We start from the raw sequence: 115,343 nt of genomic DNA on the forward strand, positions 1-115,343 counted from the left end.
GTGAAAGTCGAAGTCCCTGCAGGTTCATACGATGATTTAACAGGTAACCCGGGCTTAATCGGCAAGGGCGAAGGCCCGGTTGATACCACACCACCACAAGTAACAGTAAAAGTAGACGAAGACGGTAACATTACGTTGACCTACCCAGATGATGTTGATCCTGATTCAATCACCACCGACAAAATCACGGTAAAAGATGAGAATGGCAAAGACATCCCGGTGATCTTTGAAAAACAACCGGATGGTAGCTACACAGCACAAGTACCACCAGGTACAGATGGCACAGTGAAAGTCGAAGTCCCTGCAGGTTCATACGACGACTTAACAGGTAACCCGGGCTTAATCGGAAAGGGAGAAGGCCCTGTTGATACGGTTGCACCAATTGTAAATCCAACGTCGGTCATCACAAATGAAGATCAGTCGGTGGTATTGAAATGGGCACACTTTGGTATAACAGATGCGAATACGACCAATGCGAACTTAATGGTGACCATTACTCATCTACCAACGGATGGAACGCTTTATTATACAAATGCTTCTGGTAATAAAGTGGCTATTACTAATGGTCAAAAGTTAACTTATGCTGATATTGACAGTGGTAAAGTAACATTTGAACCTGATGCAAATGAAGCTTCAAATAATGCAGGTGATACTTATGCTGATGTTGGTTTTAGTGTGTCTGATGGTAAACATACAACTGATGGTTCAATTGAAATAATCGTTGATGCTGTTGCAGATAAACCTAATCTCGGATTTGGATTGGTTGAGTGGGAACCTGCAACGGTTAACTTAAATATCAAAACTTGGTCTAATCTTAAAGAAGTAACAATTGGTGGTAAGAAACATACTTTGACTGGTGGTGGTTCAGGTGTGTCAGATGTAACTTTAAAAACAGTTTTTGAATATTTAACAAGTAATCAAGCAACCAATCCAGCTATAAGTGAAGGGAAAACGAACAGCTTATCAAATGGAAATGTACCAACTTATAATGGCGTAGCGATTGAGGGTTATGTTTATTTAGAAGCTGGACATACTTATCGATATCAAGGTAAAGCTGATGATAGTGGTTTATTAATCATTGGTAATAATGATCCTGCGTATGTATCTTGGGGTGGTTCATCGACAAGTGTGAATAAAGACTTTACTGTAACAGAATCAGGTTTTTATACATTTGATTTTTATATGCATAACCAATCAGGTGAGGGTAATTATGACTTCCAATTGAAAGATCTTGGTGGTGATAAAATTAGTTATTTCCCTGATTTAAAAACTGCAATTGATATGATGAATAAAGTTTATCAAGGTGAAAATTCATCTGTGGAATGGACTGTTTCGGACTTAATTCAAAAGGATGCAGCAGATAAAGATCAGTATGGCTTCCATCGTCCATATTTCAATTTAAGCGGCGAAGTAGGTAAAGACATTTCACTCGGTCTGTTATCTACTGGTTTAAATGATAAAGATGGTTCAGAAAGTCTTTCACTAGCATTTGAGGGACTCGTTGAGGGAATGCAAATTTATGCAATTGCTCAAGATGGAACACGTACCTTACTCGGTACAGCAGATGCGAATGGTATCTTGAAATTCAGTACGACAGATCTATCCATTAATGGTCAGTCGTTAGTTGCTGTAGCACCGAAAAACTATATTGTTAGTGGTGCTTCAGATACATTAGATGTCAAAGTTACTGCGACAGCAACTGAACAATCAAATGGTTCAGAAGCTTCTACGGAAACGGATTTTGATATTATTTTGTATCCACCAACAGGTGTTGCAGCTAAAGCACTTTTAGCGATGCCTATTGAAGATGATAATATTATCTTTGATTTATTAAGTGATACAAATACAGGTGGAAATACACTACGTATAGAGGATAATTTTAGCGTAGGTTCTTATGCTCAAATTGATCTTTCAGCTTTACTTTCAGATGCAGCAACACTGAATAATTTAGGTGAGTATGTTTCTGTAAATTATGATGCCAATACAGAGCAAGCTGTTATTTCAATTGACCGTGATGGAGCAGCCTCTGCTTATCAGTCACAAGATTTATTGATCTTAACGCATCAAACAACAGATGTAACATTGAATGATTTATTGAAAAATAATCAGATTATTATCTAATTTTGATTTGATATAAATTGATGATAAAAAGCTCCTTAAGGGGCTTTTTATTTTGTGACATCCTTTTTTAGATCGTTTTTTAAGTTTTCAAACAAATGTTGGTTTAAGTATCTTTTCTGACAATAGCAAAAATAGCTAAGCCAATTCAATTTTTAGACTGATCTATTATTTTTAGATAAACACTGGGACAGTGATCACAATTAAAAAAGGATATAAAAATGGCACAAAAAAGTCAGACAGTGAAATATTCATCTCGATATAAAATAATGTTCACGACAACAATTGCACTGTCAACGATAGCGGTCGTATCGCAAGCAGCACCTGTGCCTAAGTTGGATTTAACACTTTCGGCACATTCACAGGCAAAAATTAAGACCTTGATGAATGATCCAAAAATTTGGCAACAAATTCCGAAAGAAGTTACCCTTTGTGTTTATTCACCCGACGGCGCCAATGGTGAAGCCTTTGAACAGGCGACGAGTTATATCAGTGAGTTACCACGTATTGCACAAGTGGCAAAAGATTTCGGTGTCGATATGAAAATTACTCGACCATCGAAGTTACAAATGCACATCGATTTAAGTTATCCAAAACTGAAAAAAACGGCATCAACAGATATTAAGCTTAAAGTATATACCGATGAACGTGTGCTGACCGAAGATTTCCGTAGTAAGCGCTGTGATGGTGCAGGCATTAGTAATATTCGTGCCCGTCAGTTCAATCCATTTGTGGGTAGTATTGATGCGATTGGTGCGGTGCAAAACTATAAACAATTGACCGCAGTGATGCAGGTCTTAGCACGTCCAGAATTCGATGCCAAAATGGTCAATAAAGACTATGAGGTGGTAGGGATTGTACCGTTAGGTGCAGCATATATTATGGTTAATGACCGTAAAATTGATACTTTATCGAAAGCTGCGGGCAAAAAAGTGGCGGTCATGAACTTTGATGGTACACAGAAAAAATTGGTACAGAATGTCGGTGCACAGCCCGTTTCAGTCGATTTACTGACTGTAGGCGGTAAATTTAACAATAAAGAAGTCGATATTATGGCAGGTCCATCTTTATTGTTTAAACCGCTTGAGTTGCATAAAGGCATGACCGATAAAAATGGCAATGTCGTGGGTGGAATTATTAAATTTCCGCTGATTCAAGTGACAGGTACTTTGATTATGCACCGCAATAAATTCCCAGCAGGCATGGGACCGATTGCACGTGAAATGATTTCTAAACAGTTAACTCCTGCATTTCAATTTGTTGATAAAATGGAAAAAGATATTCCTGCAAAATATTGGATGGATATTCGTGAAGCCGATAAACCGGGTTATATTAAAATCATGCGTGAAGCCCGTATTCAAATGACTAAAGAAGGGTTTTATGATCCTGCAATGATGAAAATTTTGAAAAAAATACGTTGTAATCAAAATCCATCGAGTTTTGAATGTGCTTTGAATGATGAATAACACGGCTCTATAAAACACAAATTTCATCGATCAAAGCAAAATAATGATGATTTGAAGGGTTCTGCGATAAAAATATACGTTCGTTTAACCCCATATTTTTAAAGAAGTATGTGGCTTTTTATGAATCATTTTTATGAAAATTCAAGATTTGACGATATGAATAAGTGCATGATTGATTTGCTGTAAGCATTGATTTAATTGTGACGGATCAATTTTTGATTCTTGTAAGGTCGTGAGCCACTGTATTTGACAGTGTTTCAAACATTTTGGCGTATTTGAATCTTTAATTTTTTGAATAAGTTGTTTTGCCATAAGTCCACAATGTTGTTGAAGTAAGTTAATCATTAGGTGCTGAATTTCATCGAATTTGAGCATGGAAAATTGCGAATGAAATTGGACATCTTTTAACGAAGAATTTTCTACATTTGGAAATGCATTTTTTTGAATGGGTTTGATCGGTTCAGGTTGTTCTATATCTAAAATGGGTAATGGTTCTTCCAAAGAAAGATTGAGTAAAGGGGAATTATTTTTTAAATTTAGCTGTGATGAACCTATTTGTTTATTGCTTGATAAATGTGGGTGAGTAATTAGCCCCATTGTTTCAAGTTGTTGTAATAATTCAGGGGTGGCAAGCTTTTGCTTTAAGTGCGAATTTAACAAGGTAAAATCACGCGTACCAATCAGAACCAATAAACGGCGTTGACGGGCACTTAGGTTCAAATTGCGTTCCCGCAATGCTTGTATGCCCATCGTTGTTTTTTGATAATGATCCATAGTCTGATTTATCCCTAGGGTTAAATCAGATGAGCTTAATGGGTAAAAATTACACTAGTATGAACTTTTTATTACAAATCAATATTTTAAAGTGTGACTAGGTTTGCGTTTTCTAAAGCCTTACGTAAATATGGGTCGAGTTCATCTTGGCGCATGAGCCACTGAATATAATCTTTTGGTAATTCTGCAATCGCGGTACCTTTATGTTTACCAAAAGTAATAGTACGTGGAATACGAGCATCTTCTGAAACAGCATAAAGTTCTTCAATGCTTTGAATATTTAAACGATGAATAATATGCATTAAAATATTAGCAGTTAAAATAATATCGGCATCGGCACGGTGAGCACCTTTCAGCATTTGGCGAGCTTTGTCACTGCCTTTACTAATCATATAAATTAGTGCAGAAATATTATGCGCTTCAGCATCAGGCCAAACCAATCGAGCAAGGGCTAAAGTACAAATGGCTTTAATGTGTGAAGTATCGATACCGCATTGTTGAATGGCACGTATATCGTAATCAATATTGTGACCGATGATATATTGGGTTTCAGTCGGTAATTCAAAACTCGAAAAATTTGGTTGATTCTCTAAGTCAGACTCTAAAATATGATGCACCGCCATTGAGCCCCAAGAGATTTTTTCATCTCCAATGCTATAAAGCTGATCGAACATTTTTTCACGATCTAAACTGAGTTTGGTATTTTCAATTTCAATAGGTGCGTAGGCAATCTCGATGGGTAAGCCATTTAGCGTATGGGTTTCGGTATCGAGAATAATGGCTTGCATGTAAATGTCCTAGAACGAAGCGAATGAATCGTTCTAATGTACAACTCAGCACGATGGGATTCAATCTTTTCCAATATTTGAGGTATATATAGGCTTTCAATAAGGAATATAAAAATGCTGATGCCTGAAAATGACGTAATATAAATGGAGGGGAGAGAGCATAGATTGGTTTTTGAAATATTTGTAAAAATGAACAAAATATCTTGCAGTAAAACAATATTTTGGGTAGTTTTTATACAAGAGTGCCGTAGTGCATTAAAAGCGAATCCATGAAAAATAACACCAATCAAGGACGATAAAATGAAAAAGCATTTACTGACGGTTTTACTTTCAAGTTCAGTATTATTACTTACAGCGTGTAATGATAGTAATGATCATGATGATTCATCAACACCACCGACCAATACATCTGATATCAATACCATTAAGAATCCTGTCGTGGGAACAACTGCGTATACCAAAACAGATATGTCAGCCATTGCAGGCGATAGTGTAGTAATGACCTATAAAATGAAAGGCATAAATGGTACAGAAGTGCAAGCCAATGCCATGGTCTTTACACCACGTACCGCAGCGCCTGTAGGTGGTTGGCCGATTGTTGCTTGGGCACATGGAACAACAGGCGTAGCAGATATTTGTGCACCGAGTCGTAATGAAATGAACGCGGCGATTCAAGGCATGATTGCTAAACTTTTGGCAGAAGGTTTTGTTGTCGTTGCACCTGATTATGAAGGTTTAGGTGAACCAAGTGGTAAAGAGATTCATCCATTTTTAAATGTGAAAAGTGAAGGTTATTCTATTACAGATGCGGTCGTTGCAACGCATCAATGGTTAGGTACAAAGGCATCTTCTAAGTGGATGTCAATTGGACATTCGCAAGGCGGGCAAGCTGCATTAGGTGCAGCACAATATGCGGCACGTGCCAATTTGAACTATAAGGGTACTGTTGCCGTTGCTCCTGCATCCAATTTAGGCATGATTTTACAAGGTGGTGAATTGTCTGTCATTGGTTCGACACCAGATATACAAATTCCTGTTTATGCTCAACTCGATACTTATACAGCACTCATTGCAGCAGGTCTTAAAAATCCACATCCATCGACAGATTATAGTCAGGTTTTCCAAAAACCAACTGATAAAATTGCTGCACAAGCTGAGTCTGTTTGTGCTGAAGATTTAGGTAATTTATTTGGTCAAGCGATGGGGCAATATGCTGCAATTAACAAGACGTTGACAGGCTATCCACGGACTGTACCAAATTTCCTCAGCTTACCTGTAGTGAAAACATTTATTGATACGGAATCAAAACCTTTGTCTGTACTTGTGACAACCCCAATTACGATTTATCAGGGTAGTGCAGATACGACTGTTCCGAAAGTGGCGACGGATACTTTAATTGGCGATGCGACAAAATTGGGTACAAAAATTAATTATATTCAAACTGCAGAGTGGAACCACAATACTGCCTATACACTTAATATTGATAATATAGTTTTTGATGCCAAAGAGATGTTGTCGAAGTAAGTTACCACAATTTTTTAAAAGCTTTTAGATTCAAAGAAGTTATATTTATTCAAATTCATATTTGACATTGTTTAATAAATAACGCATGTGATTATTACATGCGTTATTTTTATTTAAAACAGGAGAAACTTCATTCTGTTTAATCAGAAACTTCATGCTACAATACGCGCAATCTTAGCACGGCTTAAAAGCCCTAATTTCATAGGACCTCGCTAATGTTCGCCAATATCTCCGTTTCTGAATTTGATCCAGAAATTGCTCAGGCAATTGCTCAAGAAGATGCTCGCCAAGAAGCGCACATCGAACTTATTGCTTCTGAAAACTATTGCTCACCAGCAGTGATGGAAGCTCAAGGGTCAAAACTGACTAACAAATATGCAGAAGGTTATCCTGGCAAACGCTATTATGGCGGTTGTGAGTATGTTGATATCATTGAACAACTTGCAATTGACCGTGCTAAAGCACTTTTTGGTGCTGATTATGCAAACGTTCAGCCACACGCAGGTTCACAAGCAAACTCAGCAGTTTACTTAGCGCTTCTTAACCCTGGTGATACAGTACTTGGTATGAGCTTAGCTCACGGTGGTCACTTGACTCACGGTGCAAAAGTAAGCTTTTCTGGTAAAACATACAATGCAATTCAGTATGGCTTAAACCCAGAAACTGGCGAAATTGACTATGAAGAAGTTGAACGTTTAGCTATAGAGCATAAACCACGTATGATCGTGGCTGGTTTCTCTGCATACAGCCAAATTGTTGATTGGCAACGTTTCCGTGACATCGCAGATAAAGTTGGCGCTTATTTATTTGTAGATATGGCTCACGTTGCAGGTCTAGTTGCTGCTGGTGTATATCCAAGCCCAGTAAAAATTGCTGACGTAACAACAACGACTACACATAAAACACTTCGTGGTCCACGTTCAGGTTTAATCCTTGCAAAAGCAAACGAAGAAATCGAGAAAAAATTACAATCAGCTGTATTCCCAGGTAACCAAGGTGGTCCTTTGGTTCATGCGGTTGCTGCGAAAGCAATTTGCTTTAAAGAAGCAATGGCACCTGAATATAAAGCCTATCAAAAACAAGTTGTTATTAATGCTAAAGCAATGGCTGAAGTATTAATCGCTCGTGGTTACGATATTGTTTCTGGTGGTACAGAAAACCACTTGTTCCTCTTGTCTTTGATCAAACAAGATGTAACAGGTAAAGAAGCTGATGCTTGGTTAGGCGCTGCTCACATTACTGTGAACAAAAACTCAGTACCGAATGATCCACGTTCTCCATTTGTAACTTCAGGAATCCGTATTGGTACACCTGCAGTAACGACTCGTGGTTTCGGTGAAACTGAAGTGCGTGACTTGGCAGGTTGGATTGCAGATATCCTTGATGCGAAAGGTGATGAAGCAGTAATTAATACAGTTAAAGTGAAAGTTGAAACTGTATGTGCTAAATACCCAGTATACGCAAAATAAGTCAATGATTTGAGAAAGCTCCCTCAAGGGAGCTTTTTTTATAGATGAAGAAAAACAAAGATGATTACTCAATCTAGAATTTTTCTGCTATAACAGAGCAATATCTATAATGAATGGTCGAATTTTGACACTTCATTAATAACATAAAATGCAAGGGAATCAGGTTGATGGCGAGTAAACCAAATATTATTATCTCTGAGCAAGATTTGCATCGTCTTGAAACGATGCTAGAGCATCAGACTGTACTAACACCGACTATGAAACATTTGGAAGATGAGTTGGCGCGTGCAGAAGTTGTTGAACCAAAAAATGTTCCAACTGATGTCGTAACGATGAATGCAAAAGTATTGATTACCATTGCACCTGCAACAGAATCGACAGAAATCACTTTGGTTTATCCACACGATTTTAAAGGTGAGAAGGGGCAGGTGAATATTATTGCTCCGATTGGCGCTGCAATTTTAGGTTTATCAGAAGGGCAAGACATTGAGTGGCCACAGCCCGATGGTCATATGATGAAAGTAAAAATTGAAAAAGTGCTTTATCAACCTGAACGTGAAGGCAACTATTTGTAAAATTTTAATTTTTTATAAAGTTCAAAATTAAATATATAAATATTGAAATTGATCGGATTTAAAAAAGCCATCGGATGGGTTATACGATGGCTTTTTTTATTTACTTTAACGATTAAAAACCACTCGTAGTACCTTTGCTTGGATATTTAAAGTCATATTGAATATTCAGTTCAAATTTCTGTTTGGGTTGTAATTGGATATTCCATTGGTTGATATTGGGTTGACCATTCCAAGATGTGGCAGGGGTTCAATACTATAACGAGTTTGTGCTGTAAGTTTACGATTTCGGCTTTGTGGTTCAGCTTCAAATACAGTTAAATCGACAGGATAATTATGCAAATTTTCAATACTATAACTGTTTTTTTGCTGTGTTTCGGATTGAGAGCGGGCAGGGTTTTGAATGTCATTTAAATCAGTAATGTTGACTTGAATCTGTTCATCTTGACCAAAACTCATTTGAACTGTATCTGCACTAGTATTTGACCAATTACGCTGTCCAATATAGTCGCCATCTCGATATAATTTAACGATGCCTGATGGCCAATTATTATCTAATTTTGGTATTTCAGCATTCAAAAATCGCTTGTTGACTTTGGCGTGGAATGGCCCAAATGGAAAATTTCGCCGTAAATTGATTTGCACTCAGCGGTAGGAAAATTTGTTGACTACTACTATTAATTGAAGCTTTGGTTTCCGAGCGGAATTCAGTACTAAAATTTATATCTGTTCCCTCAAATTGCGGGGTATTATTACTTTCATCTATTTGTTTGCTTATTCGAGCCATAATAGGTGCAGGTGCTGCTTCAACTATAGTTGTATTGCCATAATTAGGTGAAGTTTCAGGCTGATAATAGTCAACCCACCATCCCATTGGTGTCATTTGTTGAGTATAACTTGTCGGCGTAGAAGGCGATAATGTTAATTTAACATTATTCCAATCTTCCCCTGTTTTTTGTGCAATCATTGCCATGCGAGTGAGTTTGACTTGCTTGGTTTGGCTATTGAGTTCGGCTTTATACATTGGTTGCCAACGTGCATATGGCACCATATAGCTTAGTTTTATTTCACCTTTTTGTGGTGCATTGACATAAAACTTTAAACTGCGTTGATTAAATTGATGATCGCCAATATTGTTTAAATCTTACTGTAGCTCAGAAAGGCGTTGTTCTAGTTTTACTTTTTCACTTTTAGCTCGATCAATAGCAACAAAAGCATCACAGGTTTGTTTGCGTACTTTATCCGCAGTGCCTTCTTTGACATTACCTAAAAATTTATTTTGTAATTCAGTAGCTTGTATAATTGAATTTTGCTCTGATATTTTGAGTTCTGTTAATTCGATTTGCTTCTGTAATTGTGATGATTCAAACCTGCGGGCTGTTCACCCGCTTGTACAGGAGTACTCCCTTCAATTTTTGCCATACTTGGGTAAAGCGTTACTTGTTGAATCGAGGAATCAGAAAGATTTAGTGCAAAACTATATTGTGTATTGAATGTACTAAAACTTATTAAAATTAATGGAAGTTTTTCATTCTCATTACTCAGAACTTATATTTAAAATTAATTGAATAAAAGAGATTCTAAGGATAAATAAAGTACCTGTACAGATTGAAACTGAAGCTGTTATAAATCGCCTTAATTATTATATTTAAAATGACTGAGTGAAATAGCCTAAAAATAATGCGCGATAACACATATAATCAATCATTTTTAAGTGATACAAAAAAGCCATCATTCCCGATGGCTCTTGTTTATTGAATTGCAGTACTGACTTGTAAATATTTTTGAAAGTAAACTTCTCTAATCTCTGCTTTTTGTTCAGTAGAGGTTGCTTTCTGAATTTTATTACGCATCTCATTACGTTCAGAAGAGCTCATTTGTTGCCACACTTCGCGCATTTTTTGCTTTTCTGTTTCAGGTAATTGGTTGAACCAATCCATACGTTGTTGTAGTGCAATAATTTGGGCTTCGGGAATTTCTTTTAAGTTCTGATAACGTTTAATCAGAGCACGCTGTTCATCTTCAGATAAAGATTCCCAACTTTCATTGGCAGAGGTATTTGCATCTTTAGAAAAAATCCAAAAACGTTCAAAACCTGCAAAACTAGTTTGTAAAAAGCTGATTGCACAAAAGGCTAAAACTAATTTTTTAGCTGCCATGAGATGCTTTATCCTCACCAAACGCCGTTAACATATCCAAATCCTCCATCATCTGTGGAGAGAGTTTTGGGTTCACAATTACATGTTGATTTTGTGGTTGTTCATTGGTATCAAAAACATTCGGCAAAACTACAAAACCTGTCAATGCTGCAGCCAAAGCAAAACCTGTCATTTTCCAAGCGCTGAAAAATGATGATGGTTTATCATGAATATGATCTAAAACATTTTGCATCACCACAGCTTTATTGCGATGATGTGAAGCAAGTTGGTCTAGTTTGGAAGTTACTTTTTTTGTGAAATCATCGTTATTCATCTGACGACCCTCCCATATTTGGATTTAAATGCGCTAAAGATGAGCGTAAACCTTGTATCGCTCGATGATAATGGGTTTTTACACTACCTTCCGAACAATCCATGATCTGTGCAGTCGTCTGAGTATCGAAACCTTCCCAAGCACGGAGCATAAAGGCTTGTTGTTGACGCACAGGTAAACGAGAAATGGCATCTTGAATTTCTTCGACAGCCAAAGCTTGATCTAAAAATTGTAATGGATTGGGGGTAGATTCATCCACGACATCCATAGCTTCTTCATCGTCACTGTCTAAGCTTACTTTACGAAACAGTGAAAAAGGTGAAGCTCGACGGGCTTCTTTACGACGCCAATCTTGTAATTTATTGGTTAAAATGGTGTAAAACAGGGGATACCATTCATCGGTACTTTTTTCTGCATAAGATTTATGAAGAGAAATAAAGGCTTCCTGTACTAAATCCATAGCAATGCCATTGTGACCCTGTGTTGCACTTTCCATCATCACCAAGGCACGACCTGTCACATCTTGCATGAAATACTTCAGGCGATGTTCCGCGGTACTCACTTGAGTGCTCGCTAGATCAGACTGTTTCTTTGGTGCTAAGTCCATAGAGATGGAAAATCCCGTCATGGGTTGCCCACCATTTTAATTAAGATCGTTGCCTATATAACGTTCTAAATACATGGTGGGTTGACATGGTTCAGTAATTATTTTTATCAGTTTAAATGATTTAACAACATTTGATATGTTTATTAAAATAAATTAACTAAATTATAGACGTTGACGTACCATTTCAAAGAAGCAGATTGAACCTGCAACCGCAACATTGAGTGACTCTTGTCCGCCGGGCTGTGGGATGCTGACAGCTTCTGCATATTTCATCGCAAAATCAGATACACCTTGACCTTCATTACCTAAAATCCATACGCATTGTTTACGTAGACTTTTGCTGTAAAGGCTTTCAGCTTCATGTGAACTAGTTACATATACAGGAATTTTAAATTGCTTAATAATGTCTTCAAGAACAACATTTTCATATGTATTTAACGAGAAATGTGCGCCCATACCTGCACGAAGTACACGAGGCGACCATAAAGATGCAGAGCCTTTAGTGCACACAATTTGATCAATACCCGCAGCCGCAGCGGAACGTAAAAGTGTGCCAACATTGCCAGGATCTTGAATGTTTTCAAGAATAAGTGTGTCTTCTGTGAAGTTGAGTGCTTCTGTTGAATGAGGTAAGTCGACAATGGCTAAACAAGCGAGTGATGTGCCTAAAGTACTCAAATCTTTGTATAAAGATTCACTGAGTACAAAAACAATACCCGTATATTTTGAAAAAATTTCTTCAAAATCTGGATGAGAAAGTGCATGTTCAGTCGTGAAAATGGACTTGATCATACGATCTTTTTCAAGCCAAGCAAGGGTCAAATGTGTACCTTCAAGAACAGTTTGACCTTGTTTTTTACGATAGGTATTTTGTTCAATTAAAGCACGTAAGTGTTTAATTTTTGGGTTATCTCGAGATTCAAGAAAAATAGTAGGCATGGGAGTGTATCCATGAAAAGTAAGTTGGGGTTGTGCTATTGGCAACAACCCCAGAAATGGACTACTCCCTTAAAGCAAGAGAGTAAATAAGCGAAAATTAGTTGTGATAGCTTGTCACAAGCTCAACTTCATTTTTAGAACCGATAACGACAGGAACACGTTGATGAAGTTCTGTTGGTTGGATTTCTAAAACACGTACTCGACCTGTGCTTGATGCGCCACCTGCTTGTTCCATTAGCATACTCATTGGGTTTGCTTCATACATCAAACGGAGACGACCTGCTTTTTGCGGATCTTTGGTATCGTATGGATATAAGAAAATACCGCTACGGCATAGAATACGGTGAATATCACCCACCATACATGCCACCCAACGCATATTAAAATCTTTTTCACGTATAGACGTTTTACCTGCTTGAAGTTCTTCAATATAACGCTTTACAGGGGCTTCCCAATGACGTTGATTTGAAGCATTAATCGCATATTCTTTAGTGTCGGCAGCGACTTGAATGCTTTCAGAAGTCAGTAAAAATTCTTGAGTTTCAGGATCAAAAGTAAAGAATACTGTACCTGCACCAACAGTAAGTGCCATCATGGTTGATGGACCATAAAGAACATAACCAGCAGAAACTTGTTGAGTTCCCGCTTGCATGAAATCTTCGGCTTGTGTTACTGCATTTTTTGCAGGAAGAATTGAGAAAATTGTACCCACACACATGTTAATGTCAATGTTGCTTGAACCATCTAATGGATCAAATAAAACCAAGTATTTACCATTTTCTTGCGCAGGGGTAAATTCATCAAGCTCTTCAGATGCTAAACCACCCACATTTTTATTGATTTGTAATGCATCAATTAAATAATCATTTGAAATTACATCAAGTTTCTTTTGCTCTTCACCTTGCACATTTTCATGCTGTGCACTTCCTAATACACCCGCAAGTGCTCCTTTTTGCAAAAGTTGATCAATCCGTTTGCAAGTATTTGCAATGGTTGCAATAACATCAGCAAGTTCTGGTGTCAGGTTCCCTTGTTGTTGTTCTAAGAATTGGGATAATGTGCGATATGACATATCAGAGGTGCTCCAAAAGCGATAAATTTCTAACAAATTAAAGAATCCGACCATTTTAGATGAGTTCGGCACAAAATAAAAATCATCCTGTGTTATTTGTCGCGATTTTACACTTGAAAGTCTTTTTTAACGTGCTATGTTAAATATTAAAACAACCATTTATGGGAGTACTACAATGACAACAGCAAAGTTTGAAGCGACTCCAACTGCAAGTGAAGGTATTGATTTAAAAGATATCAGTGCGGAAAATGTTAAGGATGCATGGAAAGAATACCAAGCAAAACCTGAGTTTAAAGAGTTCAATAAACATGATTTGATTGATTCGATGGTGCTTCCTAAACAGGAAGTTATAGAAAAATCTACGAATTAGTTGAAAACTAATCAATATGAAAATTGAAAGTTTTTTACTTGGATATTTTTACAGTATTTAGATATTTAACGTTATAAATTTTGAGAAAAATATGTCGATTCAAAATCCAATTATCTTGTCGCATTCCTTTTTAGCCGATATGTATCAAGATTCTTATTTTCCTAAGCACTTAGTAGATCAACTGAAACAAACTTTATTGGATTTATGTCAACAAATTGAAGCACAAAAACCACAAAATTTAGATGCGTTATATATATTTACACATGTGGCAACAGAACACATCAATGTTCTACAAGATGCTTTTGATGAAGCGGAAAGCGAAATTGAAACAGTGGCAAGAGAAAGTATAGGTTCAGATATTTATTTTATTGCACAAAGTTATGGTTTTGTTGACGCAGATCAAGAGGAGTTAATTTCACCTCGTGATTGGTAAATTGAAAAATAGAAGATTAAAAATCATACTGCAATAACTGTAAAAATATTTTAAAGATAAAAAAATGCTCTAAATTTAGAGCATTTTTTTATAATCTTTTATTTCAACAATGGCGGAACAGCTTCATAGTTCAGCTCTACACGGCGGTTTTCTTTCCATGCTGCTTCATTGTGACCAGCATTAATCGGCATTTCTTTGCCATAGCTTACCGCTTCCAATTGACCTGCATTCACACCATTGGTTACAAGGTAACTCTGCACAGCTTTAGCACGGCGTTCGCCCAAAGCCATGTTGTATTCACGAGTACCACGTTCATCTGTGTGACCCGTTAAAGCCAAGCGTGAATTGGCATTTGCCATGAGAAATTGAGCATGCGCTTGTAAGGTTTGATAGTCTTCATTCGACAAGTCACTACTGTCATAATCAAAATGAACGACACGTTTCGCTAAAAATGCTTTATTTGCAGCAGTAACACCTTTTGAAGATGCGCCATTTAAGTTTTGTGCATTCAATGCTGCATCTTCACTGAGACCATCGGTGCTTACGGTTGTTGAGCCATTTGGGGTGTTTCCTGCTTCAATATTTGCCGCAGGTTTACGATTTGCACAACCCGTCATTACAAGGCTTGTTGCTAATAGTGGCAATGCCAAGTATTTCAATTTATTCATACTCATCTCCATGACGATTTTTAAAAAGTTCACTAAAAGTAGGAAATATGATGACTTTCAGTGCGTTGATTTAGAAAAAGGTTGCTTTAGAAAAAAATAATGCGTTGTTAGGTTTAGTCATTATTTAGGTGCCCAAGCTGGTTCACGAACTTCACCTTGTTCACTTGGTAAATTCATACGGAAGCGACCATCTGTTGACATGATTGCTAATAGACCACGATTACCTTCACGTGTGGCATACACCACCATTTGACCGTTGGGTGAGAAACTTGGCGACTCATCTAGACTTGTAGGGGTTAAAATATTGGTTACCCCAGTCAAAATTTCTTGAATCGCAACTTTATAGTTACTACCAGATGGGCGATGCACTAAAGCGACATATTGACCATCAGCACTTAAGCTACCACGTGCATTGAATGCACCATGGAAGGTTAATCGTTTGGTTGAACCATCAGCAAAGTTATAACGATAAATTTGTGCAGAGCCACCACGATCAGATGTGAAAATGAAAGATTTACCATCGGGTGCATAACGTGCTTCAGTATCAATGGCACTATCGACAGTCATACGCTTAACTTGGCGAGTGGCGAGATCCATTTGATATACTTCAGGGTTGTCATGCATGGATGCTGTGAACAGCATAGATTTTCCATCAGGGGAGAAGCTTGGGGCACCATTTAAGCCTTTAAAACCAGCTAATTTTTCACGTGTCCCTGTGGCTAAATCTTGTACATAAATGGCAGGGCGTTTGGTTTCAAATGAAACATAAGCAATTTTTTTAGCGTCTGGTGTCCATGCAGGGGACAAAATCGGATCACGAGAACTCAGCACTGTTTTTGGCTGTTCACCATCTGTGTCTGCTATTTGTAAGGTATAACGCTGTTCAGGTGTTGCAGGATTACGAAGTACATACGCAATACGTCCGCTAAAATCACCTTTAATTCCAGTTAGTGCTTGATAAATTGCATCACTGATCATGTGTGCTGCAGAACGAATACGTGATGCTGGTACAGTAAGTAATTCATTGAGTAAAAAAGCTTGTTTTTCTACATCATACAATTGGTAGCGTACAGAGAATGTACCATCAGCATTTTGTTTTGAATCACCTAAAACCACATAAGGTACACCTGCCACTTTCCATGCTTCAGCATTGACATTGTCTAGGCTTGCTGTTGCAGGTAGATTTTTTGAGGCACTGGTAAAACGTCCTGAGCGGTTTAAGTCTTGTTCAACGACAGGATAAATCGCTTGGTCATTACTAAAAGGAATAATTGCAATTTTAGGTGCACGTTCAGGTGCTTTGGCAATTTCAAAATAAAGCTGAGCATTGGCAGTGCTGATGAGTGCAGGTCCGATAGCTGCAATCATTGCCAATCCTAAAAAATGTTTATGCATCATTTTCATGGGTTGTTGTGTACTCAAATATTGGTTTTTTTAACAGTGTAAGCTTTGTAGCATGAAGACATGATTTTAATCTATATAAAGCATGTAATTATGAAGTGAAAATGAATGAAGAATATTCTTTATATGAATGTTCAGTCATTTATACCCCAAAATATGCAGAAAATTATAAAAACTCCCTACTTGAGCAGAGAGTTTTTATATTCATTTCACACGTAATAATGTTTTAAATGATCGTGCTTGTTTTCGTGCTTCAGGATCATCAGGCATTGGGTAGGGCGCAGCCGCACGAACTGCTTTTTCAGCAGATGCTTTGACCGCAGGATCTGAAGCATTGACTGATACATTCGTAACATTACCATTATTGTCTAAAATAACGGATACACTTGCTGTTTCACCAGGTTTATCTGGTGGATTCCAACTACTTTCTACTTTACGTTTAAATGCTGCAACTGCGTTACCAGCCACTTTTTTCGCATCAGCTTTGTTTTTTGCAGCTTCTTGTGCAGCCCTTTCAGCAGAAGATTCTCGTTCAGCAGCTTCTTTCGCAGCTTTATCTTTGGCATTTTGTGCATCACGTTCAGCTTTTGCTTGAGCGTCTTTAGCTGCTTTGTCTTTAGCAGCTTGTGCATCACGAGTAGCTTTTGCTTGGGCGTCTTTAGCGGCTTTGTCTTTAGCAGCTTGTGCATCACGAGTAGCTTTTGCTTGGGCGTCTTTAGCTGCTTTGTCTTTAGCAGCTTGTGCATCACGAGTTGCTTTCGCTTGAGCATCTTTAGCGGCTTTGTCTTTAGCAGCTTGTGCATCACGAGTTGCTTTCGCTTGTGCATCTTTAGCGGCTTTGTCTTTAGCAGCTTGTGCATCACGAGTAGCTTTTGCTTGGGCGTCTTTAGCGGCTTTGTCTTTAGCAGCTTGTGCATCACGAGTTGCTTTCGCTTGAGCATCTTTAGCGGCTTTGTCTTTAGCAGCTTGTGCATCACGAGTTGCTTTCGCTTGTGCATCTTTAGCGGCTTTGTCTTTAGCCACTTGTGCATCACGAGTTGCTTTCGCTTGAGCATCTTTAGCGGCTTTGTCTTTAGCAGCTTGTGCATCACGAGCAGCTTTTGCTTGAGCATCTTTAGTTACTTGATTCGCTTTTTCTTTCGCAGCTTTTTCAGTTGCCGCTTTCATCTCAGCTTCAGCTTTTGATTTTTCAGCAGCATTTTTTGCTTGCTTTAATTTATCAGCAGCGTCTAAACGAGCCTTTTCAGCCGCAGCGGCTTTTTGACGTGCAGCTTCATTTTTTGCTTTGGTTGCAGCAAGAGCAGCCAATTGTGTTGCTGCCGCAGCTTGAGCATCATTCGTAGCTTTTTGTAGATCGGCTTGAGCCTGATCAGGTTGAGTAGTTGGAATATCAGGTGCATCAGGTGTAGGTTCAGCAGTTTGCTGAATCGTTTCGGCAACATGATTATCTGCAGTCTCTGTTGAATCTGATTTGATGAGGGGTTTAGGCTCAGGTGGTGGTAAGTCTTCAGGCTTAATTAAGATGGTTTTAATTTGTTTAGGTGGTTCAGGTGGTTTACTCAATCCGAGAAAAAGTAAGCCAACAATCGCCACTACATGGACACCAACGGTGAAACCTAGTGCAATCGCTTTTTGTTTGGATTGTGGCTGTTCAATTTTTTTCATAACTTACTTTACGGACTCTGTCAGTAATCCAACTTGATTTAAACCGGCATCTTGGAGAGTTGCCATGAGTTGAATGACTTCACCATATGGACGGGACTGACTACCGTTAATCAGAACGCTGTATTGTTTTTTATCGGCTTCGGCTTGTTGTTGATTTTCAGTTAAAACAGTCTGTAATTCTTCCAAACTGATCACTTCATTTTGATGAGTTTTATCTTCAAGTTTAATTTTACCATCAGCTTCTAAAGTGACAATTGCCGGTCTTTCTTCTGACTGAATTGGGTTATTATTGGCTTGTGGTAAATCAACTTTAACGCCAGTAGTAATCATAGGCGCAGTAACCATAAAAATCACCAAAAGTACCAACATCACGTCAATATATGGTACGACATTCATATCACTTTTTAATGGTTTTTTGACGCGTTTAAAGCGTCCAGAACGCTGAATCGACATTAGTCATTGTCCTGTGTTGAACCCACAGATTGACGTTGTAAAAGCGCCACCATTTCTTCAGAAAATAATGCACGGTCTGTGTAAATTTCTTCACCTTTCGCCGTGTAATGGTTAAATGCCAGTACAGCCGGAATTGCAGCGAATAAACCAATGGCTGTTGCAATGAGTGCTTCGGCAATACCAGGTGCAACGGTCGCAAGCGTTACTTGTTCAACTTGAGCCAAACCAATAAAGGCATTCATGATGCCCCAAACTGTACCAAATAGACCAATATAAGGTGCAACAGAACCTATACTTGCCAATGCACTCACGCCATTTTCAATGCGACTTTGATCACGGCTTAAACCTACGCCTAAAATACGCTCAGTTCCTTCAATCATCGGAAGTCTATCGGTATGGCGTTTTTTGAGTTTGAAAAATTCACTCAAACCTTGATAAAAAATATCTTCTAAACCGTCGCGTTTAGAGTTGAGCTGTGCATTGTTATAGAGTGTATTGAGTTCTGCGCCAGACCAAAATATTTTTTGAAAATGCTCGTCACCTTGACGAGCTTTTTTATAGCGCATATGCAACGTAGCAATCAAATACCAACTAAATAATGATGCTAAGACTAAAACGAGCATCACCAATTGAACCACAGGACTCGCCTGTAAAATTAAATCAGAGATGTGTAGCGAGTTTTCCAATTGTGTTGCCATAGTTGCATGTGCCATTCATATTTTTATTGGTGAGCCAATTCGCGTTGAATCAGATCACGGATTTCATTGGGAATCCGCTGTGGTTTCATGGCAGCACTAATACATGCCAATTCGACCTCACCGGAAGCAAGCATGATTTCACCACGATATATATTTTGTTGCAATACAAAAGACGTGGCTTTACACGAAACTACACTTGCTGTAACAGTAATGAGGTCATCCATTAAAATTGGGCGTGAATATTTGAGACCAATTTTATGAACAACGAAGTTATAGTCTTTTTGATGCCAATAGTGACTGATGCCAGAAGCACGTAGCCATTCAGTGCGCGCGCGTTCCATGAAACGGATATGATTTGCATGGTAAACGATCCCGCCGGCATCCGTATCTTCAATATATACTCGGATTTGAAATTCAAATTTATTCGCCATGACTAACACCATATTTAAAATTAAATATTAATATATTTCAATATATTAGTTGATAATTACCAACTTATGATAAAAGCTGAAATGTAGTTTCTTTTAATTTGTAGACGCATGGTAGACGATAAAATAATAAGGTATATTATTGCGAATTATTGCTTAACTTAATTTTACTATGACCAACACAAGAATAAAACTCACAAAAACGTATATAGATAATCTCAGTGAGACTGGTATCTATCGAGATAGTGAATTAATTGGTTTTGCTATTCGCGTCAACACAACTTGTAAAACGTACATTGTAGAGAAAAAAGTTAATGGCAAAGCTGTCAGGTCTACGATTGGTCTACATGGAAATCTAACATTAGCTCAGGCGCGAATTTTAGCACAGGGTGTACTTTCACAAATGGCGCAAGGTTACAATCCAAATCAAATTAAAAAAGAAAAAAGAGAACAATTAATTATCAATGACAGAGTGTCAAAACAGCAACCTACATTAGCAATTGCCTATGATGAGTATTTAAAGCACAGAAAACTAAAAAGTAGAAGTTTAGAGGACTACAATCGAACTGTGAGCCAATATTTAGTTGAGTGGAGAAATTTAAAACTTATTGAGATAACTAGAACCCACATACAAGAAAAATATGCAGAACTAACTGAAAATAGTCCAGCACAAGCAAATATCGCAATGGCTGTATTCAGGGCAATATTTAATTTTTCTGTAGAGCACTTTCTTGATGAAAATGATAATTCACTGATAAATACAACCAACCCTGTTTCAACTCTTAAAGCAAAACGAACATGGAATAAGATCAAACGCCGTAAAGGGTATGTGAAACAAGAGCAATTAGGTGATTGGGTTAATGCTGTTATGAATTTCACAGCTTTACGCCAAGAGCGAAATACTGTTAGGGATTTTTTATTAACCCTAGTTCTAACAGGTTTTAGGCGTAAAGAGTGTGAGACTTTAACTTGGGATGCATTGGATTTAAAATATGGATGGATTACATCACTAGATCCTAAAAATGATGACCCTCACACCTTACCAATGGGTGATAGGTTGTGGGAAATGATGAAAAGTCGAAAAGAACAGCAATATAATGATTATGTATTTGCTTCACCGCGGTCAAAGCTAAAAGGCTATACAACACACTTATATGAAGCTAAAGCAAAAGTTATTGAATCGAGTGGGGTGGAGTTTACTTTTCACGATCTACGAAGAACATTTAGCTCTATTGCTGAAAATTTAGATTATGGCCAATACACAATAAAGCGACTTTTAAATCACACTGTTTCATCGGATGTGACCGAGGGTTATGTTCAGATTAGTGATAAAAAATTAAGAATGGCTATGCAAGAGATTGAAGATATTGTTTTTGCAGGGTATGAAAAAGGGGATTAAATCCCCTTATGCTGTGTGTTGTAGTTTTTTACCACCAAAAAAATCAAGAACATCTGCTTTTTTGTATAGAACTTTTCGAGTTCCTTTAGGTTTTGTATATGGTATCCCACCACCATCACAGCGTTTTAATTGCAACCACGGTAAAGATACCTCAAAAGTAATAGCAATAGTTTCAGGTGGAAAAGCAGCATCAACAGGTGAAGCCCAAAATTTAATAGCCTCAGCAGTTTTTTGCTCGATAGACATTCTATCTAATTTCGTTAAACGGCTCATGACACCTCCTTCAAACTTTGAGCTATTTCAGAAGGTAGGTCTTGCGATAAACCCTCATACCAACAAATATCGCTATCTTCGCCACGAGCATCCATTTCGCCTTCATGACCGCAATTGCAACATTTAACTTTATCACCATCATGGAATATTCCGACAAGTGAAGATGTTGAATAAATAATTGCTTCACAATGACCGCAATTAAAACAATCAGAACCCCAATGGATTTTAATTTTAATCATGACTTTGCTCCTCATCTAATTCACTTAAAGCATCGTTTGGATCAGTTGCTGTTAATTCAATCTGCGCTAAACAAGCCATATGCCACATGCTTTGTTCCATTGGATGGCTTGATTCGTAAAGATTGCTGTGGCGATCTCTAACATGCTCATAACCAAGGTGCAGATAAAAAGCCTCAGCAAGGGCATGAGTCTGGTCAACAATTTGTTTTGCGGTTCTACTCATGACTTTGCTCCTGTGCTTCGATCACTTGAATTAAACGCTTATGTGCATTACGAATCGGCAATCTATGACTTTCTCGGATTTCAGGTAATTCACTTTCTTCTACAGAAATTGGTAAATTTTCATAATCCTTACAATATTTAGTAACTACTGAATCAATATAAACAGCCATCCATTCATCACTGATTACACGTGGCACTAAAACAAAATCTTCAGGCACTTGGGCTTTAGTTATCCACGCCATCCATGCACCCATAATGAATGCATAACTAAGCCTATGATTGGTATGGTCTGGGTGGTAATACTGATTGAGGCTTTCATTAAAACCAAAATCAGAACCATGAAGAATGCCTTTGATATCGGGTAATTTTTCAAATTCTTGTCTTAATTTTTGAATATCCATCACGCCACCATCCTTTGATTTGCCTTTTTAAGCTCTTCAATAAATTCTTTGCCAATTACTAACCAGTGATTTAAATAATCATTCCATAAAATCTGACACGCCTTATTCATCTTGCCATTTTGCCAAAGTACAATTTGTCTGCGTTCTTTACACATCTTCGGATTGATACAAACCATTGAGCCATCGCTGTTTTGTTTCGCTTTGTACCCCAACACTGTGATAAACACAGTGAAGAGGGTGAGGTGGGATTTAGGTATTTTTTTCATGAAGCCACCTGCGAACCTTGATTTTCCAATTCAAAGCGACGTTTCTTAACAAGGTCCATCAGCTTTGGTTGAATATCAGCGTGACGAGAACGAATTTCAGGTAATAGTTCATTTAACTCATGCTCATTTTGAGTATTCTGTATTCGGACCATTAACGATGGTGGTTGCTCTGTAGCTACTTCTTTTTGATCGTTCAATTCGATCAATCGCTTATTCATAGCCTGAATGACAGGTTTGCGCTGTTCCTCATTCCAAGATTTTGTATAGCGGATTTGTGCATTAACTTCGATTGGTGTTTGAGCATTAGCTACTGCGTCAAGAATTGCGTCTAAATGCTCTTGATGTTCAGGGTCAGGCTCCATATGTCCCAATGTTGCTTTACGCTCAGCAAAGATGGCCAACAATTCTTGATGATCTTCAGGTTTCAGTTTTGCAGCTGAAATAGCAGGTGTAAGTCGCTCTAAAGCATCGATTGAATCCATGTCATATATGTGACTAATCAGAACTTCCTTAGTTTTTTTATACAGAAGATCAATAGGTGTGCCATCGCAATCACCAGCACTTTGTTTCAGTGCCGCCTTTTCAGCCTGCGCATTAATGAGATCAATAGTACTTGGTTTATTGAAATCAGTAATTTCAATGGTGTTTTCCACTTCTAAAATCAAAGAGTCTTCAGGAGTGGTCACATTCTCTTGAGCTATGATTGTGATGGCTTGGGTAGGTTCAGCCAATTCTTCAACCTTATTCTCCCAAGGCGCATCTCCACTTTCTACACCTGAAGGCTCAACGTCAGCAATGGTCAAAGAGGTATCAGTAGTCTTTTTCCGTGATTGACGTTTTTTTGTTTCAACAGGTTGATCACTGTCTTTTTCTACCGCATAACCTTTTTGAAGATAGATCGTATTTTCAAAACCTAAAACCTTTTGGATCGCCTCGAGCTGTTTGCTTGCATTCTCACGATCACGTTGTGCAAATCCTGCTTTAACATTTTCTACGAGTTGAGTATTACTACTACAGAACTGAGTTAAAGTAACTCGGTTGAAGTTCTCTACAATACAAACCTCTTGGCCATCTACCAATTCATCAAGAGAAAAGGGCTTAAGGAATGTAATGCCTGCTAATTCAATAGAATCAATTTTTATAGAAAATTCATAGCCAGGCATTGCAAAAACCGTAGCAGGGAATTGATCCAAATCATCAAATTCAATCAAGCCACCTACAGAACGACACATGATCTTTTTGCCAGCCATTAATGCTGTAAAAGCTTCATTACCATTTAGAATATTCATATTGTTGTCCTATTAATGATGCATTTGGTTGGGTTGATTGTTCTTTTGAGATTTACTTTGAGTTGGCCATCCCATTTGATCTGCTCGAGCACGGCAGGCATTGGTAATACCCACTTCATAAGTTGTACCCTTAAATTTATTTGCAGCTGCTTTCAGAACCTCCTTATCGGAAGTATTTCTAATTGCATTCAAAGCATCATTAAAAAGTTGGGATTCAGTACGCTTTGGCTTTTGTTGGCCATTTGACTGTTGATTGCCTTGATTCTGTGCTTGTTGCTGATTATTTTGATTTTGCTGAGCCTGTTTTTCTTCTTCAGGTAAGTCTTCACCTGCATAGATGTAAAGACCTAAACCGTGAGCAGCAATTCCTTTCACCAAGCAACGCATCATTGCACTATTAACATCAAAAGCATTGGGGTTTTGGATTGCTTTGTTCATGTTGTTCATCACAGGTAAAAACATATAAATGCTTTTACTAAACATGATTACGTCACATTGAACCATCATTGTTCCATCACTAAAGACCATTGGATCTCGGAAATTCCATGATGCTTGTGGATCAGCTTTCATTGCTTCAGCTACGGCAAAGGCCCAAGATAAATATGTAAATTTACCTTTTTTTTCAGTGTGGCCATTCACATTGATCTTTGATAAAGCTACAAAATTATTAGTTTGCTCAACAGGATTTTGATTATTTGTCATTGTTTTTATACTCCACGGCTACGAGGTGCGGTTTTTTTCCAATCTCTATATTCAGGAGAGGAAAAGTGGCCAACTTCTTCAAGAACCTTGTTGTGTTCTGCTTTATTTTTGGCGTTACGTGCTGTTTCTATATATGAGATAACCCAGTCTTTCATTGTGGCTTTATCTACAAAGCGGAGCTCACCGTTGATCTCCATGTACACCTCAAAGCCTTTTAGACCGTAGTTCGCATGTGCATCATCTTTGATCTTGACGAGTGTGTAATAGAAAATACTCTTAGTACCTACACGGTAACGCTCATTACGATTACCATCGTAGCCAAGGAATTCAGAAGAATAGTTTGCAGCCTTTTCTTTTTGCTTACGCTCCCAACTATTTTCAAAACCTGGTGTAAAACGAAACTCAAGAAAACCACTGTAAATATCTGCGATGCTGATTTGAGCAGCATTGTTTATATGTGACCAATTATTGGTGCCAACTTCAGCGAAGTCCATTTTTAAACCTTTCCCAAGCGACTCAAAAACTTGAGCAGGGGAAATGCTTTGTTTGATAGTTTGAGTAGTCATTTAAACGCCCTCCAACATACGGTTTTGAAGCATGTGAGCTACCAACATCGCATTGATAGTCAAATGGTCATTGAAGTCGGTGAAGTCAGAAATTTTATTGCCTGAGTTGTCGTAGGCTTGGTCTACAGCAAGGTCTAGAATTTCAGCATTCATGAAATCACTACCTGGCACACCGTAGTCATCTTCAACAGTGTTGTATTTGAAATTCACATCGAGTGTGAAGCCATCTAAGCGAACAACAGCGGTACCTGTATTTTCCCGAAGATCCATAGCCGCTACAGCATTTTGAGCAGGAGCATGAATAGAAGTTGGTAACTTGTACTCAGTAAATTGAGGGTTATAAGCAAGTGCGAGTGCACCTGTTGTGAATAAACCGCTGAGAGCAACGGCTTTAATAAACCCGAAGCGCTGTACACGATGTGTAACAGTAGGGTTGATTGATGTTGGTTTTAGATTCATAATTGCCTCGTTAGTTTCAATTAGCCCCACGTCCTGCCAGATCGTTTGGGGCTTTTGTTTGTCTGTGAGGTAAATATAACTATAGTTATTTTAATAGTCAAGGGTGAAGTTATAAAAATATTACTTTGATTATAATTTTAATAACTGTAATTGTTGTTTTATGTTTTAATAGGCAAAAGAAAACCCACGCTAGGTGGGTTAAATTCATCGATTGGATTGACCTAACTGCATCGGATCATTGGCTTTTTTTAGACTATTCTGCAGAGTTAAGGGCGTAGACGAGATTGAATATTAGAACGAATGTCTGCCACAGAGACTCCATTTGCGTTTAATTGAGATTTTACCTCATTGAAAATATCATGTGTTTTAGATTCATCAGAAATTGTTAATATGATAGTAAAAGGAATTGGTTCAATTATTTCATAGCCAGCTCGAAAGCCAGGTTCAATAACCAATCTACAAGCGGATGAGTTTCCTTCGTTTTCAAATTTTTGTTCAATTTTTCTAACAGGACACCATTTTGAACCATGTTTAATTCTGACTTTTTCTTCTACGCAAAAACCAGAACCTGCACTTTTTAATATATTACCAAAAGTGTATTTTTGATTTTTAGGGCTAAATTTCTCCTGTCTTAGCCATACATCCAGTGTGTGTAATATGAACTCTGCGCCATTTAGTCTATCAATGCCTGGTGAGTAAATAAGAGTAATATTTAAATCACCATCAATTCCTCCTTTTTCATTCATGAGACTCTGTGGCCAGGAAAAATCAAATATCAGTTTTTGATTTTTTGCTACTTCACTTTCAAAAACCATTGTAATTTCATGATCGGATGTTTCGAGAGAGGTGCTTGCTTTCTGCGGGATGCCGAAACCTAGGAAATCATTACCTACGACCTTCATGTTGTCTTTATTTGACCATTCGGGTTTGATAGCATGATGGATTAAAAGAGCCTTTAAGGTTTCTGATTTGGTATAGTTTGGAATTGCATGATTTAGATTGGCTAAAGTTTTTGCTACTAATGGCGCAGCATAACTGGTGCCACAACCATGTGCTAAATTTCCATTTGGGTCTATAGATGCTAGATTGTGGGGAGTAGCATATGACCCACCAATATGAACCAAGTCTGGTTTTTGACCAAAAGATACGCCAGGCCCACGACGGGTATATTGGCTTGGCCGTAAATTTTTAGAAGATCTTTCAGGATCTATAGCCCCAACAGAAATAGATTGTATGCTTTCAGCTGGCTGGTATACGCGATCTTGTCCTTGATGTCTGTATTCTGCCAGCATTTTTAAAGTATCTGTGGAATTCTCTGGCCATTCATCACGCATAATACTTGGATTTAAATTTCCAGCGGAGAGGACAAAAATCACATCATGTTTTTTGCTGAGGTTATCTATTATATTTGCAAAAATACTATAGCGATTATCTTCTACGCAATTTAATAGATTTAAACTCATGTTGAAAATTCTAACTCCATTTGCTTTAGCTTCTGGAATTAATTCATCTAATAATTGAAGTAAATCAATAAATCCTTTGGGGTAATAATCTTCAAAGTCATTAGTTGTTGGAAGTAAATCAAGATCATATATTTTGCAGTTATTTTCATCTAAAAGGGATTCATTATTAAAATGTTTAGAGCCTACTATTAAACCGCCAATAAATGTACCATGAGATAAATCTTGCTGCGATCTTGTGAGGAAATCTGCTCTACCAGCAACCCAATCCTCAATAATAGGGTTGTCAGTTATCCCTGTGTCTATTACACCAATAACAGGGTAGCTCTTACCCTCTAATGGACTAGGCAACTCGGCATTTAAGGTGGTTTGAGAAATATTTTGGGATGATTGTACAATTGGTGGTAGGAAGATTGTTCGTATTACTGGTGAGTCTTCTAGTGTTTTTAACAATTGTTTGTGTTTTCTTATATTCTCAATATCTGTGATATTACTAAATTTTAGAATAATAAAAATAGAATTTAGCCAAGATTCAGCAATATAAGAAATTTTTACATCAGGGTATATTTGTTGAACTCTTTCAATACAAGTGCTTAAGGATTTACGTTCGGCTGTTGTTTGATTATTAAAGTCGATAAAAGTTTCAATATAATAAGAATGTCCAGTTCCTGTTTTTGCTAACCATTCAATAGATTGATTTATTGTAAAATTTCTTTTATCAGCACTATCGTATAGTCTTATTTCATCAATAACACTAACTTCACTTCTCAATACAGATACCTTTGCTTTTAATTTTCCATCTTTTTTTTCAAAAATCGTTTCTTCTGGTGCTCGGGAGATAATCTCACGTATATTCTCCAGCTCATCCACGGTTAGCTCTACGATAATATCACCGAGTTGATTACCCCCCATCACGTTTTGAACGTTTTTTTCACTAAAAAGCTGGGTTGTTGGTCTATGTGATTTTGCCCACCCTGCATCATGTAGCGTAATATTCGTATAAACGAGTTGCTCATTTTTAAATTTTGATTTCTCAATAATATTTGAAATAGAGTTATCTAATTTTTCTTTATGTTTAACAAAGTCACTATCCCTTCCTTCAAAAAAATCAGTATTACTTCCTCCAGGAAGTCTTTTTATTGTTTGAACAAAATTTTTTGAGTTTAAAATTATTTGAACTGGATTACTCATTATGGACCCTCTATAAATTATTTCTTCAATAAACGGCTGATATTAGGTTGTTTGGTATTTAGTAACTCAGCTATTTCTATTTGAGTTAATTGAAAAACAGTACTGTGTTTTAAAAACTTTACTAGGTGTTCTTCATCTGAATTTAAATTTTTAACAATTTCGATATTTGTTAAATTGGCATTTAAGTTAATAAATTCTTTTATTGCATTAATGAAATCAAAATTATTTTTAGTAATAACTCGCTTTCTATTTATAAATCCTATCAGTTTAGATAAGTCAGATCCACTATAGTTATCTGTCATTGAAGCCAAAAAATTTAATTGTAAATAAGATAAAGCTGTAGTGTTATTTGTCAAATTTACAAGAATTTGTTTTCTAACGTTAAGAGATGGTTTTGGTACTTCAATTCTTAAATCGAATCTTCTCCAAATTGCAGGATCAAGTAGTGATTCGTGATTTGTGATAGCGATTGTATAGCCAATTTTACTTCTCTCATCTAAACATTGAAGTAAGGTATTCACTACTCTTTTTAATTCACCTAATTCATTTGGATCATCTCGAAGTTTTGCAATTGCATCAAATTCATCTAGAAGCAAAATGCATTTATATCGATTTACAAAGTTAAAAAGATTGGCAATATTTCTAGCAGTGGTCCCTAAGAAAGAAGAAAGTAAGCCATCTAGTTTTGCAACAACTAGGGGTAGTTCTTGTTGAGATGCAAGATAAGTTGCTAAATGGGTTTTTCCTGTGCCTGGTAAGCCAAACAACATTACGGAATAGGCTGGACTAATACCATTTTTTTGCAAATCATCAGCATTTCGCCACTCTTCCTGTAAATAGCTAATACTCTTCTCAAGATTTTCTTCAAAGGTTGGCTTATCATATTGATTATTTTGGAAAAAAATAATGTCTGCTAGATAGCTTCCTGACTCTTTATCAACAGGAGGTTTAACATTCGGAGAAAGGATTTCGCCACTAAGTGCTAATTTAGAAAGCGTAACTCTACTAGGTTTTAGCTCCGTTTCAATACTATGATTGTCAATAATTTCTTTAAGAATATTGGCTTGTTCCATGTGGTTATCTTTTTCTAATGCTTTTATTAGCTTTTTTATGTGGTTGATTAAAGCATTAGAAGGGCTTTTCATGCTTGAACGACAGATTGCCGAAACAGTTGAAAAATATTCCATGATAAGTCCTGAATACGATTTAAGTAATTTTGAATATTTTATACATTTTATTTGTTAATGAAAGGCATTATTTGCATATTTTTATTAATTTTGTGCATAAAAAATACTTTTTCTTGATTTTTATATTTAATCTCAGGTTTGACTGCTTTTTTGAATTTGATTTTTTAACATCCTTATATAACCTAATCAACTTATCATCACCTATTCAAGGTAATGGGTTTCCCCAACCATTCAGAGGTTGAAGGCTGTAAGTACATGTTATAATTTTCCATGAGATGTGTTTTAAAGTACTGCGTCGGGTTCGCAGTTTTAATAATTTTTAATCACCCAAAAAGCTGAATCCGTTTAAATTTTTTGTTCGCTTTAATCTGGCTTTTATAAAATTTATCTTTATCTGCTGAATCAGAAAACTCTTTGAATGTACTTGCTTCTAAAAGTCTATAAATAAACTTTTCACCGGTCTTTAGCACCACAGTTAATAAGAGGTGCTGGTAGAACACACGGCTGATTTTACGGGAATTAACTTCAATTATTTGCATATCGTGATTCCCTTCCCGAAATTGCATCGGGTTCGAAGATTATAAAACCATTGAAGCCCAACAAAGGGCTACCACCACACACAGCACCCCTAGTTGTATGTAGTCAAATTTATTCATACAGCCGAATACCTTTCTAAAAACTCATCTATCCATCCCTGTGCCAACTCAAGATTGATTATATCGGCTAGTTTTAGATTGGTTTCTTCTCCTTCATTAAAGCCTTCAATAATGGCCTCAAAGATATTTGCTTCACTAATGGCTTCATTTGCCATTTCCGCAGCGTCATAGCTCTGTTTGGCTTTTTTAAGTGACGTTATTTGCTTATCAATTACTGCACCAATTTTACCTAACGCCAACTTAAATTCTTGACGATTAATAGTTAGTGTTGTTTTAGATTTATTAAGAGTTGCAATCATAATGTTCTCTTTTAAGAAAATTTAATTACCCAGCTCGCCAAATTTGGCGTCCTATTACTTTGAAATTTTTACCATTTTCTTCTGTAACTATCTTATCTCTATATTTTTCATTAAGGCTATGGAGTATTAGAGAACCATCAGCTTCTTTAAATATCTGTTTGATCATGCCTTCACCTGCTAAATACACAGCATAAATCTCGCCATCTATAATATCTGTTTGGGCTAAATTAATTCCCACCATGTCACCATCTTTAATGAATTCAGCCATGCTGTCGCCTTTAGCTTTAATGATTTTCATTGAATTTTCAGTGACATTTTTTGCTTTTAAGAACGAAGGTGGGAAGGGTATTTTCCCATTTATAGCATCGAAGTGAAACTCTATAGATTCGCCCACACCACAAGAAAAATTAGCTTCAACAACATCTATCCAAACAAATTCATTGTCAGATCCATGTTCAACAATTGTTGGTTTGATTAAGTCTTTTTCTTCAAAAGTATCATCATCACCGCCTGTGGTAAGCCAATAAGGATCAACACCAAGGAACTGAGCAATCATTGGGAGAAATGCTGATTTCTGGTTTCTTCCTGATTCAAGTGCTTGATATGCAGGTTGAGATATTTTGACAGCTTCAGCAACTTCTGCTTGCGTCTTACCGGCTTTCTTCCGGGATTCTTTTAAACGGTCTTTAAGAGCCATGACAACCACCAAATTTCTTTAAGTAAATATATAACCTTAGTTATAAGTAATCAAATAACTATAGCTATTGACTATCGATAACTGTAGTTATAATATTGGTTATATTTTGCAGGGATATAACCATGACTGAATCAATAAATAATAAATTCCAAATGCTTGTAGCCCACTTTGGTGGACAAGAAAACACAGCCAAAGCTCTTGCTGTTAAACAACCTGCAGTATCCGGTTGGGTTCGTGGCACTAAAAAAATGTCTGAACTTGTAGCTATTCGTGCGCAAGTTGCCACAAAGGGTGAATTTAAAGCAGTTGAACTCTGTCCATCTTTAAAAGGGAGTTTTGAGCAATTAACTGCTTAACCAATTATCACTCGGTCAATGTTTTAAATAAACGTGAAAGAAAACAAGGATTTCACAAATGGAAATTAATTTAAGCCGTGAAGCTCAGAATGCAATCTGGCAAATGATCAGCAAGACACCTGGTTTTACTCCCAAGGATATAGCTCAAGTGGTCGGGGATTCACATAACACTATTTGCAATTACGCAAATATCAACATGCCTAACCATTTACCAAGTTTAAAAAAACTCGAAGCCATTCTTTATTACACACAAAACCCTGCCTTATTAAAGATTTGGGCGCATGAACTTGGTTTTGCATTGGTGCCTGTGACTTGTGACCGTAGTAAGCATCATGAGTTATCAATTTTTGAAGCGATGATGCAACACAATATTAAGTCAGGAAAGGCGAACAAGGTTGTTTATGAGGCGTATGAGGATGGTGTCATTACACCACAAGAATATGAAGAAATTCACCAACTCACACAGAACTTAGTTGAATTGGCGACAGCTGTAGAGCAAGCAGCTTTAAAGCAAATGAAAAAATATACATCAGGGTCTGAAATAGAAAAAGCCTGATGGATGAGATCAGGCTTTTAGTAATTCAAAACTTCAGAGGGCATTGAATATGAAATCAAATATACCAAAACATCCATGCGCTAACAAGTGCACAGATTTTAAAGAAGAGCAGTGTAATACCTGTTTAATTCCCTCGAATTCGACGGAATTAGAATTAACTAGTAATGACTTTTTAGTTGGTGATGTGGTTGTACTCACGGACTATTGCATAAGTTTTAAATCAAATGATTTATTTGAAGTTCAAAACAAGACATTGAGTCGATTATGGTCAATAAAATCTAACAATCATTTAATTTTGGCTTCATCAAAAGAAATCCGTTCAGCGACTCTCGCAGAACTTCAAGCCAACCGCCGTTTAACCGAAGCTGAACAAGCTTTAGCGGAGGTTTCATGAATAGTCAATTTCAAAGACAGCCTGAGTTTAAACAACAGCAAAGTGTGCAGTCATTCTATGAACCTGCATTGCGTGTGTTGAACGAAGTTTATGAAATCAAAAGGGTAAACCTCGAACGTCGTGGCTACAACAAAGACAACGCTGCAGTAACCAAAGAAGAGCTGGCTCAGAAGATGGCGTACAGATTCAAAATCACTATTTGGTTAGCACATCAAGTTATTACGAGTTTGATTAAGACTCAAACGATAGAAGCATTTGGCGGGTATGTGAAGCCGATAGTGGAGGGTGCTAAGTGAATCATTTTAGTACCGGTCATGACGTTGTCGATCAAATTGGGAATACGCATTTTGAGGGAAATATCATCCCTGCACATTGGTATCAAATTTTCAAAATGAGCAACGGGAAACCTGATTTAAATGCCATTATTTTGCTCTCAGAAGTCATCTATTGGCATCGTCCAACAGTGGTGCGAGATGAGTACACTGGTCAAATCGTGCGCGCAAAAAAGAAGTTCAAAGCAGACCTTTTGCAACGCTCATATCAAAGTTTTTCGGATCAATTTGGCTTCTCAAAACTGCAAGTTAAAGAGGCTTTTGATCGTCTTGAGGAATATGGGGTAATCAAACGCCATTTTCGTACAATTGAGGCTAACAATCAGAAATATAACAATGTTTTATTTCTTGAGCTAATTACCCCTGTGCTTTTTGAAATGACCACCCTCCCCACTTCAAAAGAGGGAGGCTCCCCATTTCAAAAGGTAGACCCTCCCCATTTCAAACAGGGGACAAATACAGAGACTACTACAGAGATTACTACAGATATAAACACACAAGAGAATTCACCTGAAAATTCGGTTGATGAAGTTTTAAATCTTTGGGTCCCTGATTTACATTCTCTGAATTCTTGGTTGCAACGCTCTGGTGAACAACCAATGACTCAAGATCAGGTTGACCAAGTATTACTTGAGGTGAACTCACATTACTCACCACGCTTGAAATCAGGATTGGTGACTGACACCCAAATGTATTCAAATTTTGTGAAGTGGATTAAGCGCAAACCAACAGCGAAAAAATCAACACGAGCTGATAACAAAAAGAATCAACCAACCAACCGCCACGTCAACGACGCATGGGGTGAGATAAAACACCATGCACCTGCAACCGATATTGATTGTGGAGATTTGATATGAACACTCATTTTTATGGATTTGATATCCAATCTTCAAATCAGATTTGCCCGATACACAAAACCGAAATGTTGAAACTAGGTGGTCACATCAACTGCAAACAATGTTCGATTGATTCAGTTGCTCAAAGTCAAAAAGAACATGCTCATGCTGTGAATACCATGGTTCGTAAAAAACACTTTGAAGGCGCTCAGATCCCAAGTCGACATGCTGATAGCGGTTTTGGAAATTACATGGTGCAGAACAACGGACAGCAACACGCTAAAGCACAATGTGCTTCATTCGTGAAAGATTTTAATTCAGGCGTTAAGCGTAATTTGATCATGGTTGGTCGTACAGGCACAGGTAAAACCCATTTGGCTTGCGCTTCGGCTAGAAACATCCTTGACAAGGGGAAATACGCTCGTTACGTCACTTCTGAAGATATGGCGAATGAGATAGCTAATGCCTGGACAAAAGCCGATGACAGCGAAGCAGGTGCGATTTACCGCTTTACGGATGTGGACTTATTAATTCTTGATGAGTACGGATTACATGATCGTTTTGAGAATCGACTACAACTTGTACACAAGGTTTTATATGCACGTTATGACGCATGTAAACCAACCATGTTGATTTCAAATATGACCAGGGATGAATTAGTAATGGATTTGGGGGATCGTTTGTGGTCACGCTTTCAACATGATGGCTTGACTGTAGTTGAGTGCAATTGGGCTGATTCTCGAACAGGTGGTACAGCATGAACGAAATTCTAAATCAACGCATTCAATCAGTTCGAATTGGAAAGGATATCACGCATGCACAACAAGTGGCCAAGCGTCATTTACGTGAAGATCTAGAAACAGAAATGGAAAAGTTCTTAGCGCGTGGCGGTGTGGTTAAGCAGGCTGTAAATCTAGTTGATGAAGTGAAGCACGGCACAAATACCCAGTATACCAAGCGCGGTTGTCGTTGTGAGATATGTCTGGCATGGGCGTTAGAGAAGGGTGTAATTAAAACAACGACTTTAAGGGTGACAGCATGAAAACAATTCCTTGTGAACAGGATTTACTTAGCCTTGATCCCAATACCTATGCAGAAGCAATGGCACGTTGTCAAAACGCTGCACAGGATTGTCCCGAAGCAGGTCATTGCAAGTATGAAGGCGAGTGCTTTAACCATCTCACACACGCTGAAGCAGTAGAGCGATTGGAGATCGTTGAGAAAGAACTTGAAGAATATAAGTGCAAATGGTCAAAGCTAAACAGTAAGCACATTCATTTGCTTTCAAGTCTGAAACTATCAATAAGCGATGCTGTTCAGAAACAAAATCAAGAATATGCATTCGCATATCGTTCTTGCTTAGCAATGTTGGAGAGAGTTCTTTGAGTAGTATTTCTCTTGCTGAATACAAAAAGCTCTACGCACCGAAGAAGCAAGTTAAACGCCGTACCACGGTTAAAGCAGAGCGGACTGTCAGCGAGGGTGAGGCAAAGTTATCTCAGCAATTGAAAGCATACAAGATCGGATTTGAGCAGGAGTTTAGATTCGATCCAAAACGTAAATGGAGAGCTGATTTCCACCTGGTAGGTAAAATGATTTTGATCGAGGTTGAAGGTGGAATTTGGAGTAATGGGAGGCATACAAGGGCAAAGGGATATTTAGGGGATATGGAGAAATATAACTCAGCTCAATTGTTGGGTTATTCAGTGTATCGGTATAGCACTGAGCAGGTTAAAAGTGGTTTGGCGATTGAAGAAATTAGACGGTTAGGGTGATGGGATGAATGCGATGGTTAAAGTGATGGATTGGTCTAAGTTCACAGCTGAAGAATGGTTTAAGCAGTACGGGGCATATATTCAGACCTGTCGCATGAAATCAGGGAATGAGCCTGACAGCTTAGGTGTGAATCAGATCTATTGGTTGATCTGTGAAAACAACAAAGGGATGGCACCACGTAAGAATCAATTGATTTGTGATATTGATGATTTTGAAGCTGATGAAGTGCGAAAACTGATTATTGATTTAAAATACTCAAGTCGTATTTGTGATTCAGCAAAAGCAGCAGTAAATCTTTTCATTGAGAAAAATGTAAGAGGGATGTCTTTGCGTCAAATGGCTGCTCAGTTTTGTTTGGGGCGCACATCACTTGATGCGATGCTATATGCAGGTAAGTTTTATTTAGCAGGACACGATAAAAGATTGCGACTTGAATAACTTGCATGTACGGACAGGATATGGCATATTTCTGCTATAGTGGACGAAGTTATGGTAATCCACACAGTTTAGTTTTCCATGCCTACTTCTAGAAAGTGGGTATTTTTTTGCTCATCGAAAAGGTGTGACTTATTATACTAATTGGCATGTTGCAGATAACTTAAATATCATTAAAATGCCGCAGCCATTTCGAGGGATAGCTAATGTGGAATTTTATTAAAAGCTTTAACAACTTAAATACTTATTTATTTCTTTCGGTAGTATTACTTGGTGCGGTGATAGGACTTTTTTTACTGAATTCGAAGATGTGAAAAGGCGCTTAGGTATCTTTTATTAAAATTTTAGATATTCCTTATTTTTATTAAAAAGTGGTGTTATTGGTATAATTCAAAGCAACATAATCCTTAATCAGCGCAAAAGATAAAGGCTAAAGCCTCACATGAATGTGGGGCTTTTTTATTGCCTGAAATTTATTAAAAGGTGCTTGTGACATGCACAAGTAATATGATTGGGAGATTTATCATGCCAGCATATGCATAAGGGTAGTACGCCACCCAAGGGCGATTTTGATTTGTGACGCTGCTATACGAGTTTGGTATATCAGCTATAAGCGCAAACGGTGGGATGCAGAAACCAGCCGTATAAATCGGTTTGAATCCAATGTGATTTCGTCACACATTGAGTTAGCCTCAGAGCCATAAATTGTGGTGACTCCCGACCAAAGAAGATGAAAGACACAAAGCAGATCAATAGCTAACTTTGAGAAGTTTATTGTGTTGAGTAGCGGTAGATCAGTTGCCGAGCTGATTAATATCGTAATCTAAGGCAAGGATGTGGCAGATCACCATGTCCTTTTTTATTGCGCCATTAGCTCAGTTGGATAGAGCATCCGCCTTCTAAGTGGATGGTCACAGGTTCAAGTCCTGTATGGCGCGCCAGACATTTAACAACTGAATAGTTATCTTTTTTATTGATTAATGTTGGGTTGTTTTGTTATTTTGTAATATTATGCCAATTAAATCACACTTAAAATCGGTTATTTTAGTAATATAAATAGCTTCCTTATGAAGCACATTTAATTTTTATAGTCTGCTACCTTCCCCAAGGCGCAGGCTTTTTTTATGACCGAAATTTAATTATGACGAATCTGTCATTTTTAGACCTTTCGACTTTGATATCTTCAAAGTGGTGTATTTATACCTAATTGGATTAACGTTTAACTCTGATGTAAGGAGAATAATTTGCTTCAATTTTTAAAATGTTTATTTGGTTTACATGGTGTGACTGAAACTCACTATTGTAATGATGGGGATGTGGAAGTTTGTAGAAACTGTCTTAAAGTGAGAAATATTAAATAATTTGCTGAACGTATTACGGCACATAAAACCCCGTCGCATTCTAGATGTTGACGGGGTTTTCTTTTCTTATAGGTGGTGAATATGGGTATAGTCAAAGCAAAATGGAACATTGAAAGATACGAAATCTAAATCACCAAATGGCAGGCATTGTCACGTGGATTGATGTCACGTAATGATATAATGCTTGTTGGCAAGAAGATTAAGCAATTAAAAAAATGGTCGAAGAATCTAAGGAATATGCTAAATACGTGATTTAATTAAGTCCAAAATTATATTTTTAATGTGATCGAGTATTGTAATTATTGGTATATCATGCATTTGGTTTTAATAATTAAGGATTTTGTAATATGAGTATTTGGATTGCCGATAAAGATAAGTATGGTGAATATCAGTTCGATGAAAGAATTTGGCCGAATTGGTATACACCAGAAACCATCAACGTCTCCCATCTCGTGTATTACCGCAATATAATTAAAAATTCAAATATTACTTATTACCTATACGCATCTACAGAATTAAATACTAAAGATTTAGAAGAACTTAAAAGGGATTGGTTGAGTTTTTGTGTACCGGAATAAGAAAATTTATTGCAACCACCTTCGGGTGGTTTTTTAATGGGTGAAATATATGGATGCTGACAGCTATTTTTGGAAAACGAAGAAACGTCCACTTAAAACAAAACCAAGAACTAAGCCACTACCTAAAGCAAAAGAAAAATATTTAGAAGCCGAGGAAGGTTTATTTCAAGAATTAGAAGAAAATTTAATTGGCTATGAGCGTAAGTTTCAATTCGAACCAACGAAGAATTGGAGGTTTGATTTTCATATCGTTAAGTTGCGACTTCTTATTGAAATAGCAGGTAGTCCTTGGGCTGTGGGTCGTGGTGGAAAAAAGATAGCAAATGCATTTAATAAATATGATTTGGCTGAAGATATGGGCTACACATTTCTACGTTTTGAACCTCATCAAATTGAATCAGGTTATGCGATTAATTGGATTCAAAGTCAGTTAAAGAGATTAGAAGATGGAACAGATCAGACCATTTCCACCGACAGAACTGATTGATCAGGCAGAGGAAGAAGAAACAATACGCCTTGCGCCCGCCGTGGATCTAAAAGAATGGGTAGTTAAGAATTGGCTAACTATTGGTGGGGCGCTTCATAACCCTGATCATGATCACATTGCTGAGTTACTTCACGATGATGAAACCTTTTTAGCATTTGCATGGGCATCATCTGCATGTATGGCCAAAAAGCGTATGGTCTTAGGTCAATGTGAAAAGGTCATGTTTAACCAAGGTGGATGGAAGAAAGCTCGACAAGAGCAGCAGATGCGCGATTGGTTTGGATTTGTGCCGGTCTACCTTATTACGATTGATGCAAGTTATTGTGAAAATACGACTGATCGTGAATTTTGCAGACTCATCGAGCATGAGCTTTATCACATCGGCGTAGAACGTGATGAAGATGGTGAACCAATCTATAGCGATCATACAGGTCTGCCTAAGCATTACTTGGCAGGTCACGACGTGGAAGTATTCTTCGGTGAGACTAAACGATGGGGCGCAGATGAATCGGTTAAGCGACTTATTGAAATTGCGAAGAATGCGCCGTTTGTATCAGAAACTAATATTTCAGCGTGTTGTGGAACGTGTGTGATTAATTGAGCCTAAGGGTTCTTTTTTTTGCCTATTTTGTTTTACGTAGTTTTACAAAGAGGTAATTATGGCAACACTAAGGGAGCCTATAAAAGTCTTTATAGTTCAGTCTCTTGCTTGCTTTGAAACACCTCAACAGGTAGCTGATGCTGTAAAACAAGAATTTAACATTGAAATTGAGCGTCAACAGGTATCGGCTTATGACCCAACTAAGTCCACAGGTAGAAATCTCAGCAAAAAATTAAAGGACTTATTTCATAAAACTAGGAGTGATTTCAAAACCAATGTTTTTGGCATCCCTTTGGCTAATAAAGCTGTACGCCTTTCTGAGCTTCAAAAGATTTATGACGATCCTAAAATGAATAGGGTATTGAAATTGAAGTTAATTAGGCAGTTCAAGGATGAAATGCAGGGTTATGAGATTCAGCTTTTAGACATTCAACTAAAACAGCTCGAAATAGACAAGATTAAAAATGGTGATGGTGAAGGGGCTGATGATCCAACTCCAGTCAAAGTGACCATTCAGGTCGTAGATGCGAGTAAAGAAAATGCCGAACATCAATCCGACCCTGAATGTGCCTCAGGCTAATTTTTTACAGCTAGAAAATAAATTTCGTGCATTTGTTGCTGGATTTGGATCAGGAAAAACATGGGTAGGCTGTTCAAGTCTTTGCGATAAATCATGGGGATTTCCTAAGGTGCCACTTGGGTATTTTGCACCCACTTATCCGCAAATTCGGGATATCTTCTTTCCGACTATTGATGAGGTGGCATTTGACTGGGGATTAAAGACCAAGATTTATGAATCAAATAAAGAGGTGGATATTTACTATGGTCGCCAATATCGAAGCACAATCATTTGTCGATCTATGGAAAAGCCTCAAACGATTGTAGGTTTTAAGATTGGTCATGCCTTGATTGATGAGTTGGATGTAATGCCGACTGTAAAGGCTCAACAGGCATGGCGAAAGATCATTGCCCGTATGCGTGTGAAACATCCTGGTCTAATCAATGGTATTGATGTTGCAACGACCCCTGAGGGATTTAAGTTCACGCATCAGCAGTTTGTGAAGGAGGCAAATTTAACACCTGCAAAGCGTGCACTATATGGAATGATTCAAGCTTCGACATATGACAATGAAGCAAACTTACCTGATGATTATATTTCATCCCTTTATGAGTCATACCCACCGCAATTGATTTCAGCGTATTTACGTGGGCAATTCGTCAACTTAACGAGTGGTGCGGTCTATCCTGATTTTGATCGAAAGCTAAACCATACCGATGAAGAAATTAAACCGGGTGAGCACCTAATCATCGGGATGGACTTTAACGTCTTAAAAATGGCTGCTGTGATTTATGTAATCCGTGAAGACAAACCATTAGCATTAGATGAAATGGTCGGTGTGCGCGATACACCCGCAATAGCTACATTACTTATTGAGCGTTTTCCATTTCATGAAATGACAGTAATACCCGATGCTGCAGGGCAATCAACATCATCGAAAAATAGTAGTGAATCAGATCATCAAATTTTACGTGACAAAGGATTTAGAGTGGAGGTTAGTGGAACAAACCCTGCTATTAAAGACCGTATTAACTCTGTAAATGCATTGATTCTAAATGGTGATGGTGAGCGTACATTATTGGTAAATACTAATAAGTGTCCACGCTTTACGGAAACACTTGAGCAGCAAGTGTATGACGATTTTGGTATGCCTGATAAAAAATCTGGTTTAGACCACGTTGGTGATGCTGGTGGTTACCCATTAGCAAAGAGATTCCCAATTATTAAGCCAGTGCTAAGCATTCGCGACATTCCTATTTTTGGACGAAGATAATGACAATCACATCAAAGCACGCTGAATACAGTGCGAATATTGACGCTTGGGTAAAAGTAGATGATGTTTGTAAAGGGCAAAAGGCAATTAAGGATAAAGGGAAAACCTATTTACCAAAGCCTGTAACATTTGGAGATGCTGAGTATGAAGAATACTTAGCTCGTGCAGTATTTTACGGCGTAGTTGGTCGAACTCATAAGAGCAATGTTGGGCAGGCATTCAATAAATTACCTGACTTTAAGCGACCCAATGATCTAGAGTATTTAGAACGAAACTCTGATGGTTCTGGGCGTTCTATTTATCAAAACTCACAACGAGCTTTAGATTTGATTCAGCGTCACTACCGCTGCGGTATCTATGTTGATTATCCGCAAGTTGCACCGAGCCGAAGTCGTGCTGAGGATAAGCAGAAAAATGCCTTTCCAATGATTCATGTCTTGAATAGTAAGTCTATTCACGATTGGGATCATATTATTGTCGGGAACCAAAAGAAGCTTTCATTTGTAAAAATACTAGAATCAGTGGCGACTCGTACAGCAGATGGGTTTGGGCGTGAAACTAAAGACCAGTATCGAATATTGCGACTAGAAGATGCAGGTCAAGGTGATTTCATTTACACGGTACAAATCTATCAGCAGAACGATAAAGGCAATTGGGTAGAGGGACCACAATACATACCTACTGATTATCATGGTAGACATTGGGATTACATTCCATTTACCTTTTGTGGTGCTATAGATAATACAGATGAGATATATAATGCACCTTTACTTGAATTGACGGACTTGAGCCTTGCACATTATCGCAATAGCGCTGACGTGGAAGAATCGGGGTTTATTGTTGGCCAACCAATTATCTGCATGCCTGAAATTACTCATGAACAATACGACATTGTGAAAAAGGAGGGATTGTCAGTGGGTTCACGCAAAGGCTTCCCTGCAAAAGTCGATGTAGTTCAAGCTAAAGAGAATAATCTTGTCAAACAGCTCATGACTGATAAATGGGCGCAGATGAAAGAAATGGGTGCGCGTTTAATTGAGGTCGGTTCTGCTAATAAAACCGCAACACAGGCTGATAATGAGGACTCTGTACAGCATTCGGTATTATCACTCGCCGTGTCTAATATCAGTGAAGCTTTTCAGATGGCTTTACGTTGGTGTGCCAAGTTTGCATTGCCAAATCATGATTTAAGTCCTGATGAGCTGAACTATGTCATTTCGCAAGACTTCAACAAGCCTAAATTCAGTGAGGAGCGAGCTAAACGTCTTTATGAAGCTTGTGTAGGTGGAAACTTGCCCTGGGTGGTTTGGTATCAATACGAACAGACTGGCATCTTCTCAGAAGAAAAATGGGAAGAGATTGAGAAGCTGATTGAACGGCAGGTAGATGGCGGTATGAGCAATCCATCAGATGATGAGGAATAAGTATGGATAAATTAGCGCAGAAAGCTCTCATTGATGCGCTGAGCCAACATCAAGCGTATCTATATCGAGCATCAGCCCAAAGTGTAAATGAGCTTACAGATCAATTTAACAAGCTTTCAAATGCTCAATTACTTCGGCTGAGTGGATTACTAGCAGATTTAACTGAATCTGAACGTAAAGCGTTACAAGGTCTTAACTTTTTGAGTAAAGGGAAAGCCAGTCGAAATATTGAAGAGATTAAAACCATTCTGAATGAGTGGTTTAAATCCATTGATAATGATTTAAGTGTTGGTTTTGATAAGTCGGCATTACAGCTTGCGATTTACGAAGCGACATATTCAGCAAATTTAATCGCAGGTGTTGCGGTGGCTATTAACGCTGAAGATGTTTATAAAACTGCGAAGAAGGTTCCATTTGCAGGTGGTCAGTTGGTTGATTACCTCTTCAAAGATATTGCATCTTCACTTCGCAAGAAAGTGGAGTACGTCATTCGTGATGGTGTATCGCAAGGTCAGACAAACCAACAGATTGTTCAGCGAATAAAAGGTCGAAAGGCAAACGATTATAAAGATGGTTTGCTTGAGGCTGAAAGACACAGTATTGAACGGCAAGTTAGAACAGCTCGAAGCCATATAAGCAATTCAACTTATATTGATACTTATAAGGCGCTTGGTTATGAATATGTAAAAGTTGTGGCAACATTGGATGGTCGCACCTGTAAGTACTGTGCCTCAATAGATGGAAAGGTTTACAGGGTGGATAATCCAGCAAGACCTAGATTTCCTGTACATCCACATAACCGCACAACATACATTGGATGCGATAAAGGTGGTGAAGTCGCAGGAAAAAGACCATTTGTGGCTGATAAGCGAAGTGTGAAAGATATTCCGAAAGATCAGCGTGATGGGAAAATTGGTCAGGTTGATGCAAATACATCATTTAAGACCTGGTTTGATAGTCAGGACGAGGGTTTTCAGCGTCAATGGCTTGGTAAATCTAAGTTTGAGTTGTATCAGAATGGAAATTACAGTTTAGATAAATTCTCCGATCCGTTGAATCATCGTGGTTATACATTGGCTGACATGAAGGCTTTGGATAACAAAACATTCAACAACCTAGATTTGTGATTTGTGCAAGGTATAATCGATTTAAGCTTTATTAATAATTTGGAATGAAAGTGAAATTAATATTATTTTTGCTTGGTCTCTTAATTGCAGGCAATAGCTTAGCAAATAATGATGATTCTTTTGAAGAAACATATAAAAAAATACTTGCTCAAAGCTATGAAAATCAGATGATGCATTACTTACTCCAAGAAAAACTTGATAGTAAACAAGTGAGCCAAGCTGAAATAAAAGAGCTCCAAAAACTAAAATGTGCTTCATATCTTTCGGAATTTGAATTTTATGAATTTACATTAGCCAATATAGCTGAGTTCAAAGCTTATCAGACTAAAGAAGGCTTAAACCCTCATAAGGTATCGAAAGACAAGTTGGGGCAAGACTATCTAGACGCAGAGAATCGGATGAAGAGTGAAAATCTCAGTTGCAGATGAGCCTACTAAAAAAATTAAAGCACCCAATCGGGTGCTTTTTTTACACCTGCTGAAAGTGGATACGGACAGCGTAACGAGCGGATGCTCACTCTAAAAGGGTCGGATGACTTATGAAACTTAAAACAGTAACTGTCGAAGGCAAAACTTATGCAGAAGTGAATGAGCAAGGTCTGCCTCTGTATATTCACGATGACGGCAAGGAGGTTGCTCACGATGCACCGCAAACAGTTGCAACTATTAGTCGCTTGAATGGTGAAGCACGTACCAATCGTGAACGCTATGAAGCAGCTGAAACCTCACTCAAAGCTTTTGAAGGCATTGAAGATCCAACGGCAGCCAAAAAAGCTTTAGAAACCTTAAAAAACTTTGACGATAAAAAACTGGTGGATGCTGGTGAAATTGAAAAAGTAAAAGCTGAAGCAATTAAAGCTGTTGAAGATAAATACGCTCCGATTGTTCAAGAACGTGATGCATTTCAATCGCAATTGCATAACGAACTGATTGGTGGTGGTTTTGCTCGTTCTAAGTTCATTCAAGACAATATCGCCGTGCCGGTTGACATGATTCAAGCCACTTTTGGGAAGAACTTCCAAATTGAAGGTGGAAAAGTTGTGGCGGTTGGTGCAGATGGTCAAAAGATTTATTCACGTGCTCGACCGGGTGAGGTTGCTGACTTTGATGAAGCATTGGAAACCTTAGTTGGTGGATACCAATACAAAGATTCAATTCTAAAAGGCAATCAATCAGGTGGCGGTGGATTCCAAAACAATGGTGGTCAGAACCCTGGGCTTAAACGTGGCGATATGACTGCTAAAGACAAGTCGGATTACCTAAAAGCGCATGGTCAAGAATCATATTTAAAACTTCCAAAATAAGGAGTCGTAATGACTACAGTTAACAGTGACATGGTTATTTATAATCAATTGGCACAAACAGCGTACTTGGAACGCTTGCAAGATAACCTTGATGTATTTAACAAAGCATCAAACGGTGCGATTCGTTATGTGAACGAAGTTATTCAGGGAGATTTTAGTCAAAAATCTTTCTATCGCGTTGGTGGTGGTATTGAGCATCGTGATGTGAACTCAGTAGCAAAAGTTACACCTAAAAAGATTGGTGCAGGTGAAATGGTCGGTGTGAAAACCCCATACAAATATGGTCCATACTCTTCTACTGAAGAAGCATTTAAACGCCGTGCACGTTCACCTGAAGAATTTGCTGAAATCATCGGTTATGACTTAGCTGATGCATTAGTTGCAGGTCGTTTGCAATATGGTCTAACAGCGCTTAAAGCGGCTATCACAAGCAACCCTGATATGATTGCTAAAGGTAGTATCGCTACTGATGGTCGTAAAGCTTTAACCAAAGGCATGCGTAAATTTGGTGACAAGTTTGGGCGCATCTCTCTATGGGTTATGAACTCTGACACGTATTTCGACATTGTGGATGAAGCCTTAACTAATCAGGTCTATGGTGAATCTGAATTAGTCATTTATGGTGGATTACCAGGAACATTGGGTAAACCTGTTCTTGTCACCGACCTAGTAGGCGACAATGATGCATTTGGCTTGCAGGCGGGTGCATTAACGGTGACTGAATCTCAGGCACCGGGTTTCCGTGCGTACGATATCAATGATGAAGAAAACTTGGCTATTGGTATGCGCGCTGAAGGTACATTCAATTTAGATCTGCTTGGTTACTCTTGGGATTCTTCAAAAGGTGCAAATCCAACACTTGCATTGCTTGGTGCGGATGCAAATTGGAAGAAGTACGCTACGAGCAACAAGATGACTGCAGGCACCTTGCTTGATCTGTCAGGTACACCATAAATAGAGGGCATTAGCCCTCTTTCTTTTTGTGAGAAAGAAATGAAAATTATCTATGCGAAGAAAAGTTCAGGAATTGATGAGCAGGGTTCATTTCAGAATCCTGAGTATTATTTAAAGCCTGAATCAAATGCTCAATTGGTCGTAATCTATGGTGAATATCCTCATATCAAAACTGACTATGAAGAGTTAGGCATTAATGTTGAAGTGCGTGAGCTACCTAAAGCTAAACCGCTAACAGTTGACCTTAAAGTCGGTATCACGCCCGAGCTTCAAAAAGTTATTGATCAAGCTAAAGCAGAATGCGAAAAGGTTGTTGCTGAAAATGTGGAACTAAAAGATCAGTTAGTTACATCAAAAGGCGAATTCATGGCTTTCCGAAATGATGTGGACGCAATGAAAAAGAGTATTGCTGAATTAGAGCCTGTAGTAGATAAGAAACCAACTGCTGCGGAGTTAAAAGCGGCTAAAGCTGCAGAAGCTACTGAACCAACGAAGGAATAAGTAAATGAGCTTTATTACACAACAAGAAGCGGAAAGTATTTTAGGTGTTGATTTTGCGCCTGATAGTGATAAAGCTCGCCTTATTCTCTTATCGAATACGTGGATGAAGAACCAAATTGGATTCGTGCCTGACCCAATCCATGAAAATCTAAAGTTAGCCAGTTGTGAAATCATCAAGGGTATTTTGGCTAAGGTGATTTACAACGGACAAGATCAAGTTTTAAAGCGTAAAAAAGTTAAAGCTGATTCAGTAGAATCTGAAAAAGAATTTCAGGACGGATCTGTTGCGTTATCAAGCTTTGAGCAGATTGCATTAGCATTTATCGATTCGGTGGATGGTTTAAAACCTAAGATCGGATTCAGTTTTGAAGTGAGACGTTAATGATCAACAACAACTATGTGCCTGAGTGGTATACATCGCCATTCCAACACGTTAAATATACATTGGCACGTAATCAGCTTCATATGGATATATTCTTCGATAATATGAATGATGTTGATGTGTTCATGTCGAATGGCTGTGATGCTCAAGTAAACTTTTATGATTGTGATTCTCTTGCCATTGTACAGATTGGTGATACATCAAAACGTACCTCTGTAGAAATTCACGGCTTATTGCTTCACGAAGCAGTCCATGTCTGGCAGAGAATTAGACAGCGAATGGGTGAGCGCAACCCAAGTACAGAATTTGAAGCTTATTCAATCCAAGCTATTGCACAGGACTTGTTTGCGATGTTTGAAGAAAGCGAGGTTTAAATGGGCTTACGCGAAGAGCTACAGGCTGACATTGCAGATGCATTCAATACTGACTTGAAGGATGCTGTATCAGAATTTACATGTACTAAGATAATTTACAGTGGCGAAATGGATTTTGCTACACAGACTTATCCTATTATTGGAAATGAAACTTATAGTGGTCGTGGTACCTTATTTGGTTCGTATCAAAAAGACATGGTGAAGCCTGTTGATTATCAGGTCACGGACTGTAAAGCCACTGTGTTGCAAAGTGAAGTGATTGGTGCGCCACAGATTAGTGATGTGTGGATGACGGTGAAAGGTGAGTTCAAGGTCGTAAATATTGGTGCTGATCCAGTGGATGCTATTTGGAAAGTGCAGTTGCGGAAAGAATAGTTTTAAGGTTTGGGATGGGTGAAATATATGGCATGGCAAAATAATCCGACCAACTTCACCCTTCAAGTTTTAAAAGATGCGACTGAATTGCAAAGAAAAATTGCAGGGGCAATGCTTCAACAAGTGATATTAAGATCACCTGTGGATTCGGGGGCATTTCGAAGTAATCATCGAGTTTCATTAAGAATTATTGATAAGTCTTTTGATAAAAAGAGCACAGGTAATGATGCTTTAGCGAAAGGAATGACCACGATATTGCAGGCTAAATTAGGGCATTCGATTTACATACAAAATAATCTGCCGTATGGCATCCGACTTGAACGAGGTTGGTCGCAACAAGCGCCATTGGGTATCTATTCTTTATCTTTCCAGTCAGTAATGAGTAAATATAAATGATGACACTCCAACAAGCCGAGACTGAAATTTATAAGAAAATAGGGCAGTTTTCAGGTGTGGATAAAGTCAATCTGAGAATTGAAAATCAACCCACAGTCGATGGAAAGCCATTTGTACCACCAACTGATAAACCATGGTGTCGAGTGACTGTGCAATATGCCGATAGCTTGATTGCAAGCATTGGTAATGCGCCGTGTATTCGTGATCAAGGTATTATATCTATTCAATGCTTTGCACCTAAAAACTCAGGCACTCTTGCGATGACTAGCCTGTGTGATGAATGGCGTTCAATGCTTCAAAATTTTGGTGTATTAGATCTAGAAATTTACAAGGTTCATGCACCACAAAGCATGGATGATGATGATTTTTACGCTAAGATAATGAGAGCTGAATTTAGGGTGAATTGAGATGGAAGATCTTCCTCAAGAATTATATGAATATTGTTTATTTACTTGTGATTATGGCGAACCAAGAAATTCGAATTATGTGCGTGTTAAATCGTTTCATGACAATGAAAGCGCATTAAAATATGCCTCGGAAGTTTTAGGCTTGAAGCCAGCGCATGAGCTGTACGAATTTGAGATTGTCAAACAACCGAATAAAGTAAAAATAAAAGAGCTTCTTGATCTCAAAAATCAGTATGTTCAGTTACAAGATGAAAAGATAGAGTTGATAAATAATATCAGACTAGCTTCGCAATGCCCGCCTGACTTGGAAAGCAAGTCAATATCCGAGCTTATGCGTATTTACTATGCGACCATTAATGATCAATGTCCTCAATGTGGGGGGAATATAACCAAATTGCCATTTACATCAATTTACCCATCTAGCAAATCTTAAAGACAAGCTTCCAAAAGGGTGCTTTTTAATTACCTAATCATACCGCCTCCTCAATGGAGGTTTTTTTATGCCTTAAATAAGGAGAACTTCATGAGTTCTGGAGTTAAGCAACTCACACGTGTAGGTTCTGAAGCAACACCGGGTGTGATTGCATCAACTTGGGAAACCTTTGCATTTACAGCTAATGGTCTTGATGCAAAAGCTACTACAACTGAATCACAAACTATTAAAGATACTCGTATTGCTGCAGGTACACTCGTTACAGGTATTGAGGTTCAAGGAGACCTAGAAAGTGAATTTGCATACGGCACTCAAGACGACTTGCTCGAAGGTGTTGCATTTAATCAATGGGTGAACAATGTTTTAACTTTTGGTGGCACAACACGAAAAACTTTTTCAGTGGTGCGTGGTTTCAAGGATATTGACAACTACCAAGTTTTCACAGGTTGTCATTTTAATCAGTGGACGTTGTCGATTCCTGACAGCGGTATTGTGACTTCAAAATACTCAATTATGGGTATGAAGCGAACAGCGTATGAAGTTGCACCGACAGGAACCGTAACACCTGCTGTCGATGCACCTGTTTTAACCAGTCTTTCGACCGGTGATATTCTGATTGATGGTCAAAAGAAAGCAGGGATGTGTGTCACACAACTTGATCTAACTATTGATAATTCAATGCAGATTCAAAAATGCTTAGATTATGAAAATAATATCTCCGCAATTTTAGAAACCATCATGAAAGGCACGGGTAGCTTTACGGTTGCTTGGTCTAAAAACACTGCTGAACTTTACGAAAAGCAATTCTTAAATGAGCCGATTTCGCTTGAATACTCTTTAAAAGACAGTGCGGGTAATAAATACACATTATCTCTACCTAAATTACAGCTTTCAGCACCTTTGCCGAGTGGTAAAGCAGGTGACATTCTAACCACTCAATTCTCATTCACGGTTGCTGATGAAGCTCCAACATTAACTCGTATTCCGAAAGTGGGTCCTTAATATGTTGATTGAAATCGAAGAAGAAAAGATTGAGTTTAAGTCTGAATGGTTTGATTTCAAAGATGGCGTAAAGCTACTTATTGCAAGCGCTAATAAACCATCATTCAATCGGGCTTTAGAGCTTAATGGTATTCAGGCTGAACAGGAGCTAAACGGCTATAAAGAAATTACAGACGAAAGTGCCATCAAAGCTAAACTTGGATTTAATCGATCTGTAGCTCACTTGTTACTTGGTTGGTCAGGTTTAATTGGTAAAGATAAAAAGCCGATTGAATACTCGCATCAAACATCTGAATTGATTTGCACAAGTTCAAAGCAGTCTTTCGATATTATTGTATTTGTTCTTGCCAAGGCTAAAGAGTTGCGTGACCAAAAGAATGCAACAATTGAAGAAGAAGTGGGAAAGTCCTCAAGCACTACGAGCAAAGAGGCATCCAGTGGTGCGAAGAGAAAACAGCCGAGGTCTACGAAAAGTTAGGTATTCAGGCACCTGAGCGACTTAAGCCAAGCTTTACCGCAAGCCACATCATCAATGCTTTTAATCTCATCGCCAAATCGAGAAAGTTTACCGCTTTCCCGAATGGCGGTGGGTTTTATCAGCCATTATCACTTCAAGACATTCAAAGTTATTTTGATATTTTTGGCTGTGACTTGGATAAAAGAATGTTTGTTGAGTGTGTGTTTGCGTTGGATGGGAAGTTTTTAAGCCAGTGTAATTCTTAGACTAATCCTCATTAATTTGTTATTTTATAGGCAAATAATGAGGGGTTTGGGATGGAACATAAAGTATTAGGTGAGCTTTTCGGGGTTGAGATTCACACACCAGTTACAAGAAGTGAGATTAGACGTCTCGTAAAAGAAAAACAGGATTTTGTAGACAATAAGGTAAAAACCGAAGGATTAACACTACATCAAGCGTTATTAGATGCAGGAGATATGGTTGAAAATTTTATTAATAATCTAAGTGAGGATGATGGGAAGTCTTTTGTAAATTATTATGCAGACGAAGTCTTAGCTATTAATGACCCAACAGTGCTCAACGATGGAGTGATAAGTAAATCTGAAGCTGAAAACTATCACCTACAGGCACAATTCATATTTAATGAACTTTCTGCAAATCTGCAAGTATATGGTTCAAATTCAGCTTTAACTGGAGCTAGTCCCGCAAATGTACAGTTAGCACTAGATTATATTAATCGTAGTTTAGAAATTGAACCTGAAAATCCTATTTATCTCAATCTAAAAGGATTGCTTATATGGAATGGATTAGGTGATAAAGCAGGAGCAAAACCTTTAATTGAGAAAGCTGCAAAATTAGATCCAAGAAATATTACAATTCAACATAACCTTAAGTCTCTGCAAGATCCTAATGGGTGTTTTATTGCAACCGCTGCTTTTGGAACACCCGTTGCTTATGAGGTAAATGAATTACGATACTTTAGAGATACTTGGTTGGTCGAAAAAAAATTAGGTCAGTTGTTCATCAAGAGTTACTATAAGTTAAGTCCTAATTTTGCAGATTTTATTTCAAATAAACCAATTTTAAAAAAAATCATTAGATTGGCATTAAAGCCAATAATTAGACGAGTGGAAAAATTTAACAAATCAAAAGCACCCTAAGGTACTCTTAATCATGAGGGAAAAATGAATAGAAATTTAGAAATAAGAAATGATGCAGAAACCATTGAATCAATCTATAAGGAATTGATTGATTGTGATTTTATTCGTGATTTGGCAGATCAGTATGAAGAGCCATTAAAGAAAGATAAAATAGTAGTAGATTATCTTGATTTATTTGGTCAGTGCGTTGCGTGTATGAACTTTGAAGACAATTTTGCCATACGTGACCATTTGGGTGGGTGGCGCAGAGCTAACGCATCCGAGGCGTGCGACATGTGTTACGGGAAGCTTGAAGGTATGCAAATTTTATCAAGCTAAGTATTATTGGTAATAAACCACTCTCAAATTGAGGGTGGTTTTTCATTTGAAATATCAAGCCAAAATACATCTTCAAACTTCTCGCATACACCAACTTTTTTGAGTTCATTGTATATGGATAAAGCGGTATCAACCTTAACGGAGTTTCCCTGCTCAGCTCTTGTTACATAGTTCGATAGAACTCTGCTACCACTAACAAAGCCACATCTTTTTGATAGTTCATAAACTGTTAAGCCCGCCTTTTCACGCAAACAGGCAACATTATTCCTTATTTCCATTGCTGCACCACGAATTAAATTTTAAAACATTGTAGCACAATAAAAGATAATTACTACTTTTTGTGTTAGCACAATAAAAAGAATTGACACAATAAAAGATATTAAATAAGATGACCATATCAAGGCAATAAGCCCTGAAAAAAAGAAACCCCTTGCAGACGTCGAAATCAGGCAAGGGGTTTGTGTCTAAACCAAAGGAGATAAAGACATGGCTAGTTTAGCATTAAGCTTTAATGAAGTGAAATTTAACCCAATTGTTCAGCATGATGGTCAGATTTGGCTTTCATCAGGTGAATTAGCACAGGCATTGGATTACAAGAGTGTTAAGTCTGTAAGCAATCTTTACAACTCAAATAAAGATGAATTTTCCAACTCTATGACTCAGGTCATCGAATCAGTGACCTCAGGAAACTATAAGAAAAAGTCTCGTATCTTCTCACTACGTGGCTGTCACCTAATAGCAATGTTTTCACGTACTGATGTTGCTAAACAATTCCGCAAATGGGTGTTAGATGTATTAGACAAAGAAGTTGGCGCTCCTGTTGCCAAAACAACAAAAGTGGAACGCACACCATTACATGATGCTCATGCTATGTTGGTAGCTAAGACTAAGCACCTAAACTCTAGTGATGCATGGAAAATCATTAATCAGCGTTTTGGAACACAGAGTATTAATGAAATCCCTTACGATGCCATTCCTGTCGCCGTGGAGTATGTTCATCATTTGATTGCTCTTTATAGTAATGCGGAGAAGAAACAATTTTCACATGCTGATCTACAGAATATGCATGCCCTTGCAACACACATGATATGGGCACGTGAATGGTGGAGAGAGTTTGGTGAAGTAATCAGAAAATTGAGTCCTATTATAGCGGGAAGAGTGAATGATCACTTTATTGATGGCTCAAGTGTGGCTTGGCAGTTTGTAAAGGCTGATGAAAAGCAACAATTGAGGGAGTGTGTAAAAAGTTTTGATTGGTTTACTGCAACTTATCAGCAAAAATTGCCAATATAGAAATAGCTTAACAAGACCATCCGAAAGGGTGGTTTTTTTGTATAATTCATCTTCTTGAAATTAATAGAAAATATTTTAAAGAGGGTGTAATGAAACTTAAAACAATTTTGGCTGCTTTACTTGCAACTACTGCAATTAATACCTGGGCTTTGGATGTAGATAATCCAAGCTTAGAAGACTGTAAAGATAATGCTGATACCGTGGGCTATATGATCACGATCAAGGCGCAGTGTAATCTTGATTTTGAAGATAAAGATAATGAATTAGTTAAAATTATTAACAAGTTGAGCAAAAAATGCATAGCTCAGTATGGTGAAAAATCCATGGCGAATGCAACTCGTGCAGGAATTTTCTCAGCTAAAGAAGAACTTGAAGAGACTGGTCGAAATTCTACATGTTATCGGGCGTTAACTGAGTATCCTGGATTATTTGATTAAAGCAGTATGAAATGCATTAATTATCTAAAATGTAGTTTTTTTAAAATAGAGCTAAACGTATAAGAGCGAACTATATTTGTATGGTTTTCTCAAACGTAAAACAAAACCCTGACAATTAACACTGTTGGGGTTTTTTATTACCCAAAAAAGCAAAAAGCCCGTGACTCGTAATCATGGGCTTTTTTGTGTTCACCACTTAGCAGAATTAAGAGGAAAACCATATATGAATTTTAACCTAGATTTAAAGGTTGATAAAGCTATGAATCAATTATCACAAAGTAAAGCATTAAGAATGTGGACTTACATTGCCATGGCTTTAATCATTATTGGCATAGGCGTATGGCAGTTTGCGCCAATAATTTTGGCAATAGTCGAGCTAATAAAAGTAACGAAATAAACCGACCCAATAGAGGTTGGTTTTTTTATATCTGTCGCGCCTGTTGGCGCTTTTTTTATGCCCGCAGGAAAGTGATATGGCAGAACAACGCAGTACGCTTATTATTGAGATTAGCTCAGAACAAGCACGAAGAAACGCTCAGGCATTAGATCGTGAGCTTCGTAGTATTCAAAACTCAGGTAACTATGCAACTACATCAATGAACTCAATGTCTGTAGCTTGTCGTCAACTTGCGGGCTACATGATGGGAATTGTGACTGTTGGTACTGCGATTGGTAAGATGGATGAATTCACTAACCTTAATAACCGCTTGCGCCTAGTTACTGATACTCAGAAAGAATTAACCCTAGCAATGAAAGATACTTTTGATATTGCTCAGCGTTCAGGTGCAGCATGGGGTGGTACAGCGGCAATTTATCAAAAAATACAGTACAACAGTGAAAAATTAGGATTGAGTCAGACTCAGGTTGCGAAAGTTACTGAATCAATTTCCAAATCAATCAGTAACTCTGGATCTAGCGCTCAAGCCGCAAGCGCAGCACTTTACCAGCTTGGTCAGTCATTTGATAAGTCATCATTGAATGGTGATGAATTTGTGTCAATGAGCGAGAATGCTGGCTATTTGATGGAGGTTTTTTCAAAAGGCTTAGGCGTAACTCGTGCTGAATTGAAAGAAATGTCATCTGACGGGCAATTAACCACCGACAAAATGATTCAAGCAATCCAAAAAATGTCAGGTTCGATTGAAGAGGATTTTGGCAAAACTAATTTCACCATCGGTCAGGGATTTACTCAGTTAGGTAATGCTGTTACTAAGTTTGTGGGTGAGGCGGGGCAAGGTAGTGGTGCTGCAACTGCAATTTCGGGTTCACTCGGGACACTCGCAGAAAACTTAAATACAGTTACAAATATCGCGATGATTGGTGGCGCATATTGGGTTGGCACTTATATTCCTGCAATTTATGCAAGCACTGTTGCGGGTTATGGAAAGATTAAGCAACTCGTTGAACAAACAACTATTCAATATGCAGCGGTGCAGGCCGAAAGAGCAGCGGCAGTAACAGCCTTGGCTTCAGTAGAAGCTGAGGTTTTGCGAACACAAACCACATTGGCTGCGATTGCAGCAGAAAAAGCTTTAGAAGTTCAAAGACTCAAGGGACAAATTTCTGACCTTGGTCGAATTCAATCGACAACTCGCATGGCAGGATTACGCCAAGTAGAAGCTCAAGTAACTGCTGAATTGACTGTAGCGGAAACTGCTTTAGCAGCAGCAAGAACACGATCAGCGGCCGCTGCAACAGCTACTTTAGGTGTTAGTTCGAGAATATTAGGTGTAATGACAGGACCCATTGGTATTGGTATTTCGATTGCTGCTGTTGCAGCTGGGTATCTACTTATGCGTGATAGCACGGTAGAAGCCAATAAAAAACTCGAAGAACAGACTGAAATTGCAAGTAGAACTAAACAGGAGTTACTTGCTTTACAGGGTGTTCAAAAGAATGGAGCTAAAGCAGAACTACAGGAAGCCTTCAAAGGGCAAAATAAAGAGTTAAAAGATCTAAACTATTTATTTAACGCTCATACTATTGAATTACAAAATGCTTATCGTGGGAATTTACAGATTACTGAAATTTCTAATAAAGTTCGTGAAGGTACAATGAGTCAAGCTGATGCGATCAAGGCATTGAATAAACTTGATTTTATTGATCCAAAACAGCTTAAGCAGCTGCGGGATGATAACAAGCTGTATGAAGAAAAACGTGAAATTGTAACCAAGGTTCAGGAGGCGCTTAAGGTATTTGGCATTAATGCTGAGCTTATGGGGAATAAAGCTTCAAATTCATCAACAGGTGTGGCAGCAATAGGTAAAGAGGCTGTAGTAACGTCTGAAAAAGTCAAAGGCTTAGATGCTGATATTCAGAAGTTTATAAGTAATTCACTAAATAATATCGCTTCTAACGAAGAGCGATTAAGACTCTACGCTCAAGGATACACAAAAGAGTCTGCTGATATGGTTTTAAAGTATCGAGAAGCAATGGGCCTTATTGGAACGGATCAGCAATTACCACTAGGCACCATCGCATTAATGGGCAAGGAATTATTAGTTCAGACTCAATTGAAAGAAATAGAGGATAAGCGTTCTAAGGCAGAAAAGGAACGTACTAAGGAAGCTGAAAAGAAATACAAATACACGCAAGCAGAAGCAAAGTTACTAAGCAAAGCTTACGGTGATGTATCTAAAAGTGGTCTAGGTGCTTACGCTGAAAGCAGAGGAATACCTGCAAATGTTATTGCGGGATTGTATATGCAGGAATCCAAAGCAGGAACAGATTTAACAAGTCATACAGGGGCAAAAGGCAACTGGCAAACAACGGCAAGGTGGCGTGAGCAAAACAACATATCTATGGCGGACAATAATGATTTCCTTAAAGTAGGTAAAATTGTTGTCGACAATATCGCTAAAGTTTTCGCTGAAACAGGTAGCTTAAAACAAGCCATTTTGTCACACAATGCGGGTGAAACTGGCGCCTCAACCTTTATGAAAGATGGCAGAGTGAAAGGCTCTGACGTCAGGAATAAGGAGGTTGCAGGTTATTTACCGTCAATTGATAAGTGGGCTTCTTGGGCTAAGGGTAGTAAAGGAGAGCTGTTAGGCGAAAGCGACTTAGGCAAAGATTACCAAGAGTTTCTTGATGCACAACTTAAAAAGCAAGAGGCTGTAAAGCAACTTCAATCTCAATTTGATACTGAAGCAATTCAAAGATCAAAAGAGCGAGATGAGCTGATCAATCAAGCAACGATACTTGGTCAAACGCATCTAATTCCGAAGATTAAGGAGCGATATAACCAACAAGAGTTGTTAGCTTCATATCAACTTGAATTGGAGCTTAACGGTTACAAGTGGGGCGAAGATCAAAAGATTGCATACCGCCGTGACATAGCAAAGTTAGAGTACGACATTTCTGGCAAATATGGTGCTGAAGAGTTAAAACTTAGAAAAAATGGAATTGATGCCTTATCAAAGTACGAGATTGATGAGTATCGTAAAACTCAACAGCTTAAAATTGCTGAATATCAGTTGGCTTTCAGTCAGCCTTTGACAGAGTTGCAAGCTGAAGTTTTGGATATGCAAGCAAAAGCCAATATGGGTGATTATGGTTCTTGGGCGCTTCAAAATCAGTACGGTAAGGATCTTAATTCTTTTGGTGTTGAGTACGGTAAAAACGTAAACAGCATCAATGAAGATAAAACCATTACTGATGATGCAACTCGCAAGCAGTTATTACTTCAAGCTGAGGAATCATTTAGACAAAGTAAACTCGCTTTGAATGAAAAATACACTTTGCTTGAAGATGACTTGGTTAAGTCTCAGCATCAAGAGCAATTACAGGTATGGGGGAATTTGCTTGGGCAAGCTCAAAACACTTGGTCTCAAATCACTCAAGCTGTAAAAGACTCGAACGGAGAGCAATCGACTTCTTTTAAAATTGCATTTGCAGCACAACAAATGTTTGCAATGGGTTCTGCAACAATTAGTGCATTACAGGCATATAATCAAATTTTAGCGAGTCCTTGGTATATGGATGTAATGAGTAAGACTACCGCTGCAAACATGGTTTTAGGCATGGGGATGGCTAATGTTGGGATGATTGGAGCTCAGGCGCTAACTGGCATGGCACATAACGGCATAGACAACATTCCAAAAGAAGGAACATGGCTTTTGGATGGTGGTGAACGTGTTTTGAATCCCCAACAAAATAAGGATTTGACGAATTATTTGTCGAATAAAGGTTCAAGTGGTGGAAATATTGAAGTTAATGTGCAAGTCACAGATTCAGGAGTTACATCACAATCAAATCAGACGGATCAGAAGCAATTAGGTCAATTGATTGGTAATGCAGTTCGTGCAGTGATTATGCAAGAAAAACGTCAGGGAGGCTTGTTGGTGAAATGAGCAACCGCAAATTTACATATCGGCAAAACTTAGAAGGCAATTCTCAAACCTCCAATTTTAATGTACTGACTTCAAAATTTGGTGATGGCTATGAGCAAAATGTCAGTGTTGGCATCAATAATAGATCGAGCACATGGCAATACAGTAAAACTGGCAACAAGGCTTTAATTTTAGAGATTAAAGCCTTTTTTGATGATCATAAAGGCTCTGATTCTTTTCTGTGGGATTCGCCTTTAGATGGTGAAGTCAGAGTTAAAACAGGGCTTGATTATAATCCTATCTGTCTTGGCGGGCAGATATGGAGCATTTCCACCACATTCACCCAAGTCTTTTATCCTTAATTTAAAATCAACTTCACAGCACCTTCGGGTGCTTTTTTTGTGAGAAAAATATGGCTATTCAAAATATTACACTGGGTACAGCACCAACAGGTGCAGGTGGCGATACGTTTCGTGCAGCAGCTGTAAAACTGAATGAAAACTTTACCAATAATACACATGCCGCAAGTCGACTTGTTGGTGTGGCTAGTGGGAATGTGATGCAAGTAGGGGCTTTGGGGCTTGGTGGTGTTGCAAGTAGTTCGGGTTTTGACGGTAGCTTAGGAGGGAGTTTTTTAGCAAATGCTTCTTCTAATAATTTATTTCTCGGCAAATACTCTGCAGGAGTTAACATCCCTTATGCCGGCTTTGAGTTTGGATTTCAATTAGGTGTCACAGGGTTAGACGCTACGCCTAATATTGTGGCGAGATTTAAACTTAATAATGTTTTTAGCTCTATTGTGAAACTATATGGAACTAATAACACAACTATTGATTCAAACGGCTTTATCAAGAATGCATCACCCATTGTCAAGTTATTTGCAGATAAAATTGAACTTAATGAAGAAGCACTTGAACAGGAACCATTATTTGAAAAAGTAGATAATGGTCATTATTTGCTAAAAAATACGGAAGGCTTTTCAGACAATGGTTGGTATATCGAGATGCCCAAAGATGCCAATGGAAATGTCTTGGTTGCAGTTCAATATCAGCAAATTGAAGATAATACGATTGAAGTTAAAACTTTCGCTAAAAAATTTGATGAAGAGACGGGCGACATTGTTCCGAATCTTGAAAAGCCTCGTGACATTCCAACAGGTCGCTGGATCGATATTCGTTTAAAGGAACTACCAACGCCTGAGATTGAAATCCCTATTTCAAATACGCCAGTTGAATTTCAACCGACCAACTTGGCACAAGCTGTTGCGGAGGCATTGAAAAATGGCGCTGAACAGTGATTTTCAGAAACTTTATGTTGATGGCTTAATCACCTTATTTGAACTGGATGCTCGTACCCTTGGTGCGGGCATCTTACGTTTTCATGGTCATATTGCCTATCAAGATTGGGAGCGGATTTATAGTGCAATCGGTTCGACTTCGGGTTTAGTTGGTTCGGATGCTTTGATTGGCAAAATTTATGATGTGGGTAGTGAGAAAGTCTGGATGCGCAACATCATCTGGCAAGGTCAAACTTTTGAACCCCTTGCGCTTGAGGTGTCAGGTCTTGAAATGCGCTCAGATGGTAAAGCTTCAGCACCAACTTTAAGTATGGCAAATAATATCAACGGCCTCCAAGGTGCAGTATCAGCGTATTGCTTACAGTTTGCAGATTTTGCAGGTGCGAAGCTGAAAGTCATCACCACATTGGCTAAATATCTGGATACAGACAATTTTACTGCGGGCAATTCAACCGCTTCAAATGAAGCAAAAGAGGAGTTGTGGTACATCGAGCAAAAGACGTCTGAAAATGCACAAGCTGTGACGTTTGAGCTATCTAATCCAATTGACTTTGATGGCTTAAAAATACCAGTGCGACAGATTTCAAATTATTGTCATTGGTGTGCGATGGGCAATTATCGTGGTGAAGAATGTCAGTACACAGGTGCGGCAATGTTCACTGATAAAGACGAACCCACGGATGATCCTGCTTTAGATCGCTGTTCGGGCAGTCTCGCATCCTGCCGTATTCGTCACAATGAAAGTCGCTTTGGGGGCTTTCCTGCATCGAGCTTAACCTAATGAAACTAACAGCAAAACTTAAAAAAGCCATTTTTACGCATGCTGAACAATGTTTTCCGCGTGAGTGTTGCGGTGTGATTGTGAGCGATAAATATATTGCTTGTCGTAATATTGCCGAAAGTGATCAGCAGTTTGAAATACATCCTGAGGATTTAGCCAGAGCCGAAGACCAGGGTGAAATTCAGGCCTATGTGCATTCACATCCGAATGCATCGACTCAGGCATCTGAACTTGATTTGCATCAAATTGAATTACATGAAAAACCGTGGGTGATTTGTGCTTTGCCTGATGTTGAGTTTCAGATCCATCAACCATTCGGTTTCAAGGCTCCTTTAGTTGGTCGAGATTTTTACCATGGTTGGCAAGACTGTTATGCACTGATTCGTGATTTCTATAGTCGTGAACTCAACATTGAATTACTCAACTTTGAACGAGATGATCGTTGGTGGGAATCTAAAGACCATGCTTCTTTATATTTAGATAATTATGAAAATGCAGGGTTTTATGAAGTTAGTGAACCGCAATATGGTGACATGTTGATTTGCAAGGTCGGACGTACTGAGCACCCCAATCATGCAGTGGTGTGGCTAGGTGATAATGGTGCATTGAAATCTGAACAAACTGAAGCATGTATTGGCTCAACTTTGATTTTGCATCATTTATATGAGCGAAAATCAGTCCGAGAAATCTTTGGCCAACAATGGTCTGAACGTGTGGTTAAAATCGTGAGGCATCGTGATGTTAAAAACCATTAAGCTCTATGGGGTGCTTGCCAAGAAATTCGGTAAGCAATTTAAGTTTGATGTGGCAAATACCCGTGAAGCCATGCGTGCTTTATCCACTCAAGTGCCAGGCTTTGAAAAATTTATGCTGCATGCGCATGAGCACGGTCTGACTTTTGCCGTTTGGCAAGATAAAGATAATATTGATGCAAAACAACTTGATCTGAATACGAAAGCCACAGTCATTAAAATTGTGCCAAAAATCATCGGTGCCGGTGGTAATAGTGGTCTGCTGAGTACTATTTTGGGTGCAGTTCTTATCGTCGGTGGTATTTTTACAGGTGGCCTTTCATCAGCACTAGGGGTTGCATTAATTGGTGCCGGTGTTGGTATGGCAATCGGTGGTATTGCGCAAATGCTGATGCCCAAAGTTGATTCAACTCAAAATCAAAATGAAGATGGGAACAAAGCCAATAAAGGCTTTGGTGGTGCGGTCACAACCATAGCGCAGGGCAATCCGGTACCTATTTTATATGGTCAACGTGAAGTTGGCGGATTCATCGCAAGTGCGGGACAGTATCCCGAAGATCAAATGTAAATTAAGTAAACTTCCAGGCGCATTGAGCGCCTTTTTTATTGCCAAAGGGAAAGTATGAACGCAATTATTAAGGGCGCAAAAGGTGGTGAGAAAAAGGCACGTCAGCCAGTCGTTGCAACCGATACAGCACAATCTAAAACCTTTATTAAAATTTTATATGGTTTGTCCGAGGGTGAAGTTCAAGGTTTGGCTAATGGCTTAAAGTCGGTCTATCTCGATGACACCCCCGTACAGGATGATAATGGCAATTCGAATTTTCAAAATGTCACAACGGATTTTCGCCCTGGCACAAACGATCAAACTTATGTTGAGGGTTTTCCAGATATATCATCGGAAACAGCCGTGGGTATTGAGTTAAAGTCAGGTACACCTTGGGTTCGTGCAATTTCAAATCTAAGCCTTGATGCTGTACGTATTCGTTTGAAATGGGGTGCTTTGCGTGAACAGAATGCTTCAAATGGTGATGTAAATGGCTATACCATTGAATATGCCATTGATGTGCAAACAGATGGTGGCACATGGACAGAAACATTAAAAACTCAGATTTCAGATAAAACCTCTGCAAACTATGAGCGTTCACATCGTATTGATTTGCCCAAGGCTTCTAGAAATTGGCAGATCCGTGTAAGACGTATTACCCCGAATTCTACGTCTGAATACATCGGCGATAAGATGTATATCGAAGCGATTACAGAAGTCATTGATCTCAAACTGAGTTATCCAAATACCGCTTTGTTTGGTCTGCAATATGATGCTGAAACCTTTTCCAATATCGCCAAAATTGCGATTGATCTAAAGGGCATTAAGCTTAAAGTTCCGAGTAATTATGATGCTGAAAACCGCACATATATAGGTATTTGGGATGGTACTTTTAAGCGTGCTTATTCAAATAATCCTGCGTGGATTTACTACGATATTTGTACGTCAAAGCGTTATGCATTGGGTGATCGTCTTACATCTTCAATGTTGGATAAATGGTCCTTGTATCGCCTTGCACAATACTGCGATCAAATGGTTGATGATGGTAAAGGTGGAAAAGAGCCGCGCTTTACCTGCAATGTTTATATTCAAAGCACAGAAGATGCCTACTCAATTTTGACTAAGTTGGCAGGGGTATTTCGTGCGATCAGCTTTTGGGATGGTAATAGCATTGTTTGTGATGCCGATATTCCGCAAGATACGTATTTTACCTATACACGTGCCAATGTGATTGAAGGCAATTTTGAATACCTAGGCACACGTGCACGAGATCGACATACCGTTGTAAAAGTGGCTTGGGATAATCCGAACAATCGCTATAAAACTGAATATGAATTTGTCCGTGATGAAAAAGCTATTGCACAGCTTGGAGTGAAAATAGCTGAAATTGATGCTTGGGGCTGTACCTCACAAGGTCAGGCGCAACGTGCAGGGCTGTGGGCTTTAAAATCTGAACAATTAGAGACTCGTTCAGTATCTTTTAAAGTTGGTTTGGATGGTTATATTCCACAACCTGGTCGAGTCATTGAAATCGCAGATGAGCTATTTGCAGGTCGTGCCAACGGTGGTCGTGTCTCTGCAGTATCTGCAGATGCTAAAACTGTAACGATAGACCGTGATGAAGTCGTGTGCCGTGCAGGTGATCGTCTGGTTGTGAATGGTGAAGATGGTAAAGCACAGTCTCGAATTGTGGCATCCATATCAGGTCGTAAAATTACTGTCACAGTTGCATTTGATGCCATTGCAGCACAGAACGTCTGGGCTGTTGATGCACAAGATTTGAAGACCATGAAGTTTCGTGTCATGAGCATTACGCAAGATGACAAACACCAGTTTTCAATTAATGCACTGCAGTATGAACCATCAAAATATGATGCCATTGATTTTGGTGCACATATTGATGATCGTCCGATATCTATCATCAATCCCACTGTGCAAGCACCTGTTGAGTCGGTTTCAATTACTGCTGAAACGATGGTACAACAAGGTTTATCCGTTGCAACGATGTTGATTACTTGGCCACAAGCACAAGGTGCTACAAAGTACCAGGTCGAATGGCGTAAAGATGATGGCTCTTGGTTGAAACTACCCATTACAGGTAATAATTCAGTTGAAGTGCAGGGGATCTATTCGGGCAATTATGAAGCCAAAGTGACTGCGGTTAATGCATTTGATGTGTCCTCAATGCCAACGTATTCAATGCTGACTGAATTAACTGGTAAAGCAGGAAAACCGCCAAAATTAGCATTCATCAATGCCACAGGTATTTTATTTGGTATGAAGCTGACTTGGGGTTTTCCGAATGTTGGTGCGCTCGACACAGCATATACCGAGATACAAGTTTCACCCGATGGTGTATCGAATATTGCTCAATTGGGATTATTTGCCTATCCAACCACCACCCACTCAATCCAAGGTATGCAACCCAATTTAACACAGAAATATCGAGGGCGTTTGATTGATCGGATTGGCAATGTGGGTGAATGGTCTGAATGGGCAACAGGTACAACGTCTGCTGATGCCTCAGCAGTACTGGATATCTTAAGTGGTAAAATCACTGAAAGTCAGTTACATCAAGATTTGCAAACCAAGATTGATCATATTGAAACGATTGATGCTGAAATAGCACCCATTCGCCGGGACATTCAAAATACCAAGGCTCAGATTGCACAAGAAATTGTTGATCGGAAAGCTGCAATTAAATCTGCTGAAGATGGCTTAACACAGAAGATTAATGAGGGTGATGCGGGCGTTTTAGAAGTCGTTAATACGGTTAAGCAGTCAAGTGAAGAGGGCATTGCTGCAGTACAGACTGAGATAGAAGTTGTAGCCAATGATTTAACACTTGCTTCAACAAGAATCGATGGTGTGTATGCACAAGTCAATCCGCCATTGATTGGTTCTACGACTGATTTGATTGGATCGGAAGCTGGCTTTGCAGGTGTTTGGTCGGAACAAAGTGCACGTATTGAAAATGATATGGCACTGGGTATTCGCATCGATACAACTGCAGTGCAAATTTCAAATGTTCAAGCTTTTGCACAAAGTGAGGTTACGGCACGAATTCAAGGCGATGAAGCCACTGTTCAGAAAGTTGATACTTACATTGCATCCAATGATTCAGCGTTGGCAACCGTTCGGAACTCTGCAACGACTGCAGTCAATCAGTCGAATGCCAATGCTGAACTCATTGATGCAATCAATCTTGAACTTGGTGGTAAGGCAGGCACAGGTGCGCTTAATCAAGTCAAATCCGACTTAACTGATGTTGATAATAAAGTCATTGCTCAAACAAGCAGAATTGATGGTGTTTATGCGCAAGTTAATCCGCCATTGATAGGTTCAACATCTGATTTGATCGGAAGTGAAGGTGGTTATGCCGGTGTTTGGTCTGAGCAAAGTGCGCGTATCGAGGGGGATGTAGCTCAATCTATTCGTACTGATCAAGTTACCGCTCAAATGAATCAGAATGATGCTGTATATCAAGCTCAGATTAAAGCAACTGCTGATGCATTGTCTGCCAATGTCACAGCTACAAATACCTTACAGACCAAAGTTGGACAAAATACAGCATCAATACAGGAGGTTACGCAGTCTGTTAATGGTCTATATGCACAGAAGTACATTAAGCTTGATGTGAATGGAAAAGTTGCAGGATGGGGCGGTGCGAATGATGGCAAGGAATCTAATTTTATTTTAAATTTTGATTCATTTGCAATCGGAAGTGGTGGTAGTACTGGATATTATCCATTCATCTTTAGAACAACACCTTTTACTGATCCAGTGACGGGTACGGTGTTTCCAGTTTCAGCTTATTTAAAATCTGCCATGATGGATTATCAATCGGTTAAAACTTCACATATTGAAGATTTGGCTGTGAAGACAGCCAAGATTGACAACTTGGCTGTAACCTCAGGAAAAATTGATAATTTAGCGGTGACGACGCTAAAAATTCAAGATGAAGCAGTGACCGTGCCCAACGGTATTTATAGCGGTAACGTCCAATCATGGGAGTTTTCAGCTATAAACTCACCACAAGCCAATATCTTGTATGGAGAGCGTGTATTACAAGAATTTAATGTCAATACCAATGGGGGGAAATTACGAGTAGATGGCATGTTTACTTACGCATGTGATGTGATTATTGGCACACTACCTGCAGGCCAAGATTCGCGGAAATGTATCACTTTGGTTTGTCAGTTGCTTGTTAATAATACTGTTGTTTACACGCAAGAGATTTACCCCATTGCGATTGGTAATAACTTTTTAGAGTTGGTTTATGTTGGGGCAACTTCAACACCGATTTACATTCACCCAGCAAGTACATCGACATTAAATATCAAGTTAAAAGCAGCAGTTATGCCCAAGATAAATGGCATGACATTTGGCACAAATGCGAATGCAGCTAAGCTCATGCGTGCATTAAATTGCTCAATTTCAACGATAGAGTTAAAAAAATGACAGCGATCATTTCGAGACATGGTGAGTTACTTCAATTGATTTACGCAAATGAAGAAACAATTATTCTCAATAAACCTTGTGGATGTTTAGCCGTATCAGATCCGCCACACGAAAGTATGTTTTATGCTGGATGGTGGCGAGATATACCCAAGCAACCCTCTGTTTTTCATATCTTTGATTATAGTGTAAAGCAGTGGGTTGATCCTCGCTCTTTGCAGCAGGTTAAGGATCAGAAATGGTCTGAAATTAAATCAGCACGAGAAGCCACCGAATATGGTGGTTTTTATTTTTTAGATCAAATTTTTGATTCCGACATCACGTCTCAATCCAGAATCATTTCTGCAAGTGAACTTGGTGTGGATGTTGATTGGACATTAAAGGATAACACTGTTGTTTTGCTAAGTACGGAGCAACTGAAAGAATTAAGAATAGTGTTGGCTCAGCATGTTGCGGATTGTCATGTCAGAAGTCGCATTGCACGACAACTTATTTATGACTCAGAAACAATTGAGCAAGTAAATTCAATTCAGTATTAGCACCGAAAGGTGTTTTTTTATTACCAAAATTAAGGGGGCGTATGTGAATGAGCCAAGTGCATCACTGTGGAAAAAGTTAAATGAGGTCGCTGATAAACTGCAAAAAGTATCTGAGCAGTTGGTGGAAACAAACGCAATTAATAAAGGATACCACCAAGCACTTGATCAACAACGGGTAAAAGTGGAGGCACTAGAACAGCAAAACCACAAAGCCCAAGGTGCAATTGCCATGTTGAAGTGGGGGCTTGGCATTGTGCTTGGGGTAGCAATTTCTGGTGGTACTTGGACCATTAGTTCAATTAATCAACTTAAACAAGATATGGCAATTATTCAGAGTCATAGAGAGGATAGTAAATGAAATTAATCAATGAAAGTGCATTCAAGCACTTATCCGTAAAGCTCCCAATGTTGGGGGCTTTTTTATTGCTTGTACTTATTCCTGCATTGCAATGGGCTTTAGATTTTGAATTAGTACCGAAAGAGTATGAGCCAATTATTATTGGTACAGTACTGCCACTTTTAGCCTTTATTGGTCGCAAAATTTATCAACCACAACTACACCAGATCCAAAGCTTCGCAGCTGTATCGAATACAGATGATAATTTGGCGAATCTCTTTAGTAATTTTCGGAAATTGGCGGGTGGATCTTTATCACAAGTACAAGTTGATCAAATTAATCACTTGGTTGCGGGCTTTCAACAAAAAGCAAAATCAGTTAGCACTTCAGGTATGGCTTTAATCTGCGGTTTTGAGGGCTTAAAACTCAAAGCGTACGATGATGGTGTTGGTGTTTGGACGATTGGTTTTGGTACCACAATTTATCCCAACGGCATCAAGGTTAGAAAAGGGGATATTTGCACCGAGGTACAAGCCAAAGCGTATATGGCGCATGATTTAAAGAAATTTGAATCTGCTGTGAATAGTGCTGTTACAGTGCCGATTAACCAGAATCAGTTCGATGCATTAGTTTCATTGGCTTACAACATTGGTACAGGAGCTTTTAAAGAATCCACGTTGCTTCAAAAGTTGAATGAATCAGATTATAAGAGTGCATCTGCTCAATTTGTTGTTTGGAATAAAGGTGGTGGCAAGGTGATGCCGGGGCTTATGAATCGTCGGGCTGTAGAGCGGAAGTTATTTGAAAAAGCCCTTTAGGGGGGCTTTTTCGCATACCCTCTATTATGTTAAATAGAGGGTATTTATTTAATAGTTTTAGAAATATTAGAGAGGTTTTCCTTTATCTCTGAAAATAAATTGATTGGGATATAAGTCTGCCTCAACTATTTTAAGAGTGTGAGAGTTTTCGAATCTATCAAGATCATTTTTTATTGTTGAAAGTATTTTTTCATTTTGAGCCTCTGATATTACATTAGTTATATTCTCTTTTATGAAAGTTAAGCGGTTATCTAAATAGTGCTGCATTTCTATAGGAAGGATATATTCTTTTGGTTCTAAAACACCATGTTTTAAAGCAATCCTAGTTGATCTCATCTTATTGATATGTTTATAGTTTATATTTGATATAATCATAAAGTTAGGTATTTTAATATAAATTAAAGACCCAGACTTTGAACTTAGTAAATCCGTATCTATAGCCCTACAAAAGTAAGAATTGACATTTGCATGCTTAGTATTTAATAACGATTCAGAGCCGCTTTCTAGAGGTATTAAATGTTGTTCATATTGATTTAAATTAGAAGTATTCTCTATTCCTAGAAGAAAACCCTCTAAATTTGATTTGCATTTTTCAATTTCAGGACTAGTTGCATGGTTTAAAAATTCTGTTAAATAAACTAAAACTCTCCAAGACAATGATGCGAAAAACCTGCTTAAATTATGATTATAAGATAGCTTATAAGAAAAATTTTCTCTATTCACGTATGGATGAAAAATAGTTTCTGCGAAGTAAGATTCTGTATCTGAAAAAAGATCTTCACATGGCTTACATAATAACTTTACTTTAAATAAATCTTGGCGCCTTATATTTGGATTATCAATAGACCTTAGATATCCAGTTGCTGAAGTTTTTCTTAACCACTTCCCTATAAATTTGGGAATAATGTGGCTTTCTTCGAGCTTTACTTGTTTTTTACATAATCTACACTGACTCATTATCTACTCATTAAACTTTATTTTTTACAATTAACATAATACACCTTATACGAATACTTGATAATTTTCGTTTCGTCTTTGAATTATACCTTGCCCTAAACTCCTTAAACTGGAATCAGGGCAGGATAAAGAAATCACCCTTTGGATTATTATAAAGTCTCTAAATACTACGAGTGTAGCGCAGTGAATGAAGCTTATTTATAAGTCGTTTATTCAACTTTGAGGTTTTGAATTAATGGTTCAATTTCAAGATATCTTAGAGTATTTGCTAGGCTTATTGCCTCAGAATGCATTTCATACCAATCTTTAAGATTTGTATTTAATTCAAAAATCTCATTATCAAGTAAGTAAATGTCATTGAATTGAAATAAATAATCATTATAGATTGAATACTTTCTACTTAAATTACCTGATGCAATTGAATATGCTTGAAACTGGCTATAAAGGCTATTAAATACAATCTTAATTTCATTAATTGAATTCTTTATATTATTAAGATATTGCATATTACCATCAACTCGAAGGGTTACTATGTTAATCTCATAGTCATAATTTACAATTAATTCATCAAGTTGCTGTAAAAATTGATAGTGAATTGATAGTTTTTTTTCAAATTCTGAGAATTTTTCATATACCTGAAGTCCAAAATTATTAATTATTTGTTTGTTATGTTGATCTTTCCAGTCATTAAATAATAGAACTGCAATTAAAGCTGCAAAAATAGTTCCAAGTACACCCATAAATGATACTGCAATGCTTAGGGTTTCTTTTGCTGATTCAGATGGATTTTGGTAGTGAATGCAAATCCAAGAAAATGAGGTAAATAATCCTGTTACTAAAATAATAGCAATTAAAATCTGAAAAATTTCTTTTTTAAATTTCATAAGTGGGTATCAGTATAATTTTTTGTATTTTGGTTTACTAGTCACCTACAGTCAACAACCCATCCAAACTAAAAATCACTTAACCTTAATCATTCCATTTTTCGTAAAATAATTCTTAGACAACATATCTCGACTCATAGACCATTTACGGTCTTTGAAATAACAAGGACCTACTGAAATCTTAGCTTTGCCAAACTTCGTCTGAATATCCTCATAAACTTGCATCAAATTTTCATTCTGTATTCTCGTTTCATGATCTGAAAGCAAGTCGGGAATATAGTTTGATTTCTCAATTAACTCTGAATAAAACACACCACACTTTTTATATTTGATACCTGGTTTATAAATTTTCTCAAGTAATAGATAGGCAACCTCAACCAGATCTAGTACACAATCTGTCGGTTCGGCAAACTTGTAGGTTTGAGCTTTGCTGTAATAGGGCACGGATGGATCAAAAGGATTAGATTGAACAAAGGCTGTAATCACACCACATAATAGTTTTTCTTTTCTTAAACGACCTACAGCATCCTGTACATACTTTGACATGGCTTCTTTTAAGTCTTCTAGCTCTGTAATTTTCACACCAAAAGATCGACTGGCCACAATCTGTTGTTTTGGTTTAGGTTGATCATCAATCGGCATACATGAGGTGCCTTGTAACTCCAAGACTGTTCTTTGCATGCAAACTGTGAATAGTTTGCCTATGATAGGTGGATTCGCTTTAGATAAATCCAAAACAGTCTGAATCCCCATCTCATTGAGCTTTTTATTCTGCTTTCTACCCACACCCCAAACTTCGGCCACCTCAACCAGTGACCAGAAATAATCACGGTGCTTCGGGTCCATTGTTGACAAATCACACACACCATTAAATCGTTTAGCTTTCTTGGCCATATGATTGGCTATCTTTGCCTCAGTCTTGGATCTACCAATTCCTATCGACACAGGCAGACCAATCCATTGGAAAATCCGCTCTCGCATTCCCTGGCAATACTCAACTAAATCATAATTCTTCTTAAAACTTGTTAAATCCAGAAAACATTCATCAATTGAATAAATTTCTTGTTCATGTGGAGCAACATAACTAGCGAGGATTGAATGAAAGCGACGAGACATTTCAGCATAAATTGCATAGTTGCTCGAGAGCACTTGAACATTATTCTTTTGAACAATATCTTTAATCTGAAACAAAGGGACAGCCATTTTTATGCCCATAGCCTTAGCTTCGTTGCTGCGCGCCACAGCACAACCATCGTTATTACTCAGTACGATTACTGGAACGTTGTTTAGAAGAGGATTAAAGAAACGCTCACACGAGACATAGCAATTATTGATATCAATAAGTGCAAATATCTTTTCTTCATGTTTCATTTAAAGTTCTTAATCACTTTTGTGACCACGCCCCAAATGACCAGTTCCTGTTCATTGCGAGGCAGGATAGGACGGCATTCTGTATTTTCAGGCTTGAGCCAAACACTGGGTAAATCACTAAATTCTATTTCGTTCTGAAAAATATCAAATAATTCTTCATGTGACATTTGTTGAGTGATCATCATTCTTTTAACGGTGAAATCATTGTCTATGAATGCAACTACGATATCTTGATGCTGTGAGCGAATACTTCTATCAACGATCAAATAATCATTGATATGTATACCTATATCTTTCATTGATAGTGATTCAACCTGCACAATAAAAGTCGCTTCTTTATTTGAGATTAGAAGGTCATTCATATCTAAAGTTTTATCGATGTAATCCTCGGCAGGTGAGGGAAAACCTGCCGCAATTTTATTCAGCACTAAAGGAATAGAAAGCTTAGTAAGTGCTTGAAATGAAGATATTTTAGAAATACATGATAAATCTTTAAATTTTTTCTTATATCTTTGTATATCAATGATTTGAGCGTTTTTCAAATGAGCTAAACTTGTCTCATTTAATTTTGAGAGCCTAGGCTTTGATGTGCTATCACTTAATTCAATCTTCATCAGTACATCACTTGATTACGTTACATAATCAAGATTCTAAAGATTGCTTAAAATAAATTCAAATTTAAATGTTGTGGATAATCAGAAGAGTTCTAAATTATTTGTAATATGTTGGTCGCGTGGAAAAGTTACATAATCATCAGCCATTTCGAAAAAATACTCGTGTGCATGGTCATGATCTGCATTAAGCCAATCATTTCGATATTGTTCAGGAATAACGATGATTGAGCGTTTTTCATCATCAGGTGCATGAAATTGCTTCATAAATGGATGATGATCAGAATTGATCGTAAGCATTGAAAATGATCGTACTTTTGAGTCTCTTATTTCAGCATCCTCATATATTGCTGCAACAGTAAAAGGCTGATCATCTTTGCGCTTGATCGTGTACCAGTGACTTTTACCATTGATGTATTTTGGTTCGTAAAACTCTTGAACCGGTATAAGACAAAACTTACTGTATTTCCATGCATTTCTAAAACTTGGTTTCTCAGCGACAGATTCAGTACGCGCATTATAAGTGTGATTACTAAAATTGAATTCTTTAGCCCATTTGGGAAGTAGTCCAAACCTAGCAATATCAAGATCAAAACCATCTGCACCTTTCATGATGATTGGGGCGTGATAAGAAGGGTACACGTGCTCTTTTAAATCAAGATCATAATGATCAGGATCAACACCGAGAAGCCGTAAATTTTTCTTTGATGGGAAGTGATAATTTGAACACATGGCTATATTTCAACTGAATACATTGCTAAGAACAATATAACTACTTTTTACGTTTAAAGCCCAATCTAGTATTGCGGAATATTGAGCAATATATTTTATAAGGTGGTTTTTGATGAAAATTATAATTTTTTGCAATTCGCGGTGCGGATGCCTAATTTAATATGTGGAATAAAGATGGTAGTAAGGTGATGCAAGGGCTCGTGAATAGACGAGTTGTTGAACGGAAGTTGTTCGAGAAAGCCCTCAATTGAGGGCTTAATTTTAAAATTTCTAAAGCATTTTATTTGATTTCAGTAATAAAAGTTTCTTTTGGTTGACGTACTTTTTTTAATTTAATCAACCAATCATTTTCAGGAGCACGACGACCTAATGCAAGTAACGTTGTTGATTTCAATCCTTTTGATTTTAGATTTAAAAACTCATCAAGTTGATCTTTATCAAATCCTTCCATAGGCGTAGCATCTACCCCTAATTCAGCAGTTGCTGCAATTGCGAGACCAAATGCAATATGGGCTTGTTTTGAAGCATGATGGTGCTGTTGTTCTTCAGTAAAAGTCGAAAATAATTGTTTAAGCCCGCTCACTACATCTGCTGTTGTATCTAATGGGAGCGCACGTTCTGTATTAGTATAGTCATAAACATCCTGAATACGTTGATCAGCCATGTTATCCCAAGCTGTAAAAACCAATAAATGCGATGACTCTGTGATTTGTGGTTGATTAAATGCAATAGGAGAGATTTTTTCTTTGATTTTTTTATTTGTAATTGAAAAAATATGAATCGGTTGGATACCCGCTGATGTAGGCGCAAGACGAGCAGCCTCTAAAATCTGATCAACCAACTTTTGGTCAATTTTCTCACCTGTCATACGTTTAGTTGCATAGCGCCAATTTAATGCGTCTAATAGTTTCATTGAATTCTGCCTTTAAATTATTGATAAATTTGTGTTAAATAATTTTTTAACGATGCTGTTTTACGACCAAGGAGTTTTTCTAAATCTGAACTTTCAATCTCATATTGATTATTTTTAATATCTAAAACTGTACCCGATGTGAGATAAATTAGAAATTTAGGTAGACCAAAACTTTCTAATAAAGATATATATTCATCATTTTCTAAAGCATGATAATTTACTTTTTTACCCGAAATTTCACTCAGCATTTCTGCAATATCTTGAAAATTATAAAATTTACTACCCGTGATATTGTAGGTTTTATTTTTATGACCTGATTGCATCAATAAGTTTGCGATCGCTTCACCCATTTCATCACGTAAGGCATAAGGGACTTTTCCTAAGCCCGCAGATAATTGAATGCCGGTATCTAAAACTTGCTTGCCAATAATTTGAGGAATAGCTTCTGCATACATTGTGTTTCGAAGAATTGTATAATCTAGCCCACTTTGTTTTATGTATTCTTCGGTTTCAAAATGGCTTAGCATGAGTTCTTCTACCGCAGAAGTTTTAATATTATGAATTGCCAAACTTGTATAAATAATATGTTTAACACCAACTTGTTTAGCAACATCAATTACAGTTTTATGTTGGTATAAACGATTCAGCTCCATTGTGGAAATTAAAACTAAAGTTTCGATTCCTAAAAATGCTTTTTCTAGTGAATTTATATTATTAAAATCACCAAATCTAACCTCAATATTACTGTCAGTTAGGGGCTGAGCTTTTTCTAAATTACGTGCCAATACAGCAAACTTATTGGATGGAATTAAGTTTTTTAAATAATGAACAACACTAGATCCTAAATGACCTGTTGCACCCGTAACTAATATCATTTTTACGCTACTCTTTTAAATTCTAGAAATTATTTTTTTATTTATAAGACTTAAGATTAACGAAAGCACTATACTTTAGGGTAGTCTATTTATAAGTACAAAGAATAAAGTAAATATGTCAGAAAATTATACAATTGAAGATGAATGCAATATGCAATTTATTTCAGCATTAAAGAATGCGTTAAATGTAGTCAATGGCAAATGGAAGCTTGCCATCGTTGCAACCTTGCTTAAGCAACAACGTAGATTCAATGATATTGAGCGTTTACTGCCAGGTATTACACCTAAAATGATTTCTAAAGAATTAAAAGAGCTAGAGTTGAATAAAGTTGTCATGAAAGTTCCAACAATTGATAAAATTTCCGGAAAATCAGTCGTGTTCTATGATCTAACTGAATCAGGGAGAGGATTAGAAAAATTAATGGTGCAAATGGCAATATGGGGACAACAGCATAAAGAGCTGAATGCCTTATCAAACTCAATGAATAAAGTAACTATCTAAAAGTATATTGCTTTAGCATTTGAAGAAACTCATGCTTAATTCGACTTAAGGCTAAAAGAAGATTTAAGAAATGACGATTCAATCAAAAGAACAGACTATCGTAAGAAAAATGTTTGACGCTTTTTATAAAAAAGATCTTGAAGCAGCAATAGCAACTGTTTCTGACGATACAGTGTGGATTCATCATGGCACTCAAAAATTGCCCTCATTAAGATTTGAAGGTAGATCTGGTGTTCGAGAATTCTTTAATACCAATTTTACAACAATGCATGCAGAGTACTTTGATATCTTAAAAACAATTCAGCAAGATGATACTGTTATTGTTTTGGGAAGAGAAAAATTTATTATTGATGGTCAAGATGGTTATGCAGCGCAAAAATGGGTTCAGGTTTATACTGTAAAAAATGATTTAATTACTCGTATGGAAGAGTTTGCAACTTCTGTAGAGGATGATCAGTATATTGTAATAAAATAATTATGCGCTTTTTTTTGTAATAAAAACCTCCGTATTATTACGAGGTTTTTATTACATAGTTTGATGTATTTTATTCTTATCACTTATTTAAATAATACTTAAATCAAGGCATTTATTTTATAAAAAATGGTACCAATCTTTCTTGCTAAAAATCTTAATTACTAGTCAGTATCTTTAATTTTTTAATCCATTTTGTATAATCTTCGGTTTGTTGAGGAATATATTCATAATAATCATATGTTCCTTGTTCACCAGGCATTACATCACCAATCATTAACTCTGCAGCATCTCTAATATGAAAGCACTAAATTAATTTTTTCTTTCTCAATCAACCTTCCTGCTAGATCCCAATCTAAATTTGGTACTGATTTAAGTTTAAGGGCTTGGGCTAACTTCTCTTGAATATATTGTGTGTGCATATGTGGTTCGCTGATAAATTTAAATATGGAGATTTTTAGAGTTTCAACTGAATACATTACTAAGAATAATATAACTTCTTTTTACTTTTAAATCCTAACCCGGTACTGCGGAGTATTGTGCAATATATTTTATAAGGTAGTTTTAGATGCAAAGATAAATTTTTGATACGGTGTAGATGTCTAGTTCAATGTCTGGAATACAGGTGGTCACAAGGCGGCAGGGTCTTGTGAATAAACGAGCTGTGGAAAGGCGGTTGTTTTAGAAAGCCCTATATTGAGGTTTTTTTACGAAAGTAGACTCATTGTAGACTTTATACTTATTGTTTGTTCGTGCGAATTATTGCGAATTATTGCAAGTTATAAATAAAAATATTATTAATCATGTATTTGTGTTGTTTATTGTTGCACGTTATTGCGAATTATTGCTTAGAATTAACCACACTGTAGAATTTGAAATTCAAATTTATTCGCCATGACCATTTTCCATTTTTAACATCAATTTACAGGATTTTAAGCTCGATATTCAACTTTACAATTGTTGAATTATTTTACGCCAATTACAGTGTTTTGCAGGGGATGTGTAACGTTGCGCAGTTTAGCATTTTGATTTTTTCGTCCAATGGCACAAGATGTCAATTCACTTTAGATAAAATAAATTTCTTTATACAAATGATCTGTACAATCGTAAATGGGGAAATGAGGTCTAAACATGTTGATTGAAAAGTTAATGGTTGTAATGCAATGAGGATACGTTATTTTTATCTTTTGATGATGATTGCTCTATGTTATGGCATATGGACGTTGGCTTTCAAAAATGATCAGGGTGTAACTGATACTGAAAATTATCAGGTGATCAATTCAGATGTGTCGACCTTTAAATCTTATAAAATGACGAAGTTATCTACATTTGAAGGAGAGTTTCGCGTACTTTCACGAGAAGATTATCATACAGGTCGTGAAGCAGAAATTAGCCCCACGGATTTGGCACTCGGCTGGGGTGCAATGGCAGATCCGCAGGTCTATAAACAACTGAGCATTCGGCAAAGTAATCGTTGGTATTATTGGCATTATGAAAATGAACCGCCAATTCCACGCCGTGAAATTGAAACACATAGTGCCAATATGCACATTATTCCTGCAAATAAAGCAGTTGCACAAAAATTATCTAAAGTGGATGATAATGATCTAATTCATTTGAAAGGGCAGTTGGTTGAAGTCAGTGCTAATGATGGTTGGGTTTGGCGCAGTTCATTATCACGAGAAGATAGCGGTAATGGCGCATGTGAATTATTTTTAGTTGAATCAATTCAAATTTTATAGAAAATCAAGTCAATACAAAAAAGCCCCGACATGTGTCAGGGCTTTTTTTTATTGATATATTCATCTTTAAATTTAGATTTGAGTGAGGTCAAACCAAATCATTTGACTGTTTTCTTTTGCAATTACAGTTGAAGTCTCATCAAAAAATAATGCATCACCCGCTTTCACTGTTTGACCTGCAATTTCAACTTCACCTTCAATTACATGGATGTAGTTGAATTGTTGAGTTGCTTTTACATCTAAACTTTTACCTTGTTCCAAATATGCTGCTTTAATTTCAGTATTTTGGCGAATGTGCATCGGTGCATTGTCATTTGGTCCAACAATTAAATGCCATTCGTTTGGTAATTTTTTAGAATCACGTTCAATTTGTTGATAAGTTGGTTCAGCATCACGCACATTTGGAATTACCCAAATTTGCAACAAATGTACGTCTTCATCACCTTTGTTGATTTCGCTGTGTTTGATGCCTGTACCTGCACTCATTAATTGCCACTCGCCAGCACGGATTTCACCTTCATTGCCCATGCTGTCTTTATGGGTGATTGCGCCTTTTAATACACAGGTCAAAATTTCCATGTTGTCATGTGGATGCGTACCAAAACCATTTTGTGCTGCAATATGGTCATCATTGAGTACACGAAGTGAGCCAATTCCCATAAATTCTGGGTTGTACCAACTACCGAAAGAAAAGCTATGATGAGTGTTTAACCAACCTGCTTCTACATGACCACGATCTTCGCTACGGTGTAAATAAGTTGTCATTTGAAATCTCCAAATCTTTATATTTTTAACTTGGGTTAAGAATAGTATTTTTGCAGGTGAGATGAAATATATAAAACAAGATAGATCATTCTATTTTTGCAACAATATTAAGATGTGGTCAGTGGACAGAAATTTTTCCTAAAGGTAGTCCATGTATAGCTTTTACCTTTTTGATAATCATTCATAAATTTCTGATAATTTGAAGATTGCTGTAACCAAGCATTACCCCAAGTAACATCTTGTGGTGCAGCTTTATCCTGATAAACAAAATAGTCATCTAAGCAATTTGTGGGTTGTAAATCCTCTTCATGTCCATAAGATTCTAAGTCATCATTAGTGAATTTTTTAATTTTTTTAGTTCGCTTTAGTTCCAAGTATTCTTTTGGGCTGAGATATTGTTTTTCTTCTGATTTATGTAGTTTTCCATTTTGATAAAGATAAGTAACCTCAATGTCATAGGGCTTAATTACATTATAATCCCCAGGTGTTTTGGTTTGATAAATCATTGCTAATTTTGAATGATCTTTTTGATTTTCGTTGTTTATATAGTCACTGCCAAAAGACATACCATCTTCTGGACTTGGCGCAATGAACTGAGTTTGATGTACAAGTTTTCCTTTAGTATCAACTTCAATCAGTTCATAGCTAGAACGTGTGTCATAGGGCTCAAAGAGTGGCGTAAAAGCATAATTATGTTGTCGTTCTTCAGGGGTATAATAATATCGTGTTTGAAAAAATAATATAAAATTTTTACCGATTGGCATCAGACTAAAAAGCTCATGTTGAGCCACATGATGATTGAGTTGAGGTTCAATGATGATTTCTTGTTTATTGTTTTGATAAGACTGACTTAAGTGAAAGCGATTAGAATCAGGCCCATTGAGAAATAATAAAGTCGGTTGCTTCATCTGACCCAAAGTATAATACCGAACTTCAGTATCACCATTGATCACAAAACGTCGCATCAGATTGATATCTTGTTTTTCTTCGTCTTTTTCAGGTTGATATGTTGGGTCTTGTATTCTTTCTTCGTCTGAGCGTTGATAGATTTCAACCGCTTCAAGTACAGTATATTCTTCTTCAGAATTTGCGTCAGATCCATCAGCCTGTGCTGTGAATGGAAAAAAAGCACAGAATAAAACGCTTAAATAATACTGTTTGTTTGACATATGACATCCTTTTTTATTGTTCTTATAATACTTGCAATAAAAAGGTGTTCAACTTTTCAGTCAAACACCTCTGTGCTTAATAATACAAAGATAATTATTCTAAGAATTTAACTGTAACACCAGATTTCACTTTTTTACCTAAATCATTGGCATCCCAGTTGGTCAAACGAATACAACCGTGTGACGCTGTTTTAGAGATTGCTGATGGGTTTGGCGTACCGTGAATACCAAATGATTTTTTACTCAAACCAATCCAAATATTCCCCACAGGAGCATTCGGACCTGGTGGTAAAGATAGAGGTTTTAAGTTTTTACCTTGTACAAAGTTACTTGGCGAATAGCTGTACCAAGGGTTTGGTGCAACACCTGTAACTTTATAAGTACCTGTTGGAGATGGTGTATCTGAGCTACCAATGGTTGCAGGGAATGAACCGACCATTTGGTTTTGTGCATTGAACAAGTACAACTGTTTTGCACCTTTGTGCGCCACAATCAGGTGAATGTTTTCAGGCAACTCATTGCGAATATTGGTCACAATGATTCTTTCACCTGCTTTTTTGAATGTTGCCTTTGGATTAAGTTTTTTCAAAAACTCTTCATCCATATGGAATTTTTCACCCAACATTTCAGTGACGCGAGTGTAATACAAGCCTTTCATTTTTGCTTGTAATGCATAATCGCGCGGAATAGACGCAGCATAAGGACCTTTTAGGTCGGCATCCGTAATGGTGTATTCAACATAGGCAGGTTTATTGCCTTGTTTAGCAACTAAAGTATCCCAAGTTTCTTTGTTAAGTTCACCTGTCGCTTTTAAACCATTCATTTGTTGGAATGATGCAATGGCTTTTAGGGTATTCATACCACTAGAACCATCAATTGCACCTGGTGATGCATGGGCATTATTTAGCATCACATGCGCACGAGCATAGACAGGGAATTGTCCCTTTCCAATGTTTTCATACCATTCGGCGTTGTTCAGACTATCTAATGACCATGACACTTTAGAAGGTGCTTGACCTACAGGTGTTGTTGAAGTCGTTGGTGCAGAAGCGATATCAGCCGTTTTCACTTCAGTGCTTTCAAGCTTTTGAAGTGTATCAGCGGCTTGATTTAAATCTTGCTGTTCCTGTGGGCTAATTTCTACCGCAGAAGCCGCAGTTGAGTTTGTATCAACAGCTAATGGGTCAATTGGATCTTGAGCTACAGTCACTGTTTTTTGAGGAGTGAGTGGACGATCAGTCGTTGTTGCTGCTGCAAATGCAGTACCTGTCAAAATGCAGCTTAAACTCAAGGCAAGTATTGAGCGTACGAACATGTAATTCAACCTTAAGAATTATTCATATTGATTTTTAAAAACGCCCAAGTATTGCAGAAAATACACATCTATGCAGTATCAGTTTTGTGTAAAACCCGATTTTTACTGCAATATTGGCTACATAATCAAGCGAAGAACAGGTTAACTTACAAGCCTTTTTTGTTATGATGGTGCAAATTTGAAATTTGGATAGGGAAAGTAATGACGACCTTAAAAAACGATCGTTTTCTGCGTGCCTTGTTGCGTGAGCCTGTAGATACAACGCCAGTATGGATGATGCGCCAAGCAGGGCGTTATTTACCAGAATACAGAGCAACACGTGCAACCGCAGGTGATTTTCTTTCTCTGTGTAAAAATGCAGATTTTGCCTGTGAAGTAACATTACAACCGTTACGCCGCTATGATTTAGACGCTGCTATTTTATTTTCAGATATTTTGACTGTACCTGATGCATTAGGCTTAGGTTTATATTTTGAAACAGGCGAAGGTCCAAAATTCCATAAAACGATTCGTTCAGAACAAGATGTCGCAAACCTACCGTCATTTAATGCCAAATCTGATTTGGGTTATGTGATGAATGCTGTTTCAACCATTCGTTCAGCATTGGGTGGTCAAGTCCCCCTCATTGGTTTCTCAGGTAGTCCTTGGACACTTGCAACCTATATGATTGAAGGTGGTTCAAGCAAAGATTTCCGTTTTACCAAACAAATGATGTATGCACAACCTGAAGTGTTGCATGCCTTGCTAGATCGCTTAGCTGATGCAGTAATTGATTATCTAAATGCTCAAATTGAAGCAGGTGCACAAGCGGTACAGATTTTTGACAGTTGGGGTGGAACATTAGCACATCGTGAATATTTAGAATTTTCTCTTAAATACATGCAAAAAATTGTTGCAGGTTTAACTCGTGAAAATGAAGGACGGAAAGTACCTGTTATTCTCTTTACTAAAGGTGGCGGTCAGTGGTTAGAGCCAATGGTTGCGACAGGCGCTGATGCTTTTGGTCTTGATTGGACGACAGATTTAAAGGTTGCTCGTCAAACGATCAGTGGTCGTGCTGCATTGCAAGGTAATTTAGATCCTGCAACATTGTATGGTTCATTTACCAACATCGAAAAAGCTACCAAAGCGATGCTTGATGATGCATATGCCAATGGTGAAAAAACAGGTTATATTGCAAATCTTGGACATGGCATTACCCAATGGGTTGATCCTGCACATCCAAAAGTATTTATTGATACCGTACATGAATATAGTCAGAAATATTTGGGTTGATGCATTTAGATGTTATTGATCAAATCACTCTTTGATTTTTCTTTTAAGGCAGCATTTGCTGCCTTATTTGGTATTTTACTACTCATTGCCTTTGCGCTGACCGCCCCGATGGGCAGTCATGAGTATTACGGTTTTTTCCGATACGACTATCTGCTTTTTTATGCACTAATCATTCAAGCATGTTTATTGTATTTGAAACTTGAGTCATGGGCAGAAGCCAAAGTTATTGCGCTTTTTCACCTGATGGCAATGGTGATGGAAGTCTTTTTGACCCATCCTCAAATCGCATCTTGGCAATATCCACAACCCGCAGTGTTTAAAATTTTAACTGTTCCTTTGTTTGCGGGTTTTATGTACTCCGCTGTCGGGAGTTTTTTTGCTCGTTCACTACGTTTATACCGTGTGTCGTTTGAAAATTTACCAAATTTTGCGAATATGCTCAGTTTAGCGGTCTTATCGTATATCAATTTTATGAGTAAATTTTTTATTCCTGATTACCGTAATCTACTGTTTATATGGAGTATGATAATTTTTTGGAAAACAAAAATTCACTTTGAGGTTCAGCAATACAAGCTAAAATTGCCAATGCTCCCTATTTTAGTCATATTGGCATTTATTATTTGGGTTGCTGAAAATATCAGTACTTTTTATAAAATTTGGCTCTATCCAAGTCAGGTTGATGCGTGGCATATGGTCGGTTGGGGTAAGCTTGGATCGTGGTATTTATTATTATTACTGAGTTTGGTTTTAGTCCTTAAAATATTGGGACATCGTGATATAACTGGGTATTGGGTATTAAAATAATTCACTCATTTTAAGTAAATAAGTGAATTAAGTACAATTGTATGAAAATGTGATTTCTTCTTGATCAATTTTGTGATAAATCTTGGTGTAGTACAGCGTAAGTTGTACAAAAAGGAATATAACAATTGAATCAAAATGAAATGATAAAAACATTCTGGAGAATTTTATGTTGAAAAAAATCGCAGTAGCGGCAGTATTAGTCATGGGTTCATCTGTTGCGATGGCTGATCCTGATGTAGGTTGTGGCGTAGGTTCAACCATTTGGGAAGGTCAGTCAGGTAAAATTGCTAAAATTTTAGCAGGAACAACCAATGGCATTTTTACAAACCAATTTTTAGGTATTACTTTTGGTACTTTAGGTTGTGGTGGTAATGGAAAAGTGACTGCGCAAGTTGTAACATTTACCAATGAAAATGCTGAAGTTCTTGCACGTGATATGGCGGTTGGTCAAGGCGAAAGCTTAAATGTACTTGCAGAGTTGATGAATATTCAATCTACAGATAAAGCACGTTTCTTTGAAGTAACGAAAGCAAACTTCTCTCAAATTTATGCAGCAGATCATAATTCAGCACAAGTTTTGGCATCGCTACAACAAGTGATGGCAAATGATGCTGTATTAAAAGCATACGTATAATTTTTTAAATGAACCCTGTCTTTTGGCAGGGTTTTTTGTACCTAAAATTTGTGATCTGAATGAAAAAAATTAAACTATATGTAGGCATAATTGGCACGATTTTGAGTTGTCATGGATTTGCATCGAGTGTTGATGTTACGGATTATTTAAATCTTGCTGAACAAAAAAAACTCGCACAGCATGTGACATGGAAACGATTACTTTATGCCGAAGATTCATCACAAAGTGAAGTGAGTTATGCTGGATATTTTTTAGCAGAACAGGGTAGAGATCATATAGATCAAGAGCTACAGGCAGATATTCGAGCTTTATTTCAAACAGCAGATCCAAATCAGGCATTTCGTTGTAAATTTCCTGCGCGTAGCGAATGGCTCATACAACAACTGAATCTTTCAGAGCAACAACTACCTAAAGTCGATTGTCCAGAGTTTGATGCATGGTATGTACAAATCAAACCTCACAAGACAACGCTTATTTATGCCACCGATTTTATGGGTAACCCAAGCTCGATGTTTGGGCACACTTTATTACGCCTTGATCCTGAAAATCAGAAACAGCTCAATTTGGTTTCTTATGCCGTGAATTATGCGGCAACTGTTAATAATGAAGACAATTGGTCATATGCTTTCAAAGGTTTAGTGGGCAAATATCCAGGTGAATATGCCTTAATGCCGTATTACCGAAAAGTTAAAGAATATGGTGACTTTGAAAGTCGTGATTTATGGGAGTATGAACTCAATTTAAGTCCTGATGAAACAGCATTTTTAGTTAAGCATATGTGGGAAATGCAGAAAGTCAGTTTCCCGTATTATTTTGTTGATGATAACTGTGCTTATCGCTTATTGGGTTTAATTGACTTAGTGCGTCCAACATCAAATTTACGTCAGCAATTTAGCTATGCCGCTATTCCTGTTGAAACCATTAAAGCTATTGATCAAGCTGGTTATATTCGTGGAACGGTTTATCGTCCTGCTTTGGAAACTCAACTCAATGCACAAGCCACGCAGCACGGTCATGCCTTAGCAAAACAGGCACATGCCTTGGCGATGCTTGAGCCTAAAGAAATGCCAACGTATTTAAAACACTATGACCCTGTCGATCAAGCCAAAATACTTGAAATGGCATATGACGATTTATATCTACAATTTGTTGCACGTAAAGTTGCAGCGGATTTTACACAACCTCGCTTTAGACAATTACTAGGTTTGCGCAGTCAATTGGTGGTTGAAAAACAGCGTAGAGAGCCACTTGAACCTAAATTTAATCCGACACAAGGGCATGATTCACGAAATTTTTCTGTCGATGTTGGTGAAGTTCAAGGAGAGAAATTTATACAAATTGGACATCGTCAGGCATATCACACTTTAGAAGACTCTCAGAATGGTTTCCGTACAGGCACGCAGCTTTTATTCTTAGAGGGTGCGGTGCAATGGCGTGATGATGATCTGAAAATTGAGCATCTTGACCTATTGACGGTTAATTCTTATAACCCGATTACACCATTTAAAACACCGATCAGTTGGGGCTTTAATTTGGGTTGGCAACAAGAAGCGGTTGATCGTGGATATTTTAGCGAAGATCAGCAACATGGCGTGTTTTCGCTGACAGCTCAGTCAGGTTATACGCTTGCGAATGATGCACGTACACAACTCTGCTATGGAGGTTTACAAACGCAGTTGCAGGCAGGAAAGTCACTTGATGATGGATGGCGTATAGGACTAGGTCCAACTGTGGGTTGTCAAAATATTTGGACAGATCAGATCAATAGTGTGGTACAGCTCGAACTTCCTTATTGGCAAGATTCAAGTCAATGGAATTTACGTTTAAATGGTTCAGTGCAGTACGCTTTGAATCAACAAAATGCATTGAAAGTGGGTTTAGAGTACCAACAACAGAATCATCTTGATTGGACAAAATGGAGTATTGGGTTTAATCATTATTTTTAATTCATGACTTTTAACTTATTGCGGTCTCTTTAGCAGATTTTAAATACATTTTTGTAGGCAATATTGCAACAATAAGACCAAATAGAGATGCAATGATATAAAAATGAGTCGAAATGATATAGTAGAATCTAGCTTATATATTAAAATTTTAATAAGACGTTATTGCAATGAGAAGCTTGATATTTTTTTGAGTTTCTTATGTATGCAAAACATAGAAAAAGAATGATGAAGTAAGAGGAATTTACATATGGGCATTTTAAAAAAAATGATTAAATCGACAGTTTATCATGAGCCTGTACCTATTCGCCGTGATGTCCGATTCAATTTACCTGCAGATCGTATTGCAGATTGGCATACACCTGCAGGTCCAATTTTTACGGCATTATTAAATACTTTTTCAATTGTATTGCCAATTGGTGAGCGCTTTTTTATTGATGCTGTTCGAGCACATCGTGATCTTATCCAAGACCCAGAATTACAAAAAGCCATGACGGCTTTTATTGGTCAAGAAGCGATGCATGGGCGTGAACATGAAGATTATAATGATGCATTATTTGCACAGTCTCCAATTGCGCCTAAGTTTGAAGCATTTGTTTTAGATATTTTTGGTTTAATTAAAAAACATACGCCACCATATTTGTGGTTAAGTGCGACTATTGCGCTAGAACACTTTACGGCATTACTCGCAGATTCTGTTTTAACAACGCCTGAACTTTTTGATGGTGCAGAAGATCACTATGCAAATATTTGGCGTTGGCATGCTTTTGAGGAAACTGAACATAAAGCGGTTGCTTTTGATGTATGGAATACTGTAATGGGGCATGGACTTTATGCATATACGGTTCGTAGTGTTGGGCAAATTGGGGCGACAATTGTATTTTGGTCTTTGATTATTCCTGTATTTTTAAATATTGTAAAAGGTGAAGGTAAATTAACGAATCGTAAAGCATGGAAAGCTGCTTATAAATATAGCTTTGGAGAAGTTGGAGCATTGCGAAAACAGTTAGGTAATTATTTTGACTATTTCCGTCCGAGCTTCCATCCATGGGATCATGACAACCGTCAATCGATGTTGGCTATGCAAGATTTAATTTATCAGTTAGTAGATGAAACGCAGGCTGCAAAACAACTTAAATCTTAAGTTAACTGATCAGTGATTTATAAACTCAAGTTTTGCTCTTTTTTAAATGGTGAAACTTGAGTTTTTTATATTTATAACAGTTTTAGTCAATTATAAGCTTCCACAACCACAAAGTATTTTTTAACAGCTTCAACAACTTCAAAAGTACCTTTAAATGATGGAGGAATGATGCCTGCTTCACCAGCTTTGACTTCAATAAATGACTGATTTTGTGCATCGTGAATCCTTACAATACCTTCAATAATCTGAAAAAACTCCTGCTTATTATCTACAAAAACAATATTCCAAGCACCGACTTCACATTGCCAAATACCACAGTTCATATTGATATGTTCATACATACTTTGCGTTAATCGTTTTGGATTACCATCGACCAAACGATCAGCACGTGGATAATCTACTGTAGTTTCACTCTGTGTTAAGCCTTGTCCTGCCAAAAAAATTGGAGACATTGTAAAATCCTTATTCATTATGTATTTGTTCCATATAAAACAAAGCCTCAATAAAATTGAGGCTTCATTAGCATCATGCAAAAATTAATGTGCTTCAGGAACAGCCATTAAAAACTCACGACGTGCTTCTTTATCGGTTTTGAAGTCACCGACAAAAGACACAGTACGTGTGGTGGATTCTTGCTTGCTCACACCACGCATCATCATACACATATGTGCAGAATCAATGACCACAGCAACCCCACGTGCTTGAGTGACTTCTGCCACAGCATCGGCAATTTGTTTGGTCAGTTGCTCTTGAATTTGTAGGCGACGTGCAAACATTTCTGTAATACGTGCAAATTTAGACAAGCCTAAAACGTTGCCCGAAGGTAAGTAGGCAATATGCACACGACCATGGAATGGCAATAAATGATGTTCACACAATGAATAAAATTCGATGTTTTTGACCAACACCATTTCATCATTGTCAGAAGGGAAAACCGCATTGTTGGTCACTTCTTCTAATGTTTTACTGTAGCCAGACGTCAAGTACGAAAAAGCTTTAGCCGCACGCATAGGCGTATCTTTAAGACCAGGACGATCGAGGTCTTCACCAACGGCAGTTAAAATGTTTGCGTAGGATTGCTGCATAGACATAAAACGTGTTCACTTATACGGATTGAACAAGGACGGCATTGTAGCAGAAAAACTTAACAAATCTGACTACTACTTGATAAACCGCACTTTGGGAAAGTAAAAAATAAAGCGTTAGATCATAATGATCATTTATTTAAGGTTATTAACCTTGAGTAAATTTAGGATTTTTTTCGGCACGTTTTAATAACACCAAAACTGCGCCTGTACCACCTTGATTTTCAGGGGCACTAACAAATGCAAGAACATCACGGTGTTGGCGTAACCATCCATTGACATAGGTTTTAAGTACAGCATCAGGTCCTTTACCATGGACAATTTTAATCACAGTTTGATTTTCATCTTTGGCAATTTGGATGATTTGTAAAACTGCAACACGGGCTTCTTCGACGGTACAACCATGCAAGTCGACCGCTTCATACCAACGTAGATTTCCTGCTTTTAAATCTTCAAAAACTTTATGCTGTAGCGTGGCAATGCGATAGCTGAGCGTTGCTTGGCTTGCAACAGGATTGAGCATCGCTTGAGTATCAGAAAGTTCTGCCTCATTGCTTTCAAATGCACCTTCAGCAGCGGCACGTTTTGCCAATGTTTTTGCATCAGGTTTTTTACGGGCATTTGGACGTTCAATTTTAGCGATATTACTATTGTCGATTTTTTTTACGCCCAATAATGCTTTCTTAAATAAATCAGCATCATCTAATTCATTTTGTATCGATGTCTGAATATCTTGTGCTGTAGCCTTGATTTGAGCTTTACTTTCGGCTTTGACTATTTCAGTCGCTTGGGGATTGGAAATTTGTTTTTTGAATTGTTTTAATAAATCCAATTGAGATTTGGAAAAAGAAGAATCAGCATTACTCATAGTTTTTAAAACAGTCAATGAACAGAATTTGCTGACTATTATAGCCATAATCCTATTAAAATTGAACTGAAAAGCATTGCTGGTTTTTTTGAATCTTTTATGTCTAACGAGATTAGTATTATTATAAAAAAGCCCAATCAATTGATCAGGCTTTTATTTAATTCTAAAAGAGTGATCAAACGCTTTCAGGCTTTCCAAACAACGCAGTAAAAGCATGATCTGGACGAGGTTGTTTCATAAAACTCTCACCGACCAAGAAAGCATGAATATCATTTGCTTGCATTCTTGCAACATCATCAACAGTAGCAATACCACTTTCAGTCACTAGCAAACGAGAAGGATCAAGTAACTTTTTCAAACGAACTGAGATATCTAAATCAACCTCGAAAGTTTTTAAATTACGGTTATTTACACCTAAAATACAGTGTTCAGAAAGACGCATTGCACGTTCAAGTTCTTCTTCGTCATGTACTTCAACCAAAACATCTAAATTTTGCTCAAAAGCAGTCTTCGACATTTCTTCTAACTGTTGATTCGACAAACTTGCCACAATTAGTAAAACACAGTCTGCATGCAAAGCACGTGCTTCAATTACACCATAAGGATCAATTAAAAAGTCTTTACGCAAAGCAGGTAGTGAACAATGATTGCGCGCGATCAAAATATTTTCATCTGCACCTTGGAAAAAATCAGCATCGGTCAGTACAGACAAGCATACTGCGCCTGCATCTTCATACTGTGCTGCAATTTCCGCAGGATTAAAGTTTTCACGAATAATGCCTTTCGATGGGGATGCTTTCTTAATTTCAGCAATCACCCCAGGGCGTTTGCTATTTAAAGCCTGAGCAAACCCACGTACAGGACTTGCTGCTTTGGCAAGTTCTTCGACATCTTTCAAGCTACGTTGTTTCAGGCGAGCAGCAAATTCCTCGTATTTTCGATCAACGATTTTACCTAAAATAGTATTGGTAATATCAACCATGATGTATTCCTATTCTTTAAACTCTATTGCTTTAAAATTATGGGCTTAGGCTTCGTATTCTTTCAGCGTTTTAGTGAACTCAGCGAGTACACCCATTTTTTCGAGTGCTTGACCGCCCCAAATAATGTCGTGCGCCCACGCCACACCTTGCTTATAACTACTCGTTAAACCTGAAACATAAATGCCTGCACCTGCATTGAGTGCAATCATGCTGGCTGCTTTTTCACCTTTGACTGATTTCTTTTTACCTAATGCATCTTTAATGAGTGCAAGGCTTTCAGCTGCACTATCGACAGATAAACCAGTCAACGTTTGCGACTCAATATCAACATCCTCAGGTTGAATCGTCCATTCCGTGATTTCACCATTTTTTAACTCAGCAACATAAGTTGCAGAAGCTAAGCTAATTTCATCGAGCCCATCACGAGAATGTACCACCATGACATGCTCAGCGCCCAATTGCTTGAGTACTTCTGCTATCGGACGGCAAAGTTCTGCGGAAAATACACCAATGACAAAGCGACGTACACCAGCCGGATTCGTAAGCGGGCCGAGTAAGTTGAAAATGCTACGGAAACCCAACTCTTTACGAGGGGCAGCAGCATATTTCATTGCTTTATGATGATTTGGTGCAAAAAGAAAACCTACGCCCATTTCACGGATGCAACGTTCAGTTTGTTGCATGTTTAGATCAAGGTTGATGCCTGCTTGTTCTAACAAATCAGAAGAACCTGATTTAGATGAAACACCACGGTTACCGTGTTTGGCAATGGTTGCACCTGATGCTGCAATCACGAAACTTGAAGCAGTTGAAACATTAAATAGATTTTGACCATCACCGCCTGTGCCAACAATATCAATCAAATGCGGGATATCACTGACATCAATTTTAATGGCAAATTCACGCATAACGCGAGCAGCAGCGGTAATTTCGTCAATGCTTTCACCTTTTAGACGAAGTCCCATCATGAGTGCGCCAATTTGGGCATTGGTGGCTTCACCGCTCATGATGGTACGCATGACGTCTTCCATTTGCGGTTGAGTCAGTTCAATATTTTTAGTGATGTTATTTAGAGCTTGTTGAATATTCATTATCTTAATCTTAACTTTTTGGGCACTTATGCGTAAATATCGAGGAAGTTTTTAAAGATTTGATGACCATGTTCACTTAGAATTGATTCAGGATGAAATTGCACGCCTTCGATTGGCAGTGTCTTATGTTTCACACCCATAATTTCTTCCATAGAGCCATCAGCCTCATTGGTCCAGCAAGTTACTTCCAAGCAGTCAGGCACAGTAGCTTGATCAATCACTAATGAATGATAGCGTGTTGCTGCAAATGGAGAGGGAAGATTGCTAAAAATCCCTGTGTCGCTATGGTACATATCAGATAAACGACCGTGCATAACTTTTTTAGCACGAATAATATCGCCACCAAAAGCTTGCCCAATCGCTTGATGTCCTAAACACACACCGAGTAGTGGAATTTTCCCAGCAAAATACTGAATGGCAGGAATGGAAATACCTGCTTCACTTGGCGAACAAGGACCAGGACCAATCACTAAATACTTTGGTTGCCATCGTTCAATATCATCCAAAGTCACGGCATCGTTACGGACGACTTTTACTTCCTGATTTAACTCGCCAAAATATTGTACGATGTTATAGGTAAAAGAGTCATAATTGTCGATCATGAGAAGCATATTGAACGTATCCATTTGAAATACAATATTAATTTTAGAAGTGCTTGTTTTGGTACTCAATTTGGTACTCAATATTTAAAAAGTACCCTTAATTGTTTGGCAAAAAGAAGCCGCTATCTAAGCGGCTACTGTATCAGATTCTGAAGTGTTTGTAACAACCGACTGAACATACGAGAGTAGCCAGTAGCTTTTTCTTCCATCCTTAAATGGTTTCTTATATCGACCTTCACGAATACGTGCATCCAAGGTTTCAGGTTCAATATTTAATAATTTTGCAAACTCAGCACGACCTACCTAAACCTGATGATCTTCAGATCTATGGCCAAAACCAAAGGACGCGTTTCTATAAATCAAATCCACGAAGATATTCAACCGAACATGGGGATTTCTAAACGGAGTTTACAGCGTTATTTGAACGGTTTAGCAAATTGGGGATTAGTTGCCAAGGATGGAGAAACACCACAGGGATTTAATTTGACTGAACATGCAAAAAATCTATTTCAAGACTTAGCCAAGGGTAGTGATGCATGAGCAGTATTTCACTTGCTGAATACAAAAAGCTCTACGCACCAAAGAAGCAAGTTAAACGCCGTACCACGGTTAAAGCAGAGCGGACTGTCAGTGAGGGAGAGATGAGCATACTGATCAGATTAATGAACTGAATGACACGGTTTTAGATCTACAAGAACAAATCACGATGGAGGTTAAAACAGATCGTGATGCTGCAATTAAAACGGCAGTAGATACGCTTAAAACGGCATTAACTGAAGAGTTTGAAACTCAATTGGCGGATGTGATTCTGAAATTTAACGAAGCCTTGGAGAATGTCAAAATCAAAGTAGGTGGAGTATATATCTCGACTGAATCAACGAATCCTGCAACAACGCTTGGATATGGAACATGGCAATTAACCTCAAAAGGTAAAGCGCTAGTAGGGTACTCAGATGTTGCGAATGATCCGAATTGGACAAAAACTGTGGGAAGTACTTTCGGGGCTTACGACCATACTTTAATACTTGAAGAGATTCCCGAACATGATCATAAAGGCGTTGTAAAGGCATCAAATCAATCGTATTCGGGAGGTAATGGCTCTCGTTTTACATCGGATGGCACTACAGATAAAGCAGGTGGAGGGCAGGCACATAACAATGTACAGCCATCCATGGTATTCGCCATTTGGAAAAGAACAGCATAAGCATCCAATAGGGTGCTTTTTTATTGCCAAAAATAAGGGGGCGTACGTGAATGAACCAAGTGCATCATTGTGGAAAAAACTAAACAAAGTATCGGATCGGCTATAGAAAGTATCTGATCAGTTAGTGGAAACAAACGCGATTAATAAAGGATACCATCAAATATATGTACAAAAAACTTGGGAGTGGCTCAGGTTGATAAAGAAGAGGAAATCAATACTTATGCGATTTCAGTCGGTGATCGATCTATTAAGCAATAAATGAACTGAGTTATTGTAAATGCTTTATCTCAGATTCAATTACCAAGTTTTATATTCATCGAGATGAGATTTTTATCACTAGACGGTGACTCGGGTGTTCTAAAAAAATACGATTTATTAGTCAATTAGAATATTTATGATCGAATTTTGAGTGATGAATAATTATTTAAATGTATATTTATATAGCAGTTAGTTGAGGGAGTTTATAGATTTCATAAATTACTGATTGGTTATTCTAATATATTGTTTTTATTGCACTAGCTCAGACTTGATCTGTAAGTTCCTCCATTTTATATTGTCTATCAGTTTGAATTTTAGATAAATTATTTCAATCAAAAGTATTTTCTGCTTATAATTATGCACGTTAATATAAAGATGATAATGATGAATATGCGGTTAGATATACAGCTATTACGTGCAATAGCTGTTATTTTTGTTGTGCTTTTTCATTTAGAAATTGCAGGTATAGAAAGTGGGTTTCTTGGGGTTGATGTATTTTTTGTTGTAAGTGGTTTTTTGATGGCTATTCTTTACAAAAAGGGTGAGGCAAAAAATTTTTTACAACGAAGAGCAAGGAGATTAATACCTGCATATTTTGCAACAGTATTACTAACTTTAGTTGCTTCGTTATTTATAGTACTACCATCAGAATTGGGGCAAGTTTCAACTCAAGCTTTATATAGCTTATTCTTTGCAAATAATATTGGCTTTTGGATGCAAAACTCTTATTTTAGCAAGGCTGACTTTAATCCATTATTACATTTGTGGTCACTTGGTGTTGAAATTCAATTCTATTTGTTTGTGCCACTTTTAGCTTGGTTTTTTAGAAAATCTAAAATATTTTTATTTTTAGCAATCTTAGGTTCATTTACAGCTTGTGTATTTATTGTAGGAATTTCAACTAAAACTTCTTTTTTTATGATGCCACTTCGAATGTGGGAATTCTTAATAGGATTTGTTGTTGCAATTTATTTAACGAATAACGGCTCAGTTAAATTTAATAATTTTAGATGGCTTGGATTGATAGGTTTAATCACATTGTGTGCTATTCCGTTTATTCATGTGGATGGACAGACGCTGAATAGACTGCAAGGTCATCCGAGTTTTTATGCGTTGTTTGTATGTATTGCAACAAGTTTGGTTTTAGGTTTTGGTTTGCCTAAATCTCTAGAAAACAATGCTATGAGTAATATTTTTGCTAAAATTGGCGATTATTCTTATTCGATTTACTTAGTGCATTTCCCTATTATTGTTTTATATTTATATGAACCATTCTCGGGTACAAAATTGTATCCTGATAGTTATATAGATAAGGGTATTCTACTATTTCTTATTATCATTTCATCAATTTTAATGCATAAACTTGTTGAAACTAGACGATTTAATAATATTGCAGTAGCGTATTTATTTTCATTAGTATCAATTTTTGTATTAACTGGTGCAACCAAAGTTGTTCCGAAAGTAATGTATGATGAGCGTGAAAAAAATATTTTTAACGGTTTAGAGGATCGTGCACCATATCGTTGTGGCAAATTAGTTCGTATCACTGATCCAAAAGCAATCAGTTGTAAAATTAATGCTGAGAATTTTGATCAATCTGTTTTATTGGTTGGTAACAGTCATGCGGATTCAATCAAAATGGCATTTAGTGAAGTAGCAAGTAAACATAAATTAAATACTTATTTTTTAGTTTCAAATACACCACTTATGGATAGCTCAGTTACTCCAGAGCGTTTAATCGATGAAGCCATAAAATTGAAAACCAATCATTTAGTACTGCATTTTTCACCAAAAGCATTAGAACTATCAACTATTGAGAAGGTTGTAGATTTAGCTCAGAAAAATAATATGACGATTGATTTTATTTTCCCCGTACCAGTTTATACAAATTCAGTTCCAAAAATCATTTATCAAAAAAATATAGAAAATCAGTATGATTTTGATAAGTATTATATTGATAATTCAGAGTTTTTTGAAAAAATGAATATTCTGAAATCAAAATACGCTAATTTACGTAATCACGAGGTTGGTAAAATTTTTTGTAATACTAAATGTGTCATTAGTGACCAAGAAAACCATCCGTATTATTTTGATGATAATCATCTCAGTCTTACTGGCGCTAAACTATTAAAACCAGTGTTTGAAAAAGTAATGTAAACATAAAATTAACCTAAGCCCCAACTGGGGCTTTTTTATTGCCAAAAAAAGGAGGTTACATGTCTGAGACACAGACTGTATTGGAAGCAAGTGCAGTCGCAATTACACAGAAAGTGACGTACTCAGCAGGAGCAACATCGTTCTTTGCATTTTTAGCAAAAGTTGATGTTATTGCATGGGGTAGTTTATCAGTGGCAGTGATTGGTTTACTGATTCAATTCTATTTCTCAATTCAGCGAAATAGACGTGAACAAGTCGAGCATGAAATGCGAACAGCCGAATATCAGCAACGTATGAAAAATTTAAAAAGCGAGTTGAAACATGAAATTAATCAATGAAAGTGCATTCAAGCATTTATCCGTAAAGCTCCCAATGTTGGGGGCTTTTTTATTGCTTGTGCTTATTCCTGCATTGCAATGGGCTTTAGATTTTGAATTGGTACCGAAAGCATATGAGCCAATTATTATTGGTACAGTACTGCCACTTTTAGCCTTTATCGGTCGTAAAATTTATCAACCACAATTACACCAGGTGCAAAGTTTCGCAGCTGTTCCGAATACGAATGATAATTTGGCGAATCTCTTTAGTAATTTTCGGAAATTAGCGGGGGGATCTTTATCACAAGTGCAAGTTGATCAAATTAATCACTTGGTTTCAGGCTTTCAACAAAAAGCAAAATCAGTCAGCACTTCGGGCATGGCTTTAATCTGCAGTTTTGAGGGCTTAAAACTTAAAGCATACGATGATGGTGTTGGTGTATGGACCATTGGTTTCGGTACCACGATTTATCCAAATGGTATCAAGGTTAAAAAAGGGGATACTTGCACCGAAGCACAAGCCAAAGCATATATGGCGCATGACTTAAAGAAATTTGAATCTGCTGTGAATAGCGGGGTGACTGTGCAGATTAATCAGAATCAGTTTGATGCATTGGTATCGCTGATTTATAACATTGGTACAGGTGCTTTTAAAGAATCGACACTGCTCAAAAAGCTGAATGAAAAAGATTATAAGGGTGCATCTTCTCAATTTAATGTATGGAATAAAGGTGGTGGCAAGGTGATGCAGGGGCTTGTAAATAGACGAGCTGTTGAGCGGAAATTGTTTGAGAAAGCCCTTTAGAGGGCTTTTTTGTATAAATATTATTATATCGAATATATTCAAAAATAGTGGAAAATCTAATTGTTATATTTTCTAATAATAAATCATAATTTAAGTGTTTGATAAAAGTGTGAAAAAATTATTAAAGTAGGGTAGGTTGCGCAATCTAGTTTATGTGATTATAATTTAATCAATTAAATATATTTAAAATAAAACAATGGAACTAAATTTTTTTTTTTTGCTATTTTAATAAGGAACACCGGCTCATTCTGGACCTTGTATTGGATATGGAATACATAGAAATATTAGAAAGAATGGAGTAAGGATTGGTTCAATTATGTCTTGTGATGATACAGGCTCAGCACCAAAAATTAAAACTATTTTTAAGGCTCTATAAGATGAAAGATGAATTTTTATTCTTAGATTATTTATGGGATTTACAACCCAATTATTTTGATATTAAGCATATTGAATCAGATATTTCCTTTAATAGAAAAGCTTTAAATTTAAAAAAAATAGATGATGTTTTTATATATCATTTAAATAATAATAATATTTTTTTAGATAAGCCTATTCAAGAAAAAAAATTACTTATAGGTTTGACATCAAAAGGAGGAGAAATTTGGGAAAAAAAATATCAAGTTGATTGGAGTCAGTATCTATATTTTGAAATTATTGAAAAAGATAAAAATCATCAAGAAGTATGTATGTATTCAATCAACAAAGACCTTATCTTTAAAATTTTTCCTGAACATAAAAAACCGACCATAGAAAAGTTGAAAAATTGGAACGTAACTTACTGGAAAATACTCAGTGATGTTCATTGCCGTAAATTATACTTTAATTTAGAAGATGATATGGAGCTATGGAATCAATTTCACCAATCAGACCTACCAAAATGGCGGGAAAAATTATAATAACTTTTTCATTGAACTTTCTGTATAAAATAATCCAAGGCTTCCATTATAGAAAATATTTAAGAATTAATTTTTAGTTTTTCTAAAATTAACATAATACACCTTATACAAAATACCTGATATTTAACCATAATTTAAACACATGGCTATATTTCAGCTTAGTGCATTTTTAAACTTAGTACTTAGCTTGTATATATTTTAAGTAGTGTAAAGGCTATTGGAATCAAATCTAGAATGCGGTCACATGTAGATTAATAATTGTGATATCCCCGAGATTTCTCGACATACTTTTTGTGAGTTTGTATAAAAACATGTTTGCTCTTTGTAATTTTATATTTTAAATACAATAAGATAGATATTGGTCATGTATGTTTTAACTATATGCATTATGTATATGTAGTACTCAAACATTTATTAATTTGAATCAAGAGGGAATAACAATATGACTAATCATAATGAAATCGATCGCCATGTAGTGAAAGAGCTACCAAAAGATCAACGTGATGAATTAAATGCCGATCCAATTACAGGTGAACCTGGTGCACATCCTGTTGGTACAGGTTTAGGTGCTGTTGGTGGTGCGGCTACGGGTGCAGCTGTAGGTACTGTTGCTGGTCCTATTGGTACTTTAGTAGGTGGCGCTATTGGTGCGGTTGTTGGTGGATTGGCTGGTAAAGGAGTTGCAGAAGCAGTAAATCCTACTGAGGAAGAAGCATATTGGCGTAGCGTAGCACACAGTACCCCTTATTATCTTGATACATTAAATGCTTACGATGATCTTACTTATGATCGGGATTACCGACCAGCTTACCATTTAGGTTATACAGGTCGTGCAGAATATCCAAATGGAACACGATTTGAAGATGCAGAAAATGACTTGAAATTAAAATGGGAAAAAGTGAAAGGTACTTCACGCCTGAATTGGGAACAAGCAAGGTATGCCGTGCTTGATGCATGGGAAAGGGTTAATGGTTGATTTTAAATCAGGAAACTAAAGGAACATCATGTTCCTTTAGTTTCTTAAACTTAGTGCATGATATTAAAATACAAAATAAATATGATAATGATCATCTAGTTTGTTTCATAAACACTTCACCATATTTGAGAGTCTGTTCGATGTAGAAGTAGAGCCATGTTTTCATATTTAATCCTTCCAACTATCAACAATATCAGCCCAATCTTGAAGCATTTTTCTTCGGTCATCGAGCCATCTAGCGTGGTTGTAGGACGCACGCGTTTTATTGTCATCAGCATGCGCTAATTGCTTTTCAATCCAATCTTCTTCATATCCCTTTTCATAAAGCAGTGTTGAAGCAGTCGCTCTAAAATCATGGGCAGTCACATCCCCCAACCCAATATAGTCAAGCATCCTATTAAGAGTCGTCGCAGATAGCATTCCTCCTTTATATACAGAAGGAAATACATATTCACGATTAGCTGTAAATTGAAATTGTTCCTGAAGTAACACATAGAGCTGAGTAGACATTGGCACAATGTGAATACGGTTTTTCTTAGTTGTACGAGTTTGCCCGGTCTTTTTTGAAGATACAGGGAATGTGATTATTTTGTCTTCAAAGTCAACAAATGACCATTGCATACGTCTAATTTCAATTGTTCGTAGCATTGAGTAGAGCATTGCTAGACCGGCATTTTTAACTGTACTTGAACCACCGTAGCTTTCTAATTTATTTCTGAGCATTCTTGCTTCATTTTTTTCAAGCGGTCGGGCATGCTCAACATCAGGGCGTTCAATTGCATCTTTTACAGCGTAAGTTGGGTCGTAATCAGCTCGAAGCGTAGCAATTGCATATCTCATAACAGCACCAATAAACTTCCGATTATCGATGGCTGTGACTTCACCGGTTCCAAAGTTCTTCTGTTTTTTCACACGCTTGATTGTGTTCTTCATGATTTGAAGAACATCTGCGGAAGTAACGTCTTTTACATCTTTATTGCCGATAATTTTTAGGATGTCTTTCTCTAAAGAAGTTTGAAATCTATTCTGATGTCGTTCAGATCGGTTCGCAAGCTTCTCTTGTTTGTATTCTTGAGCGACATTTTTGAATAAGTTACTTGAACTTAAGTTGAGTTCTAGCGTGAGTTTTTCCTTTCGCTTTTCTTCAAGTGGATTTAGATTCTGATCTAGCAGTACTTTTGCTTCATCTCTCTTTTTTCGTGCATCAGCTAAAGAGACGATAGGGTACTCACCCAAACCCATCATTAGTGTTTTTTTTAACCATTGAAAGCGATACCGCCAAAACTTTTTCCCATTTGGTCGGACTTCAATATATAGACCTGCTGCATCAATAAAACGTGTGATTTTTTCAGTAGGCTTAAGAGTTCTTATTTTTGAATCACTTAGCATTGATATTGAGTACCGATTTAAAAAATTAAGTGGTACTCAAGATAGTACTCAATTTTGAGGATTTTGCACAGTTTGTTTTAATTTACTTAGGTTTGCTAACTTACTTATTTTTATAATTTTATATACTTGTGAATTTTGTTAGGTTTTGCTAGATTTTTCAAATATTATCTTTCGATCATGAGAAGCATATTGAACGTATCCATTTGAATTTTAATGTGTCTATAAAAGACGAGTGTTTCTACCCGTCTCGTTACACACATTGCATAAAGTACCTGACATTCATCTATAAGGTGATAAAAATGTCAGTCGCTTACTTTAGCAGATTTTATTACTTTCAGGATAGCTCGATTGCGTTTGTCGTGTTGCCTAGATAATCAATACTGAATCTATGAGAAAGCAATATCATTTGAACAGATGATTCTATTGTTTGATTTAAATGAGGAGTGGTCTAATTTGAAAGATAATGTAGATTTTAGCTTTTTAGATCGGTGAGATCATTTATTTATTACATACTTTTGATGTATTGATTACAGATTTTTATGTATTTAAAAAATTAGGAGTCAATATTAAAAAACATAATATGTAGTTTTGTTTAAATATTATGTTAGATTAACTAAACAACAATAATCAAATTGGTTTTATTTACTAAAATTTTTTTAAAAAGATAAATAAATACATATATTTGTTTAAATTGTTAAATTGATAGGTTTTTATTTAAACAATATCTGAGTATGATGTTTGTACGATTAGATTTGTATATTGAAAAGCATAAATGGTTATGTGAATTATTTTGCATAAAAAACAAAAAATGTTAAAGTGAACACAATTTATGGGCTGGCGAGGGGCTGAATGAAAGAAGAAATCAAAATAGCTATTTTTGGCTTGAGTCTCAATGTGTTGGATAACATAAAACAAAAAATTCGCTTGATGTATGACGATACCGTTAATATTACTTGGGCGAATATTGCCGATCCACATCTAGATATTCTTCTTGTAAATGATATGTTTTTTGGTTCACCGACAATTCAACATTTGGTTGGTTCACAACAAGTCCCTTATCTACGCCTGATCAATAAGTCTGAAGTTGCAGGACAAATTGATGGGGATAAACTATTTTTACCATTCTCTGTAAGTGATGCAACACGGAAGTGGTTTAAAGATCGTTATTTGAAAGTGCCACTAAGTCAAAAAGTTGAAAAACAAGTTGCCCAAATTACGAAAACAACAGATATCAATAAGGTAACGGCAGAATTTTTTAATGAGCGGAATGGAAATCTACAAATTTTTGATGGTCACGGTAATATTGGCTTGATGAATGCACGTAGTGAACAAGTTTGGCTCGATACAGGGCGACGCTTTGCAGGAACAGATACGACATTGAATTTTACTTATGCAACAATGCAAATGGCGCAGAGCGTGAGTAATATTCAGGGTATAGATCTACGTAGATGGTTGTGGAATATTTTATGGTATTCACCAGAGTTGATTAAAAATACCTCAGATAAAAAATTTTATAAATTAAAATATTGGCCACATCCAGATTCAAAAGATGACCGTAAAGATGTTTTTACGATTGCAGCGTGTTTTGAGCGTGGGGCAAGTATTCAGCAAGTTGCAAAGAAATCAGGTGTCTCAGTAAAAACGATTGAACGTTTTGTTTCAATTGCATTATTGAATCATTTGTTGACTGAGATTGATGCAAAAGATGCAACGTTGATTATGGAAGAAGAAAAGCCTGCAGAAGGTGTACTGAAAGGTTTTTTTGGTAAGCTACGTCGTAAATTGGGTTTATAAAAGTATAAACCTAAAAAATAATTGATTAAATCGTATTTAAATGTACGAGTTAAACAAAAAATCATTTTTTTTAGTGTATTAGATTATAAACGGTTTGAGTGACACTCTGTAAAAGAGATAAAAACAGGGTCGTTCATATAAATAAAATAGGGGTTTAGTGTGATTTTACAGAAGTATAAAATTGTATTTGGTGGAACAATGGGGGCAGGTAAAACAGAAGCCATTAGGTCACTTTCAGAAATTAATGTCTTATCTACAGAAGCGTATAACACGGATGAGCAGTCACATAGCAAAGCTTTGACTACGGTAGGAATCGATTACGGTGAAATTAAGCTTGATGATGGCATTACCGTTGGTTTATATGGTACACCAGGACAAGATCGTTTTGATTTTGTATGGTCTGTGATCTGTAAAGGGGCAATAGGTGCTGTTGTTCTAATCGACCATTCTAAAAAAACGGCACTTGATGATTTAAAATTCTATCACAATTCATTTAAAGAATATGTAAACAACATTATTGTTGGAATTACACATGTTGATGAAGACTCACAACAATTACTAAAAAAATACCGTGATTGGATGGACTTAAATGGCTATAACATGCCTGTATTTGCCATTGATGCACGTGAAAAAGACGATGTGTTATTGGTCGTTGAAGCGCTGATTGCTCGGGCTGAAATTGAATATGCATAATTAAATTAAAATGAGAAATCCATTTTTTTGTAAAATGGATTTTTTTACAAAAAAATGTATGTAAAAAGTGATAAATTATATTTATACAGCACCATATTAAAGCACTATTTATAATGTGCACAAAAATAGTGCAATAAGAATCTCGTTACCTAATTTAGAATGATATGTGTGTTTTGATATGGTGCAATTATAACTGCACTCAGTATAATAACGCTGAAGATAAACCTGTATTGCTTATATTCTGATAAAGAATTCAATATTTTGGAATGTCTCTCAAAAGTTGGTACGGGAATTGCTTAATACTAACCAACTACTAACACGCACTTCTGAAGTGCAACAAAAATTCATTGGAGCAAAATGAGCATGGCGAACAAGGTTCTAGAACTCATCAAAGAAAGTGGCGCAAAATGGGTCGATTTTCGCTTTACTGATACTAAGGGTAAAGAGCAACATGTGACTTACCCAGCAGATACCATTGATGAAGATACATTCGAAGATGGTAAAATGTTTGATGGTTCTTCAATCACTGGTTGGAAAGGCATCGAAGCGTCTGACATGATTTTGCGTCCAGATGCGAATACTGCATTTCTTGACCCGTTCTTTGCTGAAGCAACTGTGGTTGTGACTTGTGATGTGATTGAGCCATCTACAGGCCAAGGCTATGACCGTGATCCACGCTCTATTGCTCGCCGTGCAGAAGAATACTTAAAATCTACAGGTATTGGTGATACTGCATTCTTTGGTCCAGAACCAGAATTCTTCGTTTTTGACGAAGTGAAATGGGAAATTGATATGTCTGGCGCGCGCCATACATTGATCGCTGAAGAAGCTGCTTGGTCAACAAACAAAGACTATGAAGGCGGAAACTCAGGTCACCGTCCACGTGTTAAAGGTGGTTACTTCCCAGTACCCCCTGTAGATTCTTCACATGATATGCGTGCAGATATGTGTGCTCGTATTGAAGATATCATGGGCCCAGGTCGTGTAGAAGTGCATCACCATGAAGTTGCATCTTGCCAGTTAGAAATTGGTGTGAGCTTCAACACAATGGTTCGTAAAGCTGACGAAGTACAACAGTTCAAATATGCTGTTTGGAACGTGGCGCACCAGTACGCTAAAACTGCAACGTTTATGCCTAAACCAATGGTTGGCGATAACGGTTCAGGTATGCATGTTCATATTTCAATTGCAAAAGATGGCAAAAACTTATTTGCTGGTGATGAATATGCTGGCTTATCAGAAATGGCTTTATATTTCATTGGTGGTGTAATTAAACATGCACGCTCATTGAATGCGATCACAAATCCTTCTACGAACTCATATAAGCGTTTAGTGCCACATTATGAAGCACCGATTATGCTTGCTTACTCAGCACGTAACCGCTCTGCATCTATTCGTATTCCTTACGTTTCTAGCCCGAAAGGCAAACGTATTGAAGCGCGTTTCCCTGATCCAATGATGAACCCGTACTTAGGTTTTGCAGCATTGTTGATGGCTGGCCTTGATGGTATCCAGAACAAGATCCATCCAGGTGAAGCTGCTGATAAAAACTTGTATGATCTTCCTCCTGAAGAAGAAGCGAAAATCCCTACAGTTGCGCATAGCCTAGATATGGCGCTTGAAGCACTTCAAGCGGATCACGACTACCTACTTAAAGGTGGCGTATTCACTAAAGATATGCTTGATGCTTATATCGAAGTGAAAACTGAAGAAGTTCGTCGCTTAAATACGACTACTCACCCAGTTGAATTTGATATGTACTACAGCTTGTAATTCTTTTTAGAATTTAAGTGAGAAAAAAACCCGCCAAGTGCGGGTTTTTTTGTATGATCTATTTTTAGATCATTTGTGAATGTTGATATGGCACAACGTAAAAAGCATATTGGATTTTTCCCTTGGATTGATCCGAAAGATCAAGAAAAAGGGTTTAAACTCAATTTTTCTGAAGTGACCTATATTGAAGTAGCAAGAACGCTTGAAGGTTATAAGCAAGCGCAATTTGTTGCATTAAAAAATCCTGAATTGGCATTGGATTACCCGTATCCTGAAATATTTTATTTAAGTGCTGAAGGTTTAATCTTGGTGAAAACGCCTCAAGGTAAATTTGAAGTGATTGCTAAAACAGATAATGCTTGAATCATGAGATTTAATCTGAACCTTTTTAACGATATATGACTTAAATTTAAGTTAAACTTCTCACAATTTTAAAAAATGAGCATTGAGCGTATGCGGAACAACCGGGCAAGTATGATCCAGGCTAAATCTATTCCTATAGCCTTGAAAACATGGTTGTATGCTTCAGGTTCTTTGACACAACAGCTAACTGATATTGCAGGTGGTATATTTAAAGTACAACCCATTCAAGAACATTATCAAAGAATGTCCAAAATCGACAGTCAATGGATGTCGATGCCATCACAGCATACCTCTTGGGTTCGAGAGAGTTTTCTGTACGGGTGTGATGATCAGCCTTGGGTTAAAGCCAAAAGTATTTTCCCTATTTTAAGTATTCATGGTAAAGCTCGATTATTTAAACATATTGGTAAAAAGCCCATCGGTCGATATCTATTTCAACGTACCAATCCTGTCTGTGAAAGACGAGTTTTAAAACTTCAAGACGGTTGGACGCGTCAAAGTTGTTATACTTGGCATGGTTGTAAATTTATTGTGCAAGAAACATTTTTACCTGCATTTGAACAATATTTACAGCAACAGAATATTTCAAAATAGCGTATTGAAGGATTGATCATGGCAATAGCGCAACATCCCACTTGGCAACAACGACTAGAGGCTTATTATTACTTATGCCGTTTTGATAAGCCGATTGGTACAGAATTGGTTTTTTGGCCGACCATGTGGGCACTGTGGATTGCAGCAAAGGGAATACCACCTATTGCAATTTTGATTCCAATGATTTTGGGCACTATTTTCATGCGCGCGGCTGGATGTGCGATTAATGATTTTGCGGATCGTAAAGTGGATGGCGCAGTGGAACGTACTAAAAATCGTCCGCTTGCAACAGGAATTATTAGTGCGAAAGAAGCAATTTTTGTTTTTTTAACGTTAGTAGCTGCCAGTGCTGTGATGTTGCTTTTTCTGCCAATTGAAACATTCTATTGGTCGTTTGGTGCACTGTTTTTAGCATTTATTTATCCGTTTATGAAACGTTATACTCATCTTCCTCAGGTTTTTTTGGGGGCTGCATTTTCATGGTCAATTCCCATGGGATACACAGCGATGGGGGTCACACCTGATTTAACGTGTTGGTTATTATATTTTGGAAATCTGGCTTGGACAGTGGCTTATGATACTCAATATGCTATCACTGACCGCGAGTATGATTTAAAAATTGGGGTGAAATCGACAGCGATTTTGTTTGGTCGTTACGATATTCAAATTATTTCAATTTTACAGTTACTAAGTATGGTGCTGATAGGTGGTGCACTCTATTTAGAAAATATATTAATACCTTTTGGCTTGATTGCATTATTGGTCGTTAGTGCTGATTTCATTTATCAATGGACACGCACGAAAGAACGTAATCCAGAACAATGCTTCTGGGCATTTCGACATAACCGTTGGGTGGGTTTGATCATCTTTTTAGGCATTTTTGTGGCGCTGTATTAAGACATAAATGTTTAAAATAGAAAAGAGAGATGAATTGATCTAATTAAGCTGTCTATTTTATGAGTCAGCTTTCAACCATGCTTTATGTATAGTTTGAATATATAAGATGTATGATCGTTCAAATGATGATGAATATGATTGAGCTTTTTATAGCCGTAATCTAATCGATATCAAAATGATTGAAATGCAATGTGATGCTTTTTAAATAATTAAAACAAAATGTGATTTTTATTAAATAATTATGTAATTTTGTGAAAATACAATTGTATTTTAATTTGAGTTAATGATGTAAAAGTAGAGTTATTATTCTAATTGTGTTTTTATTGTCATGTGCCTCATGAGGAGGCATAGATAGAATGATTAGGATGATATTGTGAATCAATTATTTAAAAAAACATTGCTTGTTTTGTGCTGTAGCTCTGCATTATTCATAACGGCTTGTAATGATAGTGACAATGACCACGATAATTTTGTAGCACCAGAAAAATTCTTCGTTTCTGAATTACCTTATAAGTTTGATAAGCCAGACGGTGCTTCTGCAGATCCAATTCAGGTCATGACCTATAATATGACCAATGTTCAAGGTAAAAAAGCCACAGCAACTGCCATGGTTATTTTCCCTCAGACAGCACAGCCACAGGATGGTTACCGTGTTGTTGTATGGGAGCACGGTACTTTAGGAAATGCTGATAATTGTGCACCAACCAATAATATTCAGGGTGCACGCTTTAAAGATCCTTTAGCAAAAAGTTTGCTAGAAGCAGGCTATGTAATTGTTGCACCTGACTATGAAGGCATGGGGACTAAAGGGATTCATCCGTATTTACATTTAGAAAGTGAAGCTAAATCTGCGATTTATGCAGTTAAAGCGGCTCAGGAGCGTTACGGCAGTAAATTAAACAAACAGTGGATGTCTGCAGGACAATCACAAGGCGGGCAAGCATCTCTTGGAACTGCTGAATTTGCAAATTCAGATGTAAATTATAAAGGTGCAGTTGCTGGGGCACCTGCTTCAAGTTTAGATACAATTATCTTTAAGGTCGCACCAGCTGCATTAAAACAAGCTGAAGCGTTAGAAATTGCAGCAGGGAAAACATTAGCAGAGAGAGCAGCCGCAGGTTCTATTGGTGCTTATGCAACTCTATTAAGTTATGCTGCATTTGCTGGTGTGGGTATTAAAGCGGTAGATCCTTTATTTGAGTATCGTGATATTTTCCTTGATCAGCGATCTAAGTTGATTGCTGAAAAAGCAGAAGGCTCGACAGGTGAAAATGGTTTATGTTTAGACAGTCCAGATGCTAAAAATTTGCCTGAACAAAGCATTCGCTACTTATTTACAATGGATATTGTTAAATTTTTGACTGAAAACCCTGGTAAATCAGTATTAGATTACCCAGGCTTGGATGAAGTTAAGTTCTATCAACTTCCTCAAATTGCTCAATTTATTAAGAATAGTCAGCCTGGAACAAAAAAATTGGATAAGCCAGTTTTAATTATTCAGGGAACAGCGGATATGAGCGTTCCATATCCTGTGACAGAAGCACTTGTGAAAAAATTGAAGGATGATTTAAAGTCTCCTGATATTACTTTCCTTCCTGTAAAAGACGCGTCACATACAGCAGCAATTGTTCAGAAAAATCCTGAATTGCTTGCCTTTATTCAAAAGCATATGCCAGCGAAATAAACTTTAACTTCGGTTAAGTAAAGATATTCCTATCTTGCCATATATGATGTATCAAAATTCATATCATTGATTGGCAGATGGGAATATTTAGCGGACTTAAAATCTATTTTTGCTGTAAATAATGACTGGATACTTTAACGTAATTTTGTGCTGAGTACGGTAAAAAGGCTTTTTCTTTGTCGGTTAATGGGCGAACTTTTTGAACAGGGCTACCCACATATAAGAAACCACTTTCAAGACGTTTGCGTGGGGGTACTAAAGAGCCAGCACCTATCATCACATCGTCTTCAATAATCACATCATCCAAAACAATGGTATTAATTCCAACGAGAACACGATTGCCAATTGTACAACCATGTAACGTAACATGATGTCCAATGGTGACATCTTCGCCAATAATTAATGGAGAACCTTCAGGTTTACTGTCATTTTTATGACTGACATGTAACATGGCATGATCTTGTACATTTGAATTTCGACCAATGCGAATAAAATTGACATCACCACGAATCACGGCAAAAGGCCAAACCGACACATTTTCAGCCAAAATAACATCACCAATCACTACAGATAATTCATCGATATAGCAGGTTGAGTCAATTTTAGGGTGAGTGTCTAAGTAAGGGCGAATATTCTTTTTCATGCGTAGCATCCATGTTCTAAATAAAAGTAAATTATCATAAAAAAACGTCCATATTAGATATATGAACGCTTCTTTTTATTCGTCAAGTTTTGAAGTAATTAATATACTTCAATGATCAATACTTAGAACAAGTTGCTAAAAAATTGCTTGATATGATCAAACATACGAGAGAAAAAGCCTGCTTCTTCAACTGCTTTTAATGCAACTAATGGTTTTTCAGCAATCACTTTACCATCTAAAGTCGCTGTTAATTTACCAACCACTTGACCTTGTTTTAATGGTGCTTTGAGGTTTGGTTGTACTGTAATTTGCGTTTTAATGGCATTTGCCTGACCTTTAGGCATCGTGACATTAAAGTTTTCAGCTAAACCAATTTGTACCGTATTTTCTTTTCCAAAGTAAACTTTAGCTTTTGCTAAAACTTGGTTTGCTGGTTGAACACTGATGGTTTCAAAATTTGAATAACCCCAAGCCAATAATGATCGTGTTTGGTTTGCACGTTCATTCATAGATGGTGCACCAAAAATTACCGAGATTAAGCGTAGTGGACCACGTTTAGCAGAAGTGGTTAAGCAGAATCCAGCTTCATCGGTATGACCTGTTTTTAAACCATCAACACTTGGATCAGTATAAAGCAAGGCATTACGGTTACCTTGTTTAATACCGTTGAAAGTAAACTCTTTTTCAGAGTAGATCGGATAATATTTTGAACTGTCATGAATGATATGTTTTGCAAGTGTTGCCATATCTTTTGCAGTTGAATAATGTCCCTCAGCAGGCATGCCTGTTGAGTTAATAAAATTAGTATTAGTCATGCCAATTTTTTTGGCTTCTTGGTTCATTGCATAAGCGAAAGAACCTTCGTTACCCGAAATGTGTTCAGCCATGGCTTTAGATGCATCATTACCAGACTGAATGATAATGCCACGTAACATTTCCAAAACAGTAGCATTGCCATTTAAAGGAACATACATACATGATTCTGTACTGCTACCTTTACACCATGCTGACTCATTCATGCGAACTTTTTCGTTTTCAGTCAGTTCACCTTTCAATAGTTTTTGTTCAATGATGAAACTGGTCATCATTTTTGTCATGGATGCAGGGGCTAACTTCTCATTTTCATTTTTAGATGCCAGTATCTGTCCAGTTTCATAATCCATTAAAACATAAGATTTGTTATTTAATTCTGGTGGTGTGGACAGAACTGTTGCTGCATAAGTAAAAGAGGGTAATAGTAGTAATGCAGCAAAGGCGCTTTTACGGGTCATTCTGGTCAGTTCCAATCATTATAAGAGCACAAACGAGCTTGGTATTCTAGGACAAAGCAAAGCCGACTTCTATGGGGTAAATCGGCTTATTTTCTATGAATTGTAACTAATTCATTGGCTAAAGCACTTATGAATTAAAATTGGTTACATCCTGACAGATTTGGATGTTATCGGCATCGCTTGCTTTTTTAGCATCATTGCGTGCTTCATCAAGCGCAGCTTTAAATTTATCTTGCTGTACGATGGTATTTAAAGCAGCAACTGGTTTTTTTTCATTTGGTAAATACGCTTTGACTAGTTTTGCATAACCTTGATCAAACTGATCACCAGCTTGGTCTAATGTTGGGCAAACTTCAGATAAAACAAAAATAGCAGCCAATTCTTCATTGGTCACGTTGGCTTGTGTGACATCAATATTTTCATCAGCAGCATGGGTTTGACTCAGCACAGAACCCAGCAAAAGAATAGTAAGAGAACAGCGTTTAATTAACTTCGAATTCATGAATATCTCAATTTTTGCAGTTGAACGTATTTGAGTAGTTTAACGTGATGTTTTATATAGCCTAATAGAAAAGCATAGAAAAAACATAGAGAAAATGTATTGAAGATGTAGGCGTGAAGCCTTTTGGGGTTAAGCACTATCTATTTGATGGAAAATTGACTTTTTATTGAGGATTTATTTTGAGCATCCTTGCTCACAGTTCTAACAGTAATCAGTGTAATCTTACATATTCAATAAGTCTTCACATGCTGATTTTTGTTCTGCTGTATCTACTGCTATCGCATCTGCTTTAGCTTCTTTGAAAATAGTTTGGTATTCAGCATCTTGTTTGAGTTGTTCAAGAGTGATTGATGGATTATGTAACTCTTTTAGAAAAGTGTTTGTCATGTTATTAAGCGAAGATAAAATTTTAGGATTATTTGCGGTTAAAGCAGGGCAAACCTCAATGAGAACCTGAGTTGCTGCAATATCTTCTTTTATAATGCTATCTGATTCTTCAGCTGTAAGTCCTGAGTCTGCAAAAGATGATTGAGCGAAAATTGTGAAAAGCGTTGATAAAAGTATAAATTTAAGTGAACGTATTGGCATGATTTTTTCCAAAAAATTTCTGTAAATTCAGCGTGTTCAATATATATAATTTACTAACAAGTTGAAACAAAATCACCTGAGCAGTCACGTGAAAAAGACTCGCTCTGTAATACAATAGGATGAAATGTGAATATTTTAATAGCTAATGATGATGGTGTTTTTGCCCCTGGAATCCAAGCCCTTGCACGAGCATTAAAACCACTTGGTCGAGTGATTGTGGTTGCGCCAGAAAGTGAGCGTAGTGGCTTTTCAAGTGCATTGACACTTGATCGTCCTTTACGTCCTATTCAGGTTGCACCTGATATGTGGGCAGTCAATGGCACACCTGCAGATTGCGTTTATTTATCAATGAATGGACTCTTTGATTTTGAATTCGATCTTGTCGTTAGTGGAATTAACAGTGGGGCAAACTTGGGCGATGATGTATTGTACTCAGGAACGGTGGGTGCAGCATTTGAAGGTCGTCTCATGAAGCAAGCTGCGATTGCTGTATCATTGGCGGGTAGTAATGTTCGAAGTTATGAAAGCCCAGATGATTATGCACAAGCAGCACAGTGGGTACATGATTTCATTGCACGTGGTTTACCACAGTTACCTGCTCGACATATTTTGAATATTAATATTCCTGATGTTGCCGAAATACAAGGTCAACAAATTACTTACCAAGGTCGTCGAATTCAATCTAAACCGATCAGTAGTCATGTTGATCCTAGAGGACGTCAAGTCTATTGGATTGGGCTTGCAGGTGAAGCAGTGACAGATCCAGCAAAAAGTAATCTTGGCATACAATCTGACTTTTTTGCTGTAGCAAATGGCTTTGTCAGTATTACCCCAATTCAGATGGATGCGACCAATTACAGCATTTTGACTGATTTACAAGCCCAATTTATATAGCTTTAACGTATTAAGAAGACATAATTCATCATATTACAATGTTGTTGCATCATCATCGTGCAAGATCTACACGGATTTTCCACATTTGAACAATGCGTCACCTGAAAGATACGATCAGTCACAAAAGCACTGAATGATTGATGCTACCTTATGTTATAAGTTTGTGAAAATACGGGGTTGTACGCCGTATTTTGAGCATTTTTTGCTACTCTTAATTGCATTTATAGCTGTATTTAAATTTTAAAACTTAAACTAGGAGAGGGACGTCGATGTTTATGGCAGGATCACAGCAGTTTTTATCTAAACCACAGGTATGGGTTAAGACCATTTTTTTATCGGCTGCTTTGACTTCAACTGTATTGATTACAGGCTGTGCTTCAAAGCCACAAATCAATAATCCTGTCCGTTATGCCAATGCACCCGAATATTATACCGTTCGTTCGGGAGATACCTTAAGTGCGATTGCTGCCCGTTATGGTTTAGATTATTTAAGTATTGCCAATATGAATGATATTGCTGAGCCTTATCGTATTTATGTCAATCAATCGCTGCGTTTGAAAAAATCAGGCAATTATCGTGATAATCGTTCTACGACGCAGGCATTGAGCAGCAATGAACCTCAAATTCAACGTCAGACCATTAGTATTCCTGCACCAAATAAAACACCTACGCCACAACAGCAAACAGTACAGACTACACCAAATAATACCATTAAAAATAATTCGGTAACTCAACCTGCGCCTGTCGTGAGTGTAACCAATTTACGTTGGGTTAAACCTTCAACTGGGCGAGTGCTTGAAAACTTTAATTTAACAAAAAATGTTAAGGGTATTCGCTTCGGTGGCAATGTCGGTGATCCGATTGTAGCAGCCGCCAATGGACAAGTGGTGTACGCCGCAGATGGTTTGAAAGAATATGGCAATTTAGTACTCATTAAACACATAGATGGTTACATTACTGCCTATGCGCATAACAGTAAGATGTTGGTGAAAAGTGGTGACAATGTTGTTGCTGGTCAGAAGATTGCAGAGATGGGTTCGAGTGGTACAACACAAACGATGTTGGAGTTTCAAGTTCGTTTAGATGGCAAGCCAATTAACCCTGCAAATATTTTACCGATTAATTAAAGATATTTAATGCAATGTGTAGATTTCTTCGTATAATACAATGAGTTGCTAGATAAAAAAATGTGAAGCAGCGCATGATTTCAGAGGGAAATTTATGTTAGATCAACTTCGAGCAATGGGCGTATTTGCCTGCGTTGTTGAAAAAAGTTCTTTTAGTGGTGCAGCCCGTGATTTGGGTATTACTACGAGTGCTGTCAGTCAGCAAGTTCGTTCGTTGGAAAATGAGATGGAAGTTACACTTCTGCACCGTTCTACACGAAAACTCAGTTTGACTGAAGCAGGACAAGCCTTTTTTCACAGTTGTCAGGAAATGTTAGCCGCAGCAGAACGTGGAAAAATCCGTTTAAATGAGTTGAGAGACGATTTAGTCGGTGATTTACGTATTGCCACAACGCCAGAGCTAGGAGCAACTCATGTTGTTCCTGCACTATCCCATTGGATGTCTGCACACCGTGGCCTGATGGTTCACTTTGAAGCAGACAATCATTTTATTGATCTGATTCAAGAACGAATTGATATAGCAATTCGTATGTGTTCGAAAGTCGATGAGTCAAATAATGTTAGCAGTGTACCATTAGCCCGTGTTGATCAGGTTTTGGTTGCATCACCAAGTTATTTAAACCAAACATCGCCAATTTCGCGCCCAGAAGATTTGCAAAATCATGATTTGATTCCAATCAATATTATGAAGAACTATCAACATTTTTCATTTCAGCATGGTGCAACGGGTGAAGTTGTTTATCTTGAAATGAAGAATCGTGTACAAACCAATAATGTCTTTGTTGCAAAATCACTGTGTCAAAACGGTCATGGCATTGCACGCATTCTTTATTTGGATGTACAAAAAGAACTCATCAATGGAACATTGGTTGAAGTGTTACCGGAATGGAAACTCCCGACATTTACACTCAATGCTATGATGCTAAAACGTGAACAGCAACCGATGAAAATTCATCGTTGCCTTGATGCATTAAAACAATATTTTTGCCAATTACCTGGTGGCAGAATATACCAAGAAGCATCTTAAAAAGATCGATTGAATAAAAAAGCCGCTTGTTAAGCGGCTTTTTTACATCTGAGGGAAAACGATATAATTGATTAAGCCAAGTAGTTTTTAATTGCAGGAACAAGACGTTGTAACAAATCATCTGCTTGTTCATGTGTCATATTGAGTGCAGGAAGCAAACGCACGACGTTCCCAGAAGTAACATTAATAATCAGTTTATGTTCATCACGTGCAATATTGACTAAGTCGCCACAGTCTTTCGGTAATTCGATACCAATCATCATACCGAAGCCACGGACAATCACATTGAGATCAGTAAGTTGTGCGCGGAATTGATCGACTAAATATGTACCAATTTCGGCAGCATTTTCAACAATATTTTCTTTTTGAATCAGATCAAGCACAGTATAAACAACGCGTGAACCTAGATGAGTACCGCTATATGTTGAGCCATGATTACCTGCAGTTAATACACCAACACCACGACCTTGAGTCATTACTGCACCAATAGGAAAGCCATTACCTAAACCTTTAGCAGTGGTTATCACATCAGGAATAATATTGGTGTGCTGATAAGCAAAAAATTTTCCTGTACGACCATTACCAGTTTGAACTTCATCAAGCATCATTAACCAATTATGTTGATTACAAATATGACGAATTTCTTCTAAGTAGCTAAATCCTTGAGGTGCGGTATTCACACCACCTTCACCTTGGATTGGCTCAACTAAAATTGCCACGATGTCAGGATGGTTGATGGCTGCTTCTTCAATCGCTTCGATGTCACCAAAAGGTACACGAATAAAGCCTTCGACCAATGGACCAAAACCTTCTTGAACTTTTTTATTTCCTGTTGCAGACAATGTTGCCATTGTACGACCATGGAAAGAACGGTCAGCAACAATGATTTTAGGACTTGCTACACCTTGTAAATGACCAAATTTACGGGCAATTTTAATTGCACCTTCATTTGATTCTGCACCACTGTTTGAGAAGAAAATTTCTTCCATACCTGAAACTTCAGCAAGTTTTTGTGCTGCAGCTGTTTGCCAATTTACTTCGTAAATATTGCTTGTATGAATGAGGGTTGCCGCTTGTTCTGCAATGGCTTGAGCGATCACAGGATGTGCATGCCCTAGACCACATACAGCAATTCCTGTAAGTGCATCTAAATATTCAGTGTCATCTTCAGTGTAAAGATAAGAACCGCTGCCTCGGACAAAGCTGATCGGTTGGCGGCTAAATACCGGCATTAAATGCGATGGTTGATCAGGTTGTACCGGAGCGAGGGTAATGTTATTCATGACTAACTCTTATCTGTTAGGAAGGAAATAGGGGGAAGTTTATATAAGCAAAATACGGAACAGATTTAAAGCCCAAATGTAAATTAAATTGGAAATAATCATCTTGGCGTACTCTTTATGGTGGATTTAGGTATAATGCACGCAGAATGAGTTGAGGATTTATCAATGACTGAACAAGCACGTGATACAGAAGCGTTAATTCGCGATCAGATTGCTAAACATGCTGTACTTCTTTATATGAAAGGCACACCACAATTTCCACAATGTGGTTTCTCTGCACGTGCAGTCGAAGCACTTAGCCAAATTGGTCGTCCTTTTGCTTATGTAAATATTTTGGAAAATCAAGATATTCGTGCACTTTTGCCACAAATTGCAAATTGGCCAACATTTCCACAATTGTGGATCAATGGTGAATTAATCGGTGGTAGCGATATCATGCTTGAAATGTTCCAAAATGGTGAATTAAAGCCATTGGTTGAGCAATACAGCGCAGCACCAGAAGCTTAATTTAACCTTCTGATGTTCAAAAAGCACCTTATGGTGCTTTTTTTATGTGTAATAAAAATGTAGAAATAGCTTAAAAAATTCAAAATGAAGATCAAAAATAAGCCCAATACGACATATAAAAACAGCGCTGAAAAATTCAACGCTGTTTTTAAAATGGTTCAAGGTAACATCATGAATCGACTACTTTAATCTACCAAAGCTTCAGCCACCGCATCTTGAGGTGTTTCACAGATGATCGGTACTTCTATTTTTTCAATCTTTTTATTTTTTTTCTGTTTCTTTTTTTTCTTTTTCTTCTTCGATTTTATGCTGATGTCTAAACCATCTTCAAGCGCTTGCCAATATTCGAGTTGTGCCATAACCACTGAATAGATAGAACCTTTGGTATAACGACCTTTCTTGTCGAGCTTACCAACAGGGCGTGCCATTAAAATTTCAAGAGCTTGATCAATGGTATCAATCGCATGAATGTGGAATTGACCATCAGCCACAGCTTCAATGACATCTTGGCGGAGCATCAAATGTTGCATATTTTGACGAGGAATAATAACGCCTTGTTTACCAGTCAAACCTTGCAATTTACATGCATCAAAGAAGCCTTCAATTTTAGCATTCACTCCACCAATGGGTTGAACTTGACCAAGTTGGTTCATTGAACCTGTAATCGCCCAAGATTGATCAATCGGTAGTTGGCTGATTGCCGAAATAAGCGCAGATAGTTCTGCGACCGTTGCACTATCACCATCAACCTGACCATAGCTTTGCTCGAAAGCAAGCGCGGCTGAGAAGTGCAGAATTTGCTCACGACCAAAATGTGCTTTGAGAAAGCTCGACATGAGCAACACGCCTTTGGCATGTAAAGAACCACCAAGTTCAACGCTGCGCTCAATATCGAGAATATCGCCACCACCTTGATAAACTGAAGCGGTTAAGCGTGAAGGTAGACCAAACTCGACATCGGCATATTGAATAACCGAAAGTGCGTTGATCTGACCTAAACGATGCCCACGTGTTTCAATAAGTTGTGTGCCACGAGATAAATCTTGCCAATACAATTCACGTAAATAACCTAGACGATATTGACGATGTTTCAATGCAGTATTGATATGCTGCGCTGTCACCATTTTTTCATCAGATTGCAGTGCATGGTGATGTGATTCACGAATCAGATCACCCAAAGTCAAAGCATGTAATGACAATGAACTTTGATCTTCAGCTTGACGACTAGAATCGGTAAGTAGTGCAGACAGGGCAGAACGGTCAAAAGGCAACAGTTTGTCTTGTTGAACATAATCGGCAATGAGCTGCATATAAGCTTGTTCATTTTCTTCATTGCGTTGTAAGGTATCTGTAAAATCAGCACGGATTTTAAACACGCTACCGAGTTCAGGTTCAACCTCTAAAATTTCATAATAAACTTCAGGTTCAGCCAATAAAACCACTTTTACATTCAGTGGAATAGACGCAGGCTCAATTGAAATGCTGCCTGTGAGCGTGATCATGTGCTCAAGAGATGATAATTTTAATTGCCCCGATTTAAGCGCACGTTTTAACCCTTGCCAAGCATACGGTTGCTCAAGCAGTTGTTCTGCTTCAAGCATTAAAAAACCACCATTGGCTTGATGCAATACACCCGGACGAATTAGGGTGAAATCGGTGGTAATCGTACCATTTTGCGTCAATTGTTCAACATGACCCAACAAGTTGTAATGTGTCGGGAAATCTTCAAAAATAACAGGTGCACCAGCATTAGGTTTATTGCTAATGACGACATTGGCTTGATAGCGTGAAGGTACGCTGTTGAATAATGCAGGTGCAAATTCATCACTTTCACTATCAATCACATTTTCAACATTATCAATAATATCTTGTGCATACTGTTTGAGATATAGCTCTAAGCCATCAGTATCAAATTTATTTAAAATGGCTTCCATACGAGGAATAATGACTTGTTTACCAATATCTCGATTCAGTTCCGAAACTTGATCTCG

General features: G+C 37.4%; 131 protein-coding genes, 1 tRNA gene and 1 pseudogene (1 of these 133 running past the window's edge). 79 read left to right on the forward strand and 54 right to left on the reverse strand.

Translation table 11 applies throughout. The features are described from left to right. The coding region (locus tag FW754_RS07535) for a cadherin-like domain-containing protein (protein ID WP_446324253.1) at window positions 1–2,121 on the forward strand (2,121 nt) is incomplete at its 5' end. Window positions 2,122–2,387: 266 nt separating this feature from the next. After that, window positions 2,388–3,584: a putative solute-binding protein gene (locus FW754_RS07540; protein ID WP_409512907.1), complete on the forward strand. Its 1,197-nt coding sequence runs from the start codon at window positions 2,388–2,390 to the stop codon at window positions 3,582–3,584. Window positions 3,585–3,725: 141 nt separating this feature from the next. Here FW754_RS07540 and FW754_RS07545 read toward each other — a convergent pair whose 3' ends face one another. Further along, on the reverse strand, window positions 3,726–4,358 hold the full coding sequence (locus FW754_RS07545) for a hypothetical protein (protein ID WP_446324254.1): 633 nt from the start codon (window positions 4,356–4,358) through the stop codon (window positions 3,726–3,728). A gap of 86 nt (window positions 4,359–4,444) precedes the next feature. Then, window positions 4,445–5,146 (reverse strand): putative quorum-sensing-regulated virulence factor, encoded by a 702-nt coding sequence (locus tag FW754_RS07550; protein ID WP_446324255.1) that lies wholly within the window; start codon window positions 5,144–5,146, stop codon window positions 4,445–4,447. Between the two features lie 300 nt (window positions 5,147–5,446). On the opposite strand from FW754_RS07550, the gene FW754_RS07555 reads away from it, so the two are divergent. The 3 genes from FW754_RS07555 (at window position 5,447) to rnk (ending at window position 8,714) form a co-directional block, all read left to right on the forward strand. Then, the gene (locus FW754_RS07555) at window positions 5,447–6,670 is read left to right on the forward strand and encodes a lipase family protein (protein WP_409512892.1); all 1,224 of its coding nucleotides are present in this window, start codon (window positions 5,447–5,449) and stop codon (window positions 6,668–6,670) included. A 215-nt stretch (window positions 6,671–6,885) separates the two neighbouring features. Then, window positions 6,886–8,139: a serine hydroxymethyltransferase gene (gene glyA / locus FW754_RS07560; RefSeq protein ID WP_446324256.1), complete on the forward strand. Its 1,254-nt coding sequence runs from the start codon at window positions 6,886–6,888 to the stop codon at window positions 8,137–8,139. 167 nt (window positions 8,140–8,306) lie between these two features. Next, a complete protein-coding gene (rnk, locus tag FW754_RS07565) occupies window positions 8,307–8,714 on the forward strand; it encodes a nucleoside diphosphate kinase regulator (RefSeq protein WP_446324257.1) in 408 nt (135 codons plus the stop codon). A 165-nt stretch (window positions 8,715–8,879) separates the two neighbouring features. Here rnk and FW754_RS07570 read toward each other — a convergent pair whose 3' ends face one another. The 7 genes from FW754_RS07570 to FW754_RS07600 form a co-directional block, all read right to left on the reverse strand. Next, on the reverse strand, window positions 8,880–9,290 hold the full coding sequence (locus FW754_RS07570) for a hypothetical protein (RefSeq protein ID WP_446324258.1): 411 nt from the start codon (window positions 9,288–9,290) through the stop codon (window positions 8,880–8,882). Further along, entirely contained in the window at window positions 9,280–9,759 is a 480-nt protein-coding gene (locus tag FW754_RS07575) for a DUF4139 domain-containing protein (protein WP_446324259.1), read from the reverse strand. Before FW754_RS07575 ends, FW754_RS07570 begins: the two co-directional genes overlap by 11 nt. 703 nt (window positions 9,760–10,462) lie before the next feature. Then, entirely contained in the window at window positions 10,463–10,870 is a 408-nt protein-coding gene (locus tag FW754_RS07580; protein ID WP_419349398.1) for a DUF3106 domain-containing protein, read from the reverse strand. Beyond that, a complete protein-coding gene (locus FW754_RS07585) occupies window positions 10,860–11,183 on the reverse strand; it encodes a hypothetical protein (RefSeq protein WP_446324260.1) in 324 nt (107 codons plus the stop codon). The genes FW754_RS07580 and FW754_RS07585 overlap by 11 nt, the downstream gene beginning before the upstream one ends. Then, window positions 11,176–11,790, reverse strand: a complete 615-nt coding sequence (locus tag FW754_RS07590; protein ID WP_409512908.1) for an RNA polymerase sigma factor — start codon at window positions 11,788–11,790, stop codon at window positions 11,176–11,178. Before FW754_RS07590 ends, FW754_RS07585 begins: the two co-directional genes overlap by 8 nt. A 162-nt stretch (window positions 11,791–11,952) precedes the next feature. Next, window positions 11,953–12,729, reverse strand: coding sequence for a TrmH family RNA methyltransferase (locus FW754_RS07595; protein WP_446324261.1), 777 nt, complete (start codon window positions 12,727–12,729; stop codon window positions 11,953–11,955). 97 nt (window positions 12,730–12,826) lie between these two features. Beyond that, on the reverse strand, window positions 12,827–13,801 hold the full coding sequence (locus tag FW754_RS07600; protein WP_446324262.1) for a class 1 fructose-bisphosphatase: 975 nt from the start codon (window positions 13,799–13,801) through the stop codon (window positions 12,827–12,829). A 175-nt stretch (window positions 13,802–13,976) separates the two neighbouring features. On the opposite strand from FW754_RS07600, the gene FW754_RS07605 reads away from it, so the two are divergent. Next, window positions 13,977–14,171: an NF038105 family protein gene (locus FW754_RS07605; RefSeq protein WP_446324263.1), complete on the forward strand. Its 195-nt coding sequence runs from the start codon at window positions 13,977–13,979 to the stop codon at window positions 14,169–14,171. 91 nt (window positions 14,172–14,262) lie between these two features. Next, window positions 14,263–14,604, forward strand: a complete 342-nt coding sequence (locus FW754_RS07610) for a DUF5713 family protein (RefSeq protein ID WP_419349393.1) — start codon at window positions 14,263–14,265, stop codon at window positions 14,602–14,604. A 98-nt stretch (window positions 14,605–14,702) separates the two neighbouring features. Here the strand turns inward: FW754_RS07610 and pal are convergent, their stop codons facing one another. The 6 genes from pal to ybgC form a co-directional block, all read right to left on the reverse strand. Then, window positions 14,703–15,272: a peptidoglycan-associated lipoprotein Pal gene (gene pal / locus FW754_RS07615; RefSeq protein WP_409512904.1), complete on the reverse strand. Its 570-nt coding sequence runs from the start codon at window positions 15,270–15,272 to the stop codon at window positions 14,703–14,705. Window positions 15,273–15,392: 120 nt separating this feature from the next. Then, a complete protein-coding gene (gene tolB, locus FW754_RS07620) occupies window positions 15,393–16,676 on the reverse strand; it encodes a Tol-Pal system beta propeller repeat protein TolB (protein ID WP_446324264.1) in 1,284 nt (427 codons plus the stop codon). Between the two features lie 201 nt (window positions 16,677–16,877). Continuing rightward, a complete protein-coding gene (locus FW754_RS07625; protein ID WP_446324265.1) occupies window positions 16,878–18,338 on the reverse strand; it encodes a protein TolA in 1,461 nt (486 codons plus the stop codon). Window positions 18,339–18,341: 3 nt separating this feature from the next. Beyond that, on the reverse strand, window positions 18,342–18,791 hold the full coding sequence (tolR, locus tag FW754_RS07630; RefSeq protein ID WP_409510933.1) for a protein TolR: 450 nt from the start codon (window positions 18,789–18,791) through the stop codon (window positions 18,342–18,344). Continuing rightward, window positions 18,791–19,489, reverse strand: coding sequence for a protein TolQ (gene tolQ / locus FW754_RS07635; protein ID WP_409511076.1), 699 nt, complete (start codon window positions 19,487–19,489; stop codon window positions 18,791–18,793). The genes tolR and tolQ overlap by 1 nt, the downstream gene beginning before the upstream one ends. 23 nt (window positions 19,490–19,512) lie before the next feature. Further along, entirely contained in the window at window positions 19,513–19,920 is a 408-nt protein-coding gene (gene ybgC, locus FW754_RS07640; protein ID WP_409510934.1) for a tol-pal system-associated acyl-CoA thioesterase, read from the reverse strand. Window positions 19,921–20,089: 169 nt separating this feature from the next. Here ybgC and FW754_RS07645 point away from each other — a divergent pair, with 169 nt between their 5' ends. Next, window positions 20,090–21,316, forward strand: coding sequence for a tyrosine-type recombinase/integrase (locus FW754_RS07645; RefSeq protein WP_446324266.1), 1,227 nt, complete (start codon window positions 20,090–20,092; stop codon window positions 21,314–21,316). 6 nt (window positions 21,317–21,322) lie between these two features. Here the strand turns inward: FW754_RS07645 and FW754_RS07650 are convergent, their stop codons facing one another. From FW754_RS07650 to FW754_RS07715, 14 genes are all read right to left on the reverse strand, one after another. Beyond that, the gene (locus FW754_RS07650; RefSeq protein ID WP_446324267.1) at window positions 21,323–21,589 is read right to left on the reverse strand and encodes a DNA-binding protein; all 267 of its coding nucleotides are present in this window, start codon (window positions 21,587–21,589) and stop codon (window positions 21,323–21,325) included. Then, on the reverse strand, window positions 21,586–21,828 hold the full coding sequence (locus tag FW754_RS07655) for a hypothetical protein (RefSeq protein WP_446324268.1): 243 nt from the start codon (window positions 21,826–21,828) through the stop codon (window positions 21,586–21,588). The genes FW754_RS07650 and FW754_RS07655 overlap by 4 nt, the downstream gene beginning before the upstream one ends. After that, window positions 21,821–22,051: a hypothetical protein gene (locus FW754_RS07660; RefSeq protein ID WP_446324269.1), complete on the reverse strand. Its 231-nt coding sequence runs from the start codon at window positions 22,049–22,051 to the stop codon at window positions 21,821–21,823. Before FW754_RS07660 ends, FW754_RS07655 begins: the two co-directional genes overlap by 8 nt. Then, window positions 22,044–22,451: a hypothetical protein gene (locus tag FW754_RS07665; RefSeq protein ID WP_446324270.1), complete on the reverse strand. Its 408-nt coding sequence runs from the start codon at window positions 22,449–22,451 to the stop codon at window positions 22,044–22,046. Before FW754_RS07665 ends, FW754_RS07660 begins: the two co-directional genes overlap by 8 nt. Further along, window positions 22,451–22,717, reverse strand: coding sequence for a hypothetical protein (locus FW754_RS07670; RefSeq protein ID WP_446324271.1), 267 nt, complete (start codon window positions 22,715–22,717; stop codon window positions 22,451–22,453). Before FW754_RS07670 ends, FW754_RS07665 begins: the two co-directional genes overlap by 1 nt. Further along, on the reverse strand, window positions 22,714–24,006 hold the full coding sequence (locus FW754_RS07675; protein WP_446324272.1) for a hypothetical protein: 1,293 nt from the start codon (window positions 24,004–24,006) through the stop codon (window positions 22,714–22,716). Before FW754_RS07675 ends, FW754_RS07670 begins: the two co-directional genes overlap by 4 nt. Window positions 24,007–24,018: 12 nt before the next feature. Beyond that, on the reverse strand, window positions 24,019–24,708 hold the full coding sequence (locus FW754_RS07680) for a Sak single strand annealing protein (RefSeq protein ID WP_446324273.1): 690 nt from the start codon (window positions 24,706–24,708) through the stop codon (window positions 24,019–24,021). 5 nt (window positions 24,709–24,713) lie between these two features. Further along, complete coding sequence (locus FW754_RS07685; RefSeq protein WP_446324274.1) at window positions 24,714–25,274, reverse strand: hypothetical protein; 561 nt, start codon at window positions 25,272–25,274, stop codon at window positions 24,714–24,716. After that, window positions 25,275–25,733, reverse strand: a complete 459-nt coding sequence (locus FW754_RS07690; RefSeq protein ID WP_446324275.1) for a hypothetical protein — start codon at window positions 25,731–25,733, stop codon at window positions 25,275–25,277. A 266-nt stretch (window positions 25,734–25,999) separates the two neighbouring features. Further along, window positions 26,000–28,384, reverse strand: coding sequence for a S8 family peptidase (locus FW754_RS07695; protein ID WP_446324276.1), 2,385 nt, complete (start codon window positions 28,382–28,384; stop codon window positions 26,000–26,002). A gap of 17 nt (window positions 28,385–28,401) precedes the next feature. Further along, window positions 28,402–29,571, reverse strand: a complete 1,170-nt coding sequence (locus FW754_RS07700; RefSeq protein ID WP_446324277.1) for an AAA family ATPase — start codon at window positions 29,569–29,571, stop codon at window positions 28,402–28,404. Between the two features lie 323 nt (window positions 29,572–29,894). After that, complete coding sequence (locus tag FW754_RS07705; protein ID WP_446324278.1) at window positions 29,895–30,110, reverse strand: hypothetical protein; 216 nt, start codon at window positions 30,108–30,110, stop codon at window positions 29,895–29,897. Window positions 30,111–30,223: 113 nt separating this feature from the next. After that, window positions 30,224–30,526, reverse strand: coding sequence for a hypothetical protein (locus FW754_RS07710; RefSeq protein WP_446324279.1), 303 nt, complete (start codon window positions 30,524–30,526; stop codon window positions 30,224–30,226). 25 nt (window positions 30,527–30,551) lie between these two features. Next, on the reverse strand, window positions 30,552–31,223 hold the full coding sequence (locus FW754_RS07715; RefSeq protein WP_446324280.1) for an XRE family transcriptional regulator: 672 nt from the start codon (window positions 31,221–31,223) through the stop codon (window positions 30,552–30,554). Window positions 31,224–31,345: 122 nt separating this feature from the next. Here FW754_RS07715 and FW754_RS07720 point away from each other — a divergent pair, with 122 nt between their 5' ends. The 32 genes from FW754_RS07720 to FW754_RS07875 all read left to right on the forward strand — a co-directional run bounded on the left by FW754_RS07720 (window position 31,346) and on the right by FW754_RS07875 (window position 51,383). After that, the gene (locus FW754_RS07720; protein ID WP_446324281.1) at window positions 31,346–31,579 is read left to right on the forward strand and encodes a Cro/CI family transcriptional regulator; all 234 of its coding nucleotides are present in this window, start codon (window positions 31,346–31,348) and stop codon (window positions 31,577–31,579) included. Window positions 31,580–31,637: 58 nt separating this feature from the next. Next, window positions 31,638–32,135: a phage regulatory CII family protein gene (locus FW754_RS07725; RefSeq protein WP_409512473.1), complete on the forward strand. Its 498-nt coding sequence runs from the start codon at window positions 31,638–31,640 to the stop codon at window positions 32,133–32,135. Window positions 32,136–32,184: 49 nt separating this feature from the next. Then, the gene (locus FW754_RS07730; RefSeq protein WP_446324282.1) at window positions 32,185–32,529 is read left to right on the forward strand and encodes a hypothetical protein; all 345 of its coding nucleotides are present in this window, start codon (window positions 32,185–32,187) and stop codon (window positions 32,527–32,529) included. Continuing rightward, window positions 32,526–32,825 carry a hypothetical protein gene (locus FW754_RS07735; protein ID WP_446324283.1) on the forward strand — a complete coding sequence of 100 codons (300 nt, stop codon included), beginning with the start codon at window positions 32,526–32,528 and terminating at the stop codon, window positions 32,823–32,825. The genes FW754_RS07730 and FW754_RS07735 overlap by 4 nt, the downstream gene beginning before the upstream one ends. Beyond that, entirely contained in the window at window positions 32,822–33,718 is an 897-nt protein-coding gene (locus FW754_RS07740; protein WP_446324284.1) for a hypothetical protein, read from the forward strand. Before FW754_RS07735 ends, FW754_RS07740 begins: the two co-directional genes overlap by 4 nt. Next, window positions 33,715–34,458, forward strand: coding sequence for an ATP-binding protein (locus FW754_RS07745; RefSeq protein WP_446324285.1), 744 nt, complete (start codon window positions 33,715–33,717; stop codon window positions 34,456–34,458). Before FW754_RS07740 ends, FW754_RS07745 begins: the two co-directional genes overlap by 4 nt. 65 nt (window positions 34,459–34,523) lie before the next feature. Then, entirely contained in the window at window positions 34,524–34,739 is a 216-nt protein-coding gene (locus FW754_RS07750; protein ID WP_446324286.1) for a hypothetical protein, read from the forward strand. Continuing rightward, complete coding sequence (locus FW754_RS07755; RefSeq protein WP_446324287.1) at window positions 34,736–35,083, forward strand: hypothetical protein; 348 nt, start codon at window positions 34,736–34,738, stop codon at window positions 35,081–35,083. Before FW754_RS07750 ends, FW754_RS07755 begins: the two co-directional genes overlap by 4 nt. Beyond that, on the forward strand, window positions 35,080–35,472 hold the full coding sequence (locus FW754_RS07760; RefSeq protein WP_446324288.1) for a hypothetical protein: 393 nt from the start codon (window positions 35,080–35,082) through the stop codon (window positions 35,470–35,472). The genes FW754_RS07755 and FW754_RS07760 overlap by 4 nt, the downstream gene beginning before the upstream one ends. Window positions 35,473–35,476: 4 nt before the next feature. Beyond that, entirely contained in the window at window positions 35,477–35,911 is a 435-nt protein-coding gene (locus FW754_RS07765; protein ID WP_446324289.1) for a hypothetical protein, read from the forward strand. A gap of 861 nt (window positions 35,912–36,772) precedes the next feature. Beyond that, window positions 36,773–36,849, forward strand: a tRNA-Arg gene (locus FW754_RS07770). Between the two features lie 767 nt (window positions 36,850–37,616). Continuing rightward, window positions 37,617–37,847 (forward strand): hypothetical protein, encoded by a 231-nt coding sequence (locus FW754_RS07775; protein ID WP_446324290.1) that lies wholly within the window; start codon window positions 37,617–37,619, stop codon window positions 37,845–37,847. 49 nt (window positions 37,848–37,896) lie between these two features. Further along, on the forward strand, window positions 37,897–38,334 hold the full coding sequence (locus FW754_RS07780; RefSeq protein ID WP_446324291.1) for a hypothetical protein: 438 nt from the start codon (window positions 37,897–37,899) through the stop codon (window positions 38,332–38,334). Further along, window positions 38,294–38,935 carry a putative metallopeptidase gene (locus FW754_RS07785; RefSeq protein WP_446324292.1) on the forward strand — a complete coding sequence of 214 codons (642 nt, stop codon included), beginning with the start codon at window positions 38,294–38,296 and terminating at the stop codon, window positions 38,933–38,935. The genes FW754_RS07780 and FW754_RS07785 overlap by 41 nt, the downstream gene beginning before the upstream one ends. A gap of 58 nt (window positions 38,936–38,993) precedes the next feature. Beyond that, a complete protein-coding gene (locus FW754_RS07790; protein ID WP_446324293.1) occupies window positions 38,994–39,515 on the forward strand; it encodes a DUF2280 domain-containing protein in 522 nt (173 codons plus the stop codon). Further along, on the forward strand, window positions 39,475–40,767 hold the full coding sequence (locus tag FW754_RS07795; protein ID WP_446324294.1) for a terminase large subunit domain-containing protein: 1,293 nt from the start codon (window positions 39,475–39,477) through the stop codon (window positions 40,765–40,767). The genes FW754_RS07790 and FW754_RS07795 overlap by 41 nt, the downstream gene beginning before the upstream one ends. Then, on the forward strand, window positions 40,767–42,191 hold the full coding sequence (locus tag FW754_RS07800) for a DUF4055 domain-containing protein (protein WP_446324295.1): 1,425 nt from the start codon (window positions 40,767–40,769) through the stop codon (window positions 42,189–42,191). The genes FW754_RS07795 and FW754_RS07800 overlap by 1 nt, the downstream gene beginning before the upstream one ends. Before the next feature lie 2 nt (window positions 42,192–42,193). Then, complete coding sequence (locus FW754_RS07805; protein ID WP_446324296.1) at window positions 42,194–43,318, forward strand: minor capsid protein; 1,125 nt, start codon at window positions 42,194–42,196, stop codon at window positions 43,316–43,318. Window positions 43,319–43,368: 50 nt separating this feature from the next. Beyond that, on the forward strand, window positions 43,369–43,746 hold the full coding sequence (locus FW754_RS07810) for a hypothetical protein (protein WP_446324297.1): 378 nt from the start codon (window positions 43,369–43,371) through the stop codon (window positions 43,744–43,746). A 110-nt stretch (window positions 43,747–43,856) separates the two neighbouring features. Then, the gene (locus FW754_RS07815) at window positions 43,857–44,621 is read left to right on the forward strand and encodes a DUF6651 domain-containing protein (RefSeq protein ID WP_446324298.1); all 765 of its coding nucleotides are present in this window, start codon (window positions 43,857–43,859) and stop codon (window positions 44,619–44,621) included. Between the two features lie 9 nt (window positions 44,622–44,630). Further along, on the forward strand, window positions 44,631–45,575 hold the full coding sequence (locus tag FW754_RS07820; RefSeq protein ID WP_409512492.1) for a major capsid protein: 945 nt from the start codon (window positions 44,631–44,633) through the stop codon (window positions 45,573–45,575). 39 nt (window positions 45,576–45,614) lie between these two features. Continuing rightward, entirely contained in the window at window positions 45,615–46,076 is a 462-nt protein-coding gene (locus FW754_RS07825) for a hypothetical protein (protein ID WP_446324299.1), read from the forward strand. A gap of 4 nt (window positions 46,077–46,080) precedes the next feature. Further along, window positions 46,081–46,458 (forward strand): hypothetical protein, encoded by a 378-nt coding sequence (locus FW754_RS07830; protein ID WP_446324300.1) that lies wholly within the window; start codon window positions 46,081–46,083, stop codon window positions 46,456–46,458. Then, window positions 46,458–46,832, forward strand: a complete 375-nt coding sequence (locus FW754_RS07835; RefSeq protein WP_446324301.1) for a hypothetical protein — start codon at window positions 46,458–46,460, stop codon at window positions 46,830–46,832. Before FW754_RS07830 ends, FW754_RS07835 begins: the two co-directional genes overlap by 1 nt. Further along, window positions 46,833–47,207, forward strand: a complete 375-nt coding sequence (locus tag FW754_RS07840) for a glutamate 5-kinase (RefSeq protein WP_446324302.1) — start codon at window positions 46,833–46,835, stop codon at window positions 47,205–47,207. A gap of 27 nt (window positions 47,208–47,234) precedes the next feature. After that, window positions 47,235–47,603, forward strand: a complete 369-nt coding sequence (locus tag FW754_RS07845) for a hypothetical protein (RefSeq protein WP_446324303.1) — start codon at window positions 47,235–47,237, stop codon at window positions 47,601–47,603. Continuing rightward, window positions 47,600–48,010, forward strand: a complete 411-nt coding sequence (locus tag FW754_RS07850) for a hypothetical protein (protein WP_446324304.1) — start codon at window positions 47,600–47,602, stop codon at window positions 48,008–48,010. The genes FW754_RS07845 and FW754_RS07850 overlap by 4 nt, the downstream gene beginning before the upstream one ends. Window position 48,011: 1 nt before the next feature. Continuing rightward, window positions 48,012–48,443, forward strand: a complete 432-nt coding sequence (locus FW754_RS07855) for a hypothetical protein (RefSeq protein WP_446324305.1) — start codon at window positions 48,012–48,014, stop codon at window positions 48,441–48,443. Window positions 48,444–48,533: 90 nt separating this feature from the next. Then, window positions 48,534–49,445 (forward strand): phage tail tube protein, encoded by a 912-nt coding sequence (locus FW754_RS07860; RefSeq protein WP_446324306.1) that lies wholly within the window; start codon window positions 48,534–48,536, stop codon window positions 49,443–49,445. Window position 49,446: 1 nt separating this feature from the next. Further along, a complete protein-coding gene (locus FW754_RS07865; protein ID WP_446324307.1) occupies window positions 49,447–49,923 on the forward strand; it encodes a hypothetical protein in 477 nt (158 codons plus the stop codon). A 296-nt stretch (window positions 49,924–50,219) separates the two neighbouring features. Next, window positions 50,220–51,065: a tetratricopeptide repeat protein gene (locus FW754_RS07870; protein ID WP_446324308.1), complete on the forward strand. Its 846-nt coding sequence runs from the start codon at window positions 50,220–50,222 to the stop codon at window positions 51,063–51,065. Between the two features lie 24 nt (window positions 51,066–51,089). Continuing rightward, window positions 51,090–51,383, forward strand: a complete 294-nt coding sequence (locus tag FW754_RS07875; protein WP_446324309.1) for a hypothetical protein — start codon at window positions 51,090–51,092, stop codon at window positions 51,381–51,383. 23 nt (window positions 51,384–51,406) lie between these two features. Here the strand turns inward: FW754_RS07875 and FW754_RS07880 are convergent, their stop codons facing one another. Further along, a complete protein-coding gene (locus FW754_RS07880) occupies window positions 51,407–51,661 on the reverse strand; it encodes a transcriptional regulator (RefSeq protein WP_446324310.1) in 255 nt (84 codons plus the stop codon). Between the two features lie 208 nt (window positions 51,662–51,869). Between FW754_RS07880 and FW754_RS07885 the strand changes: the two genes are divergently transcribed. The 13 genes from FW754_RS07885 to FW754_RS07945 all read left to right on the forward strand — a co-directional run bounded on the left by FW754_RS07885 (window position 51,870) and on the right by FW754_RS07945 (window position 66,973). Beyond that, complete coding sequence (locus FW754_RS07885; RefSeq protein ID WP_446324311.1) at window positions 51,870–52,676, forward strand: BRO-N domain-containing protein; 807 nt, start codon at window positions 51,870–51,872, stop codon at window positions 52,674–52,676. Window positions 52,677–52,765: 89 nt separating this feature from the next. Next, window positions 52,766–53,113 carry a hypothetical protein gene (locus tag FW754_RS07890; protein ID WP_446324312.1) on the forward strand — a complete coding sequence of 116 codons (348 nt, stop codon included), beginning with the start codon at window positions 52,766–52,768 and terminating at the stop codon, window positions 53,111–53,113. A gap of 160 nt (window positions 53,114–53,273) precedes the next feature. Then, window positions 53,274–53,510, forward strand: a complete 237-nt coding sequence (locus FW754_RS07895; protein WP_446324313.1) for a hypothetical protein — start codon at window positions 53,274–53,276, stop codon at window positions 53,508–53,510. Window positions 53,511–53,586: 76 nt separating this feature from the next. After that, entirely contained in the window at window positions 53,587–57,465 is a 3,879-nt protein-coding gene (locus FW754_RS07900) for a tape measure protein (RefSeq protein WP_446324314.1), read from the forward strand. Beyond that, complete coding sequence (locus FW754_RS07905; RefSeq protein WP_446324315.1) at window positions 57,462–57,806, forward strand: phage tail protein; 345 nt, start codon at window positions 57,462–57,464, stop codon at window positions 57,804–57,806. The genes FW754_RS07900 and FW754_RS07905 overlap by 4 nt, the downstream gene beginning before the upstream one ends. A 50-nt stretch (window positions 57,807–57,856) precedes the next feature. Then, window positions 57,857–58,741, forward strand: coding sequence for a phage tail fiber protein (locus tag FW754_RS07910; protein ID WP_446324316.1), 885 nt, complete (start codon window positions 57,857–57,859; stop codon window positions 58,739–58,741). Then, window positions 58,725–59,522 (forward strand): phage minor tail protein L, encoded by a 798-nt coding sequence (locus FW754_RS07915; RefSeq protein WP_446324317.1) that lies wholly within the window; start codon window positions 58,725–58,727, stop codon window positions 59,520–59,522. The genes FW754_RS07910 and FW754_RS07915 overlap by 17 nt, the downstream gene beginning before the upstream one ends. Further along, window positions 59,522–60,277 carry a C40 family peptidase gene (locus tag FW754_RS07920; RefSeq protein WP_446324318.1) on the forward strand — a complete coding sequence of 252 codons (756 nt, stop codon included), beginning with the start codon at window positions 59,522–59,524 and terminating at the stop codon, window positions 60,275–60,277. The genes FW754_RS07915 and FW754_RS07920 overlap by 1 nt, the downstream gene beginning before the upstream one ends. Then, window positions 60,261–60,842 carry a tail assembly protein gene (locus tag FW754_RS07925; protein WP_446324319.1) on the forward strand — a complete coding sequence of 194 codons (582 nt, stop codon included), beginning with the start codon at window positions 60,261–60,263 and terminating at the stop codon, window positions 60,840–60,842. The genes FW754_RS07920 and FW754_RS07925 overlap by 17 nt, the downstream gene beginning before the upstream one ends. Before the next feature lie 54 nt (window positions 60,843–60,896). Continuing rightward, on the forward strand, window positions 60,897–65,282 hold the full coding sequence (locus FW754_RS07930; protein ID WP_446324320.1) for a host specificity protein J: 4,386 nt from the start codon (window positions 60,897–60,899) through the stop codon (window positions 65,280–65,282). Then, window positions 65,279–65,818, forward strand: a complete 540-nt coding sequence (locus FW754_RS07935; RefSeq protein WP_446324321.1) for a DUF4376 domain-containing protein — start codon at window positions 65,279–65,281, stop codon at window positions 65,816–65,818. Before FW754_RS07930 ends, FW754_RS07935 begins: the two co-directional genes overlap by 4 nt. A 43-nt stretch (window positions 65,819–65,861) precedes the next feature. After that, on the forward strand, window positions 65,862–66,176 hold the full coding sequence (locus FW754_RS07940) for a hypothetical protein (RefSeq protein WP_409510512.1): 315 nt from the start codon (window positions 65,862–65,864) through the stop codon (window positions 66,174–66,176). A gap of 245 nt (window positions 66,177–66,421) precedes the next feature. After that, window positions 66,422–66,973, forward strand: a complete 552-nt coding sequence (locus tag FW754_RS07945; RefSeq protein WP_446324395.1) for a lysozyme — start codon at window positions 66,422–66,424, stop codon at window positions 66,971–66,973. Window positions 66,974–67,039: 66 nt separating this feature from the next. Here the strand turns inward: FW754_RS07945 and FW754_RS07950 are convergent, their stop codons facing one another. The 7 genes from FW754_RS07950 to FW754_RS07980 all read right to left on the reverse strand — a co-directional run bounded on the left by FW754_RS07950 (window position 67,040) and on the right by FW754_RS07980 (window position 73,316). Continuing rightward, on the reverse strand, window positions 67,040–67,930 hold the full coding sequence (locus FW754_RS07950; RefSeq protein ID WP_446324322.1) for a hypothetical protein: 891 nt from the start codon (window positions 67,928–67,930) through the stop codon (window positions 67,040–67,042). Between the two features lie 209 nt (window positions 67,931–68,139). After that, window positions 68,140–68,814: a hypothetical protein gene (locus tag FW754_RS07955; protein ID WP_446324323.1), complete on the reverse strand. Its 675-nt coding sequence runs from the start codon at window positions 68,812–68,814 to the stop codon at window positions 68,140–68,142. Between the two features lie 75 nt (window positions 68,815–68,889). Beyond that, window positions 68,890–70,185, reverse strand: coding sequence for a Y-family DNA polymerase (locus FW754_RS07960; RefSeq protein WP_446324324.1), 1,296 nt, complete (start codon window positions 70,183–70,185; stop codon window positions 68,890–68,892). Continuing rightward, the gene (locus FW754_RS07965) at window positions 70,182–70,799 is read right to left on the reverse strand and encodes a LexA family protein (RefSeq protein WP_446324325.1); all 618 of its coding nucleotides are present in this window, start codon (window positions 70,797–70,799) and stop codon (window positions 70,182–70,184) included. Before FW754_RS07965 ends, FW754_RS07960 begins: the two co-directional genes overlap by 4 nt. A gap of 81 nt (window positions 70,800–70,880) precedes the next feature. Beyond that, window positions 70,881–71,528, reverse strand: a complete 648-nt coding sequence (locus tag FW754_RS07970; protein ID WP_446324326.1) for an SOS response-associated peptidase — start codon at window positions 71,526–71,528, stop codon at window positions 70,881–70,883. A 280-nt stretch (window positions 71,529–71,808) separates the two neighbouring features. Further along, window positions 71,809–72,441, reverse strand: coding sequence for a nitroreductase family protein (locus FW754_RS07975; protein ID WP_446324327.1), 633 nt, complete (start codon window positions 72,439–72,441; stop codon window positions 71,809–71,811). A 17-nt stretch (window positions 72,442–72,458) separates the two neighbouring features. Further along, entirely contained in the window at window positions 72,459–73,316 is an 858-nt protein-coding gene (locus tag FW754_RS07980; protein ID WP_446324328.1) for an SDR family oxidoreductase, read from the reverse strand. Window positions 73,317–73,431: 115 nt separating this feature from the next. On the opposite strand from FW754_RS07980, the gene FW754_RS07985 reads away from it, so the two are divergent. Both FW754_RS07985 and FW754_RS07990 read left to right on the forward strand, forming a co-directional pair. Then, window positions 73,432–73,818: a winged helix-turn-helix transcriptional regulator gene (locus FW754_RS07985; protein WP_446324329.1), complete on the forward strand. Its 387-nt coding sequence runs from the start codon at window positions 73,432–73,434 to the stop codon at window positions 73,816–73,818. Window positions 73,819–73,888: 70 nt separating this feature from the next. Further along, the gene (locus FW754_RS07990) at window positions 73,889–74,293 is read left to right on the forward strand and encodes a nuclear transport factor 2 family protein (protein WP_446324330.1); all 405 of its coding nucleotides are present in this window, start codon (window positions 73,889–73,891) and stop codon (window positions 74,291–74,293) included. A 154-nt stretch (window positions 74,294–74,447) separates the two neighbouring features. On the opposite strand, the pseudogene FW754_RS07995 reads toward FW754_RS07990, so the two are convergent. Further along, window positions 74,448–74,594, reverse strand: a pseudogene (locus FW754_RS07995) (tyrosine-type recombinase/integrase); the annotation flags it as partial. 859 nt (window positions 74,595–75,453) lie between these two features. On the opposite strand from FW754_RS07995, the gene FW754_RS08000 reads away from it, so the two are divergent. Continuing rightward, a complete protein-coding gene (locus tag FW754_RS08000) occupies window positions 75,454–76,032 on the forward strand; it encodes a hypothetical protein (RefSeq protein WP_446324331.1) in 579 nt (192 codons plus the stop codon). A 72-nt stretch (window positions 76,033–76,104) separates the two neighbouring features. Here FW754_RS08000 and FW754_RS08005 read toward each other — a convergent pair whose 3' ends face one another. From FW754_RS08005 to FW754_RS08015, 3 genes are all read right to left on the reverse strand, one after another. Beyond that, window positions 76,105–76,797 carry a pirin family protein gene (locus FW754_RS08005; RefSeq protein WP_446324332.1) on the reverse strand — a complete coding sequence of 231 codons (693 nt, stop codon included), beginning with the start codon at window positions 76,795–76,797 and terminating at the stop codon, window positions 76,105–76,107. Window positions 76,798–76,904: 107 nt separating this feature from the next. Then, on the reverse strand, window positions 76,905–77,966 hold the full coding sequence (locus FW754_RS08010; RefSeq protein ID WP_446324333.1) for a hypothetical protein: 1,062 nt from the start codon (window positions 77,964–77,966) through the stop codon (window positions 76,905–76,907). Window positions 77,967–78,060: 94 nt separating this feature from the next. After that, entirely contained in the window at window positions 78,061–79,281 is a 1,221-nt protein-coding gene (locus tag FW754_RS08015) for a L,D-transpeptidase family protein (protein ID WP_409510938.1), read from the reverse strand. 201 nt (window positions 79,282–79,482) lie between these two features. Between FW754_RS08015 and hemE the strand changes: the two genes are divergently transcribed. The 5 genes from hemE to FW754_RS08040 all read left to right on the forward strand — a co-directional run bounded on the left by hemE (window position 79,483) and on the right by FW754_RS08040 (window position 85,081). Then, window positions 79,483–80,556 (forward strand): uroporphyrinogen decarboxylase, encoded by a 1,074-nt coding sequence (gene hemE / locus FW754_RS08020; RefSeq protein ID WP_446324334.1) that lies wholly within the window; start codon window positions 79,483–79,485, stop codon window positions 80,554–80,556. A gap of 9 nt (window positions 80,557–80,565) precedes the next feature. Continuing rightward, on the forward strand, window positions 80,566–81,360 hold the full coding sequence (locus tag FW754_RS08025) for a DUF817 family protein (RefSeq protein WP_446324335.1): 795 nt from the start codon (window positions 80,566–80,568) through the stop codon (window positions 81,358–81,360). A 166-nt stretch (window positions 81,361–81,526) separates the two neighbouring features. Continuing rightward, window positions 81,527–81,994, forward strand: a complete 468-nt coding sequence (locus FW754_RS08030; protein WP_409510941.1) for a DUF3015 family protein — start codon at window positions 81,527–81,529, stop codon at window positions 81,992–81,994. A 59-nt stretch (window positions 81,995–82,053) separates the two neighbouring features. Continuing rightward, the gene (locus FW754_RS08035; protein WP_446324336.1) at window positions 82,054–83,940 is read left to right on the forward strand and encodes an Lnb N-terminal periplasmic domain-containing protein; all 1,887 of its coding nucleotides are present in this window, start codon (window positions 82,054–82,056) and stop codon (window positions 83,938–83,940) included. Window positions 83,941–84,187: 247 nt separating this feature from the next. Beyond that, on the forward strand, window positions 84,188–85,081 hold the full coding sequence (locus tag FW754_RS08040) for a metal-dependent hydrolase (RefSeq protein WP_419349373.1): 894 nt from the start codon (window positions 84,188–84,190) through the stop codon (window positions 85,079–85,081). An 86-nt stretch (window positions 85,082–85,167) separates the two neighbouring features. Here FW754_RS08040 and FW754_RS08045 read toward each other — a convergent pair whose 3' ends face one another. The 6 genes from FW754_RS08045 to FW754_RS08070 form a co-directional block, all read right to left on the reverse strand. Further along, complete coding sequence (locus FW754_RS08045; RefSeq protein ID WP_446324337.1) at window positions 85,168–85,533, reverse strand: cupin domain-containing protein; 366 nt, start codon at window positions 85,531–85,533, stop codon at window positions 85,168–85,170. An 84-nt stretch (window positions 85,534–85,617) separates the two neighbouring features. Next, a complete protein-coding gene (folE, locus tag FW754_RS08050) occupies window positions 85,618–86,166 on the reverse strand; it encodes a GTP cyclohydrolase I FolE (protein WP_446324396.1) in 549 nt (182 codons plus the stop codon). 148 nt (window positions 86,167–86,314) lie between these two features. Continuing rightward, a complete protein-coding gene (locus tag FW754_RS08055; protein WP_446324397.1) occupies window positions 86,315–87,034 on the reverse strand; it encodes a Smr/MutS family protein in 720 nt (239 codons plus the stop codon). A gap of 175 nt (window positions 87,035–87,209) precedes the next feature. Then, complete coding sequence (gene trpC, locus FW754_RS08060) at window positions 87,210–88,016, reverse strand: indole-3-glycerol phosphate synthase TrpC (protein WP_446324338.1); 807 nt, start codon at window positions 88,014–88,016, stop codon at window positions 87,210–87,212. A 45-nt stretch (window positions 88,017–88,061) separates the two neighbouring features. Next, window positions 88,062–89,108, reverse strand: coding sequence for an anthranilate phosphoribosyltransferase (trpD, locus tag FW754_RS08065; RefSeq protein WP_446324339.1), 1,047 nt, complete (start codon window positions 89,106–89,108; stop codon window positions 88,062–88,064). A 26-nt stretch (window positions 89,109–89,134) separates the two neighbouring features. Next, the gene (locus FW754_RS08070) at window positions 89,135–89,719 is read right to left on the reverse strand and encodes an anthranilate synthase component II (protein WP_446324398.1); all 585 of its coding nucleotides are present in this window, start codon (window positions 89,717–89,719) and stop codon (window positions 89,135–89,137) included. 318 nt (window positions 89,720–90,037) lie between these two features. Here FW754_RS08070 and FW754_RS08075 point away from each other — a divergent pair, with 318 nt between their 5' ends. The 7 genes from FW754_RS08075 to FW754_RS08105 all read left to right on the forward strand — a co-directional run bounded on the left by FW754_RS08075 (window position 90,038) and on the right by FW754_RS08105 (window position 96,323). Then, window positions 90,038–90,250, forward strand: coding sequence for a hypothetical protein (locus tag FW754_RS08075; RefSeq protein WP_446324340.1), 213 nt, complete (start codon window positions 90,038–90,040; stop codon window positions 90,248–90,250). 166 nt (window positions 90,251–90,416) lie between these two features. Further along, window positions 90,417–90,914, forward strand: a complete 498-nt coding sequence (locus tag FW754_RS08080) for a phage baseplate protein (RefSeq protein WP_446324341.1) — start codon at window positions 90,417–90,419, stop codon at window positions 90,912–90,914. A gap of 642 nt (window positions 90,915–91,556) precedes the next feature. After that, the gene (locus FW754_RS08085; protein ID WP_446324342.1) at window positions 91,557–93,329 is read left to right on the forward strand and encodes an acyltransferase family protein; all 1,773 of its coding nucleotides are present in this window, start codon (window positions 91,557–91,559) and stop codon (window positions 93,327–93,329) included. 59 nt (window positions 93,330–93,388) lie between these two features. Beyond that, window positions 93,389–93,667, forward strand: a complete 279-nt coding sequence (locus tag FW754_RS08090; RefSeq protein ID WP_446324343.1) for a holin — start codon at window positions 93,389–93,391, stop codon at window positions 93,665–93,667. A gap of 286 nt (window positions 93,668–93,953) precedes the next feature. After that, a complete protein-coding gene (locus FW754_RS08095) occupies window positions 93,954–94,451 on the forward strand; it encodes a lysozyme (protein ID WP_446324399.1) in 498 nt (165 codons plus the stop codon). 377 nt (window positions 94,452–94,828) lie between these two features. Further along, window positions 94,829–95,347, forward strand: a complete 519-nt coding sequence (locus FW754_RS08100; RefSeq protein ID WP_446324344.1) for a hypothetical protein — start codon at window positions 94,829–94,831, stop codon at window positions 95,345–95,347. Window positions 95,348–95,789: 442 nt separating this feature from the next. Beyond that, window positions 95,790–96,323, forward strand: coding sequence for a hypothetical protein (locus tag FW754_RS08105; RefSeq protein WP_409510990.1), 534 nt, complete (start codon window positions 95,790–95,792; stop codon window positions 96,321–96,323). 168 nt (window positions 96,324–96,491) lie between these two features. On the opposite strand, the gene FW754_RS08110 is transcribed toward FW754_RS08105, so the two are convergent. Beyond that, window positions 96,492–97,712: a tyrosine-type recombinase/integrase gene (locus tag FW754_RS08110; RefSeq protein ID WP_409510991.1), complete on the reverse strand. Its 1,221-nt coding sequence runs from the start codon at window positions 97,710–97,712 to the stop codon at window positions 96,492–96,494. Window positions 97,713–98,561: 849 nt separating this feature from the next. Between FW754_RS08110 and FW754_RS08115 the strand changes: the two genes are divergently transcribed. The 7 genes from FW754_RS08115 (at window position 98,562) to FW754_RS08145 (ending at window position 105,510) form a co-directional block, all read left to right on the forward strand. Further along, complete coding sequence (locus tag FW754_RS08115) at window positions 98,562–99,506, forward strand: hypothetical protein (protein WP_446324345.1); 945 nt, start codon at window positions 98,562–98,564, stop codon at window positions 99,504–99,506. 159 nt (window positions 99,507–99,665) lie between these two features. Further along, window positions 99,666–100,199: a GTP-binding protein gene (locus tag FW754_RS08120; protein WP_409510993.1), complete on the forward strand. Its 534-nt coding sequence runs from the start codon at window positions 99,666–99,668 to the stop codon at window positions 100,197–100,199. A gap of 357 nt (window positions 100,200–100,556) precedes the next feature. After that, entirely contained in the window at window positions 100,557–101,972 is a 1,416-nt protein-coding gene (glnA, locus tag FW754_RS08125) for a type I glutamate--ammonia ligase (RefSeq protein WP_409510994.1), read from the forward strand. 87 nt (window positions 101,973–102,059) lie between these two features. After that, window positions 102,060–102,335: a hypothetical protein gene (locus FW754_RS08130; RefSeq protein WP_409510995.1), complete on the forward strand. Its 276-nt coding sequence runs from the start codon at window positions 102,060–102,062 to the stop codon at window positions 102,333–102,335. A 90-nt stretch (window positions 102,336–102,425) separates the two neighbouring features. After that, window positions 102,426–102,929, forward strand: a complete 504-nt coding sequence (locus tag FW754_RS08135; protein WP_446324346.1) for a chorismate--pyruvate lyase family protein — start codon at window positions 102,426–102,428, stop codon at window positions 102,927–102,929. Window positions 102,930–102,947: 18 nt separating this feature from the next. Then, complete coding sequence (gene ubiA / locus FW754_RS08140; RefSeq protein WP_409510997.1) at window positions 102,948–103,826, forward strand: 4-hydroxybenzoate octaprenyltransferase; 879 nt, start codon at window positions 102,948–102,950, stop codon at window positions 103,824–103,826. A gap of 373 nt (window positions 103,827–104,199) precedes the next feature. After that, entirely contained in the window at window positions 104,200–105,510 is a 1,311-nt protein-coding gene (locus FW754_RS08145; protein WP_446324347.1) for an alpha/beta hydrolase family protein, read from the forward strand. A gap of 103 nt (window positions 105,511–105,613) precedes the next feature. Here the strand turns inward: FW754_RS08145 and FW754_RS08150 are convergent, their stop codons facing one another. From FW754_RS08150 to FW754_RS08165, 4 genes are all read right to left on the reverse strand, one after another. Further along, a complete protein-coding gene (locus FW754_RS08150; protein ID WP_419348384.1) occupies window positions 105,614–106,153 on the reverse strand; it encodes a gamma carbonic anhydrase family protein in 540 nt (179 codons plus the stop codon). A 122-nt stretch (window positions 106,154–106,275) separates the two neighbouring features. Then, entirely contained in the window at window positions 106,276–107,424 is a 1,149-nt protein-coding gene (gene dacC / locus FW754_RS08155; RefSeq protein ID WP_409511000.1) for a D-alanyl-D-alanine carboxypeptidase PBP5/6, read from the reverse strand. A gap of 127 nt (window positions 107,425–107,551) precedes the next feature. Further along, window positions 107,552–107,926 (reverse strand): MCR_0457 family protein, encoded by a 375-nt coding sequence (locus FW754_RS08160; protein WP_409511001.1) that lies wholly within the window; start codon window positions 107,924–107,926, stop codon window positions 107,552–107,554. A gap of 222 nt (window positions 107,927–108,148) precedes the next feature. Continuing rightward, complete coding sequence (locus tag FW754_RS08165; protein WP_446324348.1) at window positions 108,149–108,514, reverse strand: MCR_0457 family protein; 366 nt, start codon at window positions 108,512–108,514, stop codon at window positions 108,149–108,151. A gap of 126 nt (window positions 108,515–108,640) precedes the next feature. Here FW754_RS08165 and surE point away from each other — a divergent pair, with 126 nt between their 5' ends. From surE to FW754_RS08180, 3 genes are all read left to right on the forward strand, one after another. Next, window positions 108,641–109,408: a 5'/3'-nucleotidase SurE gene (gene surE, locus FW754_RS08170; protein WP_446324349.1), complete on the forward strand. Its 768-nt coding sequence runs from the start codon at window positions 108,641–108,643 to the stop codon at window positions 109,406–109,408. Between the two features lie 269 nt (window positions 109,409–109,677). After that, a complete protein-coding gene (locus FW754_RS08175) occupies window positions 109,678–110,535 on the forward strand; it encodes a peptidoglycan DD-metalloendopeptidase family protein (protein WP_419348379.1) in 858 nt (285 codons plus the stop codon). A 94-nt stretch (window positions 110,536–110,629) separates the two neighbouring features. After that, window positions 110,630–111,562: a LysR family transcriptional regulator gene (locus tag FW754_RS08180; RefSeq protein ID WP_409511005.1), complete on the forward strand. Its 933-nt coding sequence runs from the start codon at window positions 110,630–110,632 to the stop codon at window positions 111,560–111,562. A 71-nt stretch (window positions 111,563–111,633) separates the two neighbouring features. Here the strand turns inward: FW754_RS08180 and FW754_RS08185 are convergent, their stop codons facing one another. Continuing rightward, on the reverse strand, window positions 111,634–112,845 hold the full coding sequence (locus tag FW754_RS08185) for an acetylornithine/succinylornithine family transaminase (RefSeq protein WP_446324350.1): 1,212 nt from the start codon (window positions 112,843–112,845) through the stop codon (window positions 111,634–111,636). 165 nt (window positions 112,846–113,010) lie between these two features. On the opposite strand from FW754_RS08185, the gene grxD reads away from it, so the two are divergent. Next, complete coding sequence (gene grxD, locus FW754_RS08190; protein ID WP_409511007.1) at window positions 113,011–113,352, forward strand: Grx4 family monothiol glutaredoxin; 342 nt, start codon at window positions 113,011–113,013, stop codon at window positions 113,350–113,352. A 185-nt stretch (window positions 113,353–113,537) separates the two neighbouring features. Here grxD and FW754_RS08195 read toward each other — a convergent pair whose 3' ends face one another. After that, window positions 113,538–115,343, reverse strand: partial view of an AAA family ATPase gene (locus FW754_RS08195; protein WP_446324351.1) — the 3' portion only. The gene runs 819 nt beyond the window's last position; only the last 1,806 of its 2,625 coding nucleotides appear in the window; its start codon lies off the right edge, out of view — the gene reads right to left on this strand; it ends in the stop codon at window positions 113,538–113,540.

This window comes from Acinetobacter sp. 1207_04 (assembly GCF_052850415.1).

Coding starts and splice junctions, on each gene's coding strand:
- FW754_RS07540 (WP_409512907.1), top strand. CDS start 2,388: ATGTTCACGACAACAATTGCACTGTCAACGATAGCGGTCGTATCGCAA.
- FW754_RS07545 (WP_446324254.1), bottom strand. CDS start 4,358: ATGGATCATTATCAAAAAACAACGATGGGCATACAAGCATTGCGGGAA.
- FW754_RS07550 (WP_446324255.1), bottom strand. CDS start 5,146: ATGCAAGCCATTATTCTCGATACCGAAACCCATACGCTAAATGGCTTA.
- FW754_RS07555 (WP_409512892.1), top strand. CDS start 5,447: ATGAAAAAGCATTTACTGACGGTTTTACTTTCAAGTTCAGTATTATTA.
- glyA (WP_446324256.1), top strand. CDS start 6,886: ATGTTCGCCAATATCTCCGTTTCTGAATTTGATCCAGAAATTGCTCAG.
- rnk (WP_446324257.1), top strand. CDS start 8,307: ATGGCGAGTAAACCAAATATTATTATCTCTGAGCAAGATTTGCATCGT.
- FW754_RS07580 (WP_419349398.1), bottom strand. CDS start 10,870: ATGGCAGCTAAAAAATTAGTTTTAGCCTTTTGTGCAATCAGCTTTTTA.
- FW754_RS07585 (WP_446324260.1), bottom strand. CDS start 11,183: ATGAATAACGATGATTTCACAAAAAAAGTAACTTCCAAACTAGACCAA.
- FW754_RS07590 (WP_409512908.1), bottom strand. CDS start 11,790: ATGGACTTAGCACCAAAGAAACAGTCTGATCTAGCGAGCACTCAAGTG.
- FW754_RS07595 (WP_446324261.1), bottom strand. CDS start 12,729: ATGCCTACTATTTTTCTTGAATCTCGAGATAACCCAAAAATTAAACAC.
- FW754_RS07600 (WP_446324262.1), bottom strand. CDS start 13,801: ATGTCATATCGCACATTATCCCAATTCTTAGAACAACAACAAGGGAAC.
- FW754_RS07605 (WP_446324263.1), top strand. CDS start 13,977: ATGACAACAGCAAAGTTTGAAGCGACTCCAACTGCAAGTGAAGGTATT.
- FW754_RS07610 (WP_419349393.1), top strand. CDS start 14,263: ATGTCGATTCAAAATCCAATTATCTTGTCGCATTCCTTTTTAGCCGAT.
- pal (WP_409512904.1), bottom strand. CDS start 15,272: ATGAATAAATTGAAATACTTGGCATTGCCACTATTAGCAACAAGCCTT.
- tolB (WP_446324264.1), bottom strand. CDS start 16,676: ATGAAAATGATGCATAAACATTTTTTAGGATTGGCAATGATTGCAGCT.
- FW754_RS07625 (WP_446324265.1), bottom strand. CDS start 18,338: ATGAAAAAAATTGAACAGCCACAATCCAAACAAAAAGCGATTGCACTA.
- tolR (WP_409510933.1), bottom strand. CDS start 18,791: ATGTCGATTCAGCGTTCTGGACGCTTTAAACGCGTCAAAAAACCATTA.
- tolQ (WP_409511076.1), bottom strand. CDS start 19,489: ATGGCAACACAATTGGAAAACTCGCTACACATCTCTGATTTAATTTTA.
- ybgC (WP_409510934.1), bottom strand. CDS start 19,920: ATGGCGAATAAATTTGAATTTCAAATCCGAGTATATATTGAAGATACG.
- FW754_RS07645 (WP_446324266.1), top strand. CDS start 20,090: ATGACCAACACAAGAATAAAACTCACAAAAACGTATATAGATAATCTC.
- FW754_RS07650 (WP_446324267.1), bottom strand. CDS start 21,589: ATGAGCCGTTTAACGAAATTAGATAGAATGTCTATCGAGCAAAAAACT.
- FW754_RS07655 (WP_446324268.1), bottom strand. CDS start 21,828: ATGATTAAAATTAAAATCCATTGGGGTTCTGATTGTTTTAATTGCGGT.
- FW754_RS07660 (WP_446324269.1), bottom strand. CDS start 22,051: ATGAGTAGAACCGCAAAACAAATTGTTGACCAGACTCATGCCCTTGCT.
- FW754_RS07665 (WP_446324270.1), bottom strand. CDS start 22,451: ATGGATATTCAAAAATTAAGACAAGAATTTGAAAAATTACCCGATATC.
- FW754_RS07670 (WP_446324271.1), bottom strand. CDS start 22,717: ATGAAAAAAATACCTAAATCCCACCTCACCCTCTTCACTGTGTTTATC.
- FW754_RS07675 (WP_446324272.1), bottom strand. CDS start 24,006: ATGAATATTCTAAATGGTAATGAAGCTTTTACAGCATTAATGGCTGGC.
- FW754_RS07680 (WP_446324273.1), bottom strand. CDS start 24,708: ATGACAAATAATCAAAATCCTGTTGAGCAAACTAATAATTTTGTAGCT.
- FW754_RS07685 (WP_446324274.1), bottom strand. CDS start 25,274: ATGACTACTCAAACTATCAAACAAAGCATTTCCCCTGCTCAAGTTTTT.
- FW754_RS07690 (WP_446324275.1), bottom strand. CDS start 25,733: ATGAATCTAAAACCAACATCAATCAACCCTACTGTTACACATCGTGTA.
- FW754_RS07695 (WP_446324276.1), bottom strand. CDS start 28,384: ATGAGTAATCCAGTTCAAATAATTTTAAACTCAAAAAATTTTGTTCAA.
- FW754_RS07700 (WP_446324277.1), bottom strand. CDS start 29,571: ATGGAATATTTTTCAACTGTTTCGGCAATCTGTCGTTCAAGCATGAAA.
- FW754_RS07705 (WP_446324278.1), bottom strand. CDS start 30,110: ATGCAAATAATTGAAGTTAATTCCCGTAAAATCAGCCGTGTGTTCTAC.
- FW754_RS07710 (WP_446324279.1), bottom strand. CDS start 30,526: ATGATTGCAACTCTTAATAAATCTAAAACAACACTAACTATTAATCGT.
- FW754_RS07715 (WP_446324280.1), bottom strand. CDS start 31,223: ATGGCTCTTAAAGACCGTTTAAAAGAATCCCGGAAGAAAGCCGGTAAG.
- FW754_RS07720 (WP_446324281.1), top strand. CDS start 31,346: ATGACTGAATCAATAAATAATAAATTCCAAATGCTTGTAGCCCACTTT.
- FW754_RS07725 (WP_409512473.1), top strand. CDS start 31,638: ATGGAAATTAATTTAAGCCGTGAAGCTCAGAATGCAATCTGGCAAATG.
- FW754_RS07730 (WP_446324282.1), top strand. CDS start 32,185: ATGAAATCAAATATACCAAAACATCCATGCGCTAACAAGTGCACAGAT.
- FW754_RS07735 (WP_446324283.1), top strand. CDS start 32,526: ATGAATAGTCAATTTCAAAGACAGCCTGAGTTTAAACAACAGCAAAGT.
- FW754_RS07745 (WP_446324285.1), top strand. CDS start 33,715: ATGAACACTCATTTTTATGGATTTGATATCCAATCTTCAAATCAGATT.
- FW754_RS07755 (WP_446324287.1), top strand. CDS start 34,736: ATGAAAACAATTCCTTGTGAACAGGATTTACTTAGCCTTGATCCCAAT.
- FW754_RS07765 (WP_446324289.1), top strand. CDS start 35,477: ATGAATGCGATGGTTAAAGTGATGGATTGGTCTAAGTTCACAGCTGAA.
- FW754_RS07775 (WP_446324290.1), top strand. CDS start 37,617: ATGAGTATTTGGATTGCCGATAAAGATAAGTATGGTGAATATCAGTTC.
- FW754_RS07780 (WP_446324291.1), top strand. CDS start 37,897: ATGGATGCTGACAGCTATTTTTGGAAAACGAAGAAACGTCCACTTAAA.
- FW754_RS07785 (WP_446324292.1), top strand. CDS start 38,294: ATGGAACAGATCAGACCATTTCCACCGACAGAACTGATTGATCAGGCA.
- FW754_RS07790 (WP_446324293.1), top strand. CDS start 38,994: ATGGCAACACTAAGGGAGCCTATAAAAGTCTTTATAGTTCAGTCTCTT.
- FW754_RS07795 (WP_446324294.1), top strand. CDS start 39,475: ATGCCGAACATCAATCCGACCCTGAATGTGCCTCAGGCTAATTTTTTA.
- FW754_RS07800 (WP_446324295.1), top strand. CDS start 40,767: ATGACAATCACATCAAAGCACGCTGAATACAGTGCGAATATTGACGCT.
- FW754_RS07805 (WP_446324296.1), top strand. CDS start 42,194: ATGGATAAATTAGCGCAGAAAGCTCTCATTGATGCGCTGAGCCAACAT.
- FW754_RS07815 (WP_446324298.1), top strand. CDS start 43,857: ATGAAACTTAAAACAGTAACTGTCGAAGGCAAAACTTATGCAGAAGTG.
- FW754_RS07820 (WP_409512492.1), top strand. CDS start 44,631: ATGACTACAGTTAACAGTGACATGGTTATTTATAATCAATTGGCACAA.
- FW754_RS07825 (WP_446324299.1), top strand. CDS start 45,615: ATGAAAATTATCTATGCGAAGAAAAGTTCAGGAATTGATGAGCAGGGT.
- FW754_RS07830 (WP_446324300.1), top strand. CDS start 46,081: ATGAGCTTTATTACACAACAAGAAGCGGAAAGTATTTTAGGTGTTGAT.
- FW754_RS07835 (WP_446324301.1), top strand. CDS start 46,458: ATGATCAACAACAACTATGTGCCTGAGTGGTATACATCGCCATTCCAA.
- FW754_RS07840 (WP_446324302.1), top strand. CDS start 46,833: ATGGGCTTACGCGAAGAGCTACAGGCTGACATTGCAGATGCATTCAAT.
- FW754_RS07845 (WP_446324303.1), top strand. CDS start 47,235: ATGGCATGGCAAAATAATCCGACCAACTTCACCCTTCAAGTTTTAAAA.
- FW754_RS07850 (WP_446324304.1), top strand. CDS start 47,600: ATGATGACACTCCAACAAGCCGAGACTGAAATTTATAAGAAAATAGGG.
- FW754_RS07855 (WP_446324305.1), top strand. CDS start 48,012: ATGGAAGATCTTCCTCAAGAATTATATGAATATTGTTTATTTACTTGT.
- FW754_RS07860 (WP_446324306.1), top strand. CDS start 48,534: ATGAGTTCTGGAGTTAAGCAACTCACACGTGTAGGTTCTGAAGCAACA.
- FW754_RS07865 (WP_446324307.1), top strand. CDS start 49,447: ATGTTGATTGAAATCGAAGAAGAAAAGATTGAGTTTAAGTCTGAATGG.
- FW754_RS07870 (WP_446324308.1), top strand. CDS start 50,220: ATGGAACATAAAGTATTAGGTGAGCTTTTCGGGGTTGAGATTCACACA.
- FW754_RS07875 (WP_446324309.1), top strand. CDS start 51,090: ATGAATAGAAATTTAGAAATAAGAAATGATGCAGAAACCATTGAATCA.
- FW754_RS07880 (WP_446324310.1), bottom strand. CDS start 51,661: ATGGAAATAAGGAATAATGTTGCCTGTTTGCGTGAAAAGGCGGGCTTA.
- FW754_RS07885 (WP_446324311.1), top strand. CDS start 51,870: ATGGCTAGTTTAGCATTAAGCTTTAATGAAGTGAAATTTAACCCAATT.
- FW754_RS07890 (WP_446324312.1), top strand. CDS start 52,766: ATGAAACTTAAAACAATTTTGGCTGCTTTACTTGCAACTACTGCAATT.
- FW754_RS07900 (WP_446324314.1), top strand. CDS start 53,587: ATGGCAGAACAACGCAGTACGCTTATTATTGAGATTAGCTCAGAACAA.
- FW754_RS07905 (WP_446324315.1), top strand. CDS start 57,462: ATGAGCAACCGCAAATTTACATATCGGCAAAACTTAGAAGGCAATTCT.
- FW754_RS07910 (WP_446324316.1), top strand. CDS start 57,857: ATGGCTATTCAAAATATTACACTGGGTACAGCACCAACAGGTGCAGGT.
- FW754_RS07915 (WP_446324317.1), top strand. CDS start 58,725: ATGGCGCTGAACAGTGATTTTCAGAAACTTTATGTTGATGGCTTAATC.
- FW754_RS07920 (WP_446324318.1), top strand. CDS start 59,522: ATGAAACTAACAGCAAAACTTAAAAAAGCCATTTTTACGCATGCTGAA.
- FW754_RS07925 (WP_446324319.1), top strand. CDS start 60,261: ATGTTAAAAACCATTAAGCTCTATGGGGTGCTTGCCAAGAAATTCGGT.
- FW754_RS07930 (WP_446324320.1), top strand. CDS start 60,897: ATGAACGCAATTATTAAGGGCGCAAAAGGTGGTGAGAAAAAGGCACGT.
- FW754_RS07935 (WP_446324321.1), top strand. CDS start 65,279: ATGACAGCGATCATTTCGAGACATGGTGAGTTACTTCAATTGATTTAC.
- FW754_RS07950 (WP_446324322.1), bottom strand. CDS start 67,930: ATGAGTCAGTGTAGATTATGTAAAAAACAAGTAAAGCTCGAAGAAAGC.
- FW754_RS07955 (WP_446324323.1), bottom strand. CDS start 68,814: ATGAAATTTAAAAAAGAAATTTTTCAGATTTTAATTGCTATTATTTTA.
- FW754_RS07960 (WP_446324324.1), bottom strand. CDS start 70,185: ATGAAACATGAAGAAAAGATATTTGCACTTATTGATATCAATAATTGC.
- FW754_RS07965 (WP_446324325.1), bottom strand. CDS start 70,799: ATGAAGATTGAATTAAGTGATAGCACATCAAAGCCTAGGCTCTCAAAA.
- FW754_RS07970 (WP_446324326.1), bottom strand. CDS start 71,528: ATGTGTTCAAATTATCACTTCCCATCAAAGAAAAATTTACGGCTTCTC.
- FW754_RS07975 (WP_446324327.1), bottom strand. CDS start 72,441: ATGAAACTATTAGACGCATTAAATTGGCGCTATGCAACTAAACGTATG.
- FW754_RS07980 (WP_446324328.1), bottom strand. CDS start 73,316: ATGATATTAGTTACGGGTGCAACAGGTCATTTAGGATCTAGTGTTGTT.
- FW754_RS07985 (WP_446324329.1), top strand. CDS start 73,432: ATGTCAGAAAATTATACAATTGAAGATGAATGCAATATGCAATTTATT.
- FW754_RS07990 (WP_446324330.1), top strand. CDS start 73,889: ATGACGATTCAATCAAAAGAACAGACTATCGTAAGAAAAATGTTTGAC.
- FW754_RS08000 (WP_446324331.1), top strand. CDS start 75,454: ATGAGGATACGTTATTTTTATCTTTTGATGATGATTGCTCTATGTTAT.
- FW754_RS08005 (WP_446324332.1), bottom strand. CDS start 76,797: ATGACAACTTATTTACACCGTAGCGAAGATCGTGGTCATGTAGAAGCA.
- FW754_RS08010 (WP_446324333.1), bottom strand. CDS start 77,966: ATGTCAAACAAACAGTATTATTTAAGCGTTTTATTCTGTGCTTTTTTT.
- FW754_RS08015 (WP_409510938.1), bottom strand. CDS start 79,281: ATGTTCGTACGCTCAATACTTGCCTTGAGTTTAAGCTGCATTTTGACA.
- hemE (WP_446324334.1), top strand. CDS start 79,483: ATGACGACCTTAAAAAACGATCGTTTTCTGCGTGCCTTGTTGCGTGAG.
- FW754_RS08025 (WP_446324335.1), top strand. CDS start 80,566: ATGTTATTGATCAAATCACTCTTTGATTTTTCTTTTAAGGCAGCATTT.
- FW754_RS08030 (WP_409510941.1), top strand. CDS start 81,527: ATGTTGAAAAAAATCGCAGTAGCGGCAGTATTAGTCATGGGTTCATCT.
- FW754_RS08035 (WP_446324336.1), top strand. CDS start 82,054: ATGAAAAAAATTAAACTATATGTAGGCATAATTGGCACGATTTTGAGT.
- FW754_RS08040 (WP_419349373.1), top strand. CDS start 84,188: ATGGGCATTTTAAAAAAAATGATTAAATCGACAGTTTATCATGAGCCT.
- FW754_RS08045 (WP_446324337.1), bottom strand. CDS start 85,533: ATGTCTCCAATTTTTTTGGCAGGACAAGGCTTAACACAGAGTGAAACT.
- folE (WP_446324396.1), bottom strand. CDS start 86,166: ATGCAGCAATCCTACGCAAACATTTTAACTGCCGTTGGTGAAGACCTC.
- FW754_RS08055 (WP_446324397.1), bottom strand. CDS start 87,034: ATGAGTAATGCTGATTCTTCTTTTTCCAAATCTCAATTGGATTTATTA.
- trpC (WP_446324338.1), bottom strand. CDS start 88,016: ATGGTTGATATTACCAATACTATTTTAGGTAAAATCGTTGATCGAAAA.
- trpD (WP_446324339.1), bottom strand. CDS start 89,108: ATGAATATTCAACAAGCTCTAAATAACATCACTAAAAATATTGAACTG.
- FW754_RS08070 (WP_446324398.1), bottom strand. CDS start 89,719: ATGCTTCTCATGATCGACAATTATGACTCTTTTACCTATAACATCGTA.
- FW754_RS08075 (WP_446324340.1), top strand. CDS start 90,038: ATGGCCAAAACCAAAGGACGCGTTTCTATAAATCAAATCCACGAAGAT.
- FW754_RS08080 (WP_446324341.1), top strand. CDS start 90,417: ATGGAGGTTAAAACAGATCGTGATGCTGCAATTAAAACGGCAGTAGAT.
- FW754_RS08085 (WP_446324342.1), top strand. CDS start 91,557: ATGAATATGCGGTTAGATATACAGCTATTACGTGCAATAGCTGTTATT.
- FW754_RS08090 (WP_446324343.1), top strand. CDS start 93,389: ATGTCTGAGACACAGACTGTATTGGAAGCAAGTGCAGTCGCAATTACA.
- FW754_RS08100 (WP_446324344.1), top strand. CDS start 94,829: ATGAAAGATGAATTTTTATTCTTAGATTATTTATGGGATTTACAACCC.
- FW754_RS08105 (WP_409510990.1), top strand. CDS start 95,790: ATGACTAATCATAATGAAATCGATCGCCATGTAGTGAAAGAGCTACCA.
- FW754_RS08110 (WP_409510991.1), bottom strand. CDS start 97,712: ATGCTAAGTGATTCAAAAATAAGAACTCTTAAGCCTACTGAAAAAATC.
- FW754_RS08115 (WP_446324345.1), top strand. CDS start 98,562: ATGAAAGAAGAAATCAAAATAGCTATTTTTGGCTTGAGTCTCAATGTG.
- glnA (WP_409510994.1), top strand. CDS start 100,557: ATGAGCATGGCGAACAAGGTTCTAGAACTCATCAAAGAAAGTGGCGCA.
- FW754_RS08130 (WP_409510995.1), top strand. CDS start 102,060: ATGGCACAACGTAAAAAGCATATTGGATTTTTCCCTTGGATTGATCCG.
- FW754_RS08135 (WP_446324346.1), top strand. CDS start 102,426: ATGCGGAACAACCGGGCAAGTATGATCCAGGCTAAATCTATTCCTATA.
- ubiA (WP_409510997.1), top strand. CDS start 102,948: ATGGCAATAGCGCAACATCCCACTTGGCAACAACGACTAGAGGCTTAT.
- FW754_RS08150 (WP_419348384.1), bottom strand. CDS start 106,153: ATGAAAAAGAATATTCGCCCTTACTTAGACACTCACCCTAAAATTGAC.
- dacC (WP_409511000.1), bottom strand. CDS start 107,424: ATGACCCGTAAAAGCGCCTTTGCTGCATTACTACTATTACCCTCTTTT.
- FW754_RS08160 (WP_409511001.1), bottom strand. CDS start 107,926: ATGAATTCGAAGTTAATTAAACGCTGTTCTCTTACTATTCTTTTGCTG.
- FW754_RS08165 (WP_446324348.1), bottom strand. CDS start 108,514: ATGCCAATACGTTCACTTAAATTTATACTTTTATCAACGCTTTTCACA.
- FW754_RS08175 (WP_419348379.1), top strand. CDS start 109,678: ATGTTTATGGCAGGATCACAGCAGTTTTTATCTAAACCACAGGTATGG.
- FW754_RS08180 (WP_409511005.1), top strand. CDS start 110,630: ATGTTAGATCAACTTCGAGCAATGGGCGTATTTGCCTGCGTTGTTGAA.
- FW754_RS08185 (WP_446324350.1), bottom strand. CDS start 112,845: ATGAATAACATTACCCTCGCTCCGGTACAACCTGATCAACCATCGCAT.
- grxD (WP_409511007.1), top strand. CDS start 113,011: ATGACTGAACAAGCACGTGATACAGAAGCGTTAATTCGCGATCAGATT.